The sequence below is a fragment of the Streptomyces sp. NBC_01334 genome (assembly GCF_035983595.1).
Lineage (GTDB): Bacteria > Actinomycetota > Actinomycetes > Streptomycetales > Streptomycetaceae > Streptomyces > Streptomyces coriariae.
In genome coordinates, this window is sequence record NZ_CP130718.1 from 8,809,975 (window position 1) to 8,925,317 (window position 115,343).

A 115,343-nucleotide genomic window follows, 5' to 3' on the forward strand; every position below is an offset into this window, starting at 1 on the left:
GACCGGCGTCGACAAGGCCGTCCAGCCGCTGCGGGCGGCCGGCGCCGACGTCGAGTACGGCGGTTCGCTCGGCGAGCTCGCCCGGCCCGCCGCGAACGACCGGATCAGCGAGCTGATCGGCTTCGCCGTCGCCATCGTCGTCCTGCTCGTCGGCTTCGGCAGCGTCATCGCGGCCGGACTGCCCCTGGTCACCGCCCTGATCAGCGTGGTCGGCGGACTCGCCTGCCTCGGGCTGCTGGCGGCCGCCTTCACCTTCGCCACCGTCTCGCCGACCCTCGCCACCATGATCGGACTGGGCGTCGGCATCGACTACGCCCTCTTCCTGACCACCCGGCACCGGCAGAACCTGATGGACGGCGCGGATCCCGCCGAGGCCGCCGGACACGCCAACGCCACCAGCGGCCGCGCCGTGCTCGTGTCCGGCACCACCGTGATCATCGCGCTCTTCGGTCTGTACGCGTCCGGGGTGTCGTTCATCGGCAAACTCGGACTCGCCGCCGCCATCACCGTCGTCTCCGCCGTCGTCGGCGCCCTCACGCTCGTGCCGGCCCTCCTCGGGCTCATCGGCAGACACATCGACCGCTACCACGTCCGCAAGCCGGTCGCCGAGACCGACGCCGAACCGGGCGCCACCCCGCACGGCACCTGGCACCGCTACGCCAAGCGCGTCGAGCGCAGACCCTGGGAGTACCTCGGCGCCGGTGTGGCCGTCATCGCGATCCTCGCGATCCCGGTCTTCTCCATCCAGCTCGGCCACATCGGCGACGGCGCCGACCCGACCTCCTTCACCGACCGGCGGGCCTACGACCTGATGACCGACGCCTTCGGGCCCGGCTCCAACGGCCCCCTCACCGTCGTCATCGACCAGACGTCCGTCCCGTCCGACAAGCGCTCCGACCTCTCCTCCCAGGCGCAGAAGACGCTGAGCGCGGTGCCCGGCGCGGCCACGGTCACCCCGCTGACCCCCACCAGCGACGGTGACGTGCTGCTCGCGACCGTCTACTCCAAGCAGGCCCCGCAGGACGCGACCACCACCGAGCTGACGAACCGGCTCGTCGACGACACCCTCCCCGACGCGGTGTCCGGCTACGACGCCAAGGGCTATGTCACCGGCACCACGGCTGCCCAGGTCGACTTCCGGGACATCGTCGCCGGCCGGCTGCCCCTGATCATCGGCGTGGTCGTCCTGCTCGCCTTCCTGATCATCCTCGCCGTGTTCCGCGGGCTTCTCGTCGCGGTCAAGGCCGCCGTCCTCAACGTCCTGTCGATCACCGCCTCGTACGGCGTCGTCGTCGCCGTCTTCCAGTGGGGCTGGGGCGGGCCCGCGCTCGGCGTGCACGGCGACGTGCCCATCGAGAGCTATGTACCGATGATGATGTTCGCGATCATCTTCGGCCTCAGCATGGACTACGAGATCTTCCTGCTGTCCCGGGTGCACGAGGCCTGGCTGCGGACCGGCGACGCAAAGGACTCCGTCGCCCACGCGCTGGAGATCACCGCCCGGGTCATCACCTGCGCGGCCCTGATCATGGTGAGCGTGTTCTCGGCGTTCATCATCAGCGACAACATCGTCGTCAAGATGCTGGGACTCGGCCTCGCCGTCAGCGTGCTGATCGACGCCACCGTGGTACGGCTGCTCATGGTGCCCGCCGTCATGACCCTGCTGGGCGCGCGCGCCTGGTGGACCCCGCACTGGCTGGACCGGATGCTGCCGCACATCGACGCCGAGGGGGACGCGGAGACCCTCAGCGGTCCGCCGGACCCGCCGGCGCGAGCACGAGCATCGTGACGTCGTCGCGGACGGCCGGGCAGTGGCGCAGGACGTCCGTCCACACCCGCTCGGCCGTCGTCGCCGGGTCGGCGCCGGCGGCGAGAGCGGGCAGGCGGTCGAGCAGGGGGTAGAAGACTCCGGCGGCGTCCCTGGCCTCCGAGACGCCGTCGGAGGCCAGGAAGAGGCGGTCGCCGGGGCGCAGCGGCAGCACGTGGGCGGTGAACGGGGCGCCCTCCGGCAGACCGAGCCCCAGCGGCGTCCACGGGACGACGTCCAACTCCGCGGCCGTGCCCTCGCGCAGCAACACGGGCGGGGGATGCCCGCAGACGACCACGCTCACGGCGTCCGCGTCCGGCGTGAACTCCAGCAGGACCGCCGTCGCGAACAGCTCGGCGTGCGTCACCCGCGCCGAGTCCACCGTCAGCCGCCGGTCCAGCCGGGCGGCGACCCGCGCCAGGTCCGGCTGGTCGAGCACCGCCTCCCGGAACGCCCCCAACAGCGAGGCAACCGTCGCCACCGCCGCCAGCCCGTGCCCCTGGACGTCGCCGAGCACGGCCCGCACCCCGTGGTCGCTCGCCCGGACGTCGAAGAAGTCACCGCCGACCAGCGTCCCGCGCTGGGCCGCCCGGTACAGACCCGCGCAGCGCACCGGACCCACCCGCTCGGGGACCGGCGGCACGACGGCGTTCTGCGCGGCCTCGGCGATCGTGCGCTCGGTGTCCAGCTGATCGTCCCGGCGGCGGCGGACATACGCCACGAACACGCTCAGCACCGCGACGAAACACACCGTCAGCACATCGGTCTGGCCCGGCTGGTCGAGCTGGAACGCGGGCAGGTTGAGCATCACGACCACGGCAGCGCCGAGCAGCGCGGTCGCCGCCGGACCGTACGACAGCACCGCCAGCGGCGGGATCGCGCCCAGCATGAACCCGATGTCCAGCGGCTCGGGGCTGATCAGCGTGGCGACGCAGACGCCCGCGACCAGGACGAGCGGCAGCGCCCGCACCCAGCGAGGCGGCGGCGCGCCCCGCAGCCAGCCCCGCCGGTCCCCGTCGAGTCGTCCCACACCCCCACGCTCCACCGTGGCCGCGACGGGCGCACGCCGAAAAAACCCGTGGACGCGATCGAGGGCGGCCCCTAACGTGTGATCGCACGCCCGGACACCCACGGAAGGAGGCGAGCGCCATGCGAACCGCATTCATCCCGCGCTCCCGCTCCGTGACCCCGGCGTGCCGCGTCTGACCCTCGTCCGACGCCCCGGGAGCGCACCACGCCGTACGCGACCCGGAGGAATCCGTGACCGATCTGGTCATCCGCGCTCTCGACGAGAGCGACGTCCATCTGTTCGACACCCTGCCCGACCCGCTGCGCGCCGCCGACGCCTACGGCAGGATCACCTACCGGCCCGACTGGAAGCGCGTCGCCCTGCGGGACGGCCGGGTCGTCGCCCGCGCCGTCTGGTGGGGAGGCCCCGAGGACACCGAACCGCTCGTGGTGGAGTGGTTCGACTTCGCCGACGGCGAGGAGGAGGCCGCGGCCGAACTCCTGCGCACCGCCCCCTGGCAGGTCGGCCTGGAACTGGTCATGCCCGGCGGCTGGCGCGACGACCCCGTCATGCGGGCCGCCGCCGAGGCCCGGCACGCCGCCGCCCGCGCGGCCGGCCACACCCCGCTGGTGGAACGCTTCGTGTACCGCTGGACCCCGGAGTGCGGGCTGCCCGACCGTCCCGGCCGCCTGAGCTTCACCCCCGAACCGGACGACGCGGTGTTCTTCGACGCCCTGCGCCGCATCCACTCCGACACCCTCGACGCCCACGCCCGCAAGGCCATCGGAGAAGGCGGCCTCGACCAGGCCGCCCAGGAGGAGATCGACTTCTTCCGCTGGTGCCCGTCGCCGCGCGAATGGTGGCAGGTGGCCCGCACCCCGCAGGGAGAACTGGCCGGCATCCACATCCCGGCCCACAACCCCTCAGGACCCTGCGTCGGCTTCATCGGCGTGCTGCCGGACCACCGGGGTCACGGCTACGCCTACGACCTGCTCGCCGAGTGCACCCATCATCTCGTCGAGCAGGGTGCCGAGTTCATCGCCGCCGCCACCGACCAGGGGAACTTCCCGATGGCGGCGCACTTCGCCAAGGCCGGCTATCCCGTCGTGCGGGAGCGGGTGAACTTCGAGCTCGGCTGACGGCCGACCGAGCCCCCGGGACGGCCCTGGCAGGTCCTGCCGGGTCCTGCCAGGCCCGGGGGCTCGAGGGCTCGGGGAGGACGGTGCGTCAGTGTGCTCCGCCCTCCAGCAGGGCCTCTACGTCGGCCAGGATCTCCGTGACGCGCAGGCCGAACGCGGCGTCGCAGGCGTGGGGGCGGCCGTCCCGGGCCGACACGAGCAGTTCGTCGGCGGCCCGGGTGAGGGCGCCTGCGGCGTCGCCGCCGCCCTGGGGGAGCCGCGTCACCCCGGCCGTGCCGCGCAGCTCCACGCCCGCGCCCGTCGCCGCGGGCGGGGCCGTCAGACTCAGCGTCAGCGTGCTGGAGGCACCGGCCACATGGTCCAGGACCACATGGACGGTGTCCCGGGGACCACGGGCCGCGGCCGTCACCCGGCGGACGTCGCCGAGGACCGGCAGCAGCACGGACAGCGCGTGCGGACCCACGTCCCACAGGGCACCCTTCTCACCGCGCCAGGGCGTGGCGAAGGGGTGGTCCCCCGTGCCGTGGAACACGTCGCCCAGCCACTCGGCGTGTCCCGTGAACCATCCCCCGGTCTCCGCCTGTTCGGCGATCCAGGCACCGGCCTCGGGCCCGAACCGGGTGGTGAAGAAGACCACCGAGGCGACCTCGGCCTCCTGCGCGGCCCGGACCACGGCCCGCGCTCCCGGCACCGTCGCGGCGACGGGCTTGTCGAGCAGAAGATGACAGCCGGCCCCGGCGGCCCGGACCGCGAGCTGCGCCTGGACGTCCGGCGGCAGCGCGACGGCCACCGCGTCCACGTCCGTGAGCAGGGCGTCCACGTCGTCGTAGGCCCGTGTCCCGTGCCGGTCGGCGAGTTCCTTCGCTGCCTCCGGGCGGCGGCCCCAGACACCGACGAAGTCGAGCGCTTCGTGCGCTTCCAGGACGGGGGCGTGGGCCATCTGTGCCCAGGGGCCGGTGCCGAGCAGACCGATGCGCATACCGCTGACTCTCCCTGATGCCGACCGACGTGACGGGTGACGTCCCTCGCCGGGACGCCGACTCCGACCGCGAGCCTCGCACACCGCCTTCGCCCGGGACACCCCGGGCGTGCTCCCGGCCGTCAGGCCGCCCGGGCCTCCGCCGGGCGGGCGTCGTCCGCCACCGGAGCAGCGGCGGAGGTGCCCCGGACCAGGCGCAGATGCCGCCTGCGCCCGGCATGGCGTCGCTTCTCCCGGACCGGAGCGAGCAGACGCTCCTCGACCCGGTCCATGACCGCCATCAGGACGGACAGCAGTGGCAGCAGCAGCACGGCGACCCAGAGCACGGTTCTCTCCTCGGCAGGCGACGTCATGCCGGGTGCTCAGAATCGGGCCGCTGATGCCTGCCGGGCGCGGATCAGGTGCGAGGCGGCGCGGCGAAGCCCGTCAACAGGGCGTCCGCCTGCGCCAGCCCGCTGTCCGCGGAGATCTCCCGCACCGTCTGCGCGGAGCGGATCGTGGCGAACGTGACCCGGCCGTCCGCGAGCCGATAGCCGTACACGGCGGGCCGCGGCAGGCTGTTGTACGACCAGTGCGCCGAGAAGTAGTACCCGCCCGTATCGTGCAGCACCACCAGGTCCCCCTCGGAGAGGGCGGGCAGCGGCCGGTCGTGCGCCACGACGTCCCCCGCGAAGCAGAGCGGCCCGGCGACGTCCTGCCGGACGAGGGGCGTGCGCTTGGGCGTGCCGTCCGGGCCGTACGCGGACACCCGCAGCGGCCAGTCGTCCGGCATGAAGACCGTGCGGGTGGCGACCTGCCCGCCGGCGTGGGTGAGTGCGATCCGGCGTCCACCGGCGTCCTTGACGTACTCGACGAGCGCCGCCGTGAAGCCGTTCTTCGCGATCAGGGAGCGGCCGAACTCGGTGACCACCTGGTAGCGGCCGTCCAGCAGCGCCGGCTCGGCGGCGGTGAGCGCGGCCACGTACTCCGCGTAGGTGGGCGTGACCGTGTCGTCGGCGAAGTTCACCGGCAGCCCGCCGCCCAGGTCGAGGCTGGTCACCTGGCGGCGGCCGACGTACGCGTTGATCTCCTCGGCGAGCCGGTGTGTCTCCGCCAGGCCCTCCGCGATCAGCGGCAGGGGACAGCCCTGCGAGCCCACGTGCGCGTGCAGCCGGGTCAGCCACGGCCGCCGCGCGAAGGCCTCCACGACGCGGGTCCTGGCCCCCGGGTCACGCAGGGCCACCCCGAACTTGGAGTGCGCGGTCGCCGTGCTCATCGCGCCGATCGACCCGCCCCCGACCTGCGGGTTCACCCGCACCCCGAGCACCGACGCGCAGTCCTCGGGGCGCAGCGCGTCGATCCGGTCGAGCTCGTCGAGGTTGTCCGCGTTGAGCGCGACGCCCAGGGCGAGGGCCTCCCGGATCTCCCGGCGGGTCTTCGCCGGCGAGTCCAGCACGATGTGCGCCGGGGCGAACCCCGCGTCCAGCGCCAGTCGCAGCTCGCCGGGGCTGGCCACCTCGCAGCCCATGCCGGCGTCGGCCAGCAGCCGCAGCACGGGGACCAGGGAACAGGCCTTGGCGGCGAAGGTGTGCAGGACGTCCGGCACCTGCGCGAACGCGTCGTGCAGGCCGGCGACGCTGTCGCGCACGCCCCGCACGTCGACGAACCCGGCCAGTGGCCGGTCCTCGCCGAGCAGCCCGTCCGTGACGGCCTGCCGGACGGCGAGGGCGACGGGAGAGTCGTCGGTCGGCCGGTCGGTCAGCTGGTCGGCTCGTTGGCCGGTCCGCTGGTTCTCGGTGGGGAGCAGCACGTGCTCGTCTCCTTCGTGCGAGGAAGGGTGTCACGCGGTCGGGTGACACTTCCAGGCTCCTCCCGCGTCGGCCGCACGTCTTTGGGGACCAGGCCAAAGACAAGCGGAACCTTTGTGTCATCGGACAGCATCCGACCCCTCGGGCGCTCAGGATCCCCCGGGCGCTCAGAACCCCTCGGGCGGGACGAGCCGGGCCGCGAGGGTCAGCAGCAGCCGGGTGTCGGGATCGTCGAGGTCCACGCCGTACCGCTCCCGGACCCGGCCCAGCCGGTAACGGAGTGTGTTGGCGTGCACGACCAGGCGACGGGCCGCCTCGGGGACGTCGCCCCCGGCGTCGAACCAGGCCGCCAGGGTCCGTACCAGCTCGCCGCCCGCCGCGAGGTCCGTGCGGATCAGGTCGTGGACCGGCCCGCCACCGGACTCCCACACCGGACGCGCCGCGTCCAAAATCCGCAGCACCTCCAGCGCCGCGCCCGCACCGGCCGCGTCGGCGTACCGAGGGGGCCGCGGCCGCCCGGCGGCCGACGCCCTGGCCTCCCGCTCCCGCAGAGCCCGGACGACGAGCCCGGCCCGTTCGTACGACAGGTCGGCCCGCTGGGGGGTGACGACCGGGCCGACGCCCAGCCACACCGCCGGCGCACCCGGCAACGACGCGACGACCGCGTCCAGTTCGCGCACGACGCCGAGCACGGCCCCCGCGTGGTCCGCCGCGGCGGCATCCCCGGTGAGGAACAGCGCGAGGCGGTCGCCGTCCCGCAGTATCCCGGTGCCGGGTCGGTGCGCGGAGATCTCCAGGGCGAGGACGTCCAGGGCCCGGTCGTCGGCCCGCGCGCCCGGCCGCCGCTCGGCCACCACCACCGCGCACGGCGCGTCCGGGGACAGCCCCAGCGACCAGGCGTGCGTACGCCGGTCACCGAGACCGTGCAGCAGACCGCGCAGCGCGGCCTCCCGGCGGTGGGCCGTACCGCTCTCGCTCAGCCGCTCGCGCACCAGCAGCGGCGCGGCGAGCCCGGCGGCCGTACGCAGATAGCGGGCGGCGTCCGGGGCCAGGGCGGCGCCGTCCGCGGCGGCCCAGATCGAGCCGAGAACCTCCCGCCCGCTGCGCACGGCGACGACCAGCCGCTCCGGGTTGTCGCCGTCGGCGGGCCGGTGGATGACGTCCTCGGAGGTCCACAGGGCGCGCAACAGACCGCTGCGCCGCAGCTCGGCGACCCGCCAGTCGGGCACCCGGCCGCCGAGGATGACGGTCCGGCGCAGCGGGTCGGCGCCGGGGCCGGTGGCGGAGTGGGCCAGGACCCGCAACCGGGTGTCCTCGATGGTGATCGACCCCTTCACGTACGCCGCTACCCGCGCCGCCAGGACCGCGAGGGAGGGCGCCGTCTCCGGGCCCCGGAGCGCCTCGGCGTCGTCGGCCCGGCCTGCCAGGACGTAGGAGAGCGCCGACCGCAGCAGCGCGGCGGCCTCGGCCCAGCCGGTGCCCTCGGCGCGGGCGAGCAGGGCGACGCCGGTCTCCCGGGCCGCCTCCACCGGACCGGTGACCCCCCGACCGCCGACCTCCGGGCTGGTGACCTCCTCGCCGGTGTCGCCCAGCACCACGGCACAGGCCCCCCGCCGCGCGGCCTCGCGCACGGTACCGGCGTCCGGGGCGGCGCCCACGGCCAGCAGCAGGACGCCCGAGCCGGCCGGATGCCCCGGCTTCGGACCCGGTCCCGGTCCCGGCCTGAGGCCGTCCCGATCGTCGAGGCCGTCCGGGATGTCGAGGTCGCCGAGGCCTTCGAGATTGCGGAGGCCATCGAGATCGTCCGGGCCATCGAGGTCGTCGAGGTCGTCCAGGCCGACGGCGATGCGGCGGACGACGGTGTCGGGCGCGGCGGGCGCGTACAGCAGCCGCACCGCGTTGCCGTCCTCGAAGGCCAGCAGGGACCGCAGCGTCGCGGCGGCCTCCCGCGGGGCCGGATCCTCCTCGTTCATCGTCCGACGCTCCCGCCCTCGTCCCCACGACGCACCCCGTGTGCTCCCCGCCGACGATAGGCGTCCCGGGCGGCGACACGGGCCGCAGCGGGGCGCCGTCCCCACGGTTTCCTCCGGTGGAAAGCCACGAGACCGGTGACATCGCCGATCCCCACGCACCGGTCCCGCCCCGACAGTGGCACCGCCATCCCAGCGGCGGCGCCCCCCGCGGCCCGCCCGACCGAGAGGACGACTCCTCGTGCAGGATCACATGCGTACCGGTGCGGCCCACCGCGCCTCCACCGGCTCCCCCCACCGCAGGTCCGGACAGCTCGCCCGGCTCGCGACGGCGGTCGCCGCCGTCGTCGGCCTCACCACGCTCAGCGGCCCCGGCGCGCAGGCGGCGGACAACCCCTACGAGCGGGGCCCGGCGCCGACCACCGCGAGCATCGAGGCGGCACGCGGCCCGTACGCGGTCTCCCAGACCACCGTCTCCTCGCTCGCCGTGACCGGCTTCGGCGGCGGCACGATCTACTACCCGACCAGCACCAGCGACGGCACCTTCGGCGCGATCGCCGTCTCGCCCGGCTACACCGCCACCCAGTCCTCCATCGCGTGGCTGGGCCCGCGGCTGGCGTCGCAGGGCTTCGTCGTCTTCACCATCGACACCCTCACCACGCTGGACCAGCCCGACTCCCGAGGCCGTCAGCTGCTCGCCGCCCTGGACCACCTCACGCAGGTCAGCTCCGTCCGTAGCCGCGTCGACAGCAGCCGGCTCGGCGTCATGGGCCACTCGATGGGCGGCGGCGGCAGCCTGGAGGCCGCCAAGGCGCGGCCCTCGCTCCAGGCCGCGATCCCGCTCACGCCGTGGAACCTCGACAAGTCCTGGCCGGAGGTCGGCACACCCACGCTGATCGTCGGCGCCGACGGCGACACGGTCGCCCCCGTCGCCAGCCACGCCGAGCCGTTCTACTCCAGCCTGCCGTCCTCCCTGGACCGCGCCTATCTGGAGCTGAACAACGCCACCCACTTCACCCCGAACTCGTCGAACACGACGATCGCGAAGTACGGCATCTCGTGGCTGAAGCGCTTCGTCGACAACGACACGCGCTACGAGCAGTTCCTGTGCCCGCTGCCGCGGCCGAGCACGACGATCGACGAGTACCGGGGCAACTGCCCGCACACGTCCTGAGCCAGGGTGAGGAGAACGGGGTCGCTGCCGCCGTCGACGTCGCTGTGCCCGTGCACGCGGCGCGGCGGCGGCCGTTGGGACCCGGCACAAGGTGTGCCACGCCCGTCGCACACGAACCCACTGGTGACAGGCCCCGAACGGCCCGCATCGGCGTCGTCGCCCGCGCGGTCGCACGGCTTCCACCGCCCGTTACCCGTACGTAACGTCACGGGAATGACCGGACAGACGACCGCCGCCGACGGCGGTGTGCGGGTGGTGACCGGTGAACCCGGTTGCGGCCGCACGGCGTTCCTGGCCCGCGCCGCCCGCTCGTGCCCGGCCGCGTTCGTGGTCGGTGTTCGGGCCGACCGGGTGGCGTCGGCCGTACCCCTCGGGGGTCTGCGCGCGCTGCTGCGCGCCCTCGGCGCACCGGTGGGCCCGTGGTCCGCCACGGGGCAGCCCTGCGTGGCACTCCTCGACGCCTTGCGGGCCGCCTCCGCCGGCAGGCCGATGCTGCTGTGCGTCGACGACGCGCATCTGTGGGACGCCCCCACCAGGGCCGCGGTGGGCCGCGCCGCCGAGCAGCTGGGCGGGAACGGCCGGGTGGGCGTGCTGCTGAGCGTGTCGGGACACCGCCCGGTCGACCGGGAGTTCGCCGCGCTGCCGGTGGTCCGCGTCGACCCGCTCTCCCCGGTGGAGGCGGCCGCGCTCCTGGACGAGGCGACGGGCGGGGCCCTCGACCGGGCCGTGCGCGACGATCTGGTGGACGCGGCCGAGGGCAGCCCGGCTTTGCTGCTGGCCATGGTCCGGCGGCTGTCGCCCGCCCAGATCCGCGGTCACCGCAGGCTGCCCGCCCCGCCGGCCGACGCCGAGCTCCTGACCGGCCTGGCCGGCGGCTTCCTGACCGGTTTCACGCCCGCGCAGGAAGACCTGCTGCTGACGGTCGCGGCGGCCGTACGGGACGCGGACGACACGGAGGACACCCGGATCGGCCTGGCACTCGCCCGGCGGGCGGCGGAGCACCTGTGGGGGACGCGTTCCGCCACGGAGTCCGGCCCTCCCTCCGATCCGCTGCCCGAGGTGCTCGTCCTGGCCGACGGCGAGGTCGGGTTCCACAGCGATCTGCTGCGCCGCGCGGTGTACGCGGGGGCGTGGCCCGAGCGGCGCCGTGCCGCGCATCGTGCGCTGGCCCGGGCTCTGGAGGAGGCGGGGGCCGCAAGGCTGCACGCCCTGCTGCACCGGGCCCGGTCCGCCACCGTGCCCCGGCGCGGGACGGCGACCGAACTGGCCGTGGCGGCCGGCGACCGGATGCACCCCCGGAGCCTGCGGTGCGCGGCGTACGCCCACGCCGCCGCGCTGGCCGAGGACGGCACACGGCGCGCGGAGTGGTACACGGCCGCGGCCGAGCAGGCCCTGCTCGGCGGCCGCACGCACCGGGCTCTGCGGCTGCTCGACGGGGCCCGGGACAGTGCGGCGCCCTCGGCGCTGCGCGGCCGCGTCGAACTGGTCCGCGGCACCACGGTCCTGTACGACGGCCCGGTCGACGAGGCCCGCGCGTCCCTGCTCCTGGCGGCCCGCCTGCTGACCGAGTCGTCCCCACGGCAAGCCCAATCGGCCCTCCTGGCCGCGGTCGACGCGGCCTGGGCGGCAGGCGACGCCCAGGGCTGCCTGCACCTCCTGAGCACCGGCGCCGACGCCCCGGATGCAGCCTCGGGGCGCCCGCGCGCACAGCTCGGCGGTGAGAACGGCCTCCTCCCGGATCCGGACGCGTGGCCCGGCCCCCGGCCGTTCGGGGACCGGCCGGGGGAGCGGGCGGGGCGCCCGGCCGATGCCCCGGGTCGCCTGCTCGTGTCGGGCGGTGGGGACGGCCTCCCGGGCGACGCGCCGGGCAGGCCGCACCTGCCGGCCGGCGAGGGCGGCGCCCCGGACACCGGCCGAGTGACCGGCGCCCGGCCGTCCCGGGACCCTTCGGCGGACCGGCCTGAGTCTCCGGGCGTTCCGGCGTGCCACGGTGTGCCGGTCCGCGCAGGCGGCAGTGCCGTGTCGCGTGGCTATCGCACCGGTCTCCGGGCCCTGCTCGAAGGACAGTTCGCGCAGGCGGCGGGGCCTCTGCGGCGGCTGGTGGTGGACGCGGAGGCGGCAGGCGGTGCGGTGGACGCGGAGGCGACAGGTGGTGCGGCGGGCGCGGCCGGCGCCGACGAGCCGGACACCGCGTTGCGCGCGGCCGCCGCCGCCCTGTTGCTGGGCGACCTGGCGGCCGCCCGCCGCGCCGGGGCGCGGGCCCTGGCCGCCGCCCGTACCCCCGGGACGGCCGCGGCCCTCGCGCGGGCCCGGGAGTACCTCGCCTACGCCGAGCTGCGCGCCGGACGGCACGCGCTGGCCAGGACCCATGCGGAGGAGGGGCTGCGGGCCGCGCACCGCACGGGGCAGCGCAACACGGCCGCCCACCACCACGCGGTGCTCGCCCTCGCCGCGTCGATCGAGGGCGCTCCGGAGGAGGTCGCCGCTCACGTGGACACGGCGCTGGCCACCGCCCGGCGACACGGCCTGGTCCAGGCCGCGACGCTGGCGGAGTGGGCGGCGGCCCGCGCCGACCTCGCCCGCGGGCGCCCCCGGGAGGCCGCGGACCGGCTCGGACCCCTCGTGCGCCCGGGGCCGCGCAGGGGGCACTTCGCGGTGTGGATGCTCGCCGTGCCCTGCTTCGTGGAGGCCGCCGCCTCGACCGGACGGGCCGACGACGGCGTCGCCGAGGTCGTCGAGGAGTTCGCCCGGTGGGCCGGATTCGGCGCCGATCCCCAGGCCCCCGCCCAACTGACGCGCTGCCGTGCGCTGCTGGCTCCGGCCGACCGGCCCGACGCCCTGTTCCGCCGCGCGCTCGACCTGCACGACGTGGCCGCCGGCGGCGACTTCGAACGTGCCCGCACCGAACTGCTGCACGGCAAGTGGCTGCGCAGACGCCGTCGGCTGAGCGAGGCCCGCGATCGTCTCGGCGCCGCTCTGGTCGGGTTCGAACGCTGCGGCGCCCGCGCCTGGGCGGACCAGGCCCGCGCCGAACTGCGGGCGGGTGGCGTGGCACCGGGAGGCGGCGTGAGAGCGATGGGGCCGGGCCCGGGGCTGGACGGACTGACACCACAGCAGCTGCGGATCGCCCGGTGCGTCGCCGAGGGCGCCACCAACCGGGAGGTGGCGCTGACCCTCTCGGTCAGCACCCGAACCGTCGACTACCACCTGCGGAAGGTCTTCGCGACGCTGGGCGTCCGCTCCCGCGTCGAACTGGTGCGCATGGTCGAGAAGGCCGGACAGGAGGGTTGACCGGAGAGAAAACAATGGTGCACACCCCTAGGGACCGACCGGACGGTATGCCATCCTTCGTGGCAGGACGAGTCGGACGGCTGGACACTGCCCCGGGGGAGGACCGCGATGCATCAGGCCCTACGGTCACGGACCGTCTTCCGACCCGCGGCCGGCGCACCGGCGGCCCCCGGCCCCCGGCCGCATCCCCAGCACGTCCGGTCGCTGATCGACGCCGACGCCCTCCGGGTCCTGCACCGTGCCGCCCGGGTGCTCCTGGCGGACCTGCCCGACCTCACCGACCGGCTGGTGGCCGCGCTCCAGGACCAGGAGCCCGCCTACCGCGCGGCCGTGACGAGCGATCCCGCCGCCACCTGGCAGGAGGTGCACCGCTCGCTGCGGCACAGTGTGGCCTCGCTGATCGACCCGCGCGGCAGCCGGGACGCGGCCCGCCGTTGCTCGTGGAAGATCGGCGCCACCCGCGCGGAGCAGGGCCTTCCGCTGGACGCCCTGCTGCACGCGTTCCGGCTGGGCGGGTCCCTGGTGTGGCAGGGCCTCATCGACGAGACCTGCCGTACGGCTCCCGAGGACGTGCGGCTGCTCGTGCACATCGCCGCCGACGTGTGGAACTTCGTCGACGAGCACTGCACCCTCGTCGCGGACGCCTACCGGCAGGTCGAGCGGCAGCTCGCCTGGCGGCGCGAGAACCGGCTGCGGGTGCTGGCCGGCGCCCTGCTCGACGGTGCCAGCCGGATCGCCGACCTGCCCGAGACCGCCCAGGCGTTGGACCTCCCCGAAGAGGGCCGGTACGTCGTCGTGGCGGTGACGGCCGGCTGTCCTTCCGACGGCGCCGGAGCGCGGGCCGCCCACGGCCGGGGCAGGCGCGTGTACTGGCACACGGGGGTGGAGGTGGACTACGGCATCGTCCTCCTGGGCGAGGACGAGAGTGAGATCGGGGGCGGAAACGAGGGCGGGAGCGGGAGTCGGGACGTCGGCTCACCGTGCTCGACGGCGGCCGTCCCGCCGGCCTCCGGCAGCGCGCGGACCGGGATCAGCACGGCGGTGTCGGGACTGGCCGCGGTCGGCGACGCCCGCCGCCTCGCGGACGTCGCGCTGGACATGTGCCCGCGGACCGGCGGCACGATCCGGCTGACCGAGCACCTCCCCGCCGCGCTGGTGGTCTCCACCCCCGACCTGGGTACGGCGCTGGTCGAGCGGGTGCTCGGCCCGCTGAGCGGTCTGGAACCCGCCGACGAGGCCGTACTGCTCGACACCCTGGCCACCTGGCTGGCCTGCGACGGCTCCGCCCAGCGGGCGGGGGAGCGGCTGTACTGCCACCGCAACACCGTCCTGAACCGACTGCGCCGCTACGAGCAGTTGACGGGCCGTTCCCTGTCCCGGCCGGCCGACCTGGTGGAGATCAGCCTCGCCCTGACGGCACGGGGCCTGCGAGCCCGCTGAACGCCCGCCGTTGGCGTTATGGAACGACAGACACCTTTTGGTCGGAGTTTCCGAACAGTCGCCTATGGCGCCACCGGTGAAAGTAGTCCGCCTTGTGAGACGGGGATCCATTCAGGGTGCACGAATGTGCGAGGATCATTTTCAGTCACACTCAGCGGACCATCTTCTTCACACTTCCGACACAAATTTCACGCTTTCACTAGGTGAGTTATAGTCACCGTCCAAGCATCAACTATTTGGGGGGCGCTCGGACCAGGCGTGGGGGCTTGGTTCGGTGGGCGTGTGCTTGGCATCGTCTGCGCACCCCGCAGCAGTCTCGTGGGGGTTGGGTAAGTGGAACATTGGCTGGATGACGCCCAACCTGAAGGGTCGGGCGATGCATCCGGGCTCGACGGCGCCGCCGCGTTCGCCGGGCGCAGAACCGGCCTTCGGGCGAGAGCGCCAAGAGCCGGGAGCTTCTGGGAGGCCGCGGAGGAACCCGGTTCCGCGCGCACCGAGGTGACGGCCCCCCTGCCCGGCGGCACCACGGTGCCCCCCGTCTTCGCGGACACCTTCACGGACGCCGCCGCGATCGAGCCCCTCCACGACGCGGACGAACTGACGGTGCAGCTCGCGGGCATCGACCCGGCGTCCACGGCAGGTGCTTCCGGCGGTCGGCTCGAGTCCCACGGCGCCCCCGGTGTCCCCGGCACCCCTGTCTTCGTCGACGAGTCGGGCCGGCGCAGCCGCCGGCTGCGCCGGCTCGGTGTGGCCGTCGGCATCGCCTGCTCCGTGTACGCCCTCGTCATCGTCGCCACCCTCGTCTCCGGCAACTCCAGCGCACCCTGGCTGCCCCTGCCGGGACAGGGCGACGACACGCCCGCCGGGAAGGTCGAGACCTCGTCCGTGCCGTCGGTCTCGGAGAGCCCCTCGGGCTCGGACCGCGCCGCTCCGAACGCGGGCTCGTCGGATTCCGTCCCGACGGCATCGTCCCCGGGCGGCGCCACCGACGTGCCCGGTGCCACCGCGAGCCCCGGCGGGACCGAGGCGTCCGCGCTGCCCGAGGCGTCCACCGGGACGACGACCGTGCGCCCCACCGCGACGGCGAGCGCGTCCGGCCCGGCCGCGTCGGAGTCCGCCGTCGCCTCGCCCGAGGCGAGCGAGCCCGACAGCGGCGCGAGCCCCTCGCCGAGCGCCGTCGACGACACCGGGGGAACCGGCGAGATCGTCGGCGAGGCGAACTCCGTGTCCTCCGTCGGCTGACGCGCCGCTTCCGCTCGGCTCCCGCTCAGCCCCGCTCATCTCCCTTCCTGTCCCGTTCTGGAGCACACCTTCCGATGGCATTCCCCGCCCGCCGTCGCGGGGCCGCAGCCGCGGCCCGTGACAGCGCCGCCCGGCGCCGCCGCGTACCGATGCGCCTGATGCTGCCCAGCCTCGTCCTCGTCGCCATGATGGCGATGCTGATGGTGCGCGGTTACGTCCACAGCGAGATCCTCGCCGACCACCGCGTCCAGCCCGAGGCGTCCGTCGACAAGGTGCCCGACGAGATCCTGGACGGCGGCCCGGTCATCGACAGCCGCGGCGGCCGCAGCACCAGCCGCGAGGTACCCGACCACCGGCTGGTCCTGACCTTCGACGACGGACCCGACCCGGTCTGGACCCCCAAGGTTCTCGACGTCCTCAAGAAGCACCACGCGCACGCCGTCTTCTTCGTCACCGGCACCATGGCCTCCCGCTACCCGGACCTGGTCCAGCGCATGGTCGACGAGGGTCACGAGGTCGGCCTGCACACCTTCAACCACCCTGACCTGTCCTTCCAGTCGAAGAAACGTATCTCCTGGGAGCTGTCCCAGAACCAGCTCGCGCTGGCCGGCGCCGCGGGCATCCGCACCTCGCTGTTCCGCCCGCCGTACTCGTCCTTCGCCGACGCGATGGACGACAAGTCCTGGCCGGTCACCGAGTACATCGGCTCGCTCGGCTATCTGACCGTCGTCAACAACACCGACAGCGAGGACTGGAAGAAGCCCGGCGTCGAGGAGATCATCAGCCGTGCCACGCCCAAGGGCGGCAGGGGCGCGATCGTCCTGATGCACGACTCCGGCGGCGACCGTCACCAGACGGTCCAGGCGCTGGACCGGTTCCTGCCCGAGCTGAAGTCCCGTGGCTACGAGTTCGAGAACCTCACCGAGGCCCTCGGCGCGCCCAGCGCACACACCCCTGTCACCGGCCTCGACCTGTGGAAGGGCAAGGCCTGGATCTTCCTCGTCGGAGCGGCCGAGAACATCACCGGGGTGCTGATGGTCGGCCTCTCGGTGATCGGTGTCCTGGTCATCAGCCGGTTCGTGCTCATGCTGCTGCTGTCCGCCCTGCACGCCCGCAAGGTGCGCCGGCCCGGGTTCGGCTGGGGCCCGCCGGTCACCGAACCGGTGTCGGTGCTGGTACCGGCGTACAACGAGGCCAAGTGCATCGAGAACACCGTCCGCTCGCTGATGGCGAGTGAGCACCCCATCGAGGTGCTCGTCATCGACGACGGTTCCTCCGACGGCACCGCGCTGATCGTTGAGGCCATGGGCCTGCCGAACGTCCGGGTCGTCCGCCAGCACAACGCGGGCAAGCCCGCGGCCCTCAACCGGGGCATCGCCAACGCCCGGTACGACCTCATCGTGATGATGGACGGCGACACCGTCTTCGAGCCGTCCACCGTCCGTGAACTGGTGCAGCCCTTCGGCGACCCGAAGGTCGGCGCCGTGGCCGGCAACGCCAAGGTCGGCAACCGGGACTCGCTGATCGGCGCCTGGCAGCACATCGAGTACGTCATGGGCTTCAACCTCGACCGCCGGATGTACGACGTCCTGGGCTGCATGCCCACCATCCCCGGCGCGGTCGGCGCCTTCCGCCGCTCGGCCCTGGAGCGGGTCGGCGGCATGAGCGACGACACGCTCGCCGAGGACACCGACATCACCATGGCCATGCACCGCGACAACTGGAAGGTGGTCTACGCGGAGAAGGCGCGCGCCTGGACCGAGGCCCCGGAGTCCGTGCAGCAGCTGTGGTCCCAGCGCTACCGCTGGTCGTACGGCACCATGCAGGCGATCTGGAAGCACCGCCGGGCGGTCTTCGAGCGCGGCCCGTCCGGCCGGTTCGGCCGCGTGGGTCTGCCGTTCGTCTCGCTGTTCATGGTCCTGGCCCCGCTGCTGGCCCCGCTCATCGACGTCTTCCTCCTCTACGGAGTGGTCTTCGGCCCCACCGAGAAGACGATCGTGGCCTGGCTGGGCGTCCTCGCCGTCCAGGCGGTCTGCGCGGCGTACGCCTTCCGGCTCGACGGCGAACGCATGACCCACCTGATCTCGCTGCCCCTCCAGCAGATCCTCTACCGCCAGCTCATGTACGTCGTGCTGCTCCAGTCCTGGATCACCGCCCTCACCGGCGGCCGGCTGCGCTGGCAGAAACTCCGCCGCACCGGCGCGGTCGAGGCGCCGGGCGGCCCCGCGCCGCGTCAGCACACCGGCAGCACCAACGACCGGAGGCCTGTCGCATGACCCAGGGTTACCCGACCGGGACGAACGCGGGTCCCGAGCGGACACCGGCTTTCGGCGTCCCCCGGCAGCGGACCGCGGGGGCCCTCCCGGAACCACCCGCCACGGCCGGGGCCGAGGGCACGACGGCCGTCAAGAAGCCGGGACGCGACCGCTACCTCGACCTGCTGCGCACGATCGCTCTGGTCCGTGTGGTCGTCTACCACCTGTTCGGCTGGGCCTGGCTCACCGTGCTGTTCCCGTCCATGGGCGTCATGTTCGCCCTGGCGGGCTCGCTGATGGCGCGCTCGCTGAAGCGTCCGCCACTGGGCGTGATCCGGGACCGCGTCCGGCGGCTGCTGCCGCCGCTGTGGCTGTTCGGCGCGGCCGTCCTGACACTGATGTTCGCGGGCGGCTGGAACCCGCTGAACGACCCCGACCACGGGGGTGCCCTGGGCGTCGTCGAACTGTTCAACTACATCGTCCCGCTCGGCGCGCCTCCGTTCCCCTGGGACATCGGCTCCAAGTCCGGCCTGCTGGAGAACACCTGGGCGGTCCAGGCGGCGGGTGTGCTCTGGTACCTGCGGGCCTACCTGTGGTTCGTGCTCGCCTCGCCGCTGCTGCTGTGGGCGTTCCGCCGAGCGCCCTGGGTCACGCTGTTCGCGCCGCTGGCGCTGACGGCGGTGGTGGGCACGGGCCTGGTGTCCATACCCGGCGAGACCGGCAACGCGGTCAGCGACTTCGCCGTCTACGGCAGCTGCTGGGTGCTGGGCTTCGCCCACCAGGAGGGGCTGCTCGCCCGGATACCCCGCTACGCGGCGGTCTCCTGCTCCGCGCTCGTGATGGCCTTCGGCCTGTGGTGGGCCTCCGGGCACCTGGGACCTGACGGCTGGGACCTGAACGACATCCCGCTCGCCCAGGCGGCCTGGTCCTTCGGGTTCGTGGTGATCCTGCTCCAGTACTCGCCCTCGTGGCAGGAGCTCCCGCGCGCACTGGCCCGTTGGGACAGGCTGATCACGCTCTCCAACAACCGCGCCGTCACGATCTACCTGTGGCACAACCTGCTGATCATGGCCACGGTCCCGATCATCGACCTGGCGTACGGACTGCCCTTCATGGAGAGCCGGAGCGTCACGGCCGCCCTCGACTCCAGCTACATGCTGTGGATGTTCTTGCTGGTCTGGCCCCTCATCGCAGTGATGATCCTCGCGACCGGCTGGATCGAGGACATCGCGGCGAAGCGGAAGCCACGCCTGTGGCCCGACGGCCGCAGGAGCAAGGCACGACGCGCGAAGTGACGCGACGGCGGCCCGGCGGTCCCGGGTGCCGCCACTGAGCCCGGCGGCACCCGGCTCGGCTCCGCCGTCCGCGCGGTCCGCTCCGCCGTCCGTGCCGTCCGGGTCCGCGCTGTCGGCACGGACCGCATGCCGGCAACGGCCGGCGGGTCGGCTCCCCGGGCGTGTCGGCGACACCGCGGCTCTACCGTGCCACCGCCTGATGCCCGGCCACCGGGTCTTCCCGGGCCCGCCCACCTGAACACCGGCCCCCGGGCACCCCGCCTCACCGCTCCTGGCGCACCTGTGGTCGGCCTGCCGGGCATCCGCGTCTCAGCTCGCCCGGCGGGCCTGCGGCCCGGCTACGAGGCGCTAGCGTTACGCCTCTTCCGGAGGCGCCACCCGCCGCTGGGACGTCCGCGTTGTGCCTCTGCCAGAGGCCCCGGCCTGCCCCGGGTCTCCGCGTTCTGCCCCCCCCGGAGGTCCCGGCCCGCCGCCGGGGCATCCGCGGCCCACCTTTCCCAGAGACCCCGGCCCGCCCTCCGGCCACTCGCGTCCCGCCTCTCGCGGGTATCCGCGGCTCGTCGGCCTGGGCAGCCGCACAACCCCGCCGACCTCCCGTTGGGGTGGCGCAGCGACCCCGCGTCCGTGCCTGTACCGCCCCTCCTCCGGCGTGCTGTCGTGAGCTCCCCTTCCCCAGAAACTCCGTGCCCGCCGGCACGGACCCGAGGAGCCGCGATGCCCGGAGTACCCCCGCAGGAGCGGCCCGCGCTGCACGTCGAGGGTCTCGACGTGACGTACGGGCGGGCCTTGTCAGCCCTGCGCTCCGTGTCCCTGACCGTCCCGCACGGCGCGGTCGTGGCGCTGCTGGGCGCCAACGGCGCCGGCAAGTCCACGCTGTTGCGGGCGGTGTCGGGCACCCTGCGCCTGCACCGCGGCACCGTCACGGCCGGCCTCGTCCGCTACGGAGACACGGTCCTGGACGGCCGTGACCCGGTGGCGGCGGTGCGGGCCGGCGTCGTCCAGGTCCCGGAGGGCCGCCGGGTCTTCGCCGGCCTGACCGTGGAGGAGAACCTGCGCACCGGCGGCCTCGGCCTCGGCCGACGGGCACCCGAACAGGTCCGGGAGGCCCGCGACCGCGTGTACACGCTGTTCCCCGTGCTCGCCGAACGCGGTCGGCAGGCGGCCGGTCTGCTGTCCGGGGGAGAGCAGCAGATGCTGGCCATCGGCCGGGCTCTGATGGCCGCGCCACGGCTGCTCCTGCTCGACGAGCCGTCCCTCGGCCTGGCCCCGCGCATGGTGTTCCGGATCGCCGAGGTGATCCGTGAGATCAACGCCCAGGGCACGGCCGTCCTGCTGGTCGAACAGAACGCGGGCATGGCGCTGTCCCTCGCCGACCACGCCTACGTCCTGGAAGTGGGCGAGGTCCGGCTGTCCGGCCCGGCCGACGACCTCGCGAGCACGGACGCCGTGCGGCGCCTCTACCTCGGTGACGACGCGGGCGACCAGGGGGCCGCGTGAGCCTGCGCCCCACCACCGCCACCGCTCCCGGCCGTCTCGCGGCAGCGCCCCCCGAACTCCGGGTTCAGGACGTGACCGTGCGCTTCGCCGGTCTGACCGCCCTGGACACGGTGTCGTTCACCGTCGCCCCGGGGTCCGTGCACGCCCTGATCGGGCCCAACGGCGCCGGGAAGTCCACCTGCTTCAACGTCCTGTCGGGCCTGTACCGCCCGGTGTCCGGACAGGTCCGGCTCGGTGACGAGACACTCACCGGACTGGCGCCCCACCGGATCGCCGCCCTCGGCGTGGCCCGCACCTTCCAGAACATCGTCACCACCGAGGGCACCGTCGCCGACAACCTCATGCTCGGCCGGCACGTCCTCTCCCACGCGGGCTTCGCCGCGACCGCCCTGCGTCTGCCCCGAGCGGTGCGCGAACAGCGCGCCCACCTCGCCCGGGCCCGGGAGATCGCCGAACTCACCGGACTGGCGGCCCGGTTCGAGACGCCCGTCGCCCTGCTGTCGTACGGCGACCGCAAGCGCGTGGAGCTCGCCCGAGCCCTCTGTCTCGAGCCGCGCGTCCTGCTGCTCGACGAGCCCGTGGCCGGCATGAACGGCGCCGAACGCGCCCGGACGGCCGAGGTGATCCACACCGTCCGCGCGGAACTCGGCCTGTCCGTCCTGCTGGTGGAGCACGACATGGGCCTCGTGATGCGGCTGGCCGACGAGGTCACGGTGCTCGACTTCGGCCGGTGCATCGCCCACGGCACCCCCGACGAGGTCCGCCGCCATCCCGAAGTGCTGCGCGCCTACCTCGGCACCCCCGGCGAGGACACTCCCGGCGAGGACACCACCGCACAGGACACCACCGCACAGGGCACCGCCCTCGAAGAGGCAACCGACTCCGAAGGGGACTCCGTATGACCGCCTTCCTCGACAGCATCCTCACCGGGCTGGCGCTCGGGGCGGTCTACGCCCTGGTCGCGCTCGGCTTCGTCGTGATCTTCAAGGCGTCGGGGGTGCTCAACTTCGCCCACGGATCGCTGCTCCTGTTCGGCGGCTACCTCGTCGCCGTCCTCCACGACGACCTCGGTTTCGCCGGCGCCCTCGCGGTGTCCGTCCTGGCCACCGCGGCGCTCGCCGGAGCCCTCGACCGGCTGCTGCTCCAACGCGGCGACCCCGACCCCAAGGCCGCCCATGTGCAGACCATCGTCACCATCGGCGTGGACATCGTGCTGCTCACCGACCTATCCCGGCGCATCGGCGGCGACCTGCTGACCCTCGGCGACCCGTGGGGCGACTCGGTGACCCGCCTGGGCTCCGTGACCGTCGCGGACAGCCGGCTCGCCGCGATCGCCGTCTCCGCGATCGCCATCGGCGCGGTCTTCGCCCTGTTCCGCCACACCTCCTGGGGCCTGTCCCTGCGGGCCGCCGCGGAGGACACGGAGGCGGCGGCCCTGATGGGCGTACGGCTGAGCCGGGTGCGGATGCTCGCCTGGTGCCTGGCCGGCGCCCTCGCCGCGCTGGCCGCCGTGTTCCTCGCCGCGTTCCCCGCCCCGGGGCTGGAACGGACCACCGGTCAGATCGCCCTCAAGGCCTTCCCGGCCGCGATCCTCGGCGGCCTGACCTCCCCGCCCGGCGCCCTGGCGGGCAGCCTGCTGATCGGCCTGACCGAGGCCCTGGCGGCCGGCTACCAGTCCGAACTGCACGTGCTGGGCGAGGGGTTCGGCGACGTCGCCCCGTACGCCGTCATGGTGGCCGTCCTGCTGGTGCGGCCCACCGGACTGTTCGGCGCGAAGGGAGCGGCTCGTGTCTGAGCGGATCCCCAAGGGCGCCCTCGTGCTCCTGGCCGCGCTCCTCCTGTGTGCGCCGCCCTTCTACCTGGACGCCTTCTGGCTGCGCATCGGCCTGTTCTCGATGGCCGCCGCCATCGGCGCCGTCGGCCTCGGCCTGCTCACCGGCACCGCCGGCCAGCTCTCCCTGGGGCACGCCTTCTTCCTCGCGGTGGGCGCCTACGGCTACACCTGGCTGGCCGGAGAACCCGGCCCCGGACTGCCGACCGGGCTCGCAGCCCTCCTCGCCGTGCTGCTCGCCGGGGCGGCGGGCGGACTGTTCAGTCCCGTCGCCGGCCGGGTGCGCGGCATCTACCTGGGCGTCGCCACGCTCGCCCTGGTCTTCCTGGGCCACCACGTGCTGCTCACCGCCGACTCCGTCACCGGCGGGTTCAACGGCCGCTCCGTGCCCCCGCTGAGCCTCGGCGGGTTCTCCTTCAGCGACGACGGTGCGGGACTCGTCGTCCTCGGCGTGCCGTTCGGCGCCGAGGAACGCCTGTGGTTCCTCGGTCTCGCCCTGCTGGCCGGCACCTGGTGGACCGCGCGCGGTCTTCTGCGCGGACGCCCGGGGCGTGCCCTCGCGGCCCTGCGCGACAGCGAGACGGCGGCCGCCGTGATGGGTGTCGACGTCGCCCGCCACCGCGCGTCGGCCTTCGTCGTGTCGTCGATGTACGCGGGCCTGGCGGGGGTGCTGCTCGCGCTGGCCTTCCGGCGGGTCGTCCCCGACTACTTCGGCCTGGCCCTCTCGGTCGACTACCTGGCGATGATCGTGATCGGCGGCCTGGGCTCGGTGGCCGGGGCCGCCGCGGGCGCCGTCTTCGTCACCGCGCTGCCCCTGCTGATGACCCGATACGCCGACCAGCTGCCCCTGGTGACCGCCCCCGGCACCACCGACGGCGGGGTGGGCCCGACCGAGGCGGCCCGATACCTCTACGGCGCGGCGATCGTCCTGGTCCTGCTGTACGCCCCCGACGGACTGACCGGCATCACCCGCCGGGTCCGCACCCGTCTGCGCCCCGCCTCCCCGGCCCCGGCGCCCGCCACCCGTCCATCCGCCTCCGCCGTCCGAACCAAGGAGCCCACCCCGTGAACCGCACGCACCACGGACACCGCGTCCCCGGAACCTTCCTCGCTGCCGCGCTCGCGGCCCTGCTCGTCGCGGCCACCGGCTGCAGCTCCAAGGCGGACGGCGACAGCGGCTCCGACAGCGCCGACGGCGTCAAGTCCGGCCCGGGAGTGACCGCGAAGACCATCAGACTCGGCGCCCTCACCGACCTGACCGGCCCCTACGCCACGCTCGGCAAGAGCATCGTGCAGGCCCAGCAGCTGTGGGCCGACGAGACCAACGCCGCCGGCGGCATCTGCGACCGCAAGGTCGAGATCGTCGTCAAGGACCACGGCTACGACGTGCAGAAGGCGGTCACCGCCTACGCCGACCTCTCCCCGGACGTGGTCGCGCTGCCGCAGGTCATCGGATCCCCCGTCGTCGCCGCCCTCCTCGACGACATCGAGCGCGACCACCTGCTCACCTTCCCGCAGGCCTGGGCGGCCTCCCTGCTGGGCAAGGAATCCGTCCAGGTCATGGGCACCACCTACGACCTCGACATGATCACTGCCGTCGACTTCCTCACCCGCACCAAGGGCCTCGCCAAGGGTGACTCCGTCGGACACGTCTACTTCGAGGGCGACTACGGCGCCAACGCCCTGGAGGGTTCGACCTGGGCGGCCGAGAAGGCCGGGCTGAAGATCGTCCCGCAGAAGATCAAGGCGACGGACACGGATCTGACCGCTCAGGTGTCGGCGCTGAGCAAGGCGGGCGTGAAGGCCGTCCTGATCAGCGCGGGCCCGGCCCAGACCGCCTCCCTGGTCGGGGTGGCCGCCTCCCGCAGACTGAAGGTGCCCGTCGTCAGCAGCGCGCCCGGTTACGCGCCGCAGCTGTTGAAGACGCCCGCGGCACCGGCCCTGCTGGGCCTGCTGAACGTGGTCAGTGCGGCGCCCGCCGTCAGCTCGGACCTGCCCGGTGTCCAGAAGATGGTGACCGCGTACGGGAAGAAGTACCCGGCCTCCCCGGTGGACTCCGGGGTGCTGTCCGGCTACAACGCCGCCCAACTGCTGGGCGCCGACCTGAAGAAGGCCTGCGCGGCCGGCAGCCTCGCCCGGGAGGACGTCGTGAAGGCGCACCGTGGGCAGAAGAGCGTCGACACCGGACTCGGCTCCCCGCAGGACTTCTCCGACGTGTCCCGGCCCGCCGCCCTGTCGACCTATGTGCTCAAGCCGGACGCGAAGGCGGTCGGCGGCCTGGTGGGTGTGGAGGACGCGCACGAGGCGCCGGGCGTGAAGGAATACCTGGCGAGCCGCTCCTGACGGGCACTCCCGTGATTCAGCGGCCGTGCTGCTGAATGCGTTCGCTTATCTCCATTGGACCCGCGGGTGACGGCGGGGTCAGGCTGGAGGACGTCCGGTGCACCGCGATCACCTCCCGGTGCACCGGACTTCGCCCTGCCCGCCCGCATCCGAAAGAGGTCGCGAGCCCATGCAGACCCGCCGTATCGGTGACCTGGACATCAGCGCGATCGGCCTCGGCGCCATGCCCATGTCGATCGAAGGACGACCGGACGAGGCCCGGTCCCTCGCCACGATCCACGCCGCACTCGACGCAGGTGTCACCCTGATCGACACCGCGGACGCCTACCACCTCCACGCCGACGAGGTCGGCCACAACGAGACCCTGATCGCCAAGGCCCTCGCCGGCCACGACCGGGGACGGGACGTCCTGGTCGCCACCAAGGGCGGCCATCTGCGCCCCGGCGACGGCAGCTGGACCCTGGACGGCAGTCCCGCACACCTCAGGGCGGCCTGCGAGGCGTCGCTGCGCCGGCTCGGCGTGGACGCCATCGGCCTGTACCAGTTCCACCGCCCCGACCCGCGGATCCCCTACGAGGAGTCCGTCGGCGCGGTACGGGAGCTGCTGGACGAGGGCAAGATCCGTGCCGCCGGCATCTCCAACGCGAACCCCGAGCAGATCAGGCAGGCGAACGACATCCTCGGAGGGCGCCTGGTCGCCGTACAGAACCAGTTCTCCCCGGCCTTCCGCTCCAGCGAGCCCGAACTGCGCCTGTGCGACGAGCTCGGCATCGCGTTCCTGCCGTGGAGCCCGCTCGGCGGCATCTCCCGGGCCCGCGAACTGGGCTCCTCCTACGCCCCGTTCGCCCATGTGGCCGAGGCCCACGGGGTCAGCCCGCAACGGGTGTGCCTGGCCTGGATGCTCTCCAGGTCGCCGGTCGTGGTGCCCATTCCCGGCGCGAGCCGCCCCGAGACGATCCTCGACTCCCTCGCCGCGACGGACCTCGTCCTCACCGACGCCGAACTCGCCGAGCTGGACGCCGCCCTCTGACACGACCACCGGGAGGACCGCCGCCCATGGCGTCGTCGTACGAAAGACCGCTCGACCACCGCTACCGGGGCGAGCACCCGATCCGCACCCTCGCCTACCTCCTGCGCGCCGACCGGCGCAGTCTCGCCGCCGCGGCCGGCGTGTTCACGGTCAAGCACAGCCCGGTGTGGCTGCTGCCGCTGATCACCGCGTCCATCATCGACACCGTCGTCCAGCACCAGCCGATCGGCAGACTCTGGACGAGCACCGGCGTCATCCTGTTCATTTTGCTGGTCAACTACCCCCTGCACCTCCTCTACGTGCGCCTGCTCTACGGCAGCGTCCGCCGCATGGGCACCACCCTGCGGTCCGCGCTGTGCACCCGTATGCAGCAGCTGTCCATCGGCTACCACTCCCGGGTCAGCGCCGGCGTGCTCCAGGCCAAGGTGGTGCGGGACGTGGAGACCGTGGAGCAGATGGTGCAGCAGACCGCCGAGCAGGGGCTCGGCGCGCTGACCGTGCTCACCGGCGGCCTCGTCATCATCGCCGTGCGCACCCCCGAGTTCGTGCCGGTCTTCCTCATCGTCGTGCCGGTCGCCGCCGTCCTCGTGGACCGCCTCAGGGCCCGGCTGCGCACCCACAACGAGGACTTCCGGCACGAGGTGGAGACCCTGTCCTCACGCGTCACCGAGATGACGCGCCTGATCCCGGTCACCCGCGCCCACGGACTCGAGGGCAAGGCGCTGCGCCGCATGGACGGCACCCTGAGCCGGCTGCTCACCTCCGGGATGCGACTCGACCTGCTCAACGGCCGCTTCGGCTCACTGGCCTGGGTGCTGCTCAACGTGATCGGGGTGCTCGTCCTCACCGGCGCCGCGCTCATCTCGTACTACGGCGTCTGGGGCGTCACCGCCGGCGACGTCGTGATGCTGAGCGCCTTCCTGACCACCCTCACCAACTCCACCACCACCCTGACCGGGCTGGCCCCGGTCATCACCAAGGGCCTGGAGTCGGTGCGTTCGGTCGGCGAGGTGCTCCAGGCACCCGAGCTGGAGGACAACGAGGGCAAGTCCGAACTCACCGCGCTGCACGGCTCGGTGACCTTCGAGGACGTCGGCTACGCCTACGACAGCGGCAGCCCGGCGGTGCGCGACTTCACCCTCTCCGTCGCTCCCGGGGAGACGGTCGCCCTCGTGGGAGCGTCCGGCGCGGGCAAGTCCACGGTGCTCAGCCTCGTCATCGGCTTCATCCGGCCGACCTCGGGCCGGGTACTGCTCGACGGGACCGACATGAACAGCCTGGACCTGCGCACCTACCGACGGTTCGTGTCGGTGGTGCCGCAGGAGTCGATCCTCTTCGACGGCACGATCCGTGAGAACGTCGCCTACGGCATGGAGGACGAGGCCGACGAGGAGACGGTCCGCGCCGCCCTGCGCGACGCCAACGCACTGGAGTTCGTCGAACGGCTCCCGGACGGTCTGCACACCCTCGTCGGGGAGCGCGGGGCCCGGCTCTCGGGCGGGCAGAAGCAGCGGCTGGCCATCGCCCGCGCCCTGATCCGGGACCCGAAGGTGCTGGTCCTGGACGAGGCGACGTCCGCGCTGGACACCCGGTCCGAGGCGCTCGTCCAGCAGGCCCTCGCCCGGCTGCTGCGCGGCCGCACCACCTTCGTGGTGGCGCACCGGCTGTCCACCGTGCGCGGCGCGGACCGGATCGTGGTGATGGGGGAGGGGCGGATCCTGGAGACCGGCACGCACGACGAGCTCCTGCGCCGGGGCGGCGCGTACACGGACCTGCACAGCGGGCAGGTCGCGTGAGCGCAGGTGGCCGGATCATGACCCCGGCGGGTGACATTCCCGCCCGCCGTGCATGATTCGCCCAGGTCCGGGCACACGCAGCGCAAACAGGAGAGAGAGGCGCTCGTGATCGTTCCGGACCCGAAGGTCGCCAGGACGTTGCTGACCCGGTACGCGACGCTGAGGATCGCTCAGGCGGAGTGGGACAGGCCGCAGACGGCTCGTGAACTACAGGACGTGACGTACACCTTGTGCGTGCTGATGGACACGCCCGACGTCCGGGAGGCGGTCGCCGCGGCGGACGCCCTGCTCGAGTCCGCGGCGGCGGTGCCGGCGCGCGACCCGGAGAGCGGACTGTCCCTGGCCGTCTGAGGGCGGCCCGGAGCCGGGCTCGGCGCGGCGGTGCGCCCCCAGCGGTGCCCGCCGCGCCCGGACGCCTCACGAGGCGGTGGAGCCGCACCGGTCGGGCTGCCGGGCGTCGCGCTCCGGGGGCGCGTCGGCCAGCCACTCCGCGATGGTGCGGGCGATCGGCTGCCCGGTGTCCACCTCCACGAAGCCGAACTGGCCGGACTGGTTGCACTCCAGGAACCACCACGTCCCGTCGGCGTCCTCCGCGAAGTCGAAGGCTCCGTAGGCCAGTTCCGCCTCCCGCAGATACCTCCGCACGGCCTCGGCGAGGCGCGGCGGGACGTCGGCGGGACGCCAGGGTGTGGTGGAGGGCGAATAGCGCACGTCCACCACGTCGGGGTCGCCGCCGGGGACCGTCTCCTTGCGGGCGGCCAGGATGCGGTCGCCGACCGCGGTCAGCCGTATGTCGGCCCGCTTGGCCACCCGGCGCTGGAGCAGCGTGGGTCCGTAGGCGACGGCGGCGAAGTCCGCGCCCGGCGGGACCCGCGTGGTGGGCACCGCCCGGGGCGGGTCCTGCGGATGTGCCCCGGACACCGGCTTGACCACCAGATCCGGGTAGCGGTCCGCGAACTCCCGGGCCGCCTGCGGGAACGTCGTGACGATCGTGGCCGGCACGGGCAGCCCGCTGAGTTGCGCGAGCCGCAACTGCCAGGGCTTGTACCGGGCGCGCCGGGACGCGTCCGGGTGGTTCATCCAGCGCGCCCCGGTACCGCGGAGCATGCCGTACAGCGCCTGCGAGGCCTCCTCCGTGAGCCACGCGGACGGCTGGGCCGCCCGGGCCGCCGCCTCACCGGGCCGCCGGACCCACACCGACCGCAGCCCGTCGAGGCTCACCAGCCGTCCGGCGGACGACAGGTGGCCCCGGAAGGCACCGTGCACGTACTCGCCGGAGAGCGCGACGGAGTGGGTCAGGTCGGCCGGGTCCAGCCGGACGACGGGGACGCCCGCGGCGTTCAGGTGCACGACCACCATGTCCGCCGTGACGTCCTCTTCACAGGTAAGGATGAGCACGGTCATTTTCGTCGGCCCGTGTTCAGTCGTCGAAGTGGGTCTTGGAGCCCGCAGTCGAGGTCGTTGTCCCGAGTTCTCTCAGGAGGGCGTGGTCACGAGCGGCGATCCGGCCGTCGAGAGTTACGTTCAACTGCATTCCGGGGTCATAGGCGTACGGAGTGCTGAACTCCAACTCGGCCGCTGGGCGTGCGTAGTTGAGCGTGAACGGTTGCATCGTCTCTCCCTCGTCGGTACTGCTTCGATCAAGCGGTGCCGCTGTGCGACGTCACTCGGGCCCGCTGCGTGGTGCTGGATAGGTGCGTCCTTCAGTCACTTATACGAATCGAACGGGTGGTTGGTTTCCTTACTCTCCGTGATCATCGCGCGGGCGGGCGCCGAACAGGGCGCGGAGCAGGGGAGATCGGGTCGAGCGGGGGTGAAAACCTCTTCCCGGACGGTCAGTCGGGGAGGTGTGCGGTGTCACCGGGGGTACGGCGCAGGGAACGCAGAGCCAGCAGGAGGACACCGATGTCGTCGAGATAGACGGGGTCCGGCAGTACGTCGGTGGGAAGCACGAAGTACAGGACCGCCCCCCAGAACACCCAGCGCGGCCCGGTGGGAAGCCCCGCTCGTCTCAGGCCCCGGCGGGCGCGGACCAGACGCACGAGCACGGCGGCGGCCACGGCGAACAGCGCCGCGGCGGCCAGCACCGCGACGACGACGAGCGTGGTTGGCGCATCCACGGGCCCTCCCGTATGGTCCGTCGCGCGACGTCTGCTCTTACTCGATTTCCCCGCTTTCGGTTTCCGGATGCCCGTTTCCGGCGGGATTACCGCATCGGACGCGGCACACGCGGCTGCCGCGTCCGAGTGGCGGAGCGTGCCGGGCGGCCCGTGCAGCGGGCAGGGGCACGCGCGTGTCGCATCTCGGGGGTGCAGGGGAGACCGCACCCCTCCGGAGAGAGCGCAGCATGATCACCCGCTCCACGCGGTCCGTCACGGACCGTTCCGTCCCACCCCTCCCCGGCGCCTCCGCCGCCCCGTGAGCCGCTCCGCGGAGGAGGTCACCCGGCTCATGGCGCTGCTGTACCGCGAGCCCCTCGAGCCGCACTGCGGCGAGGAGGCGGTCCGACGGAATCGTCCGGGACCACGGAGGCGACCCTCGCGCCGGCCTGGCTCGCCGCTCCGACGGCCGCGGCCGCCGAGCTGACGGCGCTCCTCGCACTCCTCGTGAGCCTGTTGGGCGGGCGGCGGACGCGTATGGCGACGAGCACCCCGGACCGACGTCCGCTCGGCGGCGGCTAGCCGGCCGGTGCCGGGTGCCGAGGGGTCTCCAGCAGTCCCGTCAGCACCCGGTCGGGGGTGAGGGGCAGTTCGCGGAAGCGGACGCCCGTGGCGTGGTGCACGGCGTTGCCGAGGGCGGCCGCTGTGCCCACGATGCCGATCTCTCCGATCCCCTTGCCGCCCAACGGGTTGAGATGCGGATCGTCCTCGTCGATCCAGTGCGCCTCGATGTCCGGGACGTCGGCGTGCGCGGGCACGTGATAGGCCGCGAGATCCGACTCCGTGAAGTCGCCGAAGGCGGGGTCCAGGGTGCTGCCCTCGGTCAACGCCATGCCCAGGCCCATGGTCATCCCGCCGACGAACTGGCTGCGCGCGGTACGGGGGTTGAGGATGCGCCCCGCCGCGTACACCCCGAGCAGCCGGCGCACCCGCACCTCTCCGGTCACCGTGTCCACGGAGACCTCCGCGAAGTGGGCTCCGAACGCGTGCCGCGCGAAGGGACTTTCGGCGTCGGCCTCCCCTTTGGTGTCGGCGCGCGCCTCCAACCCCTGGTCAGGCAACGGACCCTGATGTTCCGCCAGCTGCCCGGCGAGCCGTGTGCACGCCTCGTGCACCGCCCAGCCCCAGGAGGCGGTACCCGAGGAACCGCCCGCCAGCGGGGCCCGCGGCAGATCACTGCTGCCCACCCGGATCCGCACCCGCTCCAGGGGCGCCTCCAGTGCGTCCGCCGCGACCTGCGCAAGGACCGTACGGGCACCGGTGCCGATGTCCGCGGCGTTCACCTCGACGAGGAAGGACCCGTCCGGCAGGGCACGCGCCGCCGCCCTCGACGGATACACCTGCACCGGGTACGTGGCGGCGGCCACGCCCGTCCCGAGCAGCAGCGGGCCGGCGGACCGCGTGCGGGGACGGGGGTCCCGGCCCGACCACCCGAACCGGCGGGCGCCCTCCCGCAGGCACTCGACGAGGTGCCGGCTGCTGAACGGCTTGCCGCTGTCCGGTTCGGTGTCCGGCTCGTTGCGGACCCGCACTTCGACCGGATCCATCCCGAGGGCCTCGGCCAGCTCGTCCAGCGCCGACTCCAGGGCGTACATGCCCGGCGCCTCACCGGGGGCCCGCATCCAGGACGGCGTCGGCACGTCGAGCCGGACCACGTGATGCCGGCTGCGCAGGTTCGGGGCGGCGTACATGACGCGGGCCGGGATGCCCGCGTACTCGACGAACTCCTTGATCCGCGAGGTGTACGTGGTCACCTCGTGCACGAGCGAGGTCAGCCGGCCGTCGGAGTCCGCGCCCAGGCGCAGCCGGTGCAGGGTGGACGCCCGGTGGCCGACGGAGGTGGGCAGCATCCGGCGGGGGAGGACCACGGTGACCGGGCGTCCGGTGTGCCAGGTGGCCATCGCGGCGAGCACCACGTCGGGCCGGGGCGTGCCCTTGGACCCGAAGCCACCGCCGACATGCTCGGCGACGACCGTGATCCGTTCGTCCGCCAGCCCGAACATCGTGCCGAGCACGGCGCGCACGACCGTGGTGCCCTGGCTGGAGGTGTGCACCGTGAGCCGTTCGCCGTCCCAGTGCGCGGTGCTGGCGTGCGGCTCCATGGGGTGGTTGTGCAGGGGCGGCACCCGGTAGCCGACGTCGACCTGCACGTCCGCGTCGGCGAACGCGCCGTCGGGGTCGCCCAGTTCGCGTGCGCCCGGGAATATCCCGTTGATCTTCTCGGGGACGTACGCCTGCGGGTGTGTCGCGGTGAGCGTGACGTCGTGCTTCTCCTCGACGCAGGTGACCCGCACGGCGGCGGCGCCGGCCCGGGCCGCCTCCGGGCTGTCGGCCACCACCAGGGCGACGAACCAGCCCCGGTTCGGTACCTCGGGGTCCTGGAGCACGGCGAGCGTGGCGTCGTCCGCCGAGGCGAGACGGGGCGCGTTGCGATGGGTGAGCACCGCGACGACACCGGGCAGCGCCAGCGCCGCCGTGTCGTCGACGTCGGTCACCCGGCCGCGCACGATCGCCGCCGGGACGGGACGGGCGAAGAGCCGCCCGGGAAGGGGCTGTTCGGCGGCGTAGCGGGCCGTTCCGGTGACCTTCTCCCGGCCCTCCCTGCGCTCGGCGGGAGCGCCCACCGCGGTCATGAGTCCTCCTCCTGCGATCCGGGCTCGTACGGTGGCGGCCCCTCCGGTCCGGGCTCCTGCGGTACGAGTCGCGTCAGGACGTCGACGGCGAGGTTGCGGGCCAGCGGCACCTTGTAAGCGTTGTCGCGCAGCGGCCGGGCTTCGGAGAGTTCGAGCTCGGCGGCGCGTTCGAAGGCCGCCCGGGTGGGAGCCGCGCCCAGCAGCGCCTCCTCGGCCCGCCGGGCCCGCCACGGGCGGTGGGCCAGCGCCCCGAAGGCGATCCCCACCCGCGCGACGACACCGTCGGCGACCTCCAGGACCACGGCGACGGAGGCCAGCGCGAAGGCGTACGAGGCCCGGTCGCGCGCCTTGCGGTACGCGGACGGCAGCCCGGCCGTGACGGCCGGCAGCAGGACGGCGGTGACGAGCTCGCCGGGCTCGATCACGGTGTCCCGCTCCGGTTGCTCACCGGGCAGCCGGTGGAACTCGGCCGCCGCCACCCGGCGCACGCCCGCCGTGCCGTACAGCTCGACCTCGGCGTCCAGCGCGGCCAGCGCCACCGCCATGTCCGACGGCTGGGTGGCGATGCAGTGCCCGGAGTACCCGAGCACCGCGTGGTCGCGGTGCACGCCGTCCCGGGCGGCGCAGCCGCTGCCCGGCTCCCGTTTGTTGCACGGCTTGGTGACGTCCTGGAAGTACGGGCAGCGGGTGCGCTGGAGCAGGTTGCCGCCGGTCGTGGCGGCGTTGCGCAGCTGGCCCGAGGCGCCCGCGAGCACCGCCTGGGAGAGCACGGGGTAGCGGTCACGCACACGTGGATGCGCCGCGAGGTCGCTGTTGCGCACCAGGGCGCCGATCCGCAGCGACCCGTCCGGCAGCTCCGTCACCTCGTCCAGTGGCAGCCGGGTGACGTCGACGAGGGCGGTCGGCCGTTCCACGCCGAGCTTCATCAGGTCGACGAGATTGGTGCCGCCGCCCAGATAGCGTGCGCCCGGGTGAGCGGCGAAGGCTTCGGCGGCCTCCGCGAGACTGCCGGCCCGTACGTAGGCGAAGGTTTCCACCGGATCACGTCCTCTGGTTGCCCCGGTCGTGCCCTTGGGCCGCCGGCCCGGTCATGTGCTGCCCGCCCCGGTCACGTCCTCGACCGCGTCGACGATGCGCGGATACGCGCCGCAGCGGCAGAGGTTGCCGCTGAGCCGCTCGCGGATCTCGTCCCGGTCCAGCGCGACGGGCCCTCCGGAGGGCGTCGCCGGGTCCGTGACGTGCGAGGGATGCCCCGACTCCGCCTCGGCGAGCGCGCCCACCGCCGAGCAGATCTGTCCGGGCGTGCAGTACCCGCACTGGAAGGCGTCGCGGTCCAGGAAGGCCTGCTGGAGTGGATGCGGATCGTCGCCGTCGCCGGACAGGCCCTCGACGGTCGTGATGTCGCTGCCGTCCAGGGCGACGGCGAGCAGCAGACAGCTGTTGACGCGCCGCCCGTCGACGAGGACGGTGCACGCGCCGCACTGACCGTGGTCGCAGCCCTTCTTCGCCCCGGTGAGGTCCAGATCCTCCCGCAGCAGGTCCAGCAGCACGCGCCGGTGGTCGACGGTGAGGGTGTGGGGCTTGCCGTTGACCCGCAGCGTCGTGTCGGATCGGTGGGGCGATGACCGGGGGCCGTGCTCGCTGCCCATGTGCTGGTCCCTTCCGGGGCGGTCCGTGGTGCCGTGGGGACCGCGTATCCAGACGGGGGCGTGTGACACGTCCCGTTACGAGGCAATTCGGGCACGGGCTGACACAGGGGGCTGCAAGCCGCCCGCCGGCGCCTGTCGACCTGCCGCCCGCCGACCCCCTACCGGTCGGTCACCTCGGGTTCGTCGCCGCCGGTGGGGCCGGTGACGCCGGTCGTGCCGCCGGTGCGGTCCTGGTCCGGCGACTCCACCCGAGCCGCGGGTGCGGCGGACGGCACCGGACGCAGGCCCTTGGTCGTCTCCCTGAACCGCTCCAGGGTCCGGCCCAGCTGCTGGAACGGCGAGCCGCTCTTCCTGGCCGGCGCCTGCCGCGGCTCCCCGGCCTCGGCCGCCGCCTCCCGGTACGCGGCCAGCGCCTCGTGGGCGTGCTCGGCGGCCTCCCGGTACAGGTCCCGGGACTCCGTCATCGCCGCCAGAGCCTCCTTGTACATCACCACGAGCTTGCGTTCCCGCGCGAGCTCCTCCTCCGGGGTCAGCAGCTGCCACTCCTCCCGCAGTGCGGTGAGCGCGGCGTCGGCGTCCTCCGGCAGCGGCCTGGGCAGCGCCGCGAAGCGCCGTACCGCGTCCAGCAGCTCGGTGGGATGCGTGCCGTCCAGGAACACGCTGCGCACCGAGTACTCGGCGGCGTCGTAGTCGGCCGGGGCGGGGGCGCCGGGCAGCACCAGGGCCCCGCCGCGCGGCACCTCCACCCGGGCCTCCTTGAGGGCCCAGTTCACGGTGCGCAGCTGGTGCGGGGCCGCGCGGTGCTCGACGACCCGGTGGTGCAGGCCGGGCGGCAGCAGCGGGACCAGCGACCCCCGGCCCAGCTCGTCGGGTGTCATGGCCTCGTGCACGACGAGGTGGACGGCCCAGGTGTCCCGCAGGGCGGCCCGCAGCGTACGCCGCAGCTCCTTGTCGTCCGCCGGGAGCGGGTTCGCGGCGAGGAACCGCTCACCGGTGACGGTCTCGTTGCCCCACGGGGTGTCCGCCTCCCAGGACCAGAACATCCCGGCGGGCGAGGGCCACCGCTGGTCCCACGGCCGCTCCGCCTCCGCCGTCAGCGTCCATTCCTGGCCCTGGCCCGACCACTCGGCGAGCCTGAGCCGGGCACGGACGGTCACCTCCTCCGCGACCGGCCACCGGGCTTCGAAGGCCGTCTCCCCCTCGGGGGTGTCGGTGTCCGGCAGCTCCATGAAGTCCTGGACGGTCTCGGCGTCCTTGAGTGCCTGAAGGTGCTTGCGCAGGACGTCCGGAGCGGTGGGGCCGGTGTGACGGCCACGGGTCTGCCACACCGTGGAGGGCGTCGTGGGCGGAACGGTCGCGGAGATGTGGGTGAGTCCATTCGTGAGGGCGGTGACGACGTGGCGACGACGTGCGGAGGCCAGTATCGCTCGCCGCGGGGGGTGCGCGATCAAGCGGGTCGGTGGCGCGGGCACCCGGAGACGCCCCGCCGGGATGCGCCTTCCCCGGCGCGACACAGGTCACGCGTGCGGATCCGGCCCGCGGGCCGGCGGTCCGTGCGGGGGTGTGCGCCACTCGTACGGGGTGTGCGCCGTTCACCACGGCCGGCGCCCGCGCACTCATGGGCCCGCCGGCCTCCGGGACCCGAGAATCGGAGCCGGTGGACAGGGCTCGCTCTCCATCCGCGTCGGGGCGAGCCCTGTCCGCGTGCCCGGTGCGCCACCGACACTGGATGCTCGGCGCCCGCCCGGGCTCCCCCGCTGGACGGGGCAGGGGCTTCCTCAGCGAGCACGGCATGGAGAAGATCGTCCATGACCTGTGCGTCCAGCACCCTGGAAGGAAGCAACGAGATCATGTGCGTCATCGTGGCCCGCGGCCTGACGGAGGCATCCGGATGAACGACATCGAGGAACCCGTCCTGCTGCACACCACCGGCCGAGCCGCCCACATCACGCTCAACCGACCGAGGGCCATCAACGCCCTGAACCACGCGATGGTGCGTCGCATCGACGGCGCGCTGACGGCATGGGAGCGCGACCCGGCCGTCGAGACCGTCGTCATCTCCGGCGCGGGGGAGCGCGGCCTGTGCGCGGGCGGGGACATCCGCGCCGTCCATGACGACGCCCGCGACGACGACGGCACCGCCTCGGCCGCCTTCTGGCACGACGAGTACCACCTCAACGCCCATATCGCCCGCTACCCCAAGCCCTACGTCGCCCTGATGGACGGCATCGTGATGGGAGGCGGTGTCGGCGTCTCCGCGCACGGCAGCGTCCGGGTCGTCACCGAGCGGTCGAGGATCGCGATGCCCGAGACCGGCATCGGCTTCGTGCCGGACGTCGGCGGCACCCACCTGCTCGCCCGCGCCCCGGGCGAACTGGGCACCCATCTCGCCCTGACGGGTGCGCAGATCGGCGCCGGGGACGCGGTGTCGTGCGGACTCGCCGACCACTACGTAGCGTCCGCTTCCCTCCGGCAGTTGGCCGACGACCTCGCAGGGCTGCCCCTACCGGATGCCCTGGACCGTCATGTACGGCCCGTGCCGGCAGGCGAGTTGGCCGGCCACCGGGCATGGATCGACACCTGCTACGCGGCGGACACCGTCGAGGAGATCGTCCGACGGCTGTTCGCCCACGGCGATCCGGCGGCGAAGGAGGCCGCGGAGACCCTCCTGACCAGGTCGCCCACCTCGCTCAAGGTCACCCTGGCCGCCCTGCGCCGTGCCCGGCGGCTCGGCTCGCTGGAACGGGTGCTGGAACAGGAGTACCGCGTCTCCTGCGCTGCCCTGACCACACCCGACCTGGTCGAGGGCATCCGCGCCCAGGTCATCGACAAGGACCGGGACCCGCGTTGGTCGCCGGCCACTCTCGCCGAGGTCACCGCGGCCGACGTCGAGCGCTTCTTCGCCCCGCTCGGCGAACGCGAACTCGGGCTCGCCCGACCCGACACCACCGCGGAGAGGCTCCGCTGAGCGGGACCGACGTGGTGATCCGGGCCATCTGGCCGTGGAGAGCGGAATCACGCCAGGTGGGGCGGTATTGGCCAGGGGCCCGACACGCGGTACCGTCGCTCTGATATCGACGACGGCGAGACGGAAGCCGGTGAGAACCCGGCACGGTCGCGCCACTGTGGACGGTGTACCCCGAAGGGGCGCATCGCGAGTCAGACCCGTGGCCGTCGTCATGTGCACCACCGAGATGGGACGCGAACTCCCAGAGGAGGTCCTGCCATGGCGCAGCATGTCGCCCAGCCGACTACCACCACGCCTGTCGTACCCGCCAAGTTGCCGCTGAAGGACATCGCCCCGTGGGCGGTCTTCTTCGGCGTCCTGATGCTGGTCCTGCTGTACTTCGTCGGCGCGGAGCAGGGCGCGACAGCCGTCGTCTCCGGCGAGGACGTTCACGAGTGGGTGCACGACGCCCGCCACCTGCTCGGTTTCCCCTGCCACTGATCCCGAGGGGAACCCCAGCACAGCCATGAACTCCGCAACGGTAAGAAGCCTCCTCGTGCGGGGCATGCTCGCCGGCCTGGGCGCCGGCGTGCTCGCCCTGATCGTCGCCTACTTCCTCGGTGAGCCGAACGTCGACAGCGCGATCGGCTTCGAGGAGTCCCACGCCGCGGGCCACGAGCACCACGAGGTCGAACTCGTCTCCCGCAGCCTCCAGTCCACCGCCGGCCTCGCCACCGGCGTGCTGATCTACGGGGTGGCCTTCGGCGGCATCGCCGCCCTCGCCTTCTGCTTCGCCCTCGGCCGCGTCGGCCGTTTCAGCCCCCGGGCCACGGCACTTCTGCTGTCGGGGACCGCCCTGCTCGCCGTGTACGTCGTGCCGTTCCTGAAGTACCCGGCGAACCCGCCCGCGGTCGGCGACCCCGACACCATCGGCAAGCGGACCACCCTGTACTTCCTGATGATGGTGCTCAGCGTGCTGCTCGCGGTCGCCGCGGTGATCCTGGGCAAGCGGCTCGCACCGAGGCTGGGCACCTGGAACGCCACCGTCGCAGCCGTCCTCGGCTTCGCGCTCGTCATCGGGCTGGCCTACGAGTTCCTGCCCGCCGTCAACGAGGTGCCGAGCGACTTCCCGGCCGCACTGCTGTGGCGGTTCCGCCTGTCCGCCCTCGCCATGCAGGTCACGCTCTGGGCGGGCTTCGGCCTCGTCTTCGGCGAACTGGCCGAACGACTGCTGCACCCCAAGCCCGCCACGGTGACCGCGGGCACGCCGGTGGCCGCCCCACACTGACCTGACCGGCACGACGATCCGACGAGAGGGCCCACGGAACCGTCCGGGGGCCCTCTCGCGTTCGCGAGCCGACGCCGGGTCAGCGGCCGTAGCGCCGCGCGAAGATGGTGGCATGAACATCCGACCGGCCGTCCGTACACGGCAGATGCCCGCCGGGCTCGTCGCGCTCGCTCTCGGTGGATTCGGGATCGGTCTGACCGAGTTCGTGATCGCCGGGTTGCTTCCGCAAGTGAGCCGCAGCCTTGCGGTGTCCGAGGCCGCGGCGGGATGGCTGATCTCCGGCTACGCCCTGACGGTCGCGGTCGGCGCGATCGTGGTGACCGCCGCCACCGCCGGGCTGCCCCGCAAGGCGGTTCTCACCGGGTTGGTGGCGTTGTTCGTCGTCGGCAACCTGCTGTCCGCCGTCGCACCGAACTACTCGCTGATGATGCTCGGCCGCGTGGTGGCGGCGCTGTGCCACGGCTCGTTCTTCGGCATCGGCTCGCTCGTCGCACGGCGCATGGTCGCCCCCGAGCGCGCGTCACGGGCGGTGGCGGTGATGTTCGCCGGGTTGACGGTCGCGAACGTGCTGGGCGTGCCGTTCGGCGCCCTGGTCGGCGAACGCTGGGGCTGGCGCGCCACGTTCTGGGCGATCACCGCCATAGGTGTCGTCGCCGCGGTCGCCATCGCCGTGTGCGTACCGGGCTGGGCCGGCGAGGTGGACCGGCCGCGTTCCTCCGACGCCTCCGGCAAGGCCACCGGCCGGCCGGACGGGCTGCGTACCCAGCTGCACGCCTTCCGTTCGGCGCAGGTCTGGCTGACCCTGGCCGCCACCGCGCTCGGCTACGGCGGGATGTTCGGCGCGTTCAGCTACCTCGCCTACACCTTCACCCGGGTCACCGGCTTCTCCAGCACGGATGTCGCCTGGCTGCTCGTCGTGTACGGCAGCGGCCTCGTGATCGGCAACATCGTCGGGGGACGGGCCGCCGACCGCGATCGCGACCTCACCCTGATCGCTTCCCTGGCCGGTCTCACCGTCACGCTCACCGCGTTCGGGCTGCTGGCCGCCGACCCCGTCGCGTCGGTGGTCCTGGTCTTCCTCACGGGGCTGTTCGGCTTCGCGAGCGTTCCCGGCATGATCACCCGGGTCACCGACCACGCCCACGGGGTGCCGCTCGCCGCCGCCGCCAACGTGTCCGCCTCCAACGTCGGCAACGCCCTGGGCGCCTGGCTCGGCGGCTTCGCCATCAGCGCCGGCCTCGGCTACACCGCACCGCTCTACGTCGGCGCCGCCGTCGTCCTGAGCGGACTCGCCGTGATGATCGTCGCCGCCCGTCGAGCGGACCGGTGGCCGAGCGACACCACCGACCCCAGGCTCCCCCAGGACCGGGCGTCCGCGGGCTGAGGGTCTCGCGGCCGACCTCCGGTGCACAGTCCGCCGTCCGCCTGCGGCAAGGCCCACCGCGGGCCCACCCCCCTCCACCTGGAACCCGAGGACCTGGTCGCCCGTACGATCGAGTCTGCTGTCATGGCCCGCGTTCCGCTCGCGGGCACCGACCGGATCCCCGGGGAGGGACTGTGATCGCCGTCGTCGGCGCCGGACTCATGGGCGCGGCCACCGCCTGGCAACTGGCCCGCCGAGGCCACGAGGTCACGCTCATCGAGGCGTACGACATCGGCCACCGGCACGGAAGTTCGCACGGCAGCTCACGGATCTTCCGGCGGGTGTACGCCGACCCCTTCTACGTACGGCTGACCGGACAGGCCCACGAGCAGTGGCGGGAGCTGGAGGACGACGGTTCGACCTCCTTGCTGCGCACGACCGGTGGGCTCGACATGGGCGAGAACCACGACCCCAGGGCGCTCGCCGACCTCCTTGGCGCGGCCGGAGTGCCCCACGAACTCCTCGGCCCGGAAGCCGCCGCCGAACGCTGGCCGTACATCCGCATCACCGGGCCGGTGCTCCACCAGCCGGACGCGGGTGTGGTCGACGCCGACGAGACCGTCGGGACCTGCGTACGGCGGGCGATCGAGCACGGGGCGCGGGCGGTCATCGGCACCCGCGTCACCGGCATCGACGTCCGGGGGAGCGAGAAGGTGCGTCTGCACACCGACGACGGCCGCGAGATCGTCGCCGACACGGTGGTGATCGCGGCCGGCGCCTGGCTGCCCGAGCTCGAACTGCCCTTCACTCTGCCGCCGTTGGCGGTGACCCAGCAGCAGGTCTTCCACTTCCGGCAGCGGGACCCGTCCGTCAGGTGGCCGACCCTGATCTGGGACGGCGCGCTGCACCTCTACGGCCTGCCGTCCGGAAGCGACGGGGGTCCGCTCCCTGCGGTCAAGGTCGCCGAGCACGACCGCGGCACCCCGGCCACCGCCCGCACCCGCAGCGGGGTCGTCGACCCGTCGTCGCGGACGCGGGTGAGCGGCTTCGTACGCGACCGCCTCCCGGGCCTCGAGCCCGACCCGGTCGCCGAGGCGACCTGCCTCTACACCACCACCCCGGACGAGGACTTCGTCCTGGACCGCCACGGCCCCTTCGTCGTCGTGTCCCCGTGCTCAGGACACGGCGCGAAGTTCGCCCCGCTCATCGGCGCGATGGCGGCCGACCTGGCCACCGGCCGCGCCGAGCCGCATCCCCGCTTCCGTCTGGGACGCGCGGCATAGATGTCAGGGGAGCGGTGCGGTCGGTGCCGGTCGCGCCGCCCCAGCTGGCCCAGGATCTCGAGCCAGGGGCAGCCGGGGACGGTGACCAGCACCCGGCCGCGTCCACCCGAGTCTACCCGGTCACGACTCGCATCGATTCGATGTATACCTCGATTCGATGACGGCGTGCTGGTCGACTCTGCGGGCACGGAATTGTTCGGGCCTCTCACGTGCTGTTGTATCCACGAGGGCTGGTACGTCGACGGTGTGCGAGCGAGCAGCTCAAGTGGCCGAGACGAGAGATACGGAAGGTGCTGAGATGGCAGCGCAGACGCAGAGGGCCGTGCTTGCGGGCGGATGCTTCTGGGGGATGCAGGACTTGATCCGCAGGCTCCCGGGCGTGACGGCGACCCGGGTCGGATACACCGGGGGTGACGTGCCGAACGCGACGTACCGCAACCACGGCACCCACGCGGAGGCCATCGAGATCCTTTTCGACCCCGAGAAGACGGACTACCGCACGCTCCTGGAGTTCTTCTTCCAGATCCACGACCCGAGCACCAAGAACCGCCAGGGCAACGACATCGGCCTCAGCTACCGCTCGGCGATCTACTACGTGGACGACGAGCAGAAGCGGGTCGCCGAGGACACCATCGCGGACGTGGACGCCTCCGGGCTGTGGCCGGGCAAGGCCGTCACCGAGGTCGAGCCGGTGGGCCCCTTCTGGGAGGCCGAGCCCGAGCACCAGGACTACCTGGAGCGTTACCCCGACGGCTACACCTGCCACTTCCCGCGCCCGGGATGGCGGCTTCCGGCCCGCACACAGGGCTGAACCACTCGGCCGCTGAACCACTCCGCCGAGGCCCCGGTCCCTGCTCCAGGGCCTCGGCGTGCAGGACGTCCGGCGTACCGGACGTAAGGCAGGTCGGCGAGTTCCGGGCTCGGCCCGCAGCGGGTCAGGCGACCTGGCCGCCGATTCCGGAGCGCCCTTCGGGGACGGCCGACAGGCCGACCGCCACCTGATGCCGCACCTGCTCGCCGAGTACGCCGGCCACCGCGTCGGTGATCGCGGTGATCAGGCGTGGAGGTGCGTCCGGCACGTCCGGGTGCCGGTAGGCCGCCTCGCGCAGGCTCAGGGTGATGTGCGGGGCGGTCCGGTCGGTCGGCGCCCCGCCGATGCCGCGCCGGTGCTGGGGAACGCCGACGAGGCCGACGGCGACCAGGCGGCCTGAGGGAAGCCCGAGGGGTGAAGTCCTGGTCTGCAAGGGCAGGAGCGGGGAAGCTCCGGGGCACAAGGGCGGGAGCCGGGCGGGGCGCGAGTGATGCGCGGACGTCCTGCCGGGCCGGTGTCACCCGGAATCCGGTGCCCGGGACCGGGCGGGGGAGGTCGGGCAATCTCCCGTTGGCGTGCGGATATCTGCCGGTTTCGTCATGTATGCCGGTCTTCGTCGCCAGGGCCTACGGTTCCGGGGAGCACCCGGCCGGACACAACTTCTGCTCGACGTCGGCGAGTTGGCGAGAAACGCGAAAGGCGAACCCGTCCGGCATACTTGCGGGCGCGGACCACCCTGCTCACCAGCACGCAAGCCAAGGCGCCCAGCGCGTGGGTTCGAGCGCTGACGCACACTTCCGGGGAACAGTCGTCATGAACAACCTTCAGCCTTCGGACCCGACGTCCATAGGCGGCTATCCGTTGCTCGGCCGGCTCGGTGCGGGCGGCATGGGGCAGGTGTTCCTGTCCCGTACGGCTTCGGGCCGACTGCTCGCGCTGAAGACGATCCGCGACGATCTCAGCTCCGAGCCGGGGTTCGAGGAGCGGTTCGCCCGCGAGATACGCAACAGCGACCGTGTCCGTTCGCCCTGGACCGTGACCGTCGTGGACTACAGCGCCCCGGGCCAACGCCCGCAGTGGCTGGCCACCGAGTACGTGCCCGCGCCGTCGCTCGCCGAATGGGTCGCGGCCCATGGCCCGCTGCCGCGGCCCGCGTTGCTCGCCCTCGCCGCCGAACTGTGCGGCGCCCTGCAGGCCGTGCACCAGGCCGGTCTCGCGCACCGGGACGTCAAGCCCGGGAACGTCCTGCTGGCACGCGACCGTCCACGGCTGATCGACTTCGGTGTCGCACGGGCCGCCGACGACAGCCGTCACACCCGCCTCGGTGTGTCCGTGGGCTCCCCCGGCTTCCTCGCACCGGACCAGGCCGTCGGCAGCGTCGCCGCCGAACCCGCCGACGTGTTCTCGCTGGCCGCCACGCTGGTCTACGCCGCGACCGGACGCGGTCCCTTCTCGCGCGCGGGGGAACAGATCCCCGCGGCCACCCTGATGTACCGAGTGGTCCATGAGGAGGCCGACCTCACAGGCGTCCCCCCGGAGCTGGTGCCGCTGCTCGCCGCGTGTCTGGCCAAGGACCCGGCCGAGCGTCCGACGGCGGCCCGGCTGGGCGCATGGCTGGAGGAGAGGGACGGCAGGACCGGGCGTTGGCCCGACGAATGCCCCTCGGTTCTCGCCGGAGAGCTGACCGAGGCCGAGCACGCGGCGCACACCCTGGTCGACCTCGCGCAGCACGCCACGGCGGTCTCCGCCGGACAGGAACCAGCCCCGACGACGGAGCGGTACGAGACCGTCCTGGCCGCCCCGGCGGAGCCCCGCCGGCGGCTTCGGCCCGCCTGGCTGCTGACCACGGCCATCGCGGCGGCCGCGGTCGTGGTGGCCGTGGTGGCCGCCGTCCACTTCGGTACGCAGCGTTCCTCGGCCGACTCCTCCCCGTCCGCGCAGGGGCGGCCCTCCGGCTCGGCCGCCCCGGCGACCGCGGGCAAGACGCCGTCCGCCTCGACCGAACAGCCTCAGCAGCCCCAGGAGTCCCAGAAGAGCCAGGACGGGGACGCGGCACCCAAGGTCGTACAGGCCCCGCTCGAGCTGGCCACCGGAGAGTCCGTGGGGACCGGGGCCAGGAGTCTGATCATCCAGCAGGACGGCAACCTGGTGATCTACGACCAGGACCGCAAGGCGCGCTGGGCCGCGATGACCAGCGGCGAGGGCAACACCGCCCGCTTCCAGGCGGACGGCAACCTGGTCGTCTACAACAGCGGCGGACAGCCCGTGTGGGCCTCACAGACCAATGGCCACCCAGGAGCGGTCCTCGTCTTCCAGGCCGACGGAAACGTCGTGATCACGTCCGGCGGCACCGTGCTCTGGGCGGCGGGCACGGAGGGCTGACGGTTCCTGCGCCGGGACGGGCCGCACCGCTCAGTCGTCCTTTCATCCCTCTTGGCGGCAACGGCGTCCGGGCCCCTCAGCCTGGTGCGAACTGCGGCACCTCGGGGGCTCGGCAGCGGATGTGCGCCGGCGGCTGGACATCGACCCGGCAGACATCGCGGGTTCGCCCGGGACCGACTGGCGCGGCGCCGGGCCCGAGTACCGGGCCCCTGAGCCGAGTGGCCGACGTATGCAAGGACGCGCATCGCCGGTTGCTCACCCGCTCCTCATTGGCGGGCCATGTGCATGCGCATCTCGCTCTCGACGTCGACGATGAGGTCGCCGGACAGGTCGACGGTGACGCTGTGGAGGGTGCCGGTGAAGCGGAACGGCGCCCGGTAGTCGGGGGTGACGGCAGAGCCGGGGTTGGCGCCGCAGGCCATGCCGCCCGGATTGAACGTGACCGGGGTGGTGACCGGCATGTCGCTCTCGCCGACCAGGCGGCCGTCGATGTAGAGCTGGGCGCGGCCCGGCGCTCCCTTGCCATGGGCGATGTCCGGGGTGCCGGTGGGCTCGAACTCGAAGCGCAAGGCGTGCCGCCCCTCGGGCACGCTTTCGCCAGAGGCGACATGGTGCAGGGCCCGCTGCACGTAGTTGTGGGCGTAGTGGAGGTGGCCGTCCTTGACGTAGAGGGACCAGCCGCCGGCGTTGGTGCCCTGGCTGATCAGGACGCCCTCCGCGCCGCCGGGCGGGATCTCGACGTCGGCGGTGACGCTGTGCGGGCGGTTGAGTACCCGGGGGGCGACCGCGGCGGGGAGCACCTGGGTGCCGGGGCGCAGGGTGTAGCTGGTCCGGTTCTCGGTGATCTGCGGGCGCTCGGTCATCAGGCGCTGGAAGGCGCTGCCGTCGATCGGCATCACGTTGTACTTGCCGGCTTCGATGTACCACAGGGCGATCATCTCGATGAGTTTGCCGCGGTGCTCCTGGGCGAGGTTCCGGGTTTCGGCGATGTCCTGGTCGACGTGGTAGAGCTCCCAGTGGTGGGCGTCGAGGTCGTCGAGGTCCGCCACGGTGATCGGGGTGCCGAAAGGCCGTCCGGCCTCGGTGAAGGAGGGGCCGGGCCAGGGGCAGACCGCCCGCCATCCGTCGTGGTCGATCGCCCGGTGACCGAACATCTCGTAGTACTGGGTGCGGTGGCGGCTCGTCGCCGAGGCGTCGTCGAAGGTGTGCGCGAAGCTGACCCCGTGCAGGGGCGACTGGGTGACACCCCGGATGGCCGCGGGCGCCTCGATGCCGAGCACGTCCAGGACGGTGGGCACCATGTCGATGATGTGCGCGAACTGGCCGCGGACCTCACCACGGGCTCGGATACCGGCCGGCCAGTGGACGAGGAAGGGGTCGCTCACGCCACCGCGGTAGGTCTCCCGCTTCCACCGCCGGAACGGGGTGTTGCCCGCCCACGTCCATCCCCACGGGTAGTGGTTGAACGTGGCAGGGCCGCCGATCTCGTCGATCCGCGCCAGGCTCTCCTCCAGCGTCTCGGGCGCGTTGTTGAAGGCCTGCAGCTCGTTGGTGGTGCCGGTGACGCCGCCCTCGGGGCTGGCACCGTTGTCGGAGACCACCATGATCAGCGTGTTGTCGAACTCGCCGGTCTCCTTCAGGAAGTCCAGCAGCCGCCCGAGGTGGTGGTCGGTGTGGGAGAGGAACCCCGCATAGACCTCCATCATCCGCGCGGCCAGGCGCCGCGCGTCGGGCGTGAGCGAATCCCACGCGGGCACGTCCGGATCGTGCGGGGACAGCTGCGCGTCCGCGGGCACCACGCCGAGCTCCTTCTGCCGGGCGAAGGTGCGCTCGCGGTAGGCGTCCCAGCCGTCGTCGAACCGGCCCCGGTAGCGGTCCGCCCACTCCTTGGGCACATGGTGCGGAGCGTGCGCCGCACCCGTGCACAGGTTCAGGAAGAACGGCTTGTCCGGGGCGACCTGCTTGGCGTCGGCAATGAACGACATCGCCCGCTCGACCAGGTCCTCCGTCAGGTGGTAGCCCTCCTCCGGCGTAGCCGGCGGCTCGACCTGGTGGTTGTCGTACACCAGGTCCGGATACCACTGGCTCGTGTCCCCGCCCAGGAACCCGTAGAACCGCTCGAAACCCCGCCCCAGCGGCCACCGGCCGTACGGGCCCGCCGCCGACTCCTGCTCCGATTGCGTCAGGTGCCACTTGCCGACCATGTACGTGTTGTAGCCGTGCTCCAACAGCATCTCCGACAGGAACCCGTTCTCGAACGGGATCTGCCCGTCGTAGCCCGGATAGCCGGTGGCCAGCTCCGTGATCGCCGCCATGCCGTTGGCGTGGTGGTTGCGGCCCGTGATGATGCAGGAGCGCGACGGCGAGCACAGCGAGGTGGTGTGCATGTTGCTGTACAGCAGCCCACCCCCGGCAAGCGCGTCCAGATTCGGCGTCTCGATCGGACTGCCGTAGCAGCCGAACTGCCCGAACCCCGTGTCGTCGAACACGATGAACAGCACGTTCGGCGCACCCGCCACCGCCCGCACCGGCTGCGGCCACGCCGGACTCGACTCATCGGTCGTCCGCCCGATCACTCCCGGGAACCGCTGCCCCGGTCTGTACTCACTCAACGACGACTGGGTCATCTGTCTCCGTCCACACCAGGAACACACGCGCCGGTGACGTTGTGCGGCTCGCCATGACGACAGACCCTGTCGCCGACACGGGATTCCGATCGGCCGGGACGGAGCCGCCGAACACTTCCAAGCTAGGCCGCTTGCATCACCACGGCGACCGGGGCCGTTGTCTCCCGTTCGCCACGAGCGGGCGCAGACCCCGAAGGGTTGGTGGGGTTGCTGTACTTTGCTGCCGTACTCCTCGCGGTAGTAACGGCCGCTACTCGCCAGGTGGGATCCGCACGAAGCCCTCTGTCCAGATGTCTTCGTCGATTTCGTAACCCTCGAGGACGAAGCACTCCGGTTCGTCCCGGAAGCCCGGCAGCGGCCGGGCCAGCTTCATGCGCTCCTCTGCCCGCTCCCGTGTCGAGTAGATGCCGAGCAGTTTCACGTCGTCGCCGTCCTGCTCGTCGACGAAGACGCCGTCCTCGTTGACATGGACGGTCGACTGGTCGTTGCCGGCCTCGTTCTGGTGGCCAACATGCCAAAGCGGGTACACGATCACGTTCCCGAAGCTACCAGCACCCGAGTTGAGCCAATTCCTCAGCGATCCTGAAAGCCGTCGTGGCAGCTCCCGGACCTCGGGTGAGGCGGACCGTGGTGCGCCGGACGCCGGCCCGCTTCACGAGACGATCGAGATGCACGGGGCGCCGACGTCCGCGCTCGCCAGAAGATCATTACGGGATGAGCCCTAGAGGCCGCTGTCGCCTTCGGGGCGTCCCTCGATCTTCCGCAGCAGCCCCAGCAGTGCTTCTCGCTCCGTCTCCGTCAGACCCTCGAAGCACTCCGTGAGCACCGAGTTCGCCACCTCGTGGCCCGCCTCCAGTACCCGCTCCCCTTCGGGAGTGAGGTGGTGCTCGAAACGGCGGCCGCGCCCGGGGCGCCGGTCCACCAGTCCCTGGGTCACCAGGCGTCCGGCCAGCGTGCCGAACGCCTGCTCGCTCTGGAACGTCGCCGTCGCCAGCTCCCGTGCGCTGGAGCCCGGCGTGCGGCCGATCGCCCGTAGCGCGTCCCACTGCGCGAGCGTGCTGCCGACGGACGCGAGGCGGGTGTCGAGCGCTCGGTGCTGGCGGTACTGGACGGCCTTCACGGCCCTTCCGAGGATCTGTGGTTCAACGGACATGCTCTTCAGGCTAGCACTCTGACTAAACTTGCTTATATAAATATCCTTAGTTACTGTCCTGGTCATGACTCCGGAACTGCCCCTCACCGAATCCGGCCCCGCCGCCGGCCGCCCCGTCCTCGTCCTGCACGGCGGCGGTGGCCCCGCCACCGTCGCCCCGATCGCCGAGCACTTCGCCGCGACGGCCCACACCCTGCTGCCCACCCACCCGGGCTGGAACGGCACCCCCCGGCCCGACGACTTCACCCACGTGGCGGACCTCGCCGCCGCCTACCTCCGCCTCCTCCGAGAGCGCCACCTGTCCGACGTCCTGGTCATCGGCTCCTCGCTCGGCGGCTGGATCGCCGCCGAGCTGGCCACGGCCGACACGCAGGGCCTGGTCAGCGGGGTCGTTCTGGTGAACTCGGTGGGCATCGAGGTCGAAGGCGAACCGATCCGGGACTTCTTCACCCTCGACGCGCGCGGCGTCGCCGAGTACGCGTACCACGACTCCGAGCGCTTCTACGTCGACCCGGCGACCGTCCCGGCCGAGCGACTCGCCCTCTTCCAGGCCAACATGGCGGCCCTGCGGGTCTTCTCCGGCGGCCCCGCCATGAGCGACCCCGCCCTCCGCCCCCGTCTCGCGGCCGTCGCCACCCCCACCCTCGTCCTGTGGGGCGAGAGCGACCGCATCGCGACCCCGGCCTACGGCAAGGAGTACGCCGCATCCTTCGGCAACGCCCGCTTCGAAGTCGTGCCGGAAGCGGGCCACCTGCCCCACCTCGAACAGCCTGCGCGCACCTTCTCCCTGCTCGACGGCTTCGCGGCGGAGACCGGGCGCCGTTGAGGAGACGGACACCGTCCGGCGCGCAGCACGGTTCCGACGCGTCCTGCCCGCCTCACCTGGTCCGGCGTTCGCGCGCCTCCGGGTGCTCCAGATGGGAGGCGAGGACGGCGGCCTGGACCCGGCGCTGCACGCCGAGCTTGGCCAGCAGGCGGGAGATGTGGTTCTTGACGGTCTTCTCGGACAGGTAGAGCTTCCTGCCGATCTCACGGTTGGTCAGGCCGTCGCCGATCAGCGCCAGGATGTCCCTCTCGCGCGGTGACAGGCTCGCCAGCTCGGACGGCACGGCAGGGGTCTCTGCCGGCTCGGCCCGCAGTGAGCGCATCAGGCGGGCCGTGGTCGCGGGATCCAGCATCGACTGGCCCGAGGCCACCGTGCGGACCGCCGATACGAGGTCGGACCCCTTGATCTGCTTGAGGACGTAGCCGGAGGCGCCGGCCATGATCGCGTCGAGCAGGGCTTCCTCGTCGTCGAACGAGGTCAGCATCAGACAGGCCAGCTCCGGCATCTGGCTGCGCAGCTCCCGGCAGACCGAGATGCCGTCACCGTCCGGCAGGCGTACGTCGAGGACGGCGACGTCGGGGCGCAGCGCGGGGCCGCGGGCGAGCGCGTGGTCGACGGTGCCGGCGTCGCCGATCACCGAGATGTCGGGTTCGGAGTCGAGCAGGTCCGCCAGGCCGCGGCGGACGACTTCGTGGTCGTCCACCAGGAACACCCGGATCGGGTCCTGCTCTGTGAAGGCGCGTGGCTCCGGCATGGCGGCGACCCCTCGTTCCCCGGTGGAGGACAGACTGCGGGCTGTCATGATGCCGATCATCACGCGCCCGGGCCGGTTGTACCAGGGCCGACCGGCCCCTTTCACGTGCGGCCTCTTTCACGTGCTGTCCCCTTCACGGGGAGGCTGCCCCGCGAGGCTCGAGGCTCTCGGTGACACCCGCGGGTGCGTCCTCTGCGTCCTCTGCGTCCTTCGGGTTTCCGTGCCGGGTGAGGTCGAAGTCCACGTCCACGACCCCTTCCACCGCGCGGACCAGCCGTGCCACCAGGGGCACCAGGGAGGTGTCCCGGACCTGGCCGACCAGCTTCACCACGCCGTCCCGCACGTCTGTGCGTATGCGCTGTCGCGGAACTCCTCCTTGGGCAGCAGGTCCGCCTCGGAGACGACGCCGACGACACGACCCTCGCGTCGACGACGGGCAGGGCGCCCACCTTCCGGTCCTGCATCAGCCGCACGATCTCCTTGAAGGTCGCCCCGCTTCCGACCGCGGCGACCGGGTGGGTCATGACATCGCTGACGATGTGCGGGGTGCCGTGCATGGCCACTCCTTCGGGTCAGACGGTGCTGCCGGCGCCGTACGGGGCGTAGAGGTCCAGGAGGCGGGTCCTGGCCGCGTGCAGACGGTGGGCGAGCACCTCACCGACCCACTGGGCGACGTCGTGGCCCAGGGCCGCGTCAGCCTGGCACATGGAGCGGACGGCCGCGGCGTCGAACTCGTAGGCCCGCACCGGCGTGCTCGCTCCGGCGCCCAGGTGCCAGACGTGGGGGGTGAAGAGCCAGGACCAGCCGACCAGTTGGTTGTGCCCGAGGTTCTCGATGACAGCCGCCCGACGGCCCGGCACGTGCATGTCGAGCTCGATGGTGCCGGTGCGGATGATCCAGAAGCGGTCGGCGCGCCCACCCTCCTCGAACAGACGTGTTCCCTGAGGGATGGACACCTCCCGGGCGACGCGCATGAGCCGTCGGCTGTGCTCGGCGGACAGCGCCCGCAGCATGTTGGGGCCGGGAGTGAGGGGAGCGTTCATGGTGTGCCTCCGCAGCGGGGTGTACGGACTTCCGAGGCCAGCTTGTACCGGGCCCTCCGGGCAGGCCATGGGCCACCTGGCCCATGGATGGCGCCGTACGGCACCGAAGGCAAGGTCTCGGGTGGCGCCCCGCCCTCTACGGCACCGACCGTCTGATCGAGGCCGTGCCCGAGGAAAGTCCCTGCTGGACGGCCATTCAGCGAGCACGCCATCGGCGGCATCGGCCTCATCGGCGACGACGGCCGCACACCGGTAACCCGTACCTCCTTCGGCTTCCCTCAGGACCCGGAGGGCCTGGCCGCCTACTGACGGCCGAGCCACACGCGGTAGGCGGCCACGGCAGTAGGGAGCGTGGGGAAAATCCGGTCCTTGCCGACCGTGTCCGCGAGGCCGTACGCCTCCAGGTCGTCCAGCAAGTCCTGCTTCACCCGCGCGAGGGCGAACAGGACGCCGCGGTGGGTCAGTTCGCGGCGCAGTGCGTCGACCGCGTCGAGGGCGGTGATGTCGACCTCGACATTGGCCTCGGTGTTGAGGACGAACCAGCGGACGGGGTCGGTCTGTTCGTCGACGGCGGCCAGGGCCCGGCGCCGGAAGTCGTCCGCGTTGGCGAAGAACAGGGGCGAGTCGTAGCGGTAGACGAGGAGGCCCTGGATCGTGCGGGCCTGTGGATAGTCGTCCACGTCGTGCATGCCGGCCATGCCGGGGACCAGGCCCTCGACCGCGTCGTGCGGACGCGCCACGCGTGTCAGGAGTTCGGCCACCGACAGGCCGACGGCCACGATCACCCCGTACAGGATGTCGAGGGCGAGCACGCCCGCGAGACAGCCGAGGGCCAGGAGCAGTTCCCGGCGGCGGAAGGAGGCGAGCCGCCGGAAGCCGGCGAGGTCGATCATGCGGACCGCCGCGTACACGACGAGCGCGCCGAGCACCGCGGAGGGCGTCCGCGCCAGCAGCGGGCTCAGGAAGAGCAGCACGGCGAGCACCACCGCTCCGGCCACCAGCGAGTACGCCTGGCTGCGGGCGCCCGCCGAGGAGGCGAGGGCGGTGCGGCTGGCGCTGCTGCTCACCGGGAAGCCGTGCAGCGCCCCGGCGCCCAGGTTGGCCGCGCCCAGGGCGAGGAACTCCTGGTCGGCGTCGAGCCCGGGGCCCTCGTCGTCGTGGTCGGCGAACGCCCGCGCGGTGAGGATGAAGTCGGTGTAGGCGACCAGCAGCACGCCGAGCGCCGGCAGCACGAGGTGGGGCAGCTCGCCCAGGTCCGGAACGGCAAGGCTCGGCAGACCCCCCGGAACCTCGCCGATCACCTCGAGCCCGTACCGCCCGTCGAGGTCGAAGACCACGACCGCGGCGGTCCCGAGGACGAAGGCGACCAGCGGGCCGGGCACGGCGCGGGCGTATCGGGCCGTCACGAAGAGAAACGCGAGGGCGACGGCGGAGAAGACGACGGTCGCCGGGTCGGCGTCGGGCAGGTGGACGAGGAAGGACCACACCTGGGGAAAGAACTCCGCGCCCGTCGTCCGCACGCCGGTGAGCCTGGGCAGTTGGTCCACCATCATGATGAGCGCCACGCCCGCGAGATAGCCGATCAGAACGGGGCGGGACAGCAGGTCCGCGAGGAAGCCCAGCCGCACCGCCCGGGCGACCAGGCAGAGCAGCCCGACCGTGACGGCGAGCGCCGCAGCCAGCGAGGCGTAACGCCCGGCGTCCCCGGCGGCGAGCGGTGCGACCACGGCGGCGGTCATGAGGGCGGTCGTGGACTCGGGGCCGACGGACAGCAGCCGCGAGGAACCGAACACCGCGTACAGCCCGAGGGCCGGGAGGATCGCCCACAGACCGGCGACCGGCGGCAGCCCGGCCACGCCCGCGTAGGCCATGACCTGCGGCACCAGATAGGCGGCCACGGTCACCCCGGCGAGCAGATCGCCCCTGAGCCACGCACGGCGATAGCCGAGGAGCGCGACGAGACCGGGCACCAGCCGGCGCCACTGCGGGACCTGTCTGCCCGAGGCCTTGGACATGTGCCGCCTTCCGTCGTCTGCCCTCATGATCCACCGGGCACGAGAGCTACGGCGAGAGCCAGGGTGCCCGGCGTGCCGTGGTCGGACCAACATCCTTGGAGAGCAGGGCCGTTCGGCCCCCCTGACACGGACCTTCGGCATCCGTCGCCGTGCGGTGTGCGCGGCCAGGGTGAGGGGTGGCAGGCACCGACCCGACCGCCTTCGAAGGGAACCCCGACCATGGCCGTGCACGAGCACCCGAACCGGAGCTCCGGCTTCCATCTGCCGTCGCTGCACAGCAACCGGACCGCCACCGCATCCGAGTCGGCCGTGTCGGCGGACACCGGGACGCACACCGTGCGGGCCTACGTCCTCGCCTCCCTGCGCCTGCTCACCGGGTTCGTCTTCCTGTGGGCCTTCCTCGACAAGACCTTCGGCCTCGGCTACGCGACTCCGTCCGGCAAGGGCTGGATCGACGGCGGATCGCCGACGAAGGGCTTCCTCGGCTCCGTCGCCGTCGGGCCGATGGAGTCCACCTTCCACTCCTGGGCCGGCGACCCGTGGGCGAACTGGCTGTTCATGCTCGGTCTGCTCGGGATCGGCCTCGCGCTTGTCCTCGGTGTCGCGCTGCGGATCGCCGCCGTCGCCGGGACCGCGATGATGATCCTGATGTGGGTCGCCGAGTGGCCGCCCGCGCGGCACATCTCGGACGGCTCGCTGAGCATGTCGACGAACCCGTTCGCCGACTACCACCTGATCTACGCCGTCGCCCTGATCGTCCTGGCCGCCACCGCGGCAGGCGACACCCTCGGCGCGGGTCGGCTCTGGGCCCGGCTGCCGATGGTGCGCGACCACGGCTGGCTGCGCTGAACACCGGCGGCGCGGTGGGCCCGTCACCCGGCCCACCGCGCCGAGCCCTCTCCTGGGCCGTCCGGTCCCGATCCGGGACCAGTGGCCCCTGCACAACGAACCCCCCTAAGACGATGCTGGAATCGGATCCCTCGCCCCAGGAGGTGGAGATCATGCTCCGCACCATCACCGTAGGTCTCGACGGCTCGCAGGAGAGCCGGGCAGCCGCCGAATGGGCGGCTCGCGAAGCGAGGCTGCGCGACCTGCCCCTGAAGATCGTCCACGTTCGGGAACCGGTGCCGGAGCCCATGGCCCAGGCGCCGCTCCTCGGAGCCGAGACCCAGCAGCACTGGACCGAGCGAAGCGAGCTGGGGGCTCCTCCGGCCGAAGGCCGGGGGAGGCTTCCCCGGGAAGCCGCGGAGGGTGTCCGGCTGCGTCATCCTGGCGTCGAGGTGCGCACGGAGCAGGTCTCCGGTCACCCCGGTGAAGCACTGGCCGAGGCGGCGAAGAGCGCCGAACTGCTGGTCCTGGGCTCGCGCGGCCTCGGCGGGATCGGCGGGTTCCTGGTCGGCTCGGTCGGCCTCTCCGTGATCGCCCACACGGACCGTCCGGTCGTGCTGGTGCGGGCGCTGGAAGTGGCTGCCGACGAGCACCAGGCGGATCCGGCAGGCGTTCCGTCCGCCGCGACACCCTTCCGGCCGGTGGTGCTCGGACTCGACGTCGAGCACCCGGACGAGACGCTGATCGAGTTCGCCTTCGACGCCGCCGGGCGCCGCGCGACGTCCCTGAGGGTCGTCCACGGCTGGAACCCGCCGCCCTACTACGCGTACGGCACACCAGTCGACCCGACGCTGCACGAGGCACTGGCCCTGAGGGACGCCGAGTCACTGGCCGAGGTCGTGGCTCCCTGGCGGAAGAAGTTCCCGGACGTGGAGGTCGTCGAGGAGTCCCGCTACGGCAGCCCGGCCGTCCACGTCGTGGACGCCGCCCGAGAGGCCTCCCTCGTCGTCGTGGGCCGGCGCATCCGCCGCAGCCCGTTCGGTGCCCACATAGGGCACGTCACGTACGCCGTCCTGCACCACTCCACCGCCCCCGTCGCCGTCGTCCCCCACGGCTGACCCGCCACCGGTCACCCCCGCCCGCTCCCGATGACTTGCGATCACTCGCGAGGAGAAGAGACCCATGAAGGCAGCGGCCGTACGCGCGTTCGTTCAGCCCCCGGCTGCGGCCGGCGTGTGCCTTCCTCCGCCAGCGGTACGAGCGCGCGACGCTCGCGGCCGACGTCTGCAGGCTCGGGCTTCGGCCGGGGCGCGACGCCCACGTGGGGCTGAATCACTGCGTCTGTGCCGTCGCGGTCGTGTCCGAGCGAGGGTGAGAGCGATGCCCGGCTGCTCAGAGGCTCGCCGCGTGGTCGGGGACGTAGGTCTGGAGATCCCGCGGCGGGCGCTGGTAGCCGGTGGACGGCGGCCGTTCCGGGAGCTCCAGCACCGGCGGCGGCACCTCGCGGTACGGCACGGACGACAGCAGATGGGCGATCATGTTCAGCCGTGCCCGGCGCTTGTCGTCGCTCTCGACGACGTACCAGGGCGCCTCGGAGATGTCGGTGTGCACCAGCATCTCGTCCTTGGCACGGGAGTAGGCCTCCCAGTGGGTGATCGACTCCAGGTCCATCGGCGAGAGCTTCCACCGCCGCAGCGGGTCCTCCAGCCGGCGCCGGAAGCGCTCCTGCTGCTCGGTGTCGCTCACCGAGAACCAGTACTTGCGCAGCAGGACCCCGGCCTCGACCAGCATGCGTTCGAAGATCGGACACTGGCGGAGGAAGAGCTGGTGCTCCTCCTTCGTGCAGAAACCCATCACGTGCTCGACCCCGGCGCGGTTGTACCAGGACCGGTCGAACAGCACGATCTCTCCGGCCGCCGGCAGATGCTCCGCATACCGCTGGAAGTACCACTGGGTGCGTTCGCGCTCGGTCGGCTTCGGGAGCGCCGCGATACGGGCCACCCGCGGGTTGAGGTGCTCGGCGACCCGCTTGATCGTCCCGCCCTTGCCCGCCGCGTCCCGTCCCTCGAAGACCACCACCAGCCGGGTGCCGGTGGCCCGCACCCACTCCTGGAGCTTCACCAACTCCGTCTGCAGTCGCAGCAGTTCCTTCTCGTACGCCTTGCGCGGCAGCTGCGCCGCGTTCTTGCCGGCCATGCCGCCTCCACCGCCCGTTGATCCAACGCCGACGACTTCCGGAGTCCCACCATGCCCAAGGTCGAACACCAGGACGCCACCGTACTGACAGACGAAGAGCTGCGCACCCTGGACGCGCACTGGCGGGCCGCGAACTATCTGGCCGCCGGACAGATCTATCTGATGGCCAACCCGTTGCTGACCGAGCCCCTGAGGCCCGAGCACATCAAACCCCGGCTGCTGGGCCACTGGGGGACCTCGCCCGGTCTCAACCTCGTGTACACCCACCTCAACCGGGTGATCAAGGCGCGGGGTCTCGACGCGCTGTGCGTGTGGGGGCCGGGCCACGGGGGTCCGTCGATCCTGGCCAATTCCTGGCTGGAGGGCAGCTACAGCCAGACCTACCCGGACGTGTCGCGTGACGGGGAGGGCATGGCCCGGCTGTTCCGGCAGTTCTCCTTCCCGGGCGGTGTGCCCAGCCATGTCGCCCCGGAGACGCCCGGCTCGATCCACGAGGGCGGTGAGCTCGGCTACTCGCTCTCGCACGCCTACGGCGCCGCCTTCGACAATCCGGACCTCCTCGTCGCCTGTGTGATCGGCGACGGCGAGGCGGAGACCGGGCCGCTGGCCGCCTCCTGGCACTCCAACAAGTTCCTCGACCCCGTCCACGACGGCGCGGTCCTGCCGATCCTGCACCTCAACGGCTACAAGATCGCCAACCCGACGGTGCTCTCGCGCATCCCGGAGGCCGAACTCGACGAGCTCCTGCGGGGATACGGCCACGAGCCCCTGCACGTGACCGGCGACGACCCGGCCCAGGTACACCGGGCCATGGCGGCGGCGATGGACGACGCCCTGGACCGTATCGCCGTGCTGCGGCAGGCGGCCCGCGAGGACGGCGTCGCCGAGCGCGTGCACTGGCCCATGATCGTGCTGCGCACCCCGAAGGGCTGGACCGGACCGGCCGTGGTGGACGGCGAACGCGTCGAAGGCACCTGGCGCGCCCACCAGGTGCCCCTGTCCGGGGTCCGTGAGAATCCGGACCATCTGCGGCAGCTGGAGGCGTGGCTGCGCTCGTACCGGCCCCGGGAACTCTTCGGGCCCGACGGCCGTCCCACTGCCGAGGTCCTCGCGTGCGTCCCCGACGGCGCCCAGCGGCTCGGCGCCACGCCGCACGCCAACGGCGGTCTGCTCGTCCGGGACCTGCCCGTTCCCCCGATCGACGACTTCGCCGTACCCGTCGACAAGCCGGGCACCACCCTGCACGAACCGACCCGCGTTCTCGGCGACCTCCTCGCCCGGGTGATGAAGGACACCGGTGAGCGACGGGACTTCCGTCTCGTCGGCCCGGACGAGACCGCGTCCAACCGGCTCCAGGCCGTGTACGCGGCCAGCGGCAAGGCGTGGCAGGCGCAGACCCTCCAGGTCGACGAGAACCTGGACCGGCACGGCCGGGTGATGGAGATCCTGTCCGAACACACCTGCCAGGGCTGGCTGGAGGGCTATCTGCTGACCGGCCGGCACGGTCTGTTCTCCTGCTACGAGGCGTTCGTGCACATCGTCGACTCGATGGTCAACCAGCACATCAAGTGGCTCAAGACGGCAAGGGAGTTGTCCTGGCGCGCGCCCGTCGCCTCCCTCAACTACCTGCTCACCTCGCACGTCTGGCGCCAGGACCACAACGGCTTCTCCCACCAGGATCCCGGCTTCGTCGACCACGTCCTCAACAAGAGCCCCGAGGTCGTACGGGTCTATCTGCCGCCGGACACCAACACCCTGCTGTCGGTGGCCGACCACGTCCTGCGCAGCCGCGACTACGTCAATGTGATCGTGGCCGGGAAGCAGCCCTGCTTCGACTGGCTGAGCATGGACCAGGCCCGTGCCCACTGCGCGCGCGGCGCCGGCATCTGGGAGTGGGCGGGGACGGAGAACGCCGACGAGCCCGACGTCGTTCTGGCCTGCGCGGGTGACGTCCCCACCCAGGAGGTGCTGGCCGCCGCCCAGTTGATCCGCCGACACCTGCCGGAGCTCGCCGTCCGCGTGGTCAACGTCGTCGACATGACCCGGCTCCTCCCGCGCGCGGAACACCCGCACGGGATGAGCGACTTCGAGTACGACGGACTGTTCACCACCGACAAACCGGTGATCTTCGCCTACCACGGGTACCCGTGGCTGATCCACCGCCTCGCCTACCGCCGCACCGGACACAGGAACCTTCACGTGCGCGGCTACAAGGAGTCCGGCACGACGACGACGCCGTTCGACATGGTCGTCCGCAACGACCTGGACCGCTACCGCCTCGTCATGGACGTCATCGACCGCGTCCCCGGCCTCGCCGTGCGCGCCGCCGCCGTACGGCAGCAGATGGCCGACGTGCGCACCCGGCACCAGGCCTGGATCCGCGAACACGGCACCGACCTTCCCGAGGTCGCCGACTGGACCTGGAACAGCTGACCCGCGGCTGTGCCGACTGTGAGAGGAGGCGGACCACATGACCGACACCGTGTTGGTCACCTACGGAACGACGAACGGATCCACGGCGGAGATCGCCGAAGCCGTCGCCGACGTCCTGCGCGAGGGCGGACTGACCGTCGAGTCGCTCCCGGCCCGGTCGGTGACGGGCGTGGCGCACTACGACGCCGTCGTGGTCGGCGGCGGGCTCTACACCGGGCGCTGGCACAAGGACGCGCGGCGCTTCGTCCGCCGCAATCGCGTCCTTCTCGCGGAGCGCCCGGTGTGGTTCTTCAGCAGCGGCCCGCTCGACGCTTCGGCGTCCGAGCGGGACATCCCACCCGTGCGGGGCGTGCTGAGGGCCATGAACCGACTGGATGTCCAGGGCCACGCCACGTTCGGAGGACGCCTGGCGGAAGGCGCCCGAGGACGGGTGGCCGGGATGATCCTCCGCTCCGGGAAGGGCGGTGACTTCCGGGACTTCGGCGCGATCGAGGCATGGGCGAAAGACATCGCCGACGCACTGACCCGCGCCTAGGCGACGGGGAACTGGAGAAGGCCGATGGACGCCGCCGACGGATTTCGCGAACTGGACCGGCAGGAGTGCCTGCGCCTGCTTCCCACCGTGCCTGTGGGGCGCATCGTGTACACGCGGCAGGCGTTGCCCGCGGTTCTGCCGGTCAACTTCTGTCTGGACCGCGACGGTGCGGTGCTGGTGCGTACGTCGGCCTTCTCGGAACTGGTGAGCGCGATCGACGGAGCGGTGGTCGCTTTCGAGGCCGACGAGGTCGACGCCGCCGCCCACTGCGGCTGGAGCGTCGTCGTCATGGGAACGGCCACGGTCGTGACCGACTCCGCCGAGCACATACGGCTGCTGCGGACCGGGCCGCGTTCCTGGGCGCCGGCGCCGCAGGAGGTCTTCGTGCGCATCGACCCGGAGCTGGTCACCGGACGCGAAATCGTCGGCGGACGCTCCGCGCACGGCGTGCACTTTCCTTCCTGAACCCACGGGAAGATCACCGGCCGACCGGTGCCGGCGACACGGGCGCGCACCCACCTGCCGCGAGGATGCCGAGGGGCCCATGCGCAACGGAGCGACACCGCGGGGGATCGGTGCCGCTCCTGCATCCACTGTCTCTCGGGTCACGCGGGTCCCGCAGGTGCCGATGGTCCCGCGCCCTGGACCGGACGGCCCTCTCGCCTCGGAGACAAGGGGAAGCGAGCCAGGTCAGACCCGCTGTCGGCGGCGTCTGAGGCACCGAGCGAAGGCTCGGGCACCCGGCTCGGTTCGCTACCGCACCCTGCGGACGGCCACTACCGTGGACATGACCGGACGATCAGGTGTCCGTGTGCTGAGGGGACCTGGAGGAGCACAGGGTGGAAAGCCCCGAGCAGGCTCGTGTGCGGCTGCCTGGACGCGGCCCGTGGCACCCGGGACCGGGTGCACAGCCTGCTGGAGGCGGTGCTGTCGGTCGGCAGGGAGCTGGATCTGGAACAGGCCCTGCGCAGCATCGTGGAGGCCGCCGCGGCACTGGTCGACGCGGAGTACGCGGCACTCGGCGTGATCGGCCCGGACGGCAGGCGCCTGTCCGCGTTTCACACCGTGGGGGTCAGCGAGGAGCAGATCGCCGTTATCGGCCCGTATCCCGAGGGGCACGGCATCCTGGGCGAGCTGATCCGCCACCCCGAGCCGCTGCGGTTGGCGAAGATCTCCGAGCACCCGGCGTCGTACGGCTTCCCGGCGCACCACCCGCCGATGAACACCTTCCTCGGCGTCCCGATCCGGGTACGCGACCAGGTCTTCGGCAACCTGTACCTGACCGAGAAGCGGGGTGGCGCCCAATTCGACGAGGAGGACGTCTCGGTCACGCTGACGCTCGCCGTGGCGGCCGGCGTCGCGATCGACAACGCCCGGCTGTACGAGGAGTCCCGGCTGCGGGAACGCTGGCTGCGGGCGAACGCGGAGATCACCCACAGCCTGATGTCCGGCAGTGACCGCACCGAGGTCCTCGCCCTCATCGCCGAGCGGGCCGGCGAGATCACCGGATCCGCTCTGGCGGCGGTCGCGCTGCCCCTGCAGAACACCGGTTCACTCGCGGTGGAGATCGCCGTGGGGATGGACGCGGAGGTACACCGGGGTCTCGTCCTGCCCATGGACAAGAGCCTGATGGGGCTGGCCTTCTCCGGTGCCGCCCCGGTGACCAGCGCGGACGTCGCCCGTGACGCGCGCATCTCCCTGGAGCCTCCGCGGTTCGGCGGACTCGGCCCCGCCGTCGCCGTCCCCATCGGCACCGGCGACGCGGGTCCACGGGGCGTGGTCCTGCTGGCGCGCAAGGCCGGTCAGCCGGTGTTCTCGGCGAGGGAGACCGAGCCCCTGAAGGCCTTCGCCGGGCAGGCCGCCATCGCGATGGAGCTGGCGGAACGACGCCAGGACGCCGAGGAGGTCGCGGTGCTCAAGGACCGCGACCGCATCGCACGCGACCTGCACGACCTCGCGATCCAACGGCTGTTCGCCACCGGTATGACGCTCCAGAGCACCGGCCGTTTCATCGAGCACGAGGAGGCCGCCGAGCGCGTGGCGCGCGCGGTCGACGACCTGGACGAGACCATCAAGATCATCCGGTCGACGATCTTCGGCCTGCGTACCCGGGACGGTGTGGGGGAGGCCGGGCTGCGCGCCCGTGCCGTACGGGTGGTCGGGGAGGCGGCGCCGGTCCTCGGCTTCGCCCCCGGCGTGCGGATGGAAGGCCTGCTGGACACCGACGTGCCGAGGGAGATCGCCGACCACGTGGTGCCGGTGCTCTCCGAGGCCCTGACCAACATCGCCCGGCATGCCCATGCGGACCGCGCCGACGTGCTCCTGGCGACGGACGGACGCGAGGTACGGCTGTCGGTCACGGACAACGGTGTGGGCATCACCGCCGGCGGCCGCCGCAGCGGACTGCGCAACATGGCGGAACGCGCGGAGCAGCTGGGCGGTCGACTGGAACTGGAAAAGCCCGAGACCGGAGGCACCAGGCTGGTGTGGCGGGTACCGGCGCGGAAGGTGTAGGGCGCGGAAGGTGCAGGGCAGGGGCAGGGCTCAGCGGCTCGCGGAGTCCAGTGCCGACTGGAGCGACTCGCGGTAGCCGTCGCTGGTGTACGTGGCACCGGAGACGGTGTCGATGTCGGCGCTCTGGGCCGTGAGCGCCTCTCTGGTGAGCTGCGGGACGGCATACGCGTTGATCTGCTGGTCCCTCGGGTTCTCCTGGGGGTAGGTGACCGCGGTGACGTCGGTGAGCTTGCCGTCCTTCAGCGTGACGCGGACCTGGACGGGGCCCCAGCGGGTCTGCACGGAGTCCCCGGTGAGGATCCGGGTTCCGGTGGCCGCGGATCCGCTCGACCCGGTCGTCCCGCCCGACGTGCCGGAACTGCCGGCCGTCGCGGGAGAGGACGCCAACCCCGCGACGGCCGGCGTCGTGTGCGGTTTCAGCGACAGCAGCAGCACCATCCCGGAGACGGTCGCGGCGCTTGCCAGCACGATGCGGCGCAGCGGACGGTTCTTCTTCAACGTGTGCAAGACGGCCTCACAGCTCGAAGGACTCGTGATGGATGCGGCGGTCGGGGACCCCCGCGGAGCGCAGCGCTCGGTACAGGTCCTGTGCGAACCCGTGGGGGCCGCACAGGTACACGTCGTGGGCGTCCAGGTCGGGCACCGACGCGCGCAGGGAAGCGGCCGTGAGGTCCGGCCGCCGACCCTGCGGACCGTTGAGCGCGTACAGCACCTTCGCCCCGCGCCACCGCGCGACGGTCTCCAGCTCGGCGCCCAGCGCGAGGTCCTCGGCCGTGCGGGCACGGTAGAGGAGGGTGACGTCGCCCGGCAGCGTCTCGAACAGGGCCCGCAGCGGGGTGATGCCGACGCCGCCCGCGATCAGCAGGGACTTGTGCGCGCTCTGCCGGTCCGCGGTCAGAGCCCCGTACGGCCCCTCCACCCACACCCGGGTGCCCGGCCGCAGCAGGGCGACGGCGGCACTGTGGTCGCCGAGTGCCTTGACGGTGATGCGCAGCAGGCCCGGGCGCGGCGGCGCCGACAGGGAGTACGGCGTGGAGGTCCAGCGCATGCCCTCGGTGAGGAACCGCCAGCGCAGGAACTGCCCCGGCCGCGCGCCCATGTCGTCCGCTCGCCGGCCACGGACGACGACGGAGTACACGCCCGGCGCCTCCCGGTGCACGGAGTCGACCCGCAGTCGGTGACGCAGGTTCAGCCGTACCGGAGCGAGGATCCGGAACCACACCACCAGGGCCGCGACGCCCAGGTACAGCACGTACCAGGCGGCCTGGACGGGCCGGCTGCCGACGAGGTCGGACCCCAGGGCGAGCTGGTGGCCGAAGGCGAGGAAGACCGCGGCGTACGTCAGCAGGTGCGTGTAGAACCAGAACTCGTGGCTGACCCGGCGGCGTACCGCGCGGGCCGAGACGATCCCGACCGCGAACAGGATGACGGTGCCGGCGGTCGCCTTGAGCATCTCCGGGTAGTCCAGGACCACCGTGAGCGTCTCGGCCACGAATGAGGAACCGTCCTGGGCGGCGTACCCGAGCAGGATCAGCACGACGTGTGCCACCAGCAGACAGATCGTGTAGCGCCCCGCCATCGCGTGCCAGCGCGTCACCCGGTCCGCCCCGATCCGTCGCTCGAGGAGCGGGACGCGGGCCATCAGCCCGACTAGGACGGCGCAGGAGTACCCGCACAGCAGTCCCGCGATCCGCCCGGCCCCCGTCAGCAGGCCCGCGGCGCCAACGACCGCCCCGGTGTCGTGCCACCACAGCGCGACCACGGCGGCGGCACCGCCCCACAGGACGGCGAGCACGGGGCCGACGGGGGAGCGCCGTGGAGCGGGAGGCGCCGGGGCCACCCTTCGTCGCGCGTACGCCGTCGTCATCCGCAGGTCCCTTCGGCTGTCCGTACGACCCCGTTCTGCGGCCGTCCGGGACGACACTGTGCCGACGCAACCTCTGAGCCCGCTCTCAGCGGCCGACGGGCGACGCGGACCCGCCGCAGGTGGGAGGGCCGCCCGGACGTTCGGTGCCGACCGGCGGCACGGCGCACTCAGAGGGAACTCAGAGGTTGAGAAGACAGCTCACGTCGCGGGCAGACCGCATCCTGGTAGCTGAGATGAACACTTCCCGCCCCCGCGGCTCCGGCCGCCCCGCACTGACCCGGACCGACGGCGCCCCGCTCCGGGTCCTCGTCGTCGACGACGACCCCGACCTCGCCGAGGTGCTCTCCGGTGCCCTGCGTTACGACGGCTGGGAGGTGCGCACGGCGGGCGACGGCGTCTCGGCCGTCGCCGAGGCACGCGAGCTGCTGCCCGACGCCATCGTCCTCGACGTCATGCTCCCGGACACCGACGGATTCGCCGTGCTGCGCTCGCTGCGTGCCGTGCGGCCCGACGTGTGCGTGCTCTTCCTGACCGCACGGGACGCTGTCGAGGACCGCATCGCGGGCATCACGGCGGGCGGCGACGACTACGTGACGAAACCGTTCAGCCTGGAGGAGGTCGTCGCCCGCCTGCGTGGACTGCTCCGGCGGGCCGGCATGGCCCGGCAGCTGGCGGAGGGGCCGCGGCTGACCGTCGGCGACCTGGTCATGGACGAGGAGGCCCGGGAGGTCACCCGCGGTGGAGAGCTCGTCGAGCTGTCCCCGACGGAGTTCGAACTGCTGCGCTTCCTCATGCGCAATCCGCGACGCGTCCTCAGCAAGGCACGGATCCTCGACCGCGTGTGGTCCTACGACTTCGGCGGGCAGGCCCATGTCGTCGAGCTGTACATCTCCTACCTGCGCAAGAAGGTGGACGCGGGACGCCCGCCCATGATCCACACGGTGCGGGGCGCCGGATACGTGCTCAAGCCGGTGGCCCGGTGAGGGCACGGCTGCGACAGCACCTCGCGCGCGGTCCGCTCCGGCGCGGGGCGAGGCGGTGGCCGGCCCGGATGCCCCGGCCGCACACGTTGCGGGCGCGGCTCACCGCCGGCCTCGTCGTGCTGCTCGCGGTCAGCTGCGCGGCCGTCGGGGTGGCGGCGGTGGTGGAGCTGAACGGCTTCCTCACCGGCCGCCTCGACCAGCAGTTGCACGACGCGGGCGAACGGTTCCCGGCGAGCCTGGAGCACGGCGGGACGTTGCCGTCCGACCACGACCACGACGGCGACGAGGACGGCGACACCCGCAGGCAGACCGTCGGCACCTTCGGGGCCCGGCTCGTCGGCGACACGGTCACGAACGCCGCGGTGGTCGCCTCAGGCTCCGGCGCGGGTGCGGGCGCGGGCGCGCTGGACTTCGCGCTCGGGGCCGCGGACAGGAGAACGCTCGCCGCGGTGCCGGCCGACGGCAGAGGGCACACCATCGATCTCTCCGCGCTGGACGACTACCGCGTGATGGCGGTTCAGGGCAGGGACGGCGATGTCCTGATCACCGGGCTGCCGATGGAACCCGTCGAGGCCACCGTCCACCGGCTGGAACTGGTCGCCGCAGTCGTCTTCGGCGCCGCACTCGCCCTGGCCGGCTTCGCGGGAGCGCTCTGGGTGCGCTGGTCGCTGCGACCGCTCAGCAGGGTGGCCGCGACCGCCACGAGGGTCAGTCGGCTTCCGCTCTCCAGCGGCGAGGTGGAGCTCTGGCCGCGCGCGCCCGAGGCCGACCCGCGCAGCGAGGTCGGGCGGGTCGCCGACGCTTTCAACACCATGCTCGGCCACGTCGAGGACGCGCTGACCAAACGGCACGCGAGCGAGGAGCGGCTGCGCAGCTTCGCCGCCGACGCCAGCCACGAGCTGCGCACTCCGGTGGCGTCGATCCGCGGCCACGCGGAACTGGCGTTGCTGCACCCCGGCCCGGTGCCGCAGAGGGTGGCGCGGGCCCTGGAGCGCATCGAGGCCGAAGCGGCCCGCATGGGGGAGATGGTCGACGACCTGCTGCTCCTGGCCCGCCTCGACGCCGGCCGCCCCTTGGAACGTCTGCCCGTCGACCTGACCCGCCTGGTCCTGGACGCCGTGACGGACGCGCAGGCCGCGGGCCCCGGACACCGCTGGACGCTGGAGCTGTCCGAGGAACCGGTGACCGTCACGGGTGACGCCCACCGGCTCCATCAGGTACTGGCCAACCTGTTGGCCAACGCCCGCCTGCACACGCCCGTCGGCAGCACGATCACCATCTCGCTGGAGAACGACGACGGCACGGCGGTGCTCACGGTCCACGACGACGGCCCCGGTGTCGCCGCGGACGTCCGCCCCAGGGTCTTCGAGCGCTTCACCCACGGGGACCGCCGCCGCGCGGAGGGCGTGGAGAGTGGTACCGGCACCGGCCTCGGCCTGTCGATCGTGGCGGCGGTGGCAGAGGCCCACGGTGGCGGCGTCACCCTCGAAAGCGCCCCCGGTTCGACCACCTTCACGGTACGGGTCCCCGCCACCGAGGGGTGATCGGCTCCTGGTGTCCTCCGGGTCGTGGAGGCCGCTCCAGGCGGCCTCGCGGCCGGAGATCAGGTCGCTGAGCCGGCGGAGTCGTCACCTCACAATGCGTTGCCGTGCGCCGTCGCCACATCGGGTGGAATGAGGAACTCGAACTCGGGGCGGTCCCATGCCACGGCCGGAGGGTTCGCGGAGGCGGTCCCGGTGCGCACCGCCCCCTCGCTGCGGTAGAAGCCCTCGGCGGGCGGATGCGACACCACCAGGACGCGGTCGAGCTCGGCGGCGCGGGCCTCGGCCTTCATGTGTGCCACGAGCAGCCGTCCGATGCCGCGTCCCTGTGCTCCGTCGGCCACGAACAGCAGGTCGAGCTCCGGTGGGGCGAGGACGAGCGAGTAGAACCCGAGGACAGGGCCCTGGCGCTCGTCGGCGGCGAGAGCCACGAAGACGCGGTGGGTCTCGATGTAGTCCGGACCCACCCGGTAGTCCGCGACCATGGGCGCGTACTGACCTTCGTAGGCGCGTGAGCCACGCACGAGCCGCGTGAGCCGTTTGGCGTCCCGCGCCACGGCCCGGCGTATCGTGATCGGCCCGCCCCTGGGCGTAATGCCTGAGTTCATCAGGAGAGTATTACGCATCGAAAGGCGAGTTCTCGCGACGGGTCCGGTTGAGAGAGATCGGCCGCTCCGGCCAGGTACATCGACAGGATCAGCGGCACATCGCCTTCGGGGCCGAGTTCTCGGTGGACGACGTCTCGCCACGAACGGAAACGGACGGACCGACGAAGGTGAGCCTGGCGGCGAGGAGATCGGGGAAGGGGCGCACCGGAGAACCCGGAGTGGATCACCGGCAGTGCGCCCGGCGCTGCCGTGGCTCACCCTCCGGCTTGCGGCGCCCCCGTGTCGGACGGAGACTCCATGGCGCCGGTCCCGAGGGCGTGACACCCTGACGACCGTGATCATCAGGGTGAGTGAGGCACGCATACGTCCTGAACGGTTCGAGGCGTTCCGCGACATGATCGTCTCTGCGGTGCGCGAGTTCCCCGGCCGCTACCCAGGGCTGGTCGACCACGAGGTACTGCTCGCGCCGCCTGATTCGCTGCTGTACGTCAGCCGCTGGCGCAGCGAGCAGGATCTGGTCGGTTACGCCGGCGAACACTGGCGTGACCGGCCCGTGGTTCTGCCGGGCGAGGACGAGTACCTTGCCGCACCACTTCAGGTACGGCACTTCACGCTCGCGTCTCTGAGCTGATCCGCCTGCGGGGCACCGTGCCATCCGGTGATGGCCCAGACCGCACTGAGGACGAGCGAGCCGATGTACCTGCCCACGTCAGCCGCATCCTGACCACGCTGGACGTCACCAACCGCGTCCAGGCCGCCCTCCTGGCCCGCGACGCGGGACTGCCCACCTGAACCCGGCCGGGGCCGCAGAGGCGGAGCAACGCGAGGGGCGGCGCTGGACCCTCAGGGAAGCCGCGGACGTGCCCGCGCTGCCGTGGCCGCAAGCTCCGGCTGCCCGTCGGCCGACGGGCACACAGCGTGTGGTGCCGTACGCGCAACGCGGGTACGTGTTGACACTTCCCGTCCGCCGGTCCCGCTCACAGGTCCTCGGTGTCCCGCACGTCGATCTCGCACTCCAGATCGGGAATCACATCGAGCTGGTTCTTCACTGCCTCACGGACATCGCCGGCGAGCGATACCGAAACCCCGGCGGGGACGTCGGGGGCGTCCGGGCGGTTGACGGACGACACGATCGCATCGGGATCCATTTCCTCCAGTGCGTGGAGAACCTCGTCGACCCGGTCGCTCCGCACGGTCGTCGAGACGTAGGTACGGACAGTCATGGTTGTCTCCCTTGCCGTAACCGGACTCCTCGGCCCGCCGTCCGCGTCCTCGTCGGGCGGGTGCGAAACCACGGGCATCACGGAACCCATGCAGCCAGCCTCGCCCGTCTGGAGCCCGTCCGCATTTGCACTCCTCCACGTGGGCGTCGGTCGCTGGTCAAACCGCACTTCCCGGCAGAGCCACGAGAGCACCACCCGCGCGCATTCGTTGCTCTGCCTCTGAGCCTCGGGAGTCAGAGGAGGTCCCGCCAGAAGGAGACCGTGGCTCTCGGGTTCCAGGTCTCGTCGACGTCGCCGCGTGCCTCGTCGAACTCCTGGTGGATGTAGTCGACCAGGTCGAGCCCGTAGTAGATGGCATCGGTCTGCCACATCGAGAGGACAGGATGGCCATGGCTTCCCCGACCGGCCGGGACGTACCGATGGGCGTACACGGGCACCAGCGTCGGCGCTTCCGCGAGATGACGCCGTGCCGCAGCCACCGCCGCCGTTCCGTCGGCCGGACGTTCGCCCCACCCCTCGTGCCAGAAGCCGTTGTGCGCAACGCTCAGAAGAACTCCCTCCGCCGGCCGGGCGAGTCGATCGCGCAACTTGTCCGGATCTCCGCTCCGCCAGTCGGGCCAGGGCTTGGACCAGGTCTGCCCCTCCTCAGGAGGAACGTTCACCGGAAGTCCGGCCGAGAGGAACGCGCGGTGGTCGTCTGCGAATTCAAAACCGTACTCACGCTCGATGCGCGCGAACTCGGCATCCGACAGCCCCGGCTCGAACTCGTAGAGTCCCGTCCGTGCCAGGCGTCGAGCCGCTTCCGCGCCCAGACGTGCACCCTCATCGCTGATCACCGCCGCACGGTAGCGCCAACCGGAACCCGCCGTCACCCGAGTTCGACAGGCGCTCGGCCCGTCTCGGTCTCCGTCTCGCTCAGTCCCGTTACGGCCGTTCTGAGGGCGCCTCGCCCGGCAGACGTGACGCAGCGGCTCTGTCGCCACGGGACGTTCCAGGCGGAGATGAACGGCTGCCCGTCCTCGGCAGCCAGGAAGCTGAGAGTGCCCGGAGGCGGATGGCCGAGCAGTCGGCCGGCGGACGGGTCAAGGCCAAGCCGGCGCACGGTCAGCACCCGCGCCGGATGACCGTGAGCGACGACGGCGACATCGCCGTCGCCCAAAGCTCAACCACCTCACCCGAAACTTCGGGGACGGGCTGCTCTCGCGTGCTCAGCCCTGGACGCGTTCCTGGTCGTTCTCGGCCACTGCGTAGCCGGCCACGGACGGCCATCGAACCGTCAGTACGACCGACTCCTCCTCGGCGAACCACGAGTGGTCGACTCCGCGCCCCCACACGACGTAATCACCCTGCTCTTGCAGAAGTACGCTGCGGCCGGGCAGTTCCACGCGGAAGCGGCCGCTGACGAGAACCAGGAGCGCTGTGCGTTCCTCGCCCCGCACCCACTCTGATCGCTCGTCACCGCGGGGGTGGACGCCCCACTTGATCTCCACGGTGTCGCTGTGGCGCGGATCGCCGACGTCCTTGAAATGGCCGAGAAGCCACCCCTTGTCCAGGGGCGCATCCTTGCCCGCGTTGCCCACATACACGCTGTCGTTCACGTTGCCGGATGCTAGCAACCGGTCTTGCCGGCGCGATCGGCACGTTCGCCACACGCCCTGGACTCGGCCGCGGTGACTCGCCTGCGGTCAATCGGCGGCGGCGGTTCGGACAGTGAGGCAGCCGGTGGCCGCGTCGGCCCCGCTCCGGCAGTGCGCCCTCGATGACGGAGATGTTGCGCGAACCCTTGACGTGTCTCGCCCCAGTGCGTAGATATGTCTGCGCAGTCATGGCAGCGCAGTCATACGAGAATCGGCCAAGCCGCCGACTGCCCGAGACCGGGAGACACCCATGGCACGACCGACAAGCCGCAGCGCCGGCACCGCACCACGCAGCCTCGACGTGGCGCAGCTGGCGGGCGTCTCGCAGAAGACGGTGTCCCGGGTCATGAACGGTGAGCAGTACGTCTCCGACGGCGTGCGCCGACGTGTCCTGGAAGCCGCCGAAGAACTCGGATACCGGCTGAATCACGCCGCCCGTGCGCTGGCCTCCGGGCGAACCCGGTCCATCGGGGTGGTGACGCTCGGAACGGCGCTGTACGGTCCCGCGTCACTGCTCATGGGTGTCGAGCGCACCGTCCGGGACACCGGTTACGCGCTCCGCGTGGTCAACACGATGGAGGGCGACGCCTCGGGTGTCGCCGGTGCCGTCGACTCGCTCCTCGATCAGGGCGTGGACGGCATCGTCATCTCCGAGCCGATCGACGAGGAGAACGGTGCGGACCTGTCCGTCCGCGTCGATGTGCCGGTCCTGGTCCTCGGCGCACCGCCGCCGTTCGCCGCCTCCCGGGTGGTGACCGCGGGCCTCGTCTCCCACCAGCAGGCGCGGGCCGCCACGGAGCACCTGCTCCAACTGGGACATCCGACCGTCCACCACCTCGCCGGTCCCCGACGCTGGTTCGCCGCCAGGGACCGCCTCGAAGGATGGCGGGTGACGCTGGCCGCGCACGGCCGACGCGAACCGCCCGTCATCCCGGGCGACTGGTCGGCCGCCTCCGGATACGCGGCCGGTCGCCGGCTGGCCGACGACGACAACGTGACGGCCGTCTTCGCCGCCAACGACGACATGGCCATCGGTCTGATCCGCGCGCTGCTCGAAGCCGGCCGGCGCGTGCCGGAGGACATCAGTGTCGTCGGTCTCGACGACGTCCCGGTCGCGGCCTACGTGTCTCCTCCTCTGACGACGGTGCGACAGCCGTTCGAGGCGACGGCGCAGGACGGCCTCAAGCGGCTCGTGCACGCCATCGAGAATCCGGACGCGGACCCGATCCCGGAGCAGGACCCGCCGGTCGATCTCGTCGTCCGGGCGTCGACCGCACCCCCGCCGTACCGGACGACCCCGGAATCCCGGCGCACCACGGTCTGAGTCCCCGTCAACCCCGTTCCCCGACCACGAGGGGAGTTCCGTCCACCGGCATTCCGTCCACCAGCAGTTCGTCCACCACCGCACTTCCCTCGACACCCGCCTGTGAGTGCGCGAGCCGACCCTCCCCGTACCTGGTCGTCGCAGCACCCACTCCCCAGCGCCGCGGCCCGGACGCCCCCATGAGCCGATCACCGCCCAGGCCTCCACCCCGTCGCACGCCCTCACCGGCGCCGGCCCCCTTCGGTCAACGAGCGTGACGTGCTCGGCCCTGGTTCCGCGAGAAACGCACTCGCCCCGCCGACATCCCGCCCCTCACGCCCGAACCACACCTCATGGCATCCCTTCAGCACGCCGCCGCCCAGCGCGCGGATCCCCTAGGCACCCCTGCGGAGTCCACCATGTCCAGATTCTTCACAGCCCCCTCCTCGGCCCACCCGAACCGTCGTGGCTTCCTCGCCGCGACCGGGGCCCTGACACTGGCGACCGCGCTGTCCGCCTGCGGCGGCGGAGACGACACGAGCGGCGGCACCTCCGCCGAGCCGGTCGGCCAGGCCGCCATCGACAAGGCGATGAGGACGCCGACCGAGCTGACGTTCTGGACCTGGGTCCCGAACATCGACAAGGAGGTCGCGCTCTTCGAGGCGAAGTACCCGGCCGTCAAGATCAAGGTGGTCAACGCCGGCCAGGGAACCCCCCAGTACACGAAGCTCCGTACGGCTCTGAAGGCAGGCAGCGGCGCACCGGACATGGTGCAGATCGAGTACCAGGCCATCCCCACCTTCACGATCACCAACAGCCTGCTGGACCTGCGACCGTACGGGGCGTCCGCGTTGAAGGCCCGGTTCGTCGACTGGACCTGGAGCCAGGTCAGCGGCAGCAAGGGCGAGGTCTGGGCGATCCCCCAGGACACCGGCCCGATGGGCATGCTGTACCGGCAGGACATCTTCGACCGGCACGGCATCGAAGTGCCGGGTACCTGGGACGAGTTCGCCGCGGCGGCCCGCAAGCTGCACAAGGCCGACCCGGACGTCTACCTGACCAACCTCGCCGCGAACCAGGCGGCGGCCTGGCACGGACTGCTCTGGCAGGCGAACGCGAAGCCGTACGTGATGTCCGGCAAGAGCGACATCACCGTCAGCGTCGACGACGACGTCTCCAAGATGCTCGGCGAGTACTGGGGGACCCTCGCGAAGGAGGGAGTCATCGGGGTCGAGCCGGACTTCACCGACTCCTGGTACGCCGGGCTCAACAAGGGCAAGTACGCCACCTGGCTCACCGCGGCCTGGGGGCCGGTCTTCCTCTCCGGGTCGGCCAAGTCCACCGCCGGCAAGTGGCGGGCGGCCCCGCTGCCGCAGTGGGACGCCGCCAAGCCCAGCTCGGGCAACTGGGGCGGTTCGACCACCGCGGTCATCCGGGCGACCAAGAACCCCATCGCGGCGGCGATGTTCGCGCAGTTCCTCAACACCGACCCGGCCAGCGCGAAGATGTTCGCCACCGAGCAGTTCTTCTTCCCCGCCACCAAGGCGCTGCTCGCGGACGAGACCTTCGTCGGCCAGGAGTCCGCGTTCTACGGCGGCCAGAAGGTCAACCAGGTCTTCGCCGACATCGGCACCACGGTCAACACGACGTTCCAGTGGCCGCCGTTCCTCGACCAGGCGGCGACGGACTGGACGGAGACCGTCGGCAAGTCCCTCGCCGACAAGACCGACACCGTTCGCGCGCTCGGCACCTGGCAGTCGCGGCTCACCACGTACGCCAAGACCCAGGGCTTCACGGTCCACGCGTCCTGACGGCACGTCGGGCCCCTCGCGGCGGCGCGGGGCCACCCGCAAGCACCGTCCCCTCCCTCGGAAAGGTTCGATGATGACTGCCACCACCGCGGCCTCCCCCAAGGGGCGGCGCCGAGACGGGCCCACCCGCCCCCGGAGCGGCGGCGTGCGCCGCCGCCGGTCGGCAGGGCCACTGTTCGTCGCTCCCTTCATGGTGCTGTTCCTCCTGCTCTTCCTCGCGCCGCTGGGCTACGCCGCCTACCTGAGTCTCTTCCAGGAACGCCTGGTCGGCGGAACGGCGTTCGTCGGGCTCGACAACTACGTCCGGGCCCTGGAAGACCCCCAGCTCATCCACGGCGTCGGACGCGTGGCGTTGTTCTTCGTGATCCAGGTCCCCGTGATGCTGCTGCTGGCGCTCGCGTTCGCCCTGGCCCTCGACAGCGGCCTGCTGCGGCTGGCCCGGGTGATCCGGCTGGGCATCTTCGTCCCGTACGCCGTCCCGAGCGTGGTCGCCGCACTCATGTGGGGCTACCTCTACGGGCCGGACTTCGGTCCCTTCGCCCAGTTCAGCCGTGAACTCGGCCTGCCCGCAGCGGACTTCCTCAGCAGCGGCTGGATGCTCGGCAGCCTGGCGAACATCGTGACCTGGGAGTTCGTCGGCTACAACATGATCATCCTGTACGCGGCCCTGCGCACCGTTCCCGCCGAGCTGTACGAGGCGGCGGCCATGGACGGGGCCGGCGCCTGGCGGATCGCCTGGTCCATCAAACTGCCCGCCCTCAGGTCGGCGCTGATGCTCACCCTGCTGTTCTCGGTGATCGGCAGCTTCCAGCTGTTCAACGAGCCGAACCTGCTGATGAAGGTCGCCCCGGACGTGATCAGCAGCTCCTACACCGCCAACCTCTACGCCTACACGCTCGCCTTCACCGGCCAGCAGGTCAACTACGCGGCCACGGTGTCCTTCCTGCTCGGCCTCGTCATCGTGATCGTCTCGTACGCCGTCCTGCTCACCGCGAACCGCAGGAGGACCTCGTGACGACCACCGTTCCGACGGCGGCCTCCGCATCGTCGGCGGACCCGGCTGCCGCGGCACCCCCGAAGCGGCGCCGCTCCCCGTCGGCCCGCCGCAGCACACCGCTGACCATCGCGATGCTGGCCGCCCTCGCCTACTTCCTCCTGCCGCTGCTGTGGCTGCTGATCGCCTCGACCAAGAGCACCCAGGACCTGTTCAACAGCTTCGGCCTGTGGTTCTCGCACGCCCCGCAGCTGCTGACGAACGTGCAGGAGACCTTCACCCAGGACAACGGGGTCTTCGTGCACTGGCTGCTCAACACGGCCTCGTACGCGGGTGTGAGCGCCTTCGGAGCCGCGCTGCTCGCGGCGGCGGGCGGCTACGGGTTCGCCAAGTTCCGCTTCCGCGGCGACCGAGCCGCCTTCCACCTCGTCATGGGCGCCGTCATGGTCCCGGCCACCGCGCTGGCGATCCCCACCTACCTGCTCTTCGCGAAGGCGGGCCTGGTCAACACCCCCTGGGCGGTCATCCTGCCCTCCCTCGTCAACCCGTTCGGTCTCTACCTGATGCGGGTCTACGCCGAGGACGCGGTACCCGACAGCATCCTGGAGGCCGCCCGCATCGACGGGGCAGGCGAGTTGCGGATCTTCTTCCGGATCGTTCTCCGGCTGCTCGGCCCCGGCCTGGTGACGGTCCTGCTGTTCACGCTGGTGGCGACCTGGAACAACTACTTCCTGCCGCTGATCATGCTCAACGACCCGGACCTGTACCCGATCACGGTCGGGCTCTCCTCCTGGGCCGCCCAGGCGCAGAACGGCGGAGCGGGCTCCAGCAGCGACATGCTCGCGCTGGTCGTGACCGGCTCCCTGATCTCGATCATCCCGCTCGTCGTGGCGTTCCTGATGCTCCAGCGGTACTGGCAGAGCGGCCTGGCCGCCGGCGGCGTCAAGCAGTAGCGCCCGATCCTCGTTCCACTCCCGTTACTTCGGAGGTTCCCCTTCATGGCGGCTCTGCCTGCCCGCGTCCTCTTCGGCGCCGCTTACTACCACGAGTACACGCCCGCCTACGACCCCCATGTGCAGCCCGACGAACGGCTCAAGACCGACCTGGACCTGATGGCCGAGGCGCGCTTCACCGTGATCCGGGTGGGCGAGTCGGTCTGGTCGACCTGGGAACCGGACAACGGCCGGTTCGACCTCGACTGGCTCCAGCCCGTCCTCGACGGCGCCCACGAGCGTGGCATCTCCGTCGTCATCGGCACCCCGACGTACGCCGTACCGCTGTGGCTCGCCCGCCAGTACCCGGAGATCACCGGCGAGCGGCGCACCGGTGAGCGCATCGGCTGGGGCGCCCGGCAGGAGGCCGACTTCACCCACCCCGCCTTCCGGTTCCACGCCGAGCGGGTGATCCGCAAGATGGTGGCCCGGTACGCCGACCACCCGGCGGTGATCGGATGGCAGGTGGACAACGAGCCGGGCCTGCACCTCTTCCACAACCGCGGTGTCTTCCAGCGCTTCGTGGACCACCTGCGGGTGCAGTACGGGGACGTCGAGACCCTGAACCGCGAATGGGGACTGGTCTACTGGTCGCACCGGCTGTCGACCTGGGCCGACCTGTGGACGCCGGACGGCAACGAACAGCCCCAGTACGACGTCGCCTGGCGGGAGTTCCAGGCCCGGCAGGTCACCGAGTTCATCGGCTGGCAGGCCGACATCGTCCGCGAGTACGCCCACCCCGAGCACTTCGTCACCACCTGCATCTCCTACACCCGCCAAGGGGTGGAGGACGACGAGATGACGGACCGTCTCGACATCGCCTCCGGCAACCCGTACTACGACATGCAGGACGGCCTGCTCCTGCCCGACCCCACGCCCGACGACCACGAGCAGAAGTGGAAGAGCACCGGCGTCTGGTCGATGTACCAGTCCGCCGACTGGATGTTCTCCTCCCGCCAGGAGCCGTTCCTGGTCACCGAGACCAACGCCCAGAGCATCGGTTTCCCGTGGGACAACCGGCCCGGCTACGACGGCCAGTGGCGCCAGGCCGCCTGGGCCCTCGTCGGCCGCGGCGCCCGCATGATCGAGTACTGGCAGTGGCAGACCCTGCGCTTCGGCGCGGAGACCTACTGGGGCGGCGTCCTCCCGCACAGCGGGCAGCCCGGCCGTACGTATGCCGAAATCGCCCGTCTCGGCGCGGAGTTCGAGACGGCGGGCCCGCTCGTCGCCGGCCTCGAGCCGGACGCCGACATCACGATGGTCTACTCGATGCCGAGCAAGTGGCTGATGCAGAAGTACCCGCCGCTCGCGACCGCCGACGGCGAACCCGACGCCACCGCCTACCACCGGTTCTTCGATCCCTTCTACCGTGGCGCGTTCGACGCCGGCCGTCAGGTGCGCATCGTCCACGCCCGCCAACTGCACGACCCGCGCGGCGAGCAGAGGGGGACGACGCCCGAAGAGGCGGTACGGCGCCACCCCGTCCTCGTCGCCCCCGCCCTGTACGTCGTCGACGACGGCACGCTCGACTGGCTGGAGGCCTACGCCCGCGCAGGCGGCCACCTGGTCCTCGGCCCGCGCACCGCGTACGCCGACCACGAGGCCCGGGCCCGCCACGAGCCGACACCCGGACGTCTCGTCCCCGCCGCCGGCGTCCGGTACGACGAGTTCAGCAACCTCACGCGCGACATCCCGGTCCGCGCCGTGCCCGGTGGGCCGCTCGACGTCCCCGAGAACGCCACGGCGACGCGGTGGATCGAGGGCCTCACGGTCGTCGACGCCGACGTCCTCGCCCAGTACGAGCACCCGCACCACGGCCGCTGGCCCGCCGTCACCACGCGGCGCCACGGCGAGGGCCGCGTCACCTGCGTCGGCACGGTGCCGGGCCGCGTCCTCGCCCGGACGCTGGCCGAGTGGCTGGCCCCGGCCGCCGGCAGCGGGTGGCGCGACCTGCCCGCCTCCGTCACCGCGACCACGGGTACGTCGACCGACGGGCGCCGTGTGCACATCGTCCACAACTGGAGCTGGGAGCCCGTGAGCGTCCCCGCCCCGGCGGACCTCTCCGACGCCCTGACGGGCACCCCGATCTTCTCGGGCTCGGCGCTGGACCTCGGCCCCTGGGACGTACGCGTTCTCGTCTCCACCGACGCCGACAGCGCCCCGGCCCACTGACGCAGCCAACCGTTCCTGATCCATCCCCTGAGGAGGGGCAATGCCACGAAGAAGGCTCGGACGAGCTTTCGGTGTCTTCACCGCGACAACCGCGATCCTCGCGATACCCATGGTCGACGCACAGGCGTACGACCCGACGGGTGGGATCATGTACCAGCTCGGCAGCGAGCCGTGTCTGAAGGGCCGGGGCAACTGCGCGGTCTACCCGAAGTCGGCCGAGCTGCCGAGCGGACGTCTGGTGGCGTCGTTCGAGAAGTCCACGGTCGTGGCGGCGACCGGGAGCGCCGACAGGCAGACCCTCCCGGTCTACAAGAGCGACGACCACGGAACGACATGGCAGCCCCTGTCGGAGGTCAAGGCTCCGGCGTATCTCTCCAGCGACCCCCAGTACGCGAAGTACACCAGCAACTGGACCAACCCGTACCTGTACGCCCTTCCGCAGGACGTCGGGAACCTGAAGCAGGGCACGCTGCTGCTCGCGAGCGTCGTGTCCGGCGACGACCACTACTACAAGGAGCACAAGGCGGCCGACCCGAACTGGACGCCGACCAACGACGGCGACCGCAAGGATATGGCGATCGCCCTGTACTCCAGCACCGACCAAGGTGCGACGTGGAAAGTCGAGAACGTCGTCGCCACGGGCGGCTGGCAGGGCGGCAGCGCCGGCGCGGTCGGCCAGAACATCGCCGACGCGAACACGAATCACCAGGTGGACCCCATCTGGGAGCCGTACCTGATGGTCTACAAGGGCCGGCTGGTCTGCTACTACTCCGACGAGAACGACTACACCGGCTTCAACGCGACCACCGGTGTCCCGACCCTGGACCCCGCCAACGACACCGCCACGGACTCGCAGGGCCAGATCCTCGCCCACAAGACCTGGGACGGCCTCAGCGCGGCGTGGAGTGCGCCCGTGGTCGACGTCGCGGGACTGACCCAGAACATGGGCGGCGGCAAGACGGAGATCGGCGGCGGGCGGCCGGGGATGGCGAACGTCGTCCGCACGACCGACGGCAAATGGCTGCTGACCTTCGAGTACTGGGGCGGAGGAGCCAACACCAGGTACGTGCTCGCCGACGACCCGCTGAAGTTCTACACCGGCTCCGCCACCGGCACGGGCGTCAACGCCCTGCCGCTCGACGCCGGTTCCCACACCCTGGCGACCGGCGGCAGCCCGGTCCTCATCCGGCTTCCCGGCGGTCGCCTGGTCTACAACGCGGCCGGCAGCGGCAACGTCTGGGTCAACGACAGCGGACGCGGCGACAGCACGTGGAAGGAGTACCAGACGACCTCACCGTCCGGCTACAGCCGCAACCTCCAGTACGTCGACGGCACCGGCCGCATCGCGATCCTCAACAACCAGGGCACCTCCACGATCGCCTACGCCGAAGTCGACCTCGGTCACTCCGACGGCGCCTACTACCAGTTGGTGAACCGAAAGACCGACCAGGTGATCGGCACCGGGAACAAGACCAACGACGCGAACATCGGCAACGCGGACGTGCCCGACGTCCGGCTCGAGGCCCCGGGCTCGGCGGGCGACGCGGACACCCAGTACTGGCATCTGACGACCGAGCCGAACGGCGGCGTGAGCCTGCTGAACAAGTCGGGCGGGCGCGCGGCGGCGATCTGGACCGGCAACGCCACGGCCGGCCAGAAGATCGGCCAGTGGGTCGACAACAACGACACCGGCAGCTGGAACCTCGTCAAGACCGCCGACGGGTTCTACAAGCTCCAGTCCGTCAAGAACACCGGCCTGTACCTGACCGGGGCGACCGCCGGGGCCCAGCTGACCCTGCAGACCGCGCTCACGGACGGTTCACAGGACTGGGAACTCGTCCAGTAGACACATGGAAACCGGGGTCTGGCACTCGTTGCCAGGCCCTGCACCTCCATGCGCATGGCCCGACATCGGCCGACACATCGGCCGACACCTCGAACGCCAGGTCCGGATGGTCCGCCCGCCCGATCTCCTCATCAACCAGGATGGCTGGTTGTGAACACCGAGCGCGATGACCGTGCACACCTCGAATTCTGTGTCGTCGGAGTCGACTTCGGCACGCTGTCCGGGCGGGCCGTGGTGGTCCGCGTCCGGGACGGAGCGGAGCTGGGCACCGCGGAGCATCCCTACGCCCACGCGGTCCTGGACCGGGAACTCCCCGACGGCACGACGCTGCCGCCCGACTGGGCCCTGCAGGTTCCGTCGGACTACATCGACGTCCTGCGCCACGCCGTGCCGCAGGCGCTGTCCCGTGCCGGGGTGCGGCCGGAGCAGGTGATCGCTGTCGGCACGGACTCCACCGCCTGCACCTTCCTGCCGGTCCTCGCCGACGCCACACCCCTGTGCGAACTGCCCGACCTCGTCAGCCGTCCGCACGCCTACCCGAAGCTGTGGCGCCACCACGCCGCACAGAGCCACGCCGACCGCATCAACGCGCTCGCCGCCGAGCGGAGGGAGGAGTGGCCGGCCAGGTACGGCGGAAAGATCTCCTCGGAGTGGGAGTTCGCCAAGGCGCTCCAGGTACTGGAGGAGGATCCGGAGGTCTACCGCCGGACCGAGCGGTGGGTGGAGGCCGCGGACTGGATCGTCTGGAGGCTGTGCGGCACCTACGTCCGCAACGCCTGCAGCGCCGGCTACAAGGGCCAGCTCCAGGACGGCGCCTACCCTTCCCGCGACTACCTCGCGGCGCTGAACCCGGACTTCGCAGGCTTCGTGACCGACAAGCTGGACCAGCCGATCGGCGAACTGGGCTCCCCGGCCGGGACGTTGACGGCCGAGGCGGCGGCCTGGACGGGGTTGCCCGAGGGCATCACCGTGTGTGTGGGCAATGTCGACGCCCATGTGACGGCGCCCGCGGCGGGAGCGGTGGACCCGGGACAGATGGTCGTCATCATGGGCACCTCGACCTGCCATGTGGTGAGCTCCGACCAGCAGGCCGTGGTACCCGGCATGTGCGGGGTCGTGGACGGCGGCATCCTGCCGGGCCTGTGGGGATACGAGGCCGGACAGAGCGGTGTCGGCGACATCTTCGCCTGGTTCGTGCGGGGCGGCCTTCCCGCGTCGTACGCCGAAGAGGCCGCGGCCCTGGGCCGCGACGCGCACGAACACCTCACGGCCCTCGCCGCCGGCCGGCAGGTCGGCGAGCACGGCCTCATCGCCCTGGACTGGCACAGCGGCAACCGCTCCGTCCTGGTCGATCACGACCTCAGCGGCGTGCTGGTCGGACTGACCCTCTCCACCCGGCCCGAAGACATCTACCGCGCGCTGCTGGAGGCCACGGCCTTCGGCACCCGCACCATCATCGACGCCTTCGAGGCCTCCGACGTACCGGTGGCGGAACTCATCGTCGCCGGAGGCCTGACCAAGAACCCGCTGCTGATGCAGATCTACGCCGACGTCACCCGCCGTCCGCTCGGCGTCATCGGCTCCGCCCAGGGCCCCGCACTCGGCGCCGCGATGCACGCCGCGGTGGCCGCCGGAGCGTACCCCGACATCCGGGCCGCGGCCCACGCCATGGGCAAGGTCCACCGCGGGGCCTACCTGCCGGACCCCGAACGCGCCGCGGCCTACGACCGCCTGTACGCCGAATACCGGCTCCTGCACGACTACTTCGGCCGGGGCGCCAACGAGGTCATGCACCGTCTGCGCCGCATCCGCGCAGCCGCGTCCGCCGGAGCGATGCACACGCAGCCGGGCACGAAAGGAACCCCGTCATGACGACACCGGCCCCCACCCGCGCGGGCCGGCTCCGACCCTTGCCACCCAGGCCGACCGACGCCGCTCAGTGGTGAGCGGAAGTGCCACGGCCCGCCGGCGGAGGCGCGGTCGAGGCGCGGACGATGAGGTCGACCGGGGGTTCACTCGCCGCCAAGGGGTCGGCCTGCGGGTTCTCGATGGCGTGCACGAGACGCTTGAGGCCGTCCTGGGCCACCGCGTCGAACGGCTGGCGCACCGTCGTCAGGGGAGGGGTGACATAGGCGGCGACCGGGATGTCGTCGAAACCCACGACGCTCACGTCGTCCGGCACGCGTCGGCCGGCCTCCGCCAGCGCGCGGATCAGGCCGATGGCCATGTCGTCGTTGGCTGCGAAGACCGCCGTCACATCGGGGTCGCAGGCCAGTTCACGGCCCGCCGCGTAGCCGGAGGCGGCCGACCAGTCGCCCTCGACCAGCGGTGGCTCGCGCCGGTCCTGAGCCGCCAGCGCCGCCCGCCATCCGTCGAGCCGGTCCCGGGCGGCGTACCACCGCTGCGGACCGGCGAGGTGATGGACGGTGAGATGTCCGAGGCCGAGCAGGTGCTCGGTGACCGTGCGCGCCATCAGGTCGGCGCCGACCCCCGCGGCCAGCACCTTGGGCGCCGCGAACGGCGGTGGCGCGCCGCAGACGAGGACCGGCACATCGACCTGCACGGAGACCTCCGACCCGTCCCCGTTGCCGTTCCCGCTCTCGTCGATCGGCTCGGAGATGACGATGCCGTCCACGCCCTGGTCCAGGAGCGAGTCCACGGCTCCGGCGATGCCCGTCGGGTCGCCTTCCACGGTGTTGACCACACGAAGGGCGTATCCCGTGTCCCGGACGGCTCGCTCGACGCCCATGAGCAACGACGCGGGTCCGTACAGGGCGGTGCCCAGCGTCACCACGCCGATGGAACGTGTCCGGCCCGAGGCCAGGGCGCGAGCCGCGTTGTTGCGCCGGTAGCCGAGTTCCGCGGCGGCTGCGAGCACGCGCCCGCGCACGTCCGCCGAGACGTAGGCCTCGTTGTTGAAGACCCTGGACACCGTCTTCTGCGAGACGCCTGCCAGCCGGGCCACGTCCATGCTGCGCGGCGCGGCGGAAGTCCCGCCTCGTCCTGTCTCCCGCGCCATGGCGCCTCCCGGTGGTCGCACATCCGGGCCCAATGATGTCAGAGACCCCCTGACCACCTGCGTCCTCACGCCTGCGCGGCCGGCGCGTCCCCGCACCGGTCGTTCGCTGTACCTGCTGGGTCTCACGACTGGACGAACCTATGCTGGCTGTCATGAGGCGGACATCCTTTGCGCAGTGGCCCTGCTCGATCGCGCGGACCATGGACCTGCTCGGGGACTGGTGGACGCCGTTGGTGCTCCGTGAGGCGTTCTACGGGATCCGGCGGTTCGACGTGTTCCAGGAGTCGCTGGGGATCGCCCGCAACACGCTGACGGACCGGCTCCGCCGACTGGTGGAGGAAGGGCTGTTGGAGAAGCGCCCGTACCAGACGGAGCCGGTTCGGTACGACTACGTGCTGACCGAGAAGGGGCGCGACTTCTACGGTGTGCTGCTGGTGATGAACCGGTGGGGGGACCGCTGGCTGGCCGGTGAAGCGGGTCCGCCGGTGACCATGCGGCACGACGTGTGCGGGCAGGAGACCCACGCCGAGGTGGTGTGTGCCGCCTGCGGCGAGCCGATGACCGCGGACAACACCCACCCCCTGATGGGCCCCGGCTATCCACCGCATCTGGCCGAGCGGCCGGATGTACGCGAGCGTTTCGCGGACTGACCCGGCTGCCCGTGTGGGCTGCGTCCGCCCTTGACAAGTGAGTCTATCTACGCAACTTTACTGGTCAGACCTGGTAAGAGGTTCTCGGACGGGCAGGGAGGCCGCAGGATCATGGAGTGGACGGGCGCGCGCTACGCGGACAGGCCGACGGTCGAGGTGCACACCTGGATCGCCGCTTCGCCGACACAGGTATGGACGCTGGTGTCCGACATCGAGCTGATGCCGCGCATCAGCGCCGAGCTGCGGTCGGTGGAATGGCTGGACGGCCGCAGCGGTCCCGCGCTGGGGGCCCGGTTCATCGGCCGGAGCAAGCACGAGGCACTGGGGGAGTGGGCCACCACCTCCCACATCGTGCGGTACGAGCCGTCGAAGGTGCTCGCCTGGGCGGTCGAGGATCCACAACACCCCACCGCCGTCTGGCGGTTCACCCTGGATCCGCAGGACGGCGGCACTCTGCTGACGCAATGGATGCAGCTGGGTCCGGGCCGCTCGGGTCTGTCCTTCGCCATCGATCGCATGCCGGAGAAGGAACAGAAGATCGTCTTCGTGCGTATGCGGGAATTCGAGGCCAACATGACCCGCACCCTGGAAGAGATCAAGAAGCTGGCCGAGAGCGCCCGGACCTCGGGCGAGGTGAGCCTGTGATGCGCACCTCCACCACGATCGAGGCCTCCGGGGCCGACTGGCGCGAGATCGTCGACTACGTCACCGAGGCCGAGAAGCTCGGTCTGGACATCTGTTGGGTGGCGGAGGCATGGGGCTCGGAGGCGCCCTCCCCGCTGGGCTACCTCGCCGCGAGGACCGAGCGCATGCTGCTCGGATCGGGAATCATCCAGCTCGGCACCCGGACGCCGATGGCCATCGCCCGCGCCGCGATCACGCTGTCGCAGATCTCCCAGGGGCGCTTCCTCCTCGGACTGGGCCCCTCCGGACCGCAGGTGATCGAGGGGCTGCACGGCGTGTCCTTCGCCCGACCGCTGTCCCGGATGCGCGAGACCGTCGAGATCGTGCGCCGGGCCGTGTCGGGCGAGAAAATCTCGTATTCCGGCCGGGAGTTCCGGATCCCGCTGCCCGGCGACACGAAACCCATGCGACTGTCGATGCGCGCCGAGTACGACATCCCCGTCTACCTCGCGACCCTCTCGCCGAAGATGCTGCACCTGACCGGTGAGGTCGCCGACGGCTGGCTGGGCACCAGCTTCGTACCCGAGGGCGCCAAGGAGGCGTACTTCGACCATCTGGACCAGGGTCTGGCCGCCGCCGGGCGCACCCGCTCCGACCTCGACGTCTGCCAGGGCGCCGAGGTCGCCTTCGCCGAGGACGAGGACGCGTTGCGCGCGATGGTGTCCGGACGCAAGAAGGAGCTGGCCTTCAGCCTCGGCGGCATGGGCTCCTCGACCACGAACTTCTACAACAACGCCTACAGTCGCCAGGGTTGGGCCGAGGTGGCGGCCGAGGTCCGGACCCGCTGGCAGGCCGGTGACCGGGACGGCGCGGCCGGCCTGGTCACCGACGAGATGGTGCTGGCGACCACGCTGATCGGAACCGAGGACATGGTGCGCGAGCGGCTGCGCGTATGGCGCGCCGCCGGTGTCGACACCGTTCGCTTCTACCCGGCCGGTGAGACCCTCGACGCCCGACTCACCACCCTGGGCCGGGCCATCGAACTGGTCCGCGACCTCGAGGCCGAGGCGGCAGGCTAGCGGGGGATTCGGGCGGCCGGGGGCTCGCGCCGGTTCGAGGCGGCCCTGGCCCGGCTCGGACGGTGGACCCGCCCGGTGCGGATCGCCGGCGTCACGCTCCGGGCGCCCCTGCCGCGGTCGGTGACGGTGCGGGCGGCGGTGGCGCGGTGGTCCCGAGCGGCTCCCGGGACCGCAGCGCGAACGGACGCCGGCGGCCGTTCCTTTCGGCTGCTGGGGCGACTCATGGTCGTCGGGGCGTGGGGGTCGCTGCTCAGTCGCCGACCGCCGCCGGTGCCGTGCCCCCGATCAGCGGCCGACGAAGCGAGCAGACGCAGACCGCCGACAGCACCGCCGCCTGCCCCTTGCATGTTCTATGCCATACCCCATAAGTTACCGGCAGGTAGCTCGGCGGGTCATCTCGCCGTCGGGAGGGGTGAGGCCAGTGAGTCCGCGCAAGAGTGGCAGCCGTGACCGGATGATCCTCAGTGCTGCCGCGCTGCTGCGTGAGTACGGGGCGAGCGCGACCAGCATCGACCGTGTGCTCGCCCACAGCGGAGCTCCCCGGGGCTCGGTGTATCACCACTTCCCCGGCGGGAGGACTCAGCTCATCGACGAGGCGGTGGCACTGGCGGGGGACTTCATCGCGGGACTGATCGACGCCGCCGTGCAGGCGGACGATCCGGTGGAGGCCGTCGACGCGTTCTTCGCGCTGTGGCGCGACCGGCTCGTGGAGAGCGGCTTCAGGGCCGGCTGCCCGATCGTGGCGGTGGCCGTCGAGACCAACGACGACGCACCCCAGCTCGTCGTCTCGGCAGCCGCCGTCCTCGCCCGCTGGCAGGAGGCGCTCGCGGCACTGTTCGTCCGGCACGGCCTGACCGAGGAACGCAGCCGTCGGCTGGGCGCTTTCGTCATCGCCGCGGTCGAAGGCGCGGTGATCATGTGCCGGGCCGAGCGGAGCACCGCCCCGATCGAGGCGGCCGCCGCCGAGATCCACGACCTGCTCCGCCACACCTTGCGCGACCGCCCCGCCGCCGAACCCGGCCAGCCCCGGCCATAGCCGGCAACCACATCCCCCGGTCAGCTCACTTCGAAGGAGTCGCCATGCCCTCGCTCGACCGTCACGACAACGTCTTCGTGCTCGACCTCGGAGACGGGGAGAACCGCTTCCACCCCGACTGGCTCACCGCCGTCGGTGCCGCGCTCGACGAGGTGGAGAAGGCGGAAGGCCCCCGGGCCCTGGTCACCGCCGCCACCGGCAAGTTCTACTCCAACGGGCTCGATCTGGACTGGCTGTTCGCCCACGCCGACCAGCACCAGGACTACGTCGTCTCCGTCCACGAGCTGTTCGCGCGGCTGCTGTCGCTGCCCGTCGTCACGGTGGCCGCGCTGCAGGGGCACACCTTCGCCGCCGGCGCGATGTTCTCCCTCGCCCACGACTTCCGCGTGATGCGCGCCGACCGCGGCTTCTGGTGCCTGCCCGAAGCGGACATCAACATCCCCTTCACCCCCGGCATGGCCGCCCTGATCCAGTCCCGGCTGGCGCCGCAGACCGCGCACGAGGCCATGCTCACCGCCCGCCGCTACGGCGGCGACGATGCCGCGGCGGCCGGCATCGTCGACCGGGCGGTCACCGAGGACGCCGTGCGCTCCACGGCCATCGAGATCGCCCATGCTCAGGTGGCCAAGGCCGGCGACACCCTCGGCACCATCAAGACCCGGATGTACGCCCCTGCCCTGGCCACCCTGCGCGACGCGACCAACCCGCTCGGCTGACCGGCACCCTGACCAGCGCCCCGCCGATCGCCACCCCGAGCCCCGGCTCACCCCGAGCCCCGACTCACCCCGGCGCGGGGGCCGCCCCGGCTGACCACCGCATGAGGAGTTCGATCCAAGGTCGCTCCGGCGACTGTCATCGACGGGTCCGACGGCCGGACAGAGTTGCTGGTGTGCGCTCCTGTTCGGCGCCGTTGATGTCAGCCGTGGATGCCAGGCACAGGGCATACCGGGGTCTCGGAGATCTGTCGCGCCAGTTCCTCGACGACCTGCGGGACGACGCGCTGAGCATCCTCGCGTTGTAGTGCTTCGACAAGTGCCTGATGCACTGCCTCATACGGCTGTCCAGCGTGTGAGGCGCGGGTTCGGTCGACTGCCCGCTCGATCTTCGCGAGGTGGGCTGCCACGAGTGGCATTGCCTTCTCATACTAGCTGGGGTCCGTGGCCATGAGCCCAGTCGATCAAGGTAGGTGGACCAGGTCAAGGTCGGTGGTAGGCCCTCAGCTTGGGAAGCTGCGGGCATTTGCGGCGGGTAGGGTTGCTGGACTGGGCGTTCACCTGGCACCGGGTCTCATCGCCCTCGGTCGCTTTCACCGTGGTTCCCCGCAGTTCCCCGCTCTATCTGGTGCACTTGTGGTGCGTCGGTCATGTCCTGGCCCGGTGCTGTCGACTCGTCGGCTCCGCCGTACAGATCGGCGCGGAGACGCTCCTTGGCCGCTTCAAGGCGTGGGCCGTAGTCGGGCATGAAGATCTCGCTCAGCGTCTTGTCCAGCGTTCCGGAAATCGCGTAGATCGGCGACCAGACGGCTCGGTCGTGCACGATCCCTTCAAGGTCGTCGGACTGGAACATGACTTGGTAGAGCCAGTCCGACAGCACAAACGCTTGATCGCGCGTGAGCTTGATGGTGATCGCTTCTTCGTTCACGCCCTCAACCTAGCTGCCGCGACTGGCGGTGTCGTGGGCCAGCGCTGCCGTGAAGACCAACACGCTTTCCAACTGTGGTGGTGTGATCTCGGACGTCGTTCGAGGGCGTTCAGCTGGGCTCACGTGCGGATGGCTATGGTGTCGCAGTCGGATCTTGGTCTCGGTTGAACGTTGGTGAACCACTGGGCCTACTTGAAGGTGCCGGTCCAGTGCGGGTCTTCGCCGAGGTATGCGCTGTCGTCTTGCAGGAACGCGCCGTCGGTGCGGCTCATGGTGAAGACGATCTGCTTGCCGTCACTCTTGGCGATTGTGTACTCCGAGGTGAACCTACCGCTGTGCCCTGGGGCGAGTCGAACAGTCGCGGGGGTGCCGGTGGCTGAGCTAGCTGGATCGGCCACTCAACATTTCACGTAGTGCTGCCCTCATCTCTCGTTCGCTTTCTTTCAGTCCGATTCCACGAAAGATTCGAATGGCTTCCTCGTAGTAGATCTGTGCTTGGTCGATGTCTCCTGACATCCACTCTGCAGCCCCTAGCAAGCCGAGTGAATTAGCCTCGAAATGATGATGTGAGGTACGTCGAAAGAAGCGGCGTGCTCGATGTAGGGAGTCTCGCGCATCCTTGATTTTTCCGGATTTCAGTTGCGTATGCCCCAAGTTTATGTAGTTGAGGTGGATTCCCGCTTCGTCCTGCACTTCTCTGTAAGCAGTAAATGCCTTCTGGAAACACTCTTCGGACTTCTCTTGCTGGCCTAGCTGGCTAAGCGCTACCCCCAGCCCGGCATGTGCAGATGCTTCCTGTCTCCGGTTTCCCGAGGCGCGATGGTATGGAATGGATGCGCTGAGGGCTGCCGCTGCCTGGTGCAAGAGGCCGGATTCGCGGTATGCGGAGCCAAGGTTGGTTAGCGATGCTCCGATGTCGTTTGGGTCTCGATTCTCTCTCGAGAGTTTCACGGCGTCGATCAAGATCGGGATAGCTGCTCTGGGGCTGATATGTTGGCGAACTGCCGCGCCGAGGCTGACTGTTGCGTCGCATTGCCCATCCAAGAAGCGAATCCGTTCCGCAATTGCGGCTGCCTTTCTGAGAGTTCGAACGGCATCTTCCAGCTTGCCCTGGGAGGTGAGGTTGATTCCAATGTTATTGAGAGCCCTAACCTGCCGTTCGGCGTCACGCTCTTTCCGTGCCGCCTCGTAGGCGATCTGCGCCGATTGAAGACCTTCGGTGATGCGCCCCCTTAGGTCGAGATAGACGATGAGGTGCATCGAAAGGGAATACGCGTGTTCGGTTAGATCGGCGTCGCGAGCGAACCGTGCTGAAGCCTGCAGATTTGCGCACTCTAGGTCCAGCCAACTCAGGGCTTCGATAATTGACTGGAACTGTGGCGGGTTCCCCTCGGGGGTGCCGCGCAGTGTGAGGTCTGCATTTAGTGAAGCCTGGCAGTACACCTCGGCTAGGCGACTGAAGGCCTGTTGGCGATCGCTGGCAGACACCGTTGCTTCGCATTGCTCGGCAGCGAATAGATACACAAGGTCGTGCATCCGCCATCGTGAGGCAACGGAGCTGCGGGAGATGAGGCTGGCCTGACTGAGCCGGCGCAGGAGCGAGCGAGTCTGTGGGACAGATACTCCGAGGACTGCCGAGGCAGCCTGTTCCGACATCTCGCTGCCCGGATGGATGGAGAGTCGGCAGAAGGGGTCCCTCATGGCGCAGTCGAGGCGAGCGAGCGAGACCTGAAGGGCTGCCCGTACAGCGGTGTCCCCAAAGTGCAGGACATCGAGTCGGCTCTTCTCTTCCCTCAGTTCTGCCAGTAGCTCGTCGGTCGTGAGATCGACGTCGTCTTTTAGAATTGCTGCCGAGATGCTGAGCGCCAACGGAAGATGGCCACACAGTGTGCACAGATCATGGATCGGGTCGGGGGCGTGGAGGCGCTGGTCCTCAGATCCCAAGATCTGAGTGAGCAGGACGTTTGACTCCTCCGGGCTGAGACAGTCGAGGTTGATCGTCTCGATTCCTTCGAGCACTCCCAACCTGCTGCGAGAGGTCAGTACCACGCCATGGGTGCGTGCCCTGGGGAGCAACTCGGCGACCTGAGAGAGTTCGGCTACGTTGTCGAACACCATCAACACCGGGTTACCAGAGGCGTCGAGGGCGTCGAGCGTTCGATGGTAGAGCGCAGCCTGGCCTTCTGCGGTACGTGGGATCTCGTCACCCGGTGCGCCGAGAACTGACAGGAGAGGTCCGTACGCGATTCCGGGACTAGCCATGCGCGTGCGATGCGCCGAGAACCCGTGCATGTCTGCGACGATCACGCCGCCAGAGAACACTGCAGACACATCGTGGTGCCTGGCCACTTGGTCCACCAAGGACGTCTTGCCGACGCCGGCCATCCCTGAGACCAGGACTCGACGTCCCATGGTGGTCAGCATGTCCCTGATCGCCTGTTGCTCCCGCTTCCGGCCTACGAAGCTGGGCGAGGCACCGGAGGTTCCTGACAGTCGAGTGACCTGCAGTGACGCCTCTTCGATGCGTCGTTGTGAACGAGCTTCAACGAACTTATGGGTCAAGGCCAGGAACGACTGGGTGGTGTCCTCGTTCAGTTCCTGTTCCCGCGGCACGGCGATCCAGCTGGGCGCCTCCTCAGAGGACTCCAGACACTCCGTGAGGTTCGCCCAGAACAGCTGCTTTGTTGCTACGTCGAACACGACGCCCAGGACGGTCAGCAGGCCGTTTTTCCAGTCGTTCGCATGACCCTCGACAGGGATAGCGTAACTATGCGCCCGCTTGTACTTATTGCCGCTCTTCACCTGGATGGTGATCGCGACACCGGTTCGCTCGCCGTCCTTGGTGAGCATGACGAACAGGTCTTCCCCGTAGTCGTTGCCGCCGTCGATCTCTTGGACGATCTGATCGTGGTCTTCGAGGAGCGCGCGTAGAGCATTTACCCCCGCCCGTTCGATCCTTCTGCTCTGGGTGACCCTTCCCGACACCGTTCCCCCAAGTCACTGGCCAGTCGGTAGCTCGATCTTCGGCGAGGCTATCGGTGGTCTGCGCCCGAGGAGGGGCTTTCGGACGTGATCGCGCCTCACGCACCACTCACGCGCGACCAGTGACAGACAACGACGAAGGGTCGGACTCAGAGAGACTGAGTCCGATCCTTCGTCTTCGGCACTTCAGCAGGTCAGCGGCTTGATCACGCTGTCCGAGCTGGAGTGCCCCCGACAGGATTCAAACCTGCGCACACGGCTCCGGAGGCCCGTTGGCTACTGCGTGAGGTTGCAGGTCACGGCCCTGCACATGGCAGATCCGGCAGGACGAGTCCACGTATAGGCCACGGCTGACTGAGAACTGTTTCAAGGTGCCGGGGTATCGGAGATCTGCTGTGCCAACTCCTCGACGACCTGAGGAACGACCCGTTGAGCACCTTCGTCTTCCAGTGCCTCAACCAGCGCCTGATGGACTTCGATGTACGGATGTCCGGAATGAGAAGCTCGGGTACGGTCGACCGCCCGTTCGATCTTGGCAAGGTGGGCAGCCACGATCGGCATCGCCTTCTCGTACTCGCTGGGGTCGGTGGCCATGGACACAGCTGATCAAGACGGATCGAGGGGGTCAAGGCCCGCAGTGGCCATCAGCTTGGGAAGCTGAGGTGATTTACGGCCGGTTGCTGGGCTGACCTGCAGCGAAGCGGATCCGAGGTCGGATCAGTCCCTCGACTTGTACCCGGTGATCCCCGTGATTCCCCGCAGGATCTGGCACGGCTTCTGGCACGGCCCTCCGTTGTGAACGGTTTGCGTCGTGCACGGCTTGCCCTGGCGACTGCAGGGCAAGCTGACATGCTTCCAGGGCATGGCATGGCACGGCCTGGCCTGGGCACGGCGCGTTTGCGCGGTCGCGCATGAAGACACCACTGGCACGACGCTTCGGTGCGTGGAACGACCAGGCCCGGGTTTCCCAGAGCGTCCCAGCATCGAGCCTGCGAAGGTATGGGGAAGTTACCTAAAGCGCTGACAATGACTTAATGCTTTTGGGATCATCCACCTATGTTGCTGAGTCTCCTACCTGGCCTACGGGATGTCCGCACGCCACTTGCGGCGGGACTTATTTACCTGCTGACAGCTTGGCTCTTCCTTGCACCCAACATTCCGGAGCGAGAGCAGGCTACAGGCGTTGTCAAATCCCTATACGACCTGTCTGATCTTTGCGGTAAGCCGGCTTCGCTTGCCGCAGTGTCCTTCTGTGCCTACCTGACTGGAAGCTTAGCCAGTGCGGCAATTGAAAAGATCACACTCTTCGCAACGTTGATCGTTCGCAAGAGCTACATGCCCTCTCTTAGTCAGGAGGCGGAAGCGGATCTGATCTCCTATCTGATTTCGGAACTCGTCGGCGTGCCGTTCAGAGACGTGAGGTTCAGCGGGCGGGGGAATGATTCCAACCCGTACAATATTGCGGCCATGACTATCTCCATAGGAGATCGCCGATCGGAGATGGGGCTCGCCTATACTCACTTGGAAACCGGTTTGGGGTTTGAGCGGAGTCAGCTGCGCATTAAACTCCTCATCACCAAGCCTGAAATCTATGGGGAGTACGATCGCTACACGGCAGAGGCCGATTTTCGGCTCGGTGTCGCAGTAGCCGGTACTGGATTGATCTCTGCATTAGCCGTTATGGGGTCAGCGTGGTGGTTGCTCGCACTCGCTTGCCCTATCCTCCTTGTGCCGGCAGCCCTAATGAAGAGCAGGCAGGCTAATGACCTGTTGATTCAGACGATTGTGGCCGGTGAACTCAGCTCCTCAACGCTCGATGCAGTCGTGCGTAAATGGAGGGCTGACCATGGGGAGGAAACCAACATACCTGCCTCAGATGGAGACACAGCCCCCGACGCTGACTCCTCGCCTGGTCAGGTGTCGGAGCCCGTGTGAAGGTGTGCGCCGTCTCGTTCCCGGCTGAGCTGCTCGACGAGGTCACGCGCCGCCTGGAGCAGTACGCTGCTCCCAGCCGTGACGGCCACGTCTTCGTAGGACCGCAGGGTGGGCAGCTGCGGAGAAGTAATTGCCGGGACGATTGGGTCAAGGCAGAAGGCTGCTCGGCGTCGAACACGACGAAGGGCCAGCCTGTGAGGAAACCCCTCCTGAGCTGGCCCTTTCTTCTGTACCCCTGGCAGGATTCGAACCTGCGACACCCGCTTTAGGAGGGCGGGTGTGACGTGCGGCCAGGGTGTCCAGGTCACCCCGGGTTCGGAGAGTCCCCAGCCCGGCCGTGTATCTCGACTGTGGCGAACCGTCGTTGACCGTGGTTGACCGCACGATGTGGCACAGCTGTGGCACGGCACGAACTTCTGATCCGTAGCTCTGCAGAGATCGGTCATGGGAGGTCATACAGGCTGCGGGGAGGGTCGTGAGGGCCGGTGTCGGACGCCAGCGGTTGCTGGGATTGCGGTACTCGGCTGCGGTACCGCATCACAGATCCACTCGGGACTCGGTCTCCCGGCTCCCCTGTCGCAGGACGACATGGGCCGGCCTGAACGGCAGACCGCGAAGGGTCGGCTCCATCACCTTGAAGAGCGCCTCCGCATCAGCCCCGTAGGCGTACAGCACGGCTTCACCTCCGCCGAACTCGTTCCCGTCCACCTCGCCGACGCCCGCCTCCTGGACGGCGGTCGCCATGGTGCGCTCAGCGTCGAAGATCGCCTCCCGCTCGGCACGCGAGCCGTACTGGTCGTCGCTCAGCCGGTAGCGAGCAATGACGGCTTCCTCTGGTAGCTCCGGTTCGGGAAGATCAAAGAGAGTGTCCATGCGGGCACGATCCCACCAGCCTCTGACATCGCGCCCCCACCTTGCCTGCTGCTGAGTGGAGCGGTGCACGCTTTCCAACTGTGGTGGTGGGGTGTGGGGGTGCGTGCGGAGGCGTTCACCTGCGTTCATGGGCGGTTGGACCGCAAGACGAACCCGGCGCGCGGTCCTCGCTGAACGGTCGTGAACGGGGCTGAATGAGACGGCGGCGCGGGCCGCCTACGGGCGCGACAGGTCGTGGGGCAGGTCGCAGACGTCGTCGCGCAAGTGCAGCCTGCGGAGGTCCTGGACCAGTGCGACGGGGTAGGGATGCATTGCCCACTTGGCGAGATAGCCGGCCTCGCCATGCTCCGTGAGCACAGTGTGGGCCGCTTCCAAGACAGCGTGAGCGAATGCCGGACGCGGATAGGTCGCCTGCCAGATCACCGTGCCGTGGGAGTCCGGAAGGTCGGGGCTGACGGCGACGTCGGGGAACTTGTGGATAGTCACGTTGACCACGTCATCCGTTGTGCGGAGCACCCAGCGAAGCTCCTGCGGCTCGGTGTCGAAGAAGAACCGGGCTGAGCGCCGCCGCCCATACAGCTCACCAGCTCCCGCTACAAGGTCCGCCAACGCGTCAGTGCAGTAGCCGGCGGTCACCGATGCCGTCTGAGAGTCATCGGATAGGTGACATCTTGCCCAACCATGGCCTACGAGTTCCCACTTCAGCTGAAGGGCACCGGCTGATTCTTGATCCATCGACACAGGCCCAGGCTAATGGCATTGATTGGCCCTGAGCTTGGGAAACTCAGGTGTTCTGAGCATGGCTGACCCGCTGACCCGCGCGGTGGAGCGGTGGCGGTGGGTGATCGGTCGCCGCATCAGTTCTCCGGTGCTCCCCGTGGTTCCCCGCACGATCTGGCACGGGTCCGGCACGGCCGCTCATCGGCTCTTTGGCCGTGACCTAGCAGTCGTAGCGGTATGCGTAGGGCAGTTCGGCACTGGGAACGCCGGGCCGACTGAAGCCTTCGTGGACAGACGCACCCCCGGTGTCGTCTGGGCGCGGGGCGAGGAGGCGCTCGGCTCGTGCAAGATCCTCCGGGGTGTCCACCGCTACGCCGTCGTCCAGGGGCGGGACCATCTGCAGGGCGTGGCCGGGTTCGACGAAGCGCAGCGTCGCCCACTGCCTCGGCGCGCTCCCGGGGCCCACCCGAGATGTGCACCGGCGGTCGCCCCGCCGGACCGAAGGCGCTCCGCGAGTGCGGGGGCTGACCGCCGGGGTGCTCCGCCGGGCCGGGTCCGCGGGGACACCCCGCCTCAGATCGTCATCGCCTCCTGTATCCAGCGGTTCACGCGGTACGGCAGCCACCACTGCACGCCGCCGACCGCGAGCACGAGTCGCTCCTCGCGGAGGTCGGCGAGTGCGTCCGACGGCACCGCCGACGCGGGAGCGCCGTACGCCAGGCGTTCGATCGCTTCCTGGTAGTGCGGCTCGTCCACCGTGAAGCGGCGGAGATCTCCCCAGCGGCGGTCGCGGATCTGGACGAAGCCCGGTCCCTGCCGCCAGAGGCACTTGCCCAGGTAGTGGCCGTTGCGCCAGGTCCGCAGCGCGTCTTCCGCCCTTGCCGGGTCCACCCCCTCGATCCGCTGCGGTGGCTGGAGGTGGCTCAGCAGGCGGCTGACGTCCTCGGTGGCCGTCGCGCCCCCGTCCGGATCCGGCCGCAGGTCCCACTCGACGAGCACCGCGCGGGCTGTGAGGTCCCTGACCAGACTGAGGGTCCGTACGGCACGGGCCGCCGCGTCCGGCGTCCCCGTGTCCGCGAGATCCACGACGTCGGACAGCCGGACGCGGCGCGCGCCCAGTTCCCACAGCCGGTCGCACTCCTCGGGGACGGGACCGGTCAGCGCGATGTCGCCGAGGAACATCCCCGGCAGCGCGCAGGCGACGGGGTCGTAGTCACGCCAGACGGCGGCGTACGGGGTGAGGGTGGAGCTGGGACTCATCGGACTGGCCTCCAGGTGCGCCTGAACGGTCGGACCACGCTCGGGCGAGGGCTGAGGAAAGAGGGAGTGAAGAGAGAAGACAGGTCAGACTCCGCTCATGTGCGGTTCGGCCGGCGTGGTGGCCGGTACGGGCGCCGCGTGCCGGTGCCGCATGAAGTCCAGCCGCAGCAGGTCCTCGTTCACCGCCGAGGGCGCGATGTGCACGTACTGCCCGTTGTCGGTGAAGACCAGCCCGAGCCCTACCCAGCGGTCGAGCAACTCCTGCACCTCGTCCTCCTGGCGCACCCCGCCCGGGACCCGGCCCGCGGCCTTGCGAGTGAGGGCCGACGGCGTGTGCGGCTGGTCCAGCAGCCGGAACGCGGCGATCTCGTACGGGTCGGTCAGCTCCATCGCCCGCCACTCGAAGGCCCGGCGCTTGCTGACCAGGACGATGCGGTCCCCCAGGTCGGCCTGTGTGAGACGCGCGTCGGCGTGGTGCTTGCGCCAGGCGCCGAGCGCGGCGTTGAGTGCGGTGACGGTGGGTTTGCCGATGCCCCGCTCCGGCGCCTCGAAGACATAGGCGAGTCCGTAGAGCTCCTCCTCCGGCAAGTCGTAGGTGAAGCGGTAGTGCGCCTCGGGGCGCAAGCCGGAGAAGCCCAGCTCGGGCCGGTTGAAGTACGGGCTGAACCGTTCGATGGCGATACGGGCCGAGAGGTCGACCGGCGGGTTGAGGTGTTCCAGCGCCGGTATCTGCGCGATGACCGGGTCGTAGTCCTCCGCGCTCTCTCCCGGGAAGCCGTGCAGATAGTTCCAGGACACCGACAGGCCGGTCTCGGCGCCGTCGCGGAGCATGCGTACGTTCTGGCAGCCGCTGACGCCCTTGTCCATCAGGTCCAGTACGCGGCTGTTCAGGCTCTCGATGCCCGGCTGCACGTAGATCAGGCCCGCGTCGGAGAGCGTACGGAGGTGGGCGCGGCGCATATTGGCCTTGATCTCGATGTGCAGCCGCAGGTCGTAGCCGCTCTCGATGATCCGGGGCAGGACGGTGGAGAGGTAGCCCATGTCGAGGATGTTGTCGACCACGTACATGTCCAGCACACGGTGGCGACGGGCTAGATCCATGATCTCGTCGTAGAAGGTGTCCGGGCTCTTGCTGCGGAACTGCATGAAGGAACCGTTGAGCCCGCAGAACGTGCAGTGGTGCTTCTCACCCCACCAGCAGCCTCTGGCGCCCTCGACGACGAGCTTGGGCTCGACCCAGTTGCGGGCCACGGAGGCGCCGAGACGTTCGAAGTACCCGCTGTAGTCGGGCGGCAGGATGGTTGCGGGCGGCAGTGGGCTGGTCGCCATCGAGTTGGCGGCGCTCACTCCGTCCGGACCGCGATGGCACAGCCCGGCCACGGTGGAGAGGTCCGGGTGTTCCTCACCGAGCGCGGACAGGAGTTGCGGAAACGCGGCTTCGCCCTCGCCCCGGATCACGTAGTCCGCGAACGGGAAGTTGCGGTGGACTGTCGCGCCCTGCTCGCCGTCGCAGTTGGCGCCGCCGATGACGGTCACGATGTGCGGCGCGAGCTGCTTGACCTGGCGGGCGGCCGCGAGCGCGGCGGTGTTCTGCTGGAAGGTGGAGGTGAAGCCCACGACGTCGGGTGCCTCGTCGACGATCCGCCGGGCGATGTCCGCCACGAACTCCGGTACCAGCCGGTGCAGTTCGCGGGTCATCCGCATCCGGGACGCGCCGAGCTTCCCCTTCATCGCGGCGGCGAACTCGTCGTCCCGCCAGTCGGGGTCGTCGTAGAGCGCGGAGGAGAAGACCCAGTCGCCGCAGCCCATGAAGTAGGAGGCCAGTGCGTAGTACTCGTAGTCCTCGGCGGTGAACTCCATACGCCGGGTGATCCAGTCGGTGAACTCGAGGTTGGCGTGCAGGACTTCGGCACTGCCGTCCGGCACGTGCTCGTCCACACTCCGCTTGAGGATTCCCAGGGCCAGAGACGGAAGGTCGATGGGAGACCAGGGCATGTTGACCAGCAGTACGCGCAATGTCAGCTCCTCGTGGGACGGCCGGAAGACGGGGAACGGGGAAGACGGCAGACAGGGGAGGCGGGGCACTTCTGGCGACCGACCGTGGTCGTGGCGGGATGCACCCGACCCCGTTGGGACGGACAACCCCTTTGCCGCGGACGCCCCTGGGTGCCGGGCCGACCGGCCGGCCCGGCATCGGTGGCCGCCGGGCCGGCCGGCGAGGATCAGTCCTCTTCCGCGTCCTCCGCGTTGCGGAACGGGATGGTGATCGTGACGCCGACGCTCGGCTTCCGGTTCTCCTCGTCACCCTCGAGCGGGTCGTTGTGGATGATGTCCTTCTGCATGGGTGGTTCTCCTCTCGGTGTCTTCGGCGCTGTCCGTCCCGGCCGCCGCCGCGGTACGGACGCGGCCGGAATCCCCCCTCCGGATGGCGGGGGGCGTTTTGGGGGAGCGGTGCGTGCCGCGCAGCTCGCGGTCGAGGAAGACCACGGCGCGGCGCAGTACGGCGACGTGGTCGCCGCCCTCGTAGCCGTCGTGCCCGCTGTCGAGCCACATCGACTCGTGGCGGGCCCCGGCGGCGCGCAGCGCGGCGAGGTAGCCGCGCACCTGGCCGGGCGGGCACTTGGCGTCCCGGGTGGCGGCCACGACCAGCAGCGGTGCCCGCACGCGCGAGGCGTACTGGATCGGCGAGCTGCGGGCGTACGCCTCGGGCACGTCGTCGGGTGTGCCTCCGTACAGGCGCTCGTCCAGGGTGCGCAGCGCGGACGTGGTGGTGCGGTAGGCGGCGACGGCGTCGGCGACGGGCTTGACGGCAACGCCCGCCTGCCACAGCCCGGGACGGGTGCCGAGGGCCAGCAGCGCGAGGTAGCCGCCCCACGATGTGCCCCACAGTCCGACGGCGTCCGGCCGTACCAGCCCGCGCCCGATCAGATCGGCGCGCACCGCCACCAGGTCCTCGACCTGCGTGAGCCCCACGCCCGCGCCGAAGGCCCGGCGCCAGCGGGGCCCGTAGCCGGTGGAGCCGCGGTAGTTGACGCGTGCGACGGCGAAGCCCGAGGCCACGAGAGAGTGCACGACACCGTCGTAGGCGTCGCGGTCGTGGTCGGCGGGACCGCCGTGTACGAGGAAGACGACGGGCGGCGGCGCGCCCCGCTCCCTGGGCGCCCGGCCCTCGCAGGTCTCGCTCTCGGAGGTTTCGCCCTGCGGGAGTTCGGGACCCTGTGGCAGGTCTTGGCCTTCGGGAAGGCTGAGCCACGAGTGCACGGGGCCGTCCGGGGTCGGCGTCCACAGGTCGCGGTGGCCGCCCGGTACACGCCCCGGCACGGTGCCGAGGGCCGGCAGCGCGGTTCCGGCCGTGGAGTACATACGCGGCGGATGGGCCGTGTCCGTCCACAGGTAGTGCACATCGCCACCGGCCCGCGGCGCCGCGTCCAGCAGACTGCCGGGTGGCGTCGGCACGCGCGTGAGGGTGCCGGAGTCCAGGCGGGCCCGGTGGAGGGTGCTGCGGCCGTGGCGGTCCTCGCGGATCAGGACCGTACGCTCCTCGTCCTCGTCCGGGTACCAGCGGGCGGTGATCTCACAGTCGAACGCGCACCACGCGTACGTACGGATCCCTGTCTCCGGGCGCCAACTGGCCAGCAGATAGCGGTCGTCGTCCTCGCGCACCAGGAGCAGTTCGTCGCGTTCGGCGGTGGGCGCGAAGCCGAGCGACCAGAGCCTGCCGTGTTCCCCGGAGCCGGAGAGCACGGCGCGCGGTGTGCCGTCCGCGGTCAGGACGGTCACGGCGTGCGCGGAACCGGCGGGTCCGCTGATCGCGAGCAGGCCGGCCGCGGCGGTGATCCCGGACAGCGTGGCGTGCTGGTCGACGCGCGTCACCTCGCGGGCGGAAGCACCGCGCCGGCCCAGGTGGACGGTGGTCGTCCGGCCGTTCCCCAGCCCCATGGCGACGCTCCCGTCGTCGCTCACGGCCAGGCCGCGCGGGGTGCCCGGGGGCACGCCGGTGAGCCCGGGGAGGTCGGGGCCGCCGCGGAAGGGCTGGAACCGCCAGTGACCCTCGCCGTTCGCGTCCTCGTCGAACCACCACACGTTCGCGTCCCGGTCGATCGTTCCGTGCAGAGTGCCCCGCGGTCGGTCGGTGACCTGGCGGGCGCGCCCGGTTTCGGCGTTCCAGGCGAACACCTCGCACCGGCCTTTCGCGTCCGCGGTGAACGCCATCAGCGCCGGGTCGGCGGCGCAGACCTCGGGCAGGGCGGCCAGGTAGACCTGGTAGCGGGATCCGGTCATACGTCTCGCCCCCTCGCCCGAACGTCTTCCGCCGGTGTGCCCTTCGGCGGTACGCCCGACGCCAGGATGCGTCGCGCGCGGAGGGTCGTGTGCAGAGCGAGCAGGACCAGCACCCCGGCGGAGGCGAGCGCGGGCACGGCGGCCCCCGCGTGAGCCGTCAGAAACCCGGTGAGCGCGGGCGCCATGGCTGCGGCTCCGCCGGCGGCGGTGGCGAGGACGGAGCCCGCGCGGGCCTGGAGTTCGGGCGGCGTCCCCTGAATGGCCCGGGCCTGGAGGATCACGGTGGCCAGCGGCATGATCAGGCACAACCCGCCGAACAGCGCCCCGTACGCCCACGGTCCTCCGGCTGTCGCGAGCGCGGCGGCGAGCGGGATCATGAGCCAGGACACCGTCACAACCGCCCGCACGGGGCTCAGGCCGCGCACCAGCCGGGGCGCGGCGAGAGAACCGGCGAGTCCGGCGGCGCCGGACAGGGCCAGGACCAGGCCCATGGGCGTGCCGCCGTGGCCGCTCTCCTGCAGGGTGAAGACGGCGTCGTAGTACAGCGCGGCCAGTACGCCGTTGACGGTGGTGGTCCACACGAGTACCAGCCGCAGCAGGGGCGTCGTCCGGACGAGCCGGGCTCCGGCGCTCGCCTCGGCGGCCAGAGCGGACCATGTGCCGCGTGCGGAGCGGGGCGTGGGTCGTGGCACGGGCCGTGGCACGGAACCGTCCTGGGCCGCGTTCCCGGCCGACTCCGACGCGCCGTCAGCCCGGTCCGCCACGTCACCCCGGTTCGTCATGTCCACCGCGTCCGCGCTGTCGGTCCGGATGTCCACCGCGTCCGCGCTGTCGGTCCGGTCGGCCCGCAGGTGCGAGCGCATGGCCCGGACGCACACGGCCGTGACGGCGTACGAGACTGCGTCCAGCACGAAGGGCAGCGCGCGCGAGACCTGGTACAGCATGCCGCCCAGAGCGGGTCCCGCGACCAGGGCGCCGCGGTCACCCGCCTCCAGCCCGGCCACCACGCGCGGAAGGTCCCCGGGCTTGGAGATCAGGGCTACCGTGCCGCGGGCCGCCGCCTCGTAGCAGGCAGTGGCGGTACGTTCCACCAGTACGGCGGCGAGCAGATGGACCAGCGAAGGCCGTCCTTCCGCGACAGCCAGGGCCACGGCCACGGAGCCCATCGCGAGCGCCGAGACCACCGCCGACCAGAACATCACCTGCTTGCGCGCGCCACGGTCGGCGGGTACGGCGACGAGTGGGCCGAGCATCAGCCCGGTCGCCGTTGACACCCCCGCGACCAGCCCCACCACCGCCGGCGAGTAGCCGAGCCCGAGGAGCAGCAGCGGCAGGACGACCCCGGACGCCTGGCTGCCCAGGGAATCGGCGGCGTTCGCGCACCAGAAGAGCCGGACGTCGCGGGTGGCGGGCTCGGTGCCCTTGGCCGGCTCGGTGTCGTTGATCAGGGCCGTCGGAGTCGAAACGGCCTGGACGCGCGAGGCCCCTGTTTCGGGAACAGAAGATCCCATGCGCAGCCCTCCCCGTTCTGCCGTCACACTCGAAGTCACATGCGAGATCGCATGTGAAACAGCGCCACAGTTGACAAAGATGTGTGGAAAAGGTGCAGGAATTGAAACGCTCGGGAGCTTAGCCAGGAGCCGATGGGGAGGACAAGGACGCCCGAACGAGGGCGGGTTCGATTTCGCATGAGCGGCGAGGGGCGCGCCAGGGACCTGTACGGCAGCATCCGGACGCGCGGTTTCCCACCGCTCCCGCGCCGTCCGCGATCACCGTGCCGGGGTGGCGAGTTCGGGCGGCGACGGCACGACGACCGGGATTCCCGCTTCGCTTTGGCATTCGCGGCACAGAATGAATCTTCCGGGCGGGCGGAGCCCTTTGTGGATCGTCGCCGACCACGCCGGACATAAGCCGGAATTCGCCACTCCGCGCGGGGAACGGCATCTGAACTGCGGGGGGAACGGGGCGGGACGCCGTCGACCGGCCTCTGTCACACCACGTGCCACGACGTCCCGCCATGAACGCCGGACACGCCCGCCACGCCCACCGCCGACGGCATGGGCAGCCTTCCCGGTGGCGAACGCGGCTTCCCGCCGCCGACGCGCCGTACGCCGCGCACCCACCGGAGAAGAAGACCCCGACGGAAGTGCGTGGGCCGGTGCGGTATCCGGAATGCAGCTCCCCGGATATCGCCGGACCGACGGCAACGGGCTCAGGTTATTGGCCGGAATCGTACGAGAGAAAAGCGAGAAAGAGCCAGGCGGGAAAGGAAAACGAGATCGTCTTCACGGCGCCGTAGCCTGCCCTGTCGAAGGCGGCCGGCCCGTACCGGCCGCTGCGGCGTCGGAGGTGGGTCGTGCTCCGTCCAGGGTGCGGGCCTCGGCTGCGCCGTGTCGTCGCCGACCGCCCTTGGTCGGGTTCTGCGCACGGGCGAGGAACCTGCCGAGGCTGCCCGGCGGGCAGCCCGGAGGTTCTCCTGTCCCCGTCGCGAAGTGACTCGACGAACGGCGCAGCGCAGGGTTCAGTACTGCTCGGTCTCCACGAATCCCGCGTCCGAGTCGTCGTCCGCACCGATGGCGGCGGCGGTGGGGTCGAATCCGGGCGGGCTGTCCTTGAGGCCCAGGCCCATGCCGGCCAGCTTCGCCTTGACCTCGTCGATGGACTTCGCACCGAAGTTGCGGATGTCCAGCAGGTCGGCCTCGGAGCGGGCGACGAGCTCACCCACGGAGTGGACGCCCTCACGCTTGAGGCAGTTGTACGACCGGACGGTGAGCTCGAGCTCCTCGATCGGCATCACCAGGTCGGCGGCGAGGGCGGCGTCCACCGGGGACGGGCCCATGTCGATGCCCTCGGCCTCGATGTTCAGCTCGCGGGCGAGACCGAACAGCTCGACCAGCGTCTTGCCGGCGGAGGCCATGGCGTCACGGGGACGCATCGCCTGCTTGGTCTCGACGTCGACGATCAGCTTGTCGAAGTCGGTGCGCTGCTCGACACGCGTGGCCTCGACCTTGTACGTGACCTTGAGAACCGGCGAGTAGATCGAGTCGACCGGGACGCGCCCGATCTCCTGACCGAGCTGCTTGTTCTGCACGGCGGAGACGTAACCGCGACCGCGCTCGACGGTCAGCTCCATCTCCAGCTTGCCCTTGCCGTTGAGCGTGGCGAGGACGAGGTCGGGGTTGTGCACCTCGACACCGGCCGGGGGCGCGATGTCGGCGGCGGTGACCAGACCTGGGCCCTGCTTGCGCAGGTACATCACGACCGGCTCGTCGTGCTCGCTGCTCACGACGAGTTGCTTGATGTTGAGGATCAGGTCGGTGACGTCCTCCTTGACGCCCGGCACGGTGGTGAACTCGTGCAGCACGCCGTCGATACGGATGGACGTGACCGCCGCCCCCGGGATCGAGGACAGGAGCGTCCGGCGGAGGGAGTTGCCGAGGGTGTAACCGAAGCCCGGCTCCAGCGGCTCGATCACGAACCGGGAACGGAACTCGTCGACGACCTCTTCGGTCAGGGACGGACGCTGAGCGATCAGCACGTGGTGTTGCCTCCAAGGGTTTGGCGCCCCTCATGGACGCCGTGGTCACCATGAAGGGTACGTGCGATGCGGGCGATACAGCCGCCGCGGAGGCCGACCCGCCCGACTTCGCCCCAGTGAGACCCGTTTCCGCCTGCCCCCCACACGGCGGTGGCTCGCCGCTCCCGGACGGAAGGCGGAACCGGGTGGGGGCCTGTGCGCCGACGGCCCATGTGTGGTCACCGCGTCCGGAGCCGGACGGTTTTCCCTTCCCCAGGGGTGTCGCGGCCGTCCGCGGCGGGGTCCAATGGTAAAGGGCAGGCCTTTCGCGCCCGCACCGCTCAGAAGAGGCACGCAATGGATCCATGGCTGATCTGGTTGATCATCGCAGCCGTGTTGGCTGCGGCGGAGATCTTCACTCTTACCGCTGCGCTCGGAATGCTGAGCGCGGCCGCATTGGTCACGGCGGGGTCCGCCGCATTCGGGCTGCCGCTGCCTCTGCAGTTCCTGGTGTTCACCGTCGTCGCCACCGTCACCGTGTTGTTCGTGCGCCCCATTGCGCTGCGCCACGTCCTGCAGCCCCAAGTGGCGAGGTTCGGCGTGGACGCACTGGTCGGCAAGGGTGCGTATGTCGTCTCCGAGGTGACGGGCCGGGGCGGCAGGGTCCGCATCGACGGTGAGGAATGGACGGCCCGCGCCTACGACGAGACGCTGGTGATTCCTCCTGGAGTGATCGTCGACGTCATGGAGATCAGCGGCGCCACCGCGATTGTCTACCCCCGGGACTGAAGCCATGGAAACCTCGGCGTTCTTGATTGCCGGCCTGATCGTCGCCCTGATCGCGGTTTTCACCGTGGTGCGGGCGGTCCGTATCGTGCCCCAGGCGCGCGCCCGCAACGTCGAGCGGCTCGGCCGCTACCACCGGACCCTGAATCCCGGCCTCAGCCTCGTGATCCCCTACATCGACCGCGTTCATCCCGTGATCGATCTGCGCGAACAGGTGGTTTCCTTCAAGCCGCAGCCGGTCATCACCGAGGACAATCTTGTCGTCGAGATCGACACCGTTCTGTATTTCCAGGTCACGGACCCGAGAGCGGCCTTCTACGAGATCGCGAATTTCCTTCAGGCGGTCGAGCAGCTCACCGTGACCACCCTGCGCAACGTCGTGGGATCCATGGACCTGGAAAAGACGCTCACCTCACGGGACACCATCAACAGCCAGCTTCGTGGCGTGTTGGACGAGGCCACCGGAAAGTGGGGGCTGAGGGTCAACCGGGTGGAGATCAAGGCCATCGACCCTCCGCAGTCCATCAAGGACGCGATGCAGAAGCAGATGCGGGCCGAGCGGGACAAGCGGGCTGCGATTCTCGGGGCCGAGGGGCAGCGCCAGTCGCAGATCCTCACCGCCGAAGGCGACAAACAGGCAGCCGTCCTGCGCGCTGAGGGCAACCGTACCGCCGCGATCCTCCAGGCCGAGGGCCAGTCCCGCGCCATCGACGAGGTGTTCCAGGCCGTACATCGCAACGACCCCGACCCCAAGCTGCTGGCCTACCAGTACCTTCAGACGCTGCCCCAGCTCGCGCAGGGCTCGGGCAACAATTTCTGGGTGATCCCCAGCGAGATCACCTCCGCGCTCCAGAGCATGTCCCGCGCCTTCACCGAGGTCCTGCCCCAGTCGCCGGCCACCCGCGAGAAGCCCTCGGACGACATGGTCGCCCAGGCCGCCAGCGACAAGGCTCAGGCCGAAGAGGCCGCTGCTGCGGCCCTCGCAGACGCGGCCGAGGCCGAGGGTGTCCACCCCGATGCCGACCCGTCCCACCCGCCTCGCTGACGGCGGGCAGCGCCTCACGCGACGCGCACATCGGAATCGTTCGAGCACGACGAAGCCGCCCATCGACCAGGCCGAGCAGATCGACCTGGTCGCATCCGAGGGCTCGGATGAACAGCACCGCGTCGCGGGCCATCGCCTCGATCGTGTCCGGTGTGGAGCCGCTCGATCCGCCCACCCCGCGGTTGTCGAAAGGGAAGACCCGACGTCGTACGGCGAGCCCGTCGACGACGCGCGGGTCCCAGTTGTCCAGGACCCCGGCCAGGTGGATCAGGAGGATCAGCGGCATGCCGCCCTCGGGGCGAGTTCCCGGTAGGCGAAGTCCTCGCCGTGGACGGACGCGGAGCTGGTCGGCGCGTTCTCGTACGGACCACGTCAGGTGGGACGGGGAACGTCGAGGTGTGGTCGCGTCCGGGTCCTTCCGACGAACCCACCTCCGGGTCCGGCACCTCGCCGGCGCGCATACCGGCCTTGTCGCCGTAGCGCTCCACCGTGAAGGCCCTCATCGTCGTCTCCCTGGTCGCCGCCTTGTGCTCTGTCCCGTATCGCACCGCACGCTCCTTCGTTCCTGTCATGACGGGCCCCGCGAGGCAGCGCAAGTAGCCCCCACGAGCTGACGCAGGGGGCGGAACGGTCCAACCGCCCTTGTGCTCCTCGTCGAAGATCCGCAGCGCCCGGTCGGCCACCAGACGGTCCCGGAACTCGCTCAGCGCGGAGTGGTCGAACCCGGGACACCGAGACCCTGTCGTGGGGCGCCCTTGGCCGGCACGAGTCCTGAGAAACCATGCGAAGCCTGCCCGCTCATACGACTCCTTGCAGGGTGGAGAAGCTCCTGAACTGCAAAAACGCAGGTAGGGCGCCTGGGTCCGGCGACGGGTTCGGTGATGGGGTCGGCGACGGGTCCTGGCCGCATGGCATGTTCCAAATGAAAATGCCGGAGCCATCGCTTCCGGTCGTTCCTTTCCGTAGCCTCAGGAGTATCTGAACCACCGCGCGCCGCACCGCACTTGATCAGCGTCAGCCGACAACGCGTCGAAGGGGCAACGGTCATGGCCGTCGAGACCGAGGTTCTGAACGAACTGCACCGGCTGCGTACCCGGATACCGGAGCTGACGGGGGCGTTGGCGGCCGGTGCCGACGGTCTCGTCCTCGCCGAGGACATGCCGGACGTGCAGCCGGAAGGGCTGGCCGCGCTCACCGCGGCGGCGCTCGGCGTGGGGCGCCGGATGGTCGACCTCGCCGACCGCGGCGAGTTCCGCGAGCTGCTGGTGCGCGGGGCCGGGGGCTATCTCGCGACGTACGCGGCCGGACCGTCGGCCGTCCTGACCTTGCTCGCCGACGACCGGGCCAACGTCGGCCGTCTGCACCTGGAGGGGCGGCGCGGCGGCGCGCGCATCGCCGCGCTGCTGGCGGCGCGGTCCATGGACGACGGGCCCGTCGTCCATGGCGGCGAGCCACCGGCTCCGCAGTTCCGCGGCCGGATCCTCGGCGCTCTGCCCATACGCATCCCGCCGCAGTCCCGATACGAGCCCTGACGGAACTCCGCAGGGCTCCGGCGGACTCCGTCAGGAGTGCCTACGACCCGGTGGCCCGGCCGCGGCGTCCGCCGACCCCGCGCCGTCGGCCGCCACCCCGTTCCGGGCCCGCACCCGCTCCCGACGAGGGGGCGCTGAACCCACCGGGTACGAGACGCGGTGGCCCCACGGTCGGCGTCGCCGGCCCGGACGGCGTCGGTCCTGTGCCCGCTCCCCGGCCTGCCTCCGTGCCCGTGCCCGTGCCCGGTGCCGGGTCCGGGGCCGGAACGCGGGGCTGGGGTGGCGCAGCACGGGTCAGCACGCGTGCGTGGGGCAGCAACGGGGCGCAGGCGGCGCAGACTTCGCTGAGGGTCCACACCTGGCCGACCGCCGGGTCGTGCCGCAGGACGAGGACGACGGAGCCCGCGCAGGCGACCCGGGTGCCCTCGTGCAGCGCGCACCGCTGGCGACGGCACCAGCAGGCGGCGTCGTGATGTACCGCCGCCGCTCTGGCGTGCGCGGCCGCGTGGGCCACCGCGAAGCGGCGCAGCGCCGCGATGTCCCGGGAACGCGGCGGCATCACGCACGGCGAGGAGCAGGTGACCGACGCGGTGCGGTCCCGGTGCCCGACCACACGGATCGTCCAGCAGCGGCCCGGACGGCGGGCCGATGGGGCGTCAGGGTACATAAGAGCCAAAGCACATGTCCTTCGTGGGGGAGGGCGATGAGCGAATGGGGGAGCGGTCCGGGAGTGGTCCCGCACGGCCCGGCGGAAGTGACCTCGCTCACAGCATGCCCGGGGCCCGCGCGGACCATTCGCGCTGTGCCCCCTCCGGCCGACGCACCGCCTGTCGGTCCGTACCCCTAAGCTCCCTCCATGAGCACAGCGGAACCCCACAGACGCGTCGTCGACGGCCGTTTCGAGCTGGTCGGGCGACTCGGCGGCGGAGGCATGGGCCTGGTGTGGCGGGCCCACGACCTGGCCCTGCGTCGGGATGTCGCCGTGAAGGAGGTGCGGCCCCCGGACCCGGATCTCGCCGAGTACGACCCCGAGGGCGCCCGGACGCTGCGTGAGCGCGTCCTGCGGGAGGCCCGCGCGCTGGCCCGCGTCCACCACCCCAACGTCGTGACGATCCACCACATCGTCGACGGCGGCGAGAACACGTATCCGTGGATCGTGATGGAACTGGTCGAGGGCGGCTCCCTCCAGGACCGGCTCGACCGGGGCGTGATGACGCCGGCCGAGGCCGCGCGCCTGGGCCGCGAGGTGCTGTCCGCGCTGCGCGCCGCGCACGCCGTCGGCATCGAGCACCGCGACGTGAAGCCCGCCAACGTCCTGCTCCGCCCCGACGGGCGGCCCGTGCTCACCGACTTCGGTATCGCCGCCGTCCGCGAGTCCGCAAGCCTCACCGCCACCGGCGCCGTCATCGGCTCGCCCGACTTCATGGCGCCGGAACGGGTCAGCGGCAAGGAGGGCGGTCCCGCCGCCGACCTCTGGTCGCTGGGGATGCTGCTGTACGTCGCCGTGGAGGGCCACCATCCGCTGCGCAGGGCGAGCACGCTCGCCACGCTGGCCGCCGTGCTCGGCGAGGACGTGCCCGAACCGCGCCGGGCAGGGCCGCTGACCGGTGTCCTCGAGGCGCTGCTCGTCCGGGACCCGCAGGCCCGCCCCGACGCGGCGGAGGTCGACCGGATGCTCGCGGCCGTGACCGGGGACGCGCCCGGCCCGTCGCAGCCGGCGCCGGCCGCGGCCCTGTACGCCCCGCCGACCTCCTACCCCCTCGCCCCGCCCGCGGTCGCCGACGTCGCCCCCGCCCCGCCGCACACCACCGCCCCGACCCGAGGGCGCCGGACCCGTGGCAAGGCAGTCGCCGGAGCCGTCCTCGGCACGGCCCTGACGGGCGTGCTGGTGTGGACGCTGCTCCCGAACACGGACGGCGGCGACACCGACGGCGCGGCCACGCCGAAGCCGTCCGTGTCGCAGAGCGCCCGGCAGACGTCCTCCGGCGGGTCCTCCGGTGGTTCGTCCGGCAGCTCGTCCGGTGGTTCGTCCGGCGGGGTCGCCGCCGCGGAGAAGGTCGACCTGCTCAGCGGGAAGGGCCTCAAGGCGGCCGTGGCGAAGCTGACCGCCGCCATGGGCGGGACGAAGGTCACCAGCCTGGTGGTGTACGGGGAGTACGCCATCGCCGACGCCCCCGTCGCCGGCCACCCGAAGCTCTACGACCGGTACATGTACCGGGGCGGCGACGTGGCGGTGAAGGACGGGCCGGGCGGCACTGTCATGACCGGCGCGATCCCCGTCGACCTGGACGTCTACGACTGGGACGCGGTGCCCGCGTTGCTGGCCAGGGCCACCGAGGTCCTGGGCGTCGCCGAGCCGACGAGCCGTTACCTGGTGATCAACCCGGGCTCCAGCATCTTCGACAGCGGGCCGACGATGAGCGTCTACCTGTCCGACGACTACGGCAGCGCCTACCTCAGGGCCGATGTGCGGGCCCGGGTGATCGAGACCCACCCGCGCGACGACGGCTGACTCCCGGCCGCCGGTTCGCGCGCTCGCGCTATTCGCGCGTGAAGGTGCCCAGGCCGGTCTCGTCGAACGCCTCCACGGTCACCCGGGTCGCCTTGCCGTCGCGGTCGCCGTGGAAGGTGACGCCGGACAGTCCGACGGCGTTCTCGCCGACCGTCCGGAAGCTGAACGTGTCCCCGTCGTAGTGGGTCAGCCGGAACGTCGTCGGCTTCGGGCCCAGTCGCATGGTCAGCTCGCCACCGGACGCGGAGACGGTCAGCGGACCGTAGAAACGGTTGGCGTATGTCCCGCTGTAGGCGGCGTCGGGGCGCGCGGCGGCCGCGTCGGCGGGCGGGGTGGAGTAATCGGTGGGCGAGACCTCCGCCTGTTCCTGCTGCGCGTAGACCTTCCCGATCAGGTCGAGCCAGTCGGCCGTGGCCTTCCCGTGCTCGGCGGTGTCGAAGAAGCCCTCAGCGATGGCGTCGGGAAGCCCGAGCGGCTTGCCGTTGGTGAGCACCACGATGCCCAGTTGCTCCGCGGGAAGCATGGTGACGTTGGTGTTCGCGCCGAGGGCGAAGGCGCCCGAGTGGCTCAGGCGCAGGCGGCCCAGGTCGTCGTAGCCGACGTTCCAGCCGAGGCCGTAGAAGCCTGTGCGGCCGGCCGGCGTCTGCGGGGGGTTGGAGACGATCGCGGGGAGGTGGGTGCGCTCTAGCTGCTCGGCCGGGATGATCTGCTCGCCGTCGAGCTTGCCGTTCGCCAGCTGGAGGCGCAGCCAGCGGGACATGTCGCGGGCGGAGGAACTGGCGCCGCCCGCCGGGGACTGGGCGTCGGCGTCGCGCACGTACTGGGCCCGCCAGGTGCCGTCGGGGGCCTTCACATGCAGGTCGGCCCGGTTCTTGGCGGCCTCGTAGTCGGCGAAGCGGGAGCTGGTGGCGTCCATCCCGGCGGGCTTGTAGAGGGTGTCCTCGGAGAGCTTCTCCCAGGTCGTGCCCTCGGCGTCCGCGACCGCCTGACCGGCCGCCGTCGGGCCGTAGTTGGTGTAGGCGTAGGAGGCGCGGAACGGGGCCAGGGGCTCGTACCGGAGGTGGTTGAGGATGTAGTCGCGGTCGTAGCCGAGGTCCTCCAGCAGATCGCCCGCGTGGTCGGGCAGGCCGCTGCGGTGGGCGAACAGGTCGGCCACCGTGACGTTCCGCGTCACCCACGGGTCCTTGAGGGCGAAGCCGGGCAGATGGGCGGCGACGGGGTCGTCCCAGCCGATCTTCTCGTCGCCCTCGCCCACCGCTCCGGCGACGACGGTCGAGGCCAGCGGCTTGGACAGGGACGCCAGCTCGAACACCGTGTCGGGGTCGATCCGGGCGGACCGGCCTTCGTGGCGCACGCCGAAGCCTTTCAGGTACACGACCCGGTCCTTGTACACGACGGCGACCGCGACCCCGGGCACGCCCGTCCGCTCCATCCCGTCCCGCACGATCCCGTCGAGCTTCCCCACGGCCGCGTTCACCTCCGCCGCCGTCAGCTGCGCAGGCGGCTGGGGCGGCGGAGCGGCGGCGAGGACACCGGGGACGAGCAGGAGCGCGGCCACCGCGAGGGCCGCCGGGGCCTTCGCCCGGTGGCGTGTCGTCGTCTGCCGAACACCCATGCAGACCATTGAACGCCTCGCCGGGAACGCTGTCCTGCCGAGTCAGGCAGGTGCGCCACTCGGTGCTTCGCCGTGGGCGCGCTCGGCTGGCTGGGGTGGCGCATTCGCCGGGCCCGGCCGGCGGGGAGGGCGCTCTCGCCCTGGCCGTGCTCGGGCTGCTGGTCCTGGTGCTGCGACCGGCCGCCGTGTACACCTGGCTCGACGTGTCCGTCCCGCTGCCGACGGTCATGCTCGCCGGCTTCGCGGTCCAGGCGGCGGCCCCGCTGTTGCTGACCGTGGCTCTGGCCATCGTCGGCGGCAGCGACCTCGCGGCCCACTGACGACCGGCGTGCCGCAGCCCCACCCGTACCGCGGCGCCACCCGCGCCGAGGGGCGGCCGTGCCTCAGTGGGGGAAGGCGCGCGGCTGCCGCAGCAGGGGGAGTTCGTCGCGGAACTCCTCGATGCGGGAGCTGATCTGCCGCATCAGGACGGTGTCGGCGAGGCGGTCGAGGTAGAGGTTGCGACGGGCCAGGCCGGGCGCGTCGACGCAGAAGTACAGCGCCATGAGCGGATTGACGAACAGCTCGCTGTCCTTGGTCCGCTCGGTGAACCGCACGTTGCCGAAGGAACCGCGCACGGCGGCGGCGACGGAGCCGTTGACGATGCTCGGGTGGCCCGGGGTGCAGGCCTGGGCGTCGGCCACGGCGTCCAGGTAGAGGGCCCCCTCGGGGCTCTGGTGCGACAGGGAGAACGCGCCGAGGTAGGCGCCCTCGCGGTCCAGCGCGGCCAGGTTCTCCAGCACGAGGGAGTGGTTCACGCCGTGGTGGGCGTCCACGCCGAAGCCGAGACAGGCCACCAGCCGGTGGGGGACGTCGTCGAGGCTCTGTACGGCGGCGAGGCTGGCCATGTCCTCCTCGGGCGTGCCCAGTCCGTGCTCGTCGCCGCGCATCAGGATGTCGGTCCCGCCGTCCACCAGGACGACGGCGTCCACCCCGCCCAGATGGTCGAGGAGCGCCCGGTAGGCGGCTCGCAGGGGTTCCACTCCGGTCCGCGGGAAGGCGTACACCGTGGCGGGGAGGTCGTGCCGGTCGAGCCAGCGGGCCAGGGTGCGCTCGGGGAAGTAGTCGCCGCGGGTGGGGATGTCGGGGCGGATGGCCGCGACGTCCGGCTGGAGCCAGACCTCGGAGGGCAGCCCGTGCAGGTCGGCGAAGGAGAGGTTGGCCAGATGGACCTCCTTGCCCGCCGAGCGCAGGGCGAGCGCCAGCGGAAGGCCCGCGTACACGTCGAAACCGCCGCCCGCACCGGCGATCAGCACCCGGCGCGCGTCGCGCAGCCGGGTGAAGAGGGGAGGCTCATGGACGGAGAACACCCCGGGACGCTAACAGGCGGTGATCGCGCGGCCCAACAGGATTACGTCAACCCCGCTGAGCCGTGGGTGGGTTGGGGTTCGGCCGACCGTGGCCGGAGTGGCCCGAAAGGGCGACCGAACCCCGCGCCCAGGACTACGCGCCGCTCTCCCGCAGCATGTCCTCACGCTCGACGATCTTCACGCGCTCGCGGCCCTGCGGCTCGCCCAGCGCCTTCTCGGCGGCGTCCAGCTTGTACCAGCCCTCCCAGGTGGTGAAGCGGACGTCGCGCTCGGCGAGGAACGCCTCCACGGCCTCCGGCTCGGGCGAGGCGGGCGCGTGCAGACGGCCGTTCGCGTGGTCGTCCAGCAGGTTCGACACCGTCTCGTTGGCGTCGCCCTTGGTGTGGCCGATGAGGCCGACCGGACCGCGGCGGATCCAGCCGGTGACGTACGTCGACTGCAGGTGCTCGCCGGACTCCTCTATGACGCGGCCGCCCTCGTCCGGGACCGTGCCCGAGTCGAGGTCCCAGGGCAGCTTCGGAAGCTTGTCGGAGAGGTAGCCGACGGCGCGGTAGATCGCCGTGACGTCCCAGTCCTTGAACTCGCCGGTGCCCTTGACGTTGCCGGTGCCGTCGAGGGCGGTGCGCTCGGTGCGCAGACCGACGACCTTGCCGTCCTCGCCGAGGATCTCGGCCGGCGACTCGAAGAAGTGCAGGAACAGCTTGTGCGGGCGGTCGCCGACATCGCGGATCGCCCAGTTCTCCAGCGTCTTGGCGACCATGTCGGCCTGCTTGTTGCCGCGTCGCGTGGCGATCGAGCCGTCGTCGTAGTCGATGTCCTCGGGGTCGACGATGACCTCGATGGTGGGGGAGTGGTCGAGCTCCCGCAGCTCCATCGGGGAGAACTTCGCCTGCGCCGGGCCACGGCGGCCGAAGACGTGGATCTCCAGTGCCCTGTTGGCCTTCAGACCCTCGTAGACGTTGGCCGGGATCTCCGTGGGCAGCAGCTCGTCCGCCGTCTTGGCCAGGACGCGGGCCACGTCGAGGGCGACGTTGCCGACTCCCAGGACCGCGACCTTCTCGGCCTCGAGGGGCCAGGTGCGCGGCACGTCCGGGTGGCCGTCGTACCAGGAGACGAAGTCCGCGGCGCCGTAGGAGCCGTCGAGCTCGATGCCGGGGATCGACATGTCGCGGTCGGCCGTCGCGCCGGTGGAGAAGATCACCGCGTCGTAGAAGGCGCGCAGGTCGTCCAGGCTGATGTCGGTGGGGTAGTCGACGTTGCCGAAGAGGCGGATCTGCGGCTTGTCGAGGACCTGGTGCAGGGCGTTGACGATGCCCTTGATGCGGGGGTGGTCCGGGGCGACGCCGTAGCGGATCAGGCCGAACGGGGCCGGCATGCGCTCGAAGAGGTCGATGGAGACACCCGGGTCGGCGGCCACATCGGACTTGAGCAGCGCGTCGGCGGCGTAGATCCCGGCGGGGCCGGCTCCGACAATGGCTACCCGCAGGGGGCGGGGCATGATCAGGTTCCCTTCGAGTGGCGACAGATCGACTCGAGGGAAGCCTAAACTAAGGCAAACCTTACTCGGTACGCGGGTCCGGTCTATGGACTCATAAGCATCATTTATGAGTGGAGTGGCGGCCGACTCGCGTCACGGCAGCGGCTGTTCGGCCCAGATGACCTTGCCCTTGGCCGTGTAACGGGTGCCCCAGCGGTCGGTCAGCTGCGACACGAGGAAGAGGCCGCGGCCGCCCTCGTCGGTCATGGCCGCGTACCGCAGGTGCGGTGAGGTGCTGCTGCTGTCGGCGACCTCGCAGATCAGGGTGCGGTCACGCAGCAGCCGGACGCGCACCGGGGCGCTGCCGTAGCGGATCGCGTTGGTGACCAGTTCGCTCAGGATCAGTTCCGTCGTGAAGGACAGGTCCTCCAGGCCCCAGCGCGCCAGCTGCCGCGCCACGGCCGCCCGCACCTCGCCGACCGCCGCCGGGTCCACCGGCACGTCCCACTCGGCGACCCGGTCGGCACCGAGCGCCCGGGTACGCGCGACGATCAGCGCGATGTCGTCGCCGGGGCGGGGCGGCAGAAGGGCGTCCAGGACGGCCTGGCAGGTCCCCTCCGGCGGACCGTCGGAGGACCGCTCCAAGGCGGTGCGCAGCAGCTCCAGACCGGTGTCGATGTCCCGTTCCCGGTCCTCCACCAGCCCGTCGGTGTACAGCACAAGGGAGCTGCCCTCGGCCAGCTCCAGCTCGACCGTCTCGAACGGCAGCCCGCCCAGTCCGAGCGGCAGTCCGGCGGGCACCTCGAGGTACTCGACCCGGCCGTCGGGGTGCACCAGCGCCGGCGGCGGATGGCCGGCCCGGGCGATCGTGCAGCGCCGGGAGACCGGGTCGTAGATGGCGTACAGACAGGTCGCCCCGGAGACGGCCGCGTCGGTGCCGTCGTCCGCCTCGTCCTGGTCGATCCGGGCCACCAGCTCGTCCAGCAGGCCGAGGAGTTCCTCCGGGGCCAGATCCAGGGCGGAGAAGTTGTGCACCGCCGTGCGCAGCCGGCCCATGGTGGCCGCCGCGTGCAGCCCGTGGCCCACCACGTCACCGACGACGAGGGCGACCCGGGCCCCGGACAGGGGCAGCACGTCGAACCAGTCGCCCCCCACACCCGCCTGCGCCGGCAGATAGCGGTAGGCGATGTCCAGGGCGTTCTGTTCCGGCAGGGTGCGCGGCAGCAGGCTGCGCTGGAGGGTGACCGCCATGCCGTGCTCGCGGGTGAACCGGCGCGCGTTGTCGATGGAGATCGCAGCCCGCGCCACCAGCTCCTCGGCGAGCACGACCTCGTCCGGGTCGAACGGATCGGGCCGTTCCGAACGCCAGAAACTGACCACGCCCAGGATCAGGGACCCCGCCCGCACGGGCACGGTGATCAGCGAGTGGATGCCGAACTCCACGACCTGCTCGGTCCGTTCGAGGTCCTGGGCGCGCCAGCCGGGCGCCTGGGCGAGACGGGCCTCCAGGACCGCCCGCGCCTCGCCGAGACTGTGGGCCTGCGGGGCGGAGTCCACGAACCGGATCCTCTCGCCCACCGCGTACAGCGGCGCGCCCTTGCGGATCGCGCTGACCGCCGTGCGGCGCAGCGTGCCCCGGGCCCCCGGCTCCTCGCCCTGAAGGACGGCGTCGAACAGATCCACGGACGCGAAGTCCGCGAACCTCGGCACGGCCAGCTCCGTGAGCTCCTCGGCGGTCCTGGTGACGTCCAGGCTGGTCCCGATGCCCACCCCGGCCGCGTACAGCATGTCGAGGCGCTCGCGGGTCGCCTCCGCCCGGCCCGACAGAGCGCGCAACTCCGTGGAGTCGCGCAGGGTGGCGACGCTGCCCGCCGGTCCGCCCGCCAGAACGGTGGGCCGCTGGTTGATCGCCAGCAGCCGCTCCCCGACCAGGTGCACCTCGTCGGTGACCATCCGTCCCGAGGCCAGCAGCTCGGCCGTGTCCCGGTCGAGTCCCAGATCGAGGACCTGGCGCCGTTCGGCGTCCGGGGGCAGGTCGAGCAGGCGTTGCGCCTCGTCGTTGGCGAGCAGCAGGTCGCCCTCGCCGCCGACGATGATCACCCCTTCCCGCACGGAGTGCAGGACGGCGTCGTGGTGCTCGTACATCCGGGTCATCTCGCGCGGGCCCAGGCCGTGGGTCTGGCGCAGCAGACGGCGGCTGACCAGCGCCGTGCTCGCCGTTGCCAGGGCGAGGGCGACCGCGGCGCTGCCGAGGACGAGCGGCAGCTGCCGGTCGGCGTTGCCGCCGACGTGCGCGGTGGTGATGCCGGACGACACGAGCCCGACCACGGTCCCGTCGGCCGTCTTCACCGGTACCACCGCCTGGACCAGCCGGCCGATGGTCCCGTTGACCTCCTCGACCACGATCCCGCCGTCCAGCGCCGGCTGGATGTTCCCGACGAACTTCTTGCCGATGCGGTCCGGCTTGGGATGCGTGTAGCGGATGCCCTCGGTGTTCATGACGACGAGGAAGTCCATGTCGGACGCCTTGCGGGCCGCCTCTGCCTTGGGCTGGAGCACGGCCGTCGGGTCCGGGGCGTTCAGCGCCTCGACGATGCCCGGCGAGTTGGCGAAGGTCTGCGCGACCGCCACGGAGCGGTTGCGGGCCTCCTGGGTCGTGTCGTGGCGCACCTGGAGCAGCAGCGCCACCACGGCGGCCACGACCAGCAGCAGCACGATGACCACTTGGAGGACGAACACCTGCGCGGCGAGACTGCGCCCGCCCAGTGCGGACTCAGGCGTACGCCGGACCCGCGGGCCCCGGGGACGACGGGCCGGCCGGGCATCCGAGCGCCCCAGGAGTCGGACCATGTGCCATGTCTACACTGCCGGGCCGCGCGAGGCGAGAGTCGTCACGCACGGTCACGGACCGTGTCCCGCACGCTTGCCGTGAGTGACTTCGGCCGCCCGCCGGGTGGCCAGCAGCAGCGCGATGTCGTCCGCCCGGTCAGCGGCCTGCCGGGCCGTCGCGGTGAGCAGGTCGGCGACGTCCGCGAGGGAACGGCCGGAACGAGCCTCGGCCGTGGGCCCGGCGGTGTCGGTCTCGGCCGGACGGTGCCCGGCCCCCGCC

95 protein-coding genes, 3 pseudogenes and 1 riboswitch (2 of these 99 only partly in view) are annotated in these 115,343 nt (G+C 71.3%); of the genes and pseudogenes, 52 read left to right on the plus strand and 46 right to left on the minus strand.

Annotated elements, in window-relative coordinates; all coding sequences use genetic code 11:
* Positions 1–1,789, plus strand: partial view of an MMPL family transporter gene (locus OG736_RS39290; protein WP_327186677.1) — the 3' portion only. The gene continues 464 nt to the left of window position 1, outside the view; the window shows 1,789 of its 2,253 coding nt (coding positions 465–2,253); its start codon lies beyond the left edge, outside the window; it ends in the stop codon at positions 1,787–1,789.
* Here OG736_RS39290 and OG736_RS39295 read toward each other — a convergent pair.
* Entirely contained in the window at positions 1,746–2,837 is a 1,092-nt protein-coding gene (locus OG736_RS39295) for a PP2C family protein-serine/threonine phosphatase (protein WP_327186678.1), read from the minus strand. The genes OG736_RS39290 and OG736_RS39295 overlap by 44 nt on opposite strands.
* 230 nt (positions 2,838–3,067) lie before the next feature.
* Between OG736_RS39295 and OG736_RS39300 the strand changes: the two genes are divergently transcribed.
* Positions 3,068–3,955, plus strand: coding sequence for a GNAT family N-acetyltransferase (locus OG736_RS39300; RefSeq protein WP_327186679.1), 888 nt, complete (start codon positions 3,068–3,070; stop codon positions 3,953–3,955).
* Between the two features lie 88 nt (positions 3,956–4,043).
* On the opposite strand, the gene OG736_RS39305 is transcribed toward OG736_RS39300, so the two are convergent.
* From OG736_RS39305 to OG736_RS39320, 4 genes are all read right to left on the minus strand, one after another.
* Positions 4,044–4,934, minus strand: a complete 891-nt coding sequence (locus tag OG736_RS39305) for a Gfo/Idh/MocA family protein (protein WP_327186680.1) — start codon at positions 4,932–4,934, stop codon at positions 4,044–4,046.
* A gap of 122 nt (positions 4,935–5,056) precedes the next feature.
* Positions 5,057–5,260 carry a hypothetical protein gene (locus OG736_RS39310; RefSeq protein ID WP_327186681.1) on the minus strand — a complete coding sequence of 68 codons (204 nt, stop codon included), beginning with the start codon at positions 5,258–5,260 and terminating at the stop codon, positions 5,057–5,059.
* A 71-nt stretch (positions 5,261–5,331) separates the two neighbouring features.
* The gene (locus tag OG736_RS39315; protein ID WP_327187832.1) at positions 5,332–6,675 is read right to left on the minus strand and encodes a type III PLP-dependent enzyme domain-containing protein; all 1,344 of its coding nucleotides are present in this window, start codon (positions 6,673–6,675) and stop codon (positions 5,332–5,334) included.
* Positions 6,676–6,888: 213 nt separating this feature from the next.
* Entirely contained in the window at positions 6,889–8,694 is a 1,806-nt protein-coding gene (locus tag OG736_RS39320) for a PucR family transcriptional regulator (RefSeq protein ID WP_327186682.1), read from the minus strand.
* 250 nt (positions 8,695–8,944) lie between these two features.
* Here OG736_RS39320 and bdeA point away from each other — a divergent pair, with 250 nt between their 5' ends.
* From bdeA to OG736_RS39390, 14 genes are all read left to right on the plus strand, one after another.
* A complete protein-coding gene (gene bdeA / locus OG736_RS39325; protein ID WP_327186683.1) occupies positions 8,945–9,865 on the plus strand; it encodes a bis(hydroxyethyl) terephthalate hydrolase in 921 nt (306 codons plus the stop codon).
* Between the two features lie 213 nt (positions 9,866–10,078).
* Entirely contained in the window at positions 10,079–13,156 is a 3,078-nt protein-coding gene (locus tag OG736_RS39330) for a helix-turn-helix transcriptional regulator (RefSeq protein ID WP_327186684.1), read from the plus strand.
* Between the two features lie 108 nt (positions 13,157–13,264).
* Positions 13,265–14,596 (plus strand): PucR family transcriptional regulator, encoded by a 1,332-nt coding sequence (locus OG736_RS39335; protein WP_327186685.1) that lies wholly within the window; start codon positions 13,265–13,267, stop codon positions 14,594–14,596.
* 498 nt (positions 14,597–15,094) lie between these two features.
* Entirely contained in the window at positions 15,095–15,838 is a 744-nt protein-coding gene (locus OG736_RS39340) for a hypothetical protein (RefSeq protein ID WP_327186686.1), read from the plus strand.
* Between the two features lie 74 nt (positions 15,839–15,912).
* Positions 15,913–18,114 carry a bifunctional polysaccharide deacetylase/glycosyltransferase family 2 protein gene (locus tag OG736_RS39345; RefSeq protein WP_327186687.1) on the plus strand — a complete coding sequence of 734 codons (2,202 nt, stop codon included), beginning with the start codon at positions 15,913–15,915 and terminating at the stop codon, positions 18,112–18,114.
* Entirely contained in the window at positions 18,111–19,388 is a 1,278-nt protein-coding gene (locus tag OG736_RS39350) for an acyltransferase family protein (protein ID WP_327186688.1), read from the plus strand. Before OG736_RS39345 ends, OG736_RS39350 begins: the two co-directional genes overlap by 4 nt.
* A gap of 714 nt (positions 19,389–20,102) precedes the next feature.
* Entirely contained in the window at positions 20,103–20,885 is a 783-nt protein-coding gene (locus OG736_RS39355) for an ABC transporter ATP-binding protein (RefSeq protein ID WP_054238842.1), read from the plus strand.
* On the plus strand, positions 20,882–21,787 hold the full coding sequence (locus OG736_RS39360; protein ID WP_327186689.1) for an ABC transporter ATP-binding protein: 906 nt from the start codon (positions 20,882–20,884) through the stop codon (positions 21,785–21,787). The genes OG736_RS39355 and OG736_RS39360 overlap by 4 nt, the downstream gene beginning before the upstream one ends.
* The gene (locus OG736_RS39365) at positions 21,784–22,680 is read left to right on the plus strand and encodes a branched-chain amino acid ABC transporter permease (RefSeq protein WP_327186690.1); all 897 of its coding nucleotides are present in this window, start codon (positions 21,784–21,786) and stop codon (positions 22,678–22,680) included. Before OG736_RS39360 ends, OG736_RS39365 begins: the two co-directional genes overlap by 4 nt.
* Positions 22,673–23,785, plus strand: a complete 1,113-nt coding sequence (locus OG736_RS39370) for a branched-chain amino acid ABC transporter permease (protein WP_327186691.1) — start codon at positions 22,673–22,675, stop codon at positions 23,783–23,785. The genes OG736_RS39365 and OG736_RS39370 overlap by 8 nt, the downstream gene beginning before the upstream one ends.
* Entirely contained in the window at positions 23,782–25,059 is a 1,278-nt protein-coding gene (locus OG736_RS39375; RefSeq protein WP_327186692.1) for an ABC transporter substrate-binding protein, read from the plus strand. The genes OG736_RS39370 and OG736_RS39375 overlap by 4 nt, the downstream gene beginning before the upstream one ends.
* A 169-nt stretch (positions 25,060–25,228) precedes the next feature.
* On the plus strand, positions 25,229–26,089 hold the full coding sequence (locus tag OG736_RS39380) for an aldo/keto reductase (protein WP_327186693.1): 861 nt from the start codon (positions 25,229–25,231) through the stop codon (positions 26,087–26,089).
* A 26-nt stretch (positions 26,090–26,115) separates the two neighbouring features.
* Entirely contained in the window at positions 26,116–27,885 is a 1,770-nt protein-coding gene (locus OG736_RS39385) for an ABC transporter ATP-binding protein (RefSeq protein WP_327186694.1), read from the plus strand.
* Positions 27,886–27,990: 105 nt separating this feature from the next.
* The gene (locus tag OG736_RS39390) at positions 27,991–28,236 is read left to right on the plus strand and encodes a DUF5133 domain-containing protein (RefSeq protein WP_327186695.1); all 246 of its coding nucleotides are present in this window, start codon (positions 27,991–27,993) and stop codon (positions 28,234–28,236) included.
* A gap of 66 nt (positions 28,237–28,302) precedes the next feature.
* On the opposite strand, the gene tgmB is transcribed toward OG736_RS39390, so the two are convergent.
* The 7 genes from tgmB to OG736_RS39425 all read right to left on the minus strand — a co-directional run bounded on the left by tgmB (position 28,303) and on the right by OG736_RS39425 (position 35,654).
* Positions 28,303–29,289, minus strand: coding sequence for an ATP-grasp ribosomal peptide maturase (gene tgmB, locus OG736_RS39395; RefSeq protein WP_327186696.1), 987 nt, complete (start codon positions 29,287–29,289; stop codon positions 28,303–28,305).
* Between the two features lie 16 nt (positions 29,290–29,305).
* A complete protein-coding gene (tgmA, locus tag OG736_RS39400; protein ID WP_020129087.1) occupies positions 29,306–29,497 on the minus strand; it encodes a putative ATP-grasp-modified RiPP in 192 nt (63 codons plus the stop codon).
* A 223-nt stretch (positions 29,498–29,720) separates the two neighbouring features.
* Positions 29,721–30,005, minus strand: a complete 285-nt coding sequence (locus tag OG736_RS39405; protein ID WP_327186697.1) for a DUF1232 domain-containing protein — start codon at positions 30,003–30,005, stop codon at positions 29,721–29,723.
* A 557-nt stretch (positions 30,006–30,562) separates the two neighbouring features.
* A complete protein-coding gene (locus tag OG736_RS39410) occupies positions 30,563–32,677 on the minus strand; it encodes a xanthine dehydrogenase family protein molybdopterin-binding subunit (RefSeq protein ID WP_327186698.1) in 2,115 nt (704 codons plus the stop codon).
* Positions 32,674–33,714, minus strand: a complete 1,041-nt coding sequence (locus tag OG736_RS39415) for an FAD binding domain-containing protein (protein WP_327186699.1) — start codon at positions 33,712–33,714, stop codon at positions 32,674–32,676. The genes OG736_RS39410 and OG736_RS39415 overlap by 4 nt, the downstream gene beginning before the upstream one ends.
* A 51-nt stretch (positions 33,715–33,765) precedes the next feature.
* Positions 33,766–34,326 carry a 2Fe-2S iron-sulfur cluster-binding protein gene (locus OG736_RS39420; RefSeq protein WP_327186700.1) on the minus strand — a complete coding sequence of 187 codons (561 nt, stop codon included), beginning with the start codon at positions 34,324–34,326 and terminating at the stop codon, positions 33,766–33,768.
* Between the two features lie 158 nt (positions 34,327–34,484).
* Positions 34,485–35,654, minus strand: coding sequence for a hypothetical protein (locus tag OG736_RS39425; protein WP_327186701.1), 1,170 nt, complete (start codon positions 35,652–35,654; stop codon positions 34,485–34,487).
* Between the two features lie 563 nt (positions 35,655–36,217).
* Between OG736_RS39425 and OG736_RS39430 the strand changes: the two genes are divergently transcribed.
* The 6 genes from OG736_RS39430 to msrA all read left to right on the plus strand — a co-directional run bounded on the left by OG736_RS39430 (position 36,218) and on the right by msrA (position 42,018).
* Positions 36,218–37,294, plus strand: a complete 1,077-nt coding sequence (locus OG736_RS39430) for an enoyl-CoA hydratase/isomerase family protein (protein ID WP_327186702.1) — start codon at positions 36,218–36,220, stop codon at positions 37,292–37,294.
* Positions 37,295–37,364: 70 nt separating this feature from the next.
* Positions 37,365–37,517, plus strand: a riboswitch (cobalamin riboswitch).
* Between the two features lie 35 nt (positions 37,518–37,552).
* Complete coding sequence (locus OG736_RS39435) at positions 37,553–37,774, plus strand: CbtB domain-containing protein (RefSeq protein WP_020129103.1); 222 nt, start codon at positions 37,553–37,555, stop codon at positions 37,772–37,774.
* Positions 37,775–37,799: 25 nt separating this feature from the next.
* Entirely contained in the window at positions 37,800–38,561 is a 762-nt protein-coding gene (locus OG736_RS39440; RefSeq protein ID WP_327186703.1) for a CbtA family protein, read from the plus strand.
* A gap of 145 nt (positions 38,562–38,706) precedes the next feature.
* The gene (locus tag OG736_RS39445) at positions 38,707–39,945 is read left to right on the plus strand and encodes an MFS transporter (protein ID WP_327187833.1); all 1,239 of its coding nucleotides are present in this window, start codon (positions 38,707–38,709) and stop codon (positions 39,943–39,945) included.
* Between the two features lie 173 nt (positions 39,946–40,118).
* Positions 40,119–41,207, plus strand: coding sequence for an FAD-dependent oxidoreductase (locus tag OG736_RS39450; RefSeq protein WP_327186704.1), 1,089 nt, complete (start codon positions 40,119–40,121; stop codon positions 41,205–41,207).
* A 298-nt stretch (positions 41,208–41,505) separates the two neighbouring features.
* On the plus strand, positions 41,506–42,018 hold the full coding sequence (msrA, locus tag OG736_RS39455; RefSeq protein WP_327186705.1) for a peptide-methionine (S)-S-oxide reductase MsrA: 513 nt from the start codon (positions 41,506–41,508) through the stop codon (positions 42,016–42,018).
* 124 nt (positions 42,019–42,142) lie between these two features.
* Here the strand turns inward: msrA and OG736_RS39460 are convergent, their stop codons facing one another.
* Positions 42,143–42,451, minus strand: a complete 309-nt coding sequence (locus tag OG736_RS39460) for a hypothetical protein (protein ID WP_327186706.1) — start codon at positions 42,449–42,451, stop codon at positions 42,143–42,145.
* Between the two features lie 380 nt (positions 42,452–42,831).
* Here OG736_RS39460 and OG736_RS39465 point away from each other — a divergent pair, with 380 nt between their 5' ends.
* Positions 42,832–44,400: a protein kinase domain-containing protein gene (locus tag OG736_RS39465; protein WP_327186707.1), complete on the plus strand. Its 1,569-nt coding sequence runs from the start codon at positions 42,832–42,834 to the stop codon at positions 44,398–44,400.
* A 266-nt stretch (positions 44,401–44,666) separates the two neighbouring features.
* Here OG736_RS39465 and OG736_RS39470 read toward each other — a convergent pair whose 3' ends face one another.
* The 3 genes from OG736_RS39470 to OG736_RS39480 all read right to left on the minus strand — a co-directional run bounded on the left by OG736_RS39470 (position 44,667) and on the right by OG736_RS39480 (position 48,180).
* Positions 44,667–47,012, minus strand: coding sequence for a sulfatase-like hydrolase/transferase (locus tag OG736_RS39470; RefSeq protein ID WP_327186708.1), 2,346 nt, complete (start codon positions 47,010–47,012; stop codon positions 44,667–44,669).
* Positions 47,013–47,277: 265 nt separating this feature from the next.
* Positions 47,278–47,562 (minus strand): DUF7336 domain-containing protein, encoded by a 285-nt coding sequence (locus OG736_RS39475; RefSeq protein WP_327186709.1) that lies wholly within the window; start codon positions 47,560–47,562, stop codon positions 47,278–47,280.
* A 186-nt stretch (positions 47,563–47,748) separates the two neighbouring features.
* The gene (locus tag OG736_RS39480) at positions 47,749–48,180 is read right to left on the minus strand and encodes a MarR family winged helix-turn-helix transcriptional regulator (protein ID WP_327186710.1); all 432 of its coding nucleotides are present in this window, start codon (positions 48,178–48,180) and stop codon (positions 47,749–47,751) included.
* 64 nt (positions 48,181–48,244) lie between these two features.
* Between OG736_RS39480 and OG736_RS39485 the strand changes: the two genes are divergently transcribed.
* On the plus strand, positions 48,245–49,006 hold the full coding sequence (locus OG736_RS39485) for an alpha/beta fold hydrolase (RefSeq protein WP_327186711.1): 762 nt from the start codon (positions 48,245–48,247) through the stop codon (positions 49,004–49,006).
* Between the two features lie 52 nt (positions 49,007–49,058).
* Here the strand turns inward: OG736_RS39485 and OG736_RS39490 are convergent, their stop codons facing one another.
* The 4 genes and pseudogenes from OG736_RS39490 to OG736_RS39505 form a co-directional block, all read right to left on the minus strand.
* On the minus strand, positions 49,059–49,760 hold the full coding sequence (locus OG736_RS39490; protein WP_327187834.1) for a response regulator: 702 nt from the start codon (positions 49,758–49,760) through the stop codon (positions 49,059–49,061).
* A 133-nt stretch (positions 49,761–49,893) separates the two neighbouring features.
* A pseudogene (locus tag OG736_RS39495) lies at positions 49,894–50,317 on the minus strand (CBS domain-containing protein).
* Between the two features lie 15 nt (positions 50,318–50,332).
* Positions 50,333–50,803: a Crp/Fnr family transcriptional regulator gene (locus tag OG736_RS39500; RefSeq protein ID WP_327186712.1), complete on the minus strand. Its 471-nt coding sequence runs from the start codon at positions 50,801–50,803 to the stop codon at positions 50,333–50,335.
* 302 nt (positions 50,804–51,105) lie between these two features.
* A complete protein-coding gene (locus OG736_RS39505; RefSeq protein WP_327186713.1) occupies positions 51,106–52,818 on the minus strand; it encodes a SulP family inorganic anion transporter in 1,713 nt (570 codons plus the stop codon).
* 219 nt (positions 52,819–53,037) lie between these two features.
* Here OG736_RS39505 and OG736_RS39510 point away from each other — a divergent pair, with 219 nt between their 5' ends.
* On the plus strand, positions 53,038–53,667 hold the full coding sequence (locus OG736_RS39510; protein WP_327186714.1) for a DoxX family membrane protein: 630 nt from the start codon (positions 53,038–53,040) through the stop codon (positions 53,665–53,667).
* Between the two features lie 152 nt (positions 53,668–53,819).
* Positions 53,820–54,764: a universal stress protein gene (locus tag OG736_RS39515; RefSeq protein WP_327186715.1), complete on the plus strand. Its 945-nt coding sequence runs from the start codon at positions 53,820–53,822 to the stop codon at positions 54,762–54,764.
* Between the two features lie 274 nt (positions 54,765–55,038).
* Here OG736_RS39515 and ppk2 read toward each other — a convergent pair whose 3' ends face one another.
* On the minus strand, positions 55,039–55,842 hold the full coding sequence (gene ppk2 / locus OG736_RS39520; RefSeq protein WP_142267549.1) for a polyphosphate kinase 2: 804 nt from the start codon (positions 55,840–55,842) through the stop codon (positions 55,039–55,041).
* A 51-nt stretch (positions 55,843–55,893) separates the two neighbouring features.
* Here ppk2 and OG736_RS39525 point away from each other — a divergent pair, with 51 nt between their 5' ends.
* The 4 genes from OG736_RS39525 (at position 55,894) to OG736_RS39540 (ending at position 61,324) form a co-directional block, all read left to right on the plus strand.
* Positions 55,894–58,275: a phosphoketolase family protein gene (locus tag OG736_RS39525; RefSeq protein WP_327186716.1), complete on the plus strand. Its 2,382-nt coding sequence runs from the start codon at positions 55,894–55,896 to the stop codon at positions 58,273–58,275.
* Positions 58,276–58,312: 37 nt separating this feature from the next.
* Positions 58,313–58,810 (plus strand): flavodoxin domain-containing protein, encoded by a 498-nt coding sequence (locus tag OG736_RS39530; protein WP_327186717.1) that lies wholly within the window; start codon positions 58,313–58,315, stop codon positions 58,808–58,810.
* Positions 58,811–58,834: 24 nt separating this feature from the next.
* Positions 58,835–59,275, plus strand: a complete 441-nt coding sequence (locus OG736_RS39535; RefSeq protein WP_327186718.1) for a pyridoxamine 5'-phosphate oxidase family protein — start codon at positions 58,835–58,837, stop codon at positions 59,273–59,275.
* Positions 59,276–59,671: 396 nt separating this feature from the next.
* The gene (locus OG736_RS39540) at positions 59,672–61,324 is read left to right on the plus strand and encodes a sensor histidine kinase (protein WP_327186719.1); all 1,653 of its coding nucleotides are present in this window, start codon (positions 59,672–59,674) and stop codon (positions 61,322–61,324) included.
* A 30-nt stretch (positions 61,325–61,354) separates the two neighbouring features.
* Here the strand turns inward: OG736_RS39540 and OG736_RS39545 are convergent, their stop codons facing one another.
* Both OG736_RS39545 and OG736_RS39550 read right to left on the minus strand, forming a co-directional pair.
* The gene (locus OG736_RS39545) at positions 61,355–61,831 is read right to left on the minus strand and encodes an FMN-binding protein (protein ID WP_327186720.1); all 477 of its coding nucleotides are present in this window, start codon (positions 61,829–61,831) and stop codon (positions 61,355–61,357) included.
* A 7-nt stretch (positions 61,832–61,838) separates the two neighbouring features.
* Entirely contained in the window at positions 61,839–63,191 is a 1,353-nt protein-coding gene (locus tag OG736_RS39550) for a ferredoxin reductase family protein (protein ID WP_327186721.1), read from the minus strand.
* A 233-nt stretch (positions 63,192–63,424) separates the two neighbouring features.
* Between OG736_RS39550 and OG736_RS39555 the strand changes: the two genes are divergently transcribed.
* Both OG736_RS39555 and OG736_RS39560 read left to right on the plus strand, forming a co-directional pair.
* On the plus strand, positions 63,425–64,174 hold the full coding sequence (locus OG736_RS39555; protein WP_327186722.1) for a response regulator transcription factor: 750 nt from the start codon (positions 63,425–63,427) through the stop codon (positions 64,172–64,174).
* Between the two features lie 68 nt (positions 64,175–64,242).
* Positions 64,243–65,718 (plus strand): sensor histidine kinase, encoded by a 1,476-nt coding sequence (locus OG736_RS39560; protein ID WP_327186723.1) that lies wholly within the window; start codon positions 64,243–64,245, stop codon positions 65,716–65,718.
* Between the two features lie 89 nt (positions 65,719–65,807).
* On the opposite strand, the gene OG736_RS39565 is transcribed toward OG736_RS39560, so the two are convergent.
* The gene (locus tag OG736_RS39565; protein ID WP_327186724.1) at positions 65,808–66,323 is read right to left on the minus strand and encodes a GNAT family N-acetyltransferase; all 516 of its coding nucleotides are present in this window, start codon (positions 66,321–66,323) and stop codon (positions 65,808–65,810) included.
* Between the two features lie 334 nt (positions 66,324–66,657).
* Here OG736_RS39565 and OG736_RS39570 point away from each other — a divergent pair, with 334 nt between their 5' ends.
* Together OG736_RS39570 and OG736_RS39575 are read left to right on the plus strand one after the other, a co-directional pair.
* Positions 66,658–66,954, plus strand: coding sequence for an antibiotic biosynthesis monooxygenase (locus OG736_RS39570; RefSeq protein WP_327186725.1), 297 nt, complete (start codon positions 66,658–66,660; stop codon positions 66,952–66,954).
* 65 nt (positions 66,955–67,019) lie between these two features.
* Positions 67,020–67,115: pseudogene (locus OG736_RS39575) on the plus strand (DNA-binding response regulator); the annotation flags it as partial.
* 185 nt (positions 67,116–67,300) lie between these two features.
* Here OG736_RS39575 and OG736_RS39580 read toward each other — a convergent pair.
* From OG736_RS39580 to OG736_RS39595, 4 genes are all read right to left on the minus strand, one after another.
* On the minus strand, positions 67,301–67,546 hold the full coding sequence (locus tag OG736_RS39580) for a hypothetical protein (RefSeq protein ID WP_327186726.1): 246 nt from the start codon (positions 67,544–67,546) through the stop codon (positions 67,301–67,303).
* 233 nt (positions 67,547–67,779) lie between these two features.
* Entirely contained in the window at positions 67,780–68,382 is a 603-nt protein-coding gene (locus OG736_RS39585) for a hypothetical protein (protein ID WP_327186727.1), read from the minus strand.
* Positions 68,383–68,414: 32 nt separating this feature from the next.
* The gene (locus OG736_RS39590) at positions 68,415–68,705 is read right to left on the minus strand and encodes a histidine phosphatase family protein (protein ID WP_327186728.1); all 291 of its coding nucleotides are present in this window, start codon (positions 68,703–68,705) and stop codon (positions 68,415–68,417) included.
* Between the two features lie 49 nt (positions 68,706–68,754).
* A complete protein-coding gene (locus OG736_RS39595) occupies positions 68,755–69,144 on the minus strand; it encodes a cupin domain-containing protein (protein WP_327186729.1) in 390 nt (129 codons plus the stop codon).
* 289 nt (positions 69,145–69,433) lie between these two features.
* Here OG736_RS39595 and OG736_RS39600 point away from each other — a divergent pair, with 289 nt between their 5' ends.
* From OG736_RS39600 to araB, 7 genes are all read left to right on the plus strand, one after another.
* On the plus strand, positions 69,434–70,507 hold the full coding sequence (locus tag OG736_RS39600; RefSeq protein WP_327186730.1) for a LacI family DNA-binding transcriptional regulator: 1,074 nt from the start codon (positions 69,434–69,436) through the stop codon (positions 70,505–70,507).
* 398 nt (positions 70,508–70,905) lie between these two features.
* The gene (locus OG736_RS39605) at positions 70,906–72,297 is read left to right on the plus strand and encodes an ABC transporter substrate-binding protein (RefSeq protein WP_327186731.1); all 1,392 of its coding nucleotides are present in this window, start codon (positions 70,906–70,908) and stop codon (positions 72,295–72,297) included.
* A gap of 70 nt (positions 72,298–72,367) precedes the next feature.
* Entirely contained in the window at positions 72,368–73,312 is a 945-nt protein-coding gene (locus OG736_RS39610; RefSeq protein ID WP_442817126.1) for a carbohydrate ABC transporter permease, read from the plus strand.
* The gene (locus tag OG736_RS39615) at positions 73,309–74,244 is read left to right on the plus strand and encodes a carbohydrate ABC transporter permease (RefSeq protein ID WP_327186732.1); all 936 of its coding nucleotides are present in this window, start codon (positions 73,309–73,311) and stop codon (positions 74,242–74,244) included. The genes OG736_RS39610 and OG736_RS39615 overlap by 4 nt, the downstream gene beginning before the upstream one ends.
* A 45-nt stretch (positions 74,245–74,289) precedes the next feature.
* Positions 74,290–76,455, plus strand: coding sequence for a beta-galactosidase (locus OG736_RS39620; RefSeq protein ID WP_327186733.1), 2,166 nt, complete (start codon positions 74,290–74,292; stop codon positions 76,453–76,455).
* Between the two features lie 40 nt (positions 76,456–76,495).
* Positions 76,496–78,301 (plus strand): RICIN domain-containing protein, encoded by a 1,806-nt coding sequence (locus tag OG736_RS39625; protein ID WP_327186734.1) that lies wholly within the window; start codon positions 76,496–76,498, stop codon positions 78,299–78,301.
* Between the two features lie 150 nt (positions 78,302–78,451).
* Entirely contained in the window at positions 78,452–80,173 is a 1,722-nt protein-coding gene (gene araB / locus OG736_RS39630; RefSeq protein WP_327186735.1) for a ribulokinase, read from the plus strand.
* A gap of 64 nt (positions 80,174–80,237) precedes the next feature.
* On the opposite strand, the gene OG736_RS39635 is transcribed toward araB, so the two are convergent.
* Positions 80,238–81,272, minus strand: a complete 1,035-nt coding sequence (locus OG736_RS39635) for a LacI family DNA-binding transcriptional regulator (protein WP_327187836.1) — start codon at positions 81,270–81,272, stop codon at positions 80,238–80,240.
* Positions 81,273–81,472: 200 nt separating this feature from the next.
* On the opposite strand from OG736_RS39635, the gene OG736_RS39640 reads away from it, so the two are divergent.
* The 5 genes from OG736_RS39640 to OG736_RS39660 all read left to right on the plus strand — a co-directional run bounded on the left by OG736_RS39640 (position 81,473) and on the right by OG736_RS39660 (position 85,425).
* A complete protein-coding gene (locus tag OG736_RS39640) occupies positions 81,473–81,970 on the plus strand; it encodes a winged helix-turn-helix transcriptional regulator (RefSeq protein WP_327186736.1) in 498 nt (165 codons plus the stop codon).
* Between the two features lie 111 nt (positions 81,971–82,081).
* Positions 82,082–82,615, plus strand: a complete 534-nt coding sequence (locus OG736_RS39645; protein WP_327186737.1) for an SRPBCC family protein — start codon at positions 82,082–82,084, stop codon at positions 82,613–82,615.
* Complete coding sequence (locus OG736_RS39650) at positions 82,615–83,673, plus strand: LLM class flavin-dependent oxidoreductase (RefSeq protein ID WP_327186738.1); 1,059 nt, start codon at positions 82,615–82,617, stop codon at positions 83,671–83,673. The genes OG736_RS39645 and OG736_RS39650 overlap by 1 nt, the downstream gene beginning before the upstream one ends.
* Positions 83,674–84,094: 421 nt before the next feature.
* Complete coding sequence (locus OG736_RS39655; RefSeq protein WP_327186739.1) at positions 84,095–84,709, plus strand: TetR/AcrR family transcriptional regulator; 615 nt, start codon at positions 84,095–84,097, stop codon at positions 84,707–84,709.
* Positions 84,710–84,753: 44 nt separating this feature from the next.
* On the plus strand, positions 84,754–85,425 hold the full coding sequence (locus OG736_RS39660) for an enoyl-CoA hydratase-related protein (protein WP_327186740.1): 672 nt from the start codon (positions 84,754–84,756) through the stop codon (positions 85,423–85,425).
* A 571-nt stretch (positions 85,426–85,996) separates the two neighbouring features.
* Here the strand turns inward: OG736_RS39660 and OG736_RS39665 are convergent.
* The 3 genes from OG736_RS39665 to OG736_RS39675 form a co-directional block, all read right to left on the minus strand.
* Positions 85,997–86,350 carry a hypothetical protein gene (locus OG736_RS39665; protein ID WP_327186741.1) on the minus strand — a complete coding sequence of 118 codons (354 nt, stop codon included), beginning with the start codon at positions 86,348–86,350 and terminating at the stop codon, positions 85,997–85,999.
* A gap of 381 nt (positions 86,351–86,731) precedes the next feature.
* The gene (locus tag OG736_RS39670; protein ID WP_327186742.1) at positions 86,732–89,335 is read right to left on the minus strand and encodes a tetratricopeptide repeat protein; all 2,604 of its coding nucleotides are present in this window, start codon (positions 89,333–89,335) and stop codon (positions 86,732–86,734) included.
* Between the two features lie 363 nt (positions 89,336–89,698).
* Entirely contained in the window at positions 89,699–89,926 is a 228-nt protein-coding gene (locus OG736_RS39675) for a hypothetical protein (RefSeq protein ID WP_327186743.1), read from the minus strand.
* A gap of 462 nt (positions 89,927–90,388) precedes the next feature.
* Here OG736_RS39675 and OG736_RS39680 point away from each other — a divergent pair, with 462 nt between their 5' ends.
* Complete coding sequence (locus tag OG736_RS39680; protein ID WP_327186744.1) at positions 90,389–91,267, plus strand: hypothetical protein; 879 nt, start codon at positions 90,389–90,391, stop codon at positions 91,265–91,267.
* Positions 91,268–91,804: 537 nt separating this feature from the next.
* Here the strand turns inward: OG736_RS39680 and OG736_RS39685 are convergent.
* From OG736_RS39685 to OG736_RS39715, 7 genes are all read right to left on the minus strand, one after another.
* On the minus strand, positions 91,805–92,140 hold the full coding sequence (locus OG736_RS39685) for a hypothetical protein (protein ID WP_327186745.1): 336 nt from the start codon (positions 92,138–92,140) through the stop codon (positions 91,805–91,807).
* A gap of 216 nt (positions 92,141–92,356) precedes the next feature.
* Positions 92,357–92,776, minus strand: a complete 420-nt coding sequence (locus tag OG736_RS39690; protein ID WP_327186746.1) for a hypothetical protein — start codon at positions 92,774–92,776, stop codon at positions 92,357–92,359.
* 657 nt (positions 92,777–93,433) lie between these two features.
* Positions 93,434–94,120 (minus strand): DUF5825 family protein, encoded by a 687-nt coding sequence (locus tag OG736_RS39695; RefSeq protein WP_327186747.1) that lies wholly within the window; start codon positions 94,118–94,120, stop codon positions 93,434–93,436.
* Between the two features lie 84 nt (positions 94,121–94,204).
* Positions 94,205–96,136, minus strand: coding sequence for a RiPP maturation radical SAM C-methyltransferase (locus OG736_RS39700; RefSeq protein ID WP_327186748.1), 1,932 nt, complete (start codon positions 96,134–96,136; stop codon positions 94,205–94,207).
* A 285-nt stretch (positions 96,137–96,421) separates the two neighbouring features.
* Positions 96,422–98,401 carry an alpha/beta hydrolase family protein gene (locus OG736_RS39705; RefSeq protein WP_327186749.1) on the minus strand — a complete coding sequence of 660 codons (1,980 nt, stop codon included), beginning with the start codon at positions 98,399–98,401 and terminating at the stop codon, positions 96,422–96,424.
* Complete coding sequence (locus OG736_RS39710) at positions 98,398–99,912, minus strand: MFS transporter (protein ID WP_327186750.1); 1,515 nt, start codon at positions 99,910–99,912, stop codon at positions 98,398–98,400. The genes OG736_RS39705 and OG736_RS39710 overlap by 4 nt, the downstream gene beginning before the upstream one ends.
* Before the next feature lie 1,010 nt (positions 99,913–100,922).
* A complete protein-coding gene (locus OG736_RS39715; RefSeq protein WP_327186751.1) occupies positions 100,923–101,939 on the minus strand; it encodes a DNA-directed RNA polymerase subunit alpha in 1,017 nt (338 codons plus the stop codon).
* 336 nt (positions 101,940–102,275) lie between these two features.
* Between OG736_RS39715 and OG736_RS39720 the strand changes: the two genes are divergently transcribed.
* Together OG736_RS39720 and OG736_RS39725 are read left to right on the plus strand one after the other, a co-directional pair.
* Positions 102,276–102,707: an NfeD family protein gene (locus OG736_RS39720; protein ID WP_327186752.1), complete on the plus strand. Its 432-nt coding sequence runs from the start codon at positions 102,276–102,278 to the stop codon at positions 102,705–102,707.
* Positions 102,708–102,711: 4 nt separating this feature from the next.
* On the plus strand, positions 102,712–103,749 hold the full coding sequence (locus OG736_RS39725; RefSeq protein WP_327186753.1) for an SPFH domain-containing protein: 1,038 nt from the start codon (positions 102,712–102,714) through the stop codon (positions 103,747–103,749).
* 130 nt (positions 103,750–103,879) lie between these two features.
* On the opposite strand, the pseudogene OG736_RS39730 reads toward OG736_RS39725, so the two are convergent.
* Positions 103,880–104,035 (minus strand): annotated as a pseudogene (locus OG736_RS39730) (alpha/beta fold hydrolase); the annotation flags it as partial.
* 760 nt (positions 104,036–104,795) lie between these two features.
* On the opposite strand from OG736_RS39730, the gene OG736_RS39735 reads away from it, so the two are divergent.
* Positions 104,796–105,281 carry a roadblock/LC7 domain-containing protein gene (locus OG736_RS39735; protein WP_327186754.1) on the plus strand — a complete coding sequence of 162 codons (486 nt, stop codon included), beginning with the start codon at positions 104,796–104,798 and terminating at the stop codon, positions 105,279–105,281.
* Positions 105,282–105,321: 40 nt separating this feature from the next.
* Here the strand turns inward: OG736_RS39735 and OG736_RS39740 are convergent, their stop codons facing one another.
* Positions 105,322–105,894 (minus strand): hypothetical protein, encoded by a 573-nt coding sequence (locus OG736_RS39740; protein ID WP_327186755.1) that lies wholly within the window; start codon positions 105,892–105,894, stop codon positions 105,322–105,324.
* 243 nt (positions 105,895–106,137) lie between these two features.
* Between OG736_RS39740 and OG736_RS39745 the strand changes: the two genes are divergently transcribed.
* Entirely contained in the window at positions 106,138–107,793 is a 1,656-nt protein-coding gene (locus OG736_RS39745) for a serine/threonine-protein kinase (protein WP_327186756.1), read from the plus strand.
* A 28-nt stretch (positions 107,794–107,821) separates the two neighbouring features.
* On the opposite strand, the gene OG736_RS39750 is transcribed toward OG736_RS39745, so the two are convergent.
* Entirely contained in the window at positions 107,822–109,417 is a 1,596-nt protein-coding gene (locus OG736_RS39750) for a serine hydrolase (RefSeq protein ID WP_327186757.1), read from the minus strand.
* 86 nt (positions 109,418–109,503) lie between these two features.
* Here OG736_RS39750 and OG736_RS39755 point away from each other — a divergent pair, with 86 nt between their 5' ends.
* A complete protein-coding gene (locus tag OG736_RS39755; RefSeq protein WP_327186758.1) occupies positions 109,504–109,728 on the plus strand; it encodes a hypothetical protein in 225 nt (74 codons plus the stop codon).
* Positions 109,729–109,791: 63 nt separating this feature from the next.
* On the opposite strand, the gene OG736_RS39760 is transcribed toward OG736_RS39755, so the two are convergent.
* From OG736_RS39760 to OG736_RS39775, 4 genes are all read right to left on the minus strand, one after another.
* Positions 109,792–110,757 (minus strand): DUF1152 domain-containing protein, encoded by a 966-nt coding sequence (locus OG736_RS39760; protein WP_327186759.1) that lies wholly within the window; start codon positions 110,755–110,757, stop codon positions 109,792–109,794.
* A 133-nt stretch (positions 110,758–110,890) separates the two neighbouring features.
* Positions 110,891–112,255, minus strand: a complete 1,365-nt coding sequence (locus OG736_RS39765; RefSeq protein ID WP_327186760.1) for an FAD-dependent oxidoreductase — start codon at positions 112,253–112,255, stop codon at positions 110,891–110,893.
* A gap of 132 nt (positions 112,256–112,387) precedes the next feature.
* On the minus strand, positions 112,388–115,084 hold the full coding sequence (locus OG736_RS39770; RefSeq protein WP_327186761.1) for a SpoIIE family protein phosphatase: 2,697 nt from the start codon (positions 115,082–115,084) through the stop codon (positions 112,388–112,390).
* 51 nt (positions 115,085–115,135) lie between these two features.
* Positions 115,136–115,343 carry the final stretch of a SpoIIE family protein phosphatase gene (locus OG736_RS39775; RefSeq protein WP_327186762.1) on the minus strand. It continues 2,399 nt past the right edge of the window, so only the last 208 of its 2,607 coding nucleotides appear in the window; the start codon falls outside the window, past its right edge; it ends in the stop codon at positions 115,136–115,138.

Bases quoted from the DNA above. Each gene is read 5' to 3' on its own strand.
- OG736_RS39685 (WP_327186745.1), bottom strand. From the start codon at position 92,140: ATGGACACTCTCTTTGATCTTCCCGAACCGGAGCTACCAGAGGAAGCC.
- OG736_RS39625 (WP_327186734.1), top strand. From the start codon at position 76,496: ATGCCACGAAGAAGGCTCGGACGAGCTTTCGGTGTCTTCACCGCGACA.
- OG736_RS39515 (WP_327186715.1), top strand. From the start codon at position 53,820: ATGCTCCGCACCATCACCGTAGGTCTCGACGGCTCGCAGGAGAGCCGG.
- OG736_RS39620 (WP_327186733.1), top strand. From the start codon at position 74,290: ATGGCGGCTCTGCCTGCCCGCGTCCTCTTCGGCGCCGCTTACTACCAC.
- OG736_RS39525 (WP_327186716.1), top strand. From the start codon at position 55,894: ATGCCCAAGGTCGAACACCAGGACGCCACCGTACTGACAGACGAAGAG.
- OG736_RS39505 (WP_327186713.1), bottom strand. From the start codon at position 52,818: ATGTCCAAGGCCTCGGGCAGACAGGTCCCGCAGTGGCGCCGGCTGGTG.
- OG736_RS39430 (WP_327186702.1), top strand. From the start codon at position 36,218: ATGAACGACATCGAGGAACCCGTCCTGCTGCACACCACCGGCCGAGCC.
- OG736_RS39640 (WP_327186736.1), top strand. From the start codon at position 81,473: ATGAGGCGGACATCCTTTGCGCAGTGGCCCTGCTCGATCGCGCGGACC.
- OG736_RS39350 (WP_327186688.1), top strand. From the start codon at position 18,111: ATGACCCAGGGTTACCCGACCGGGACGAACGCGGGTCCCGAGCGGACA.
- OG736_RS39440 (WP_327186703.1), top strand. From the start codon at position 37,800: ATGAACTCCGCAACGGTAAGAAGCCTCCTCGTGCGGGGCATGCTCGCC.
- OG736_RS39565 (WP_327186724.1), bottom strand. From the start codon at position 66,323: ATGAACTCAGGCATTACGCCCAGGGGCGGGCCGATCACGATACGCCGG.
- OG736_RS39445 (WP_327187833.1), top strand. From the start codon at position 38,707: ATGCCCGCCGGGCTCGTCGCGCTCGCTCTCGGTGGATTCGGGATCGGT.
- OG736_RS39510 (WP_327186714.1), top strand. From the start codon at position 53,038: ATGGCCGTGCACGAGCACCCGAACCGGAGCTCCGGCTTCCATCTGCCG.
- OG736_RS39365 (WP_327186690.1), top strand. From the start codon at position 21,784: ATGACCGCCTTCCTCGACAGCATCCTCACCGGGCTGGCGCTCGGGGCG.
- OG736_RS39320 (WP_327186682.1), bottom strand. From the start codon at position 8,694: ATGAACGAGGAGGATCCGGCCCCGCGGGAGGCCGCCGCGACGCTGCGG.
- OG736_RS39420 (WP_327186700.1), bottom strand. From the start codon at position 34,326: ATGGGCAGCGAGCACGGCCCCCGGTCATCGCCCCACCGATCCGACACG.
- OG736_RS39725 (WP_327186753.1), top strand. From the start codon at position 102,712: ATGGAAACCTCGGCGTTCTTGATTGCCGGCCTGATCGTCGCCCTGATC.
- OG736_RS39735 (WP_327186754.1), top strand. From the start codon at position 104,796: ATGGCCGTCGAGACCGAGGTTCTGAACGAACTGCACCGGCTGCGTACC.
- OG736_RS39680 (WP_327186744.1), top strand. From the start codon at position 90,389: ATGTTGCTGAGTCTCCTACCTGGCCTACGGGATGTCCGCACGCCACTT.
- OG736_RS39490 (WP_327187834.1), bottom strand. From the start codon at position 49,760: ATGCCGGAGCCACGCGCCTTCACAGAGCAGGACCCGATCCGGGTGTTC.
- OG736_RS39345 (WP_327186687.1), top strand. From the start codon at position 15,913: ATGGCATTCCCCGCCCGCCGTCGCGGGGCCGCAGCCGCGGCCCGTGAC.
- OG736_RS39635 (WP_327187836.1), bottom strand. From the start codon at position 81,272: ATGGACGTGGCCCGGCTGGCAGGCGTCTCGCAGAAGACGGTGTCCAGG.
- OG736_RS39770 (WP_327186761.1), bottom strand. From the start codon at position 115,084: ATGGTCCGACTCCTGGGGCGCTCGGATGCCCGGCCGGCCCGTCGTCCC.
- OG736_RS39705 (WP_327186749.1), bottom strand. From the start codon at position 98,401: ATGACCGGATCCCGCTACCAGGTCTACCTGGCCGCCCTGCCCGAGGTC.
- OG736_RS39335 (WP_327186685.1), top strand. From the start codon at position 13,265: ATGCATCAGGCCCTACGGTCACGGACCGTCTTCCGACCCGCGGCCGGC.
- OG736_RS39535 (WP_327186718.1), top strand. From the start codon at position 58,835: ATGGACGCCGCCGACGGATTTCGCGAACTGGACCGGCAGGAGTGCCTG.
- OG736_RS39500 (WP_327186712.1), bottom strand. From the start codon at position 50,803: ATGAACGCTCCCCTCACTCCCGGCCCCAACATGCTGCGGGCGCTGTCC.
- msrA (WP_327186705.1), top strand. From the start codon at position 41,506: ATGGCAGCGCAGACGCAGAGGGCCGTGCTTGCGGGCGGATGCTTCTGG.
- tgmA (WP_020129087.1), bottom strand. From the start codon at position 29,497: ATGCAACCGTTCACGCTCAACTACGCACGCCCAGCGGCCGAGTTGGAG.
- OG736_RS39380 (WP_327186693.1), top strand. From the start codon at position 25,229: ATGCAGACCCGCCGTATCGGTGACCTGGACATCAGCGCGATCGGCCTC.
- OG736_RS39765 (WP_327186760.1), bottom strand. From the start codon at position 112,255: ATGCCCCGCCCCCTGCGGGTAGCCATTGTCGGAGCCGGCCCCGCCGGG.
- OG736_RS39355 (WP_054238842.1), top strand. From the start codon at position 20,103: ATGCCCGGAGTACCCCCGCAGGAGCGGCCCGCGCTGCACGTCGAGGGT.
- OG736_RS39410 (WP_327186698.1), bottom strand. From the start codon at position 32,677: ATGACCGCGGTGGGCGCTCCCGCCGAGCGCAGGGAGGGCCGGGAGAAG.
- OG736_RS39385 (WP_327186694.1), top strand. From the start codon at position 26,116: ATGGCGTCGTCGTACGAAAGACCGCTCGACCACCGCTACCGGGGCGAG.
- OG736_RS39675 (WP_327186743.1), bottom strand. From the start codon at position 89,926: ATGGCCACCGACCCCAGCGAGTACGAGAAGGCGATGCCGATCGTGGCT.
- OG736_RS39645 (WP_327186737.1), top strand. From the start codon at position 82,082: ATGGAGTGGACGGGCGCGCGCTACGCGGACAGGCCGACGGTCGAGGTG.
- OG736_RS39660 (WP_327186740.1), top strand. From the start codon at position 84,754: ATGCCCTCGCTCGACCGTCACGACAACGTCTTCGTGCTCGACCTCGGA.
- OG736_RS39605 (WP_327186731.1), top strand. From the start codon at position 70,906: ATGTCCAGATTCTTCACAGCCCCCTCCTCGGCCCACCCGAACCGTCGT.
- ppk2 (WP_142267549.1), bottom strand. From the start codon at position 55,842: ATGGCCGGCAAGAACGCGGCGCAGCTGCCGCGCAAGGCGTACGAGAAG.
- OG736_RS39555 (WP_327186722.1), top strand. From the start codon at position 63,425: ATGAACACTTCCCGCCCCCGCGGCTCCGGCCGCCCCGCACTGACCCGG.
- OG736_RS39610 (WP_442817126.1), top strand. From the start codon at position 72,368: ATGATGACTGCCACCACCGCGGCCTCCCCCAAGGGGCGGCGCCGAGAC.
- OG736_RS39330 (WP_327186684.1), top strand. From the start codon at position 10,079: ATGACCGGACAGACGACCGCCGCCGACGGCGGTGTGCGGGTGGTGACC.
- OG736_RS39305 (WP_327186680.1), bottom strand. From the start codon at position 4,934: ATGCGCATCGGTCTGCTCGGCACCGGCCCCTGGGCACAGATGGCCCAC.
- tgmB (WP_327186696.1), bottom strand. From the start codon at position 29,289: ATGACCGTGCTCATCCTTACCTGTGAAGAGGACGTCACGGCGGACATG.
- OG736_RS39710 (WP_327186750.1), bottom strand. From the start codon at position 99,912: ATGGGATCTTCTGTTCCCGAAACAGGGGCCTCGCGCGTCCAGGCCGTT.
- OG736_RS39720 (WP_327186752.1), top strand. From the start codon at position 102,276: ATGGATCCATGGCTGATCTGGTTGATCATCGCAGCCGTGTTGGCTGCG.
- OG736_RS39695 (WP_327186747.1), bottom strand. From the start codon at position 94,120: ATGAGTCCCAGCTCCACCCTCACCCCGTACGCCGCCGTCTGGCGTGAC.
- OG736_RS39485 (WP_327186711.1), top strand. From the start codon at position 48,245: ATGACTCCGGAACTGCCCCTCACCGAATCCGGCCCCGCCGCCGGCCGC.
- OG736_RS39745 (WP_327186756.1), top strand. From the start codon at position 106,138: ATGAGCACAGCGGAACCCCACAGACGCGTCGTCGACGGCCGTTTCGAG.
- OG736_RS39435 (WP_020129103.1), top strand. From the start codon at position 37,553: ATGGCGCAGCATGTCGCCCAGCCGACTACCACCACGCCTGTCGTACCC.
- OG736_RS39580 (WP_327186726.1), bottom strand. From the start codon at position 67,546: ATGACTGTCCGTACCTACGTCTCGACGACCGTGCGGAGCGACCGGGTC.
- OG736_RS39480 (WP_327186710.1), bottom strand. From the start codon at position 48,180: ATGTCCGTTGAACCACAGATCCTCGGAAGGGCCGTGAAGGCCGTCCAG.
- OG736_RS39550 (WP_327186721.1), bottom strand. From the start codon at position 63,191: ATGACGACGGCGTACGCGCGACGAAGGGTGGCCCCGGCGCCTCCCGCT.
- OG736_RS39600 (WP_327186730.1), top strand. From the start codon at position 69,434: ATGGCACGACCGACAAGCCGCAGCGCCGGCACCGCACCACGCAGCCTC.
- OG736_RS39560 (WP_327186723.1), top strand. From the start codon at position 64,243: ATGCCCCGGCCGCACACGTTGCGGGCGCGGCTCACCGCCGGCCTCGTC.
- OG736_RS39750 (WP_327186757.1), bottom strand. From the start codon at position 109,417: ATGGTCTGCATGGGTGTTCGGCAGACGACGACACGCCACCGGGCGAAG.
- OG736_RS39650 (WP_327186738.1), top strand. From the start codon at position 82,615: ATGCGCACCTCCACCACGATCGAGGCCTCCGGGGCCGACTGGCGCGAG.
- OG736_RS39465 (WP_327186707.1), top strand. From the start codon at position 42,832: ATGAACAACCTTCAGCCTTCGGACCCGACGTCCATAGGCGGCTATCCG.
- OG736_RS39530 (WP_327186717.1), top strand. From the start codon at position 58,313: ATGACCGACACCGTGTTGGTCACCTACGGAACGACGAACGGATCCACG.
- bdeA (WP_327186683.1), top strand. From the start codon at position 8,945: ATGCGTACCGGTGCGGCCCACCGCGCCTCCACCGGCTCCCCCCACCGC.